The organism is Micromonospora sp. WMMC250, from assembly GCF_027460215.1.
GTDB classification, from domain to species: Bacteria; Actinomycetota; Actinomycetes; order Mycobacteriales; family Micromonosporaceae; genus Micromonospora; species Micromonospora taraxaci.
Genome location: NZ_JAPZBJ010000002.1, coordinates 5035926 through 5151268, shown reverse-complemented (window position 1 = coordinate 5151268; position 115343 = coordinate 5035926). Strand labels below are relative to the sequence as shown.

Below are 115343 nucleotides of genomic sequence, written 5' to 3'. Positions count from 1 at the left end.
GCAGGGTGGGCGCAAGGCCGAGCTGGATCTCGGCGCGCTGCTGACCAAGCGGGCGAGCGTCGCCGCGACGTCGTTGCGCTCCCGGCCCCTCGCGGAGAAGGCGGAGATCGTCCAGGGCGTACGGGACGAGGTGTGGCCGTTGATCGAGGCGGGCACGGTCCGACCGATCGTCGACCGGCGGCTGCCGATGACCGAGGCGGCGGAGGCGCACCGGCTCGTCGAGTCGAACGATCACTTCGGCAAGGTGCTGCTCACCCTGGGGTGACGGCGGGAGGCGCTTCCGCCGGTCGTGGCAGCATCAGGCGTGCGCCAGGGCCCTCGCCGGCCAGCGCGTCCCCGGGGTTGTAGAGCACGCAGCGTTGCAGGGAGAGGCACCCACAGCCGATGCAGCCGTCCAGGTTGTCGCGGAGTTCGGCGAGCAGTCTGATCTTCTCGTCCAACCGGCTCCGCCAGCTCGCGGAGAGCTGCGCCCAGTCCTGTGGGCTGGGGGTGCGGCCTTCGGGAAGCGAGTCGAGTGCCGCGCGGATCTCGTCGAGCGAGACGCCGACCTGCTGGGAGATCCGGATGAAGGCCACCCGCCGCAGCTCGGCGCGGGCGTAGCGGCGTTGGTTGCCGCCGGTCCGGTCGGCGCGGATCAGCCCGAGTCGTTCGTAGTAACGCAGCGCCGAGGGCGCCACGCCGGAGCGGACTGACAGCTCACCGATCGTCAACGAATCCGGCATCACCAGGTCCTCTAGTTGAAGTGCGCTTCAACTAGAGGTTAGCCCGCTCGAAAGAGCTGACGTCGGGTCAGCGGGACGCGGGGGCCGGACGGCGGCGGGCACGCTCGCGGCCGAGGATCCAGATCGCCTCGACCCCGTCCTTCCAGGTGATCTTCTTGCCCTCTTCCCGGCCACGTGCCCGGTAGCTGATCGGCACCTCGTACGGGCGGATGCGGCGACGCAGCAGCTTGCCGGTCACCTCGGCCTCCATGCCGAAGCCGCGCGAGCGCACCCCGAGCGACCGGTAGAGCGCCACCGGCATCAGCTTGAAGCAGGTCTCCAGGTCACCGATGTACGAGTTGAACAGCACGTTGGCGGCCATCGTGACGCCCTTGTTGCCCATCACGTACCAGAAGCTGTAGGCGCTGTGGCTGCCGAAGGTGCGATTGCCGTAGACCACCGTGGCCCGCCCGTCGAGCACCGGGTCGAGCAGCTTGGGGATGTCCTGCGGGTCGTACTCCAGGTCGGCGTCGAGGATGACCATGTAGTCACCCTCCGCGCTGTCGACAGCCGTCTTGATGGCTGCACCCTTGCCGGCGTTGCGCTGGTGGGTGATGACCCGCAGGCGTGCGTCGTCGGCGCGGCCGAGGACCTCGCCGGTGCCGTCCCGGCTGCCGTCGTCGACCACGACCAGCTCGATCTCGCAGGGATAGTCAACCGCCAACGCCTGCTTGAGGGCATCCGCGATGCGTTCTTCCTCGTTGTAGACCGGCATGAGGATCGAGAGCTTCACGGGAATCTCCACGGTGGCGACAACACGTCGGGCATAGCCTAGCCTGGCTGGTTAACCCACCGCGTGCCGCCACCGTCGGGCCGTCGGCGTGGCGGACTCAGGCGGATGGTGTTTACTTCCCGCCATGTCGGCTGCCGGCTCCCTGCTCGCGGTGATTCCCGTCGCCTCGGTGCTCCTACTCACCGTCGCACTGAGGTCGCGTGCGGTCGATGCGGTCGCACCGCTGCGACTCGCCGTGGCGCGCTCCGCACTGCTGACCGGGGTGTACGCGGTACTCGTCGTCGAGCTTCTCGGCGCGATGCACGCGCTGAATCGGCCGGCCTTCGTCACCGCCTGGCTGCTCTTTCTGGTCACTGCCGCGACAGCGGCCGGTCTGCGGCGACGGTCGAACCGACCAGCGCCTCCTTCCGTTGCCACCCCACAGCCGGTGGCGGTCGGAGCGGTCATGTCCGGCGACAGCCCGGACCCGGCCGTCGAGCCCATTGCGACCAACTCAGGCCCCGCTCCGACGCGGACCTCTCCCGCACCCTCCGGTCTGCTCTCCGTGGCGGTCGACGCCTGGCGTACGGCCGGACGGGGCGAACGGCTGCTCGTCGGCACGATCGCCGGGTTGGTCCTGCTGGAGCTGCTGGTCGCACTGCTCGCCGAGCCGAACAACTTCGACTCGCAGACGTACCACCTACCGAAGGTGGAGCACTGGGTCGCCCAGGGCGACCTGGACTTCTGGCCCACCGCCATCCACCGGCAGGTGACCATCCCGCCCGGAGCCGAGTACCTGCTGCTGCACCTCCGGCTCCTCACCGGCGGGGACCAATTGCACAACCTGGTGCAGTGGGCGGCCGGAGTGCTCTGTCTTCTGGTGGCCGCACGGATCACCGCGCAGCTCGGCGGCGGGCGGAGGGCTCAACTGCTCACCGCGTTCGTGCTGGCGACCACGCCGATGGTGGTGCTCCAGGCGACCAGCACGCAGACCGACCTGGTCTGCGCGGCGTGGGTCACCTGCGCCGCGACACTGGTGTTGGACGGGCTGCGCCGGCGGACCGGCTGGGGCACGCTGCTCGGGTTGGGGGCGGCCACCGGCCTGACGGCGGTGACCAAGACCAGCGGCCTGATCGCGGTCGGCCCGCTCCTGGTGCTCTGGGGGTTGGCGCAGCTCCGACTCACCCTGGCGGCGGGCGCGGCAACAACCGTCCCGGCCGCGAGCGCGGCAACAACCGACGCGGCTCGGCGGCCTCGGCCGGTCGGTGGGGTGGCCCGCACGGTCGGCGGTTCGGTGCTGATCCTGCTGGTCGCGGCCGTGGTGGTCGGCCCGTTCCTGGCTCGGGTGACCGCCGAGTTCGGGCATCCGCTGGGCCCACCACGGCTGCGTGAGTCGATCCCGATGGAACGGCACGACCCGCAGTCGATCCTGGTCAACGCCCTGCGGATCGGGCACACCGCATTCGACACACCGCTGGCGCCGCTGCGGCGAGCCGGCGCCGAGGTGATCATCGACGGTGCGGGTGTGATCGGCGTCGACCCACAGGACCGGGCGATCACCTTCGGTCGGGAGATCTTCCCGGAGCCGGCCTGGTATCCGGACGAGGACCGGGTGGCGTTCCCCCTGACCGGGGCGCTGGCGCTGATCGGTGCTGTCGTCGCGCTCGCCCGTCCGCGCCGGATCGATCCCGAGCAGTCCGGGCCGCTGCGCGCGTACGCGGTGGTGGTGCTGGCCGCTGTCCTGCTGCACACCTCGATGATCAAGTGGCAGCCGTGGGGCAACCGTTTGATCCTCTACGCGGTGGTGCTGGCAGTCCCACTGGCCGGGCTCTGGGTCGACGCGCTCCTGCGTCGCCGCCGCGCGAACTCGGCGCGCCGATCGGTGGCCACAGCGGTGACGGTCACCGTGCTGGCGACCTCGGCGCTGGCCGGGGTGCTCGCGTTGTCGTACGGCTTCCCGCGCCGCCTGGTCGGCTCCGGCTCGGTCTTCACCACCTCGGACTGGGACACCCGGTTCCTGCGTCGCCCGCAGTGGGCCGACGAGTTCCGTTGGGCCGCGGAGGCGGTGCGCGACAGCGATGCCCGGCGGATCGGGTTGGTGCAGCAGAACGACAACTGGGAGTACCCGTGGTGGCTGCTGCTGCGGCAGCCGGACGGGAGTTCCCCCGACCTGGTGGCTTTGCAGTCGGTGCTGCCGGAGCGACCGCCGGCCGACCCCTCCTCGGTCGACGCGATCGTCTGCACCGGCAGCCGTCCGGCCTGCACGAAGCTGGTGCCGGCCGGCTGGCGGTTGGAGTTCCGCGGCTACGTCGGTTACGCCCTGCCGCCCGGTCGCTGAACGGAGACGCCCGGATCGTCCGATCAGGGCGGTTCGGCAGCCCGCGCGCAAGGATCCGAGCCGCATTCACATCTATGGATCCGCACGTTACCGTCTGGTAACTCAGTCGACGTCCCGCGACTGAGCCGAAAGGAGTGCGTCGATGCCTGCAATCCCCGCCAGGCCCGAACGCGCGACCCGACGACGGGCCATCACCGTCGCCGTCGCCGTCGCCGCTCTCGTCCTACCGATGCTCGCCGGACCGGCCACCCCCGCCACCGCCGCCGACCGTCCGACCGTCCAACCACTCCCCGCCAACCTCGAAGCAATCCGGGCCGCCGAGGCCACCGCCCTCTACGGCAGCCCGGCGATCCGACCGATCGAACAACGCCGCACCGCGCTGGTCACCATGGGCGACAGCGAGATCTCCGGCGAGGGGGTCGGCAACTACGTCCCCGGCACCCACCAGGACGGCAACTGGTGCGACCGCTCGTACGACCAGGCGGTGTTCCGCACCGGCATCACGTCGGACGCGCAGTACAACATCGCCTGCTCCGGTGCCACGCCGTGGAATCTCATCGCTGGCGGCCCGACCCAGCACAACGAGCTCAACCAGGGCGACTACCTGGGCATCAAGGCGCGCAACACGCACGTCAAGCTGATCTGGGTGGTGGTCGGCGCGAACGGGGACGGCACCATCCAGTTCGGTCCGGTCGCCACCGACTGCGCCGTTCGTCGGGTCTTCTTCCAGGGGCCCTGCTACCCCACCTACACCGACCAGTGGACGATCCGCACCGACGGCAGCCGCCAGGCCGTCGAATCCGCGCTCAACGACATCCGGCAGACCATGACGAAGGCCGGCTACCTGCGGTCGGACTACGAGCTGGTGCTGATGTCGTACCCGAGCCCGGGCAGCCCCGACGTGGAGGACAACCCGAACTTCCCGGGCTGGTACTCCGGCGGCTGCCTGCTCTACCTGGCCGACGCGGCGTTCGCCCGGAACAAGGCGGTGCCGTTGTTCGAGTCGGCGCTGCGCTCGGCCGCCGCGAGCACCGGCACCCGCTACCTGGACGCCAGCCGACTCTTTCACGGGCACGAGGTGTGCACCGACAACACCTCGGTACGCGGCCTGTTCATCGAGGTCGGCATCTGGAACGAGAACGCCGCCCGTCAGTCCTTCCACCCCAACGCCCGTGGGCACGGCATGTTCGCCCAGTGCATCACCCAGTTCTGGAACTCCGGTCAGGCCCGGGCCAGCTGCGTCGACCCGGCGAGCACCGGCAGTGGCGTGCTCTACCCGGGCCTGCTGGACTTCAGGCAACTGCGCAACCTGGCCACCGGCACCTGCGTCGACGGCAAGGGGTACGACTCCCGCAACGGGACCGTGCAGCAGCCGTACTCCTGTCACGGTGGGCGTAACCAGGGCTTCTGGTACGACTCGGCCCGGCGGTCACTGCACTCGGAGCTGTCCCACGATCGCTGCCTGGACGTCTCCAACAGCTCGATGACCGCCGGCACCGCGGTCAACATCTACGACTGCAACGGCACCGGAGCGCAGCAGTTCGTCTTCTCCGGCAGCCAGATCAAGCCGGCCGCCGCGACCAACCTGTGCGTGGCGTTCGACAACCCGTTGCTGGGCAGCCCACGCCTGCGGTTGGCGAACTGCGGGAGCAGCACCCGGCAGCAGTGGTCGTTCGAGGCCCGTACCGCCGCCAACCCGGTCGGTTACGGTCACGACGACTTCATCGGGTCGCGCGTGTACTGACGAGGATCGGGGCCCCGGCGTCGGCCGGGGCCCCGATCGCTCACTTGGTGCGGGGGATGAGCACGAGCCGCGCCACGCCCTTGTCGCCGTCCTTCGCACCGGCGACGCCGACCGTCGCGCCGACCTTCACCTCGCTCGGCTGCACTGTGGCGCGCCGCTCGATGACCCGCAGGTCCTCGCCGAAGGTCCAGGTCATGGTGAAGCCGTCGGGGGACTTGACGGTCATCGAGCCGCCGTCGATCGCGGTCACCTCGCCGCGCTGAACGGCCACTGTCTGCGTACCGCCGTCCTTGGTCTTCACCACCGCCTCACCGTGCAGGGTGTTCTTACGCAGCAGCACCCGCGCCTGCCGGCGCTTGCGCCACTCCTCGCCGCGCTTCTCCCGGGCCTTCTCCTGGGCGGTGGGGGAGGCTCCGGGCGTCGGGGTGGCCGGTGCGGCGACGGTCCGCACGTCCAGGTCGTCGGCGTCGAAACCCATCGCGGTCAGCGCCTGCCCCTCGACGCCCATCGCGGCGGCGACCTCGACGGCCGCCTCCCGGGCGGGCTGGCCGGCCACCTCGGCCGCACCGCAGCCGCTGAGACCGAGCGCGACCGCCGCCAGCAGAGCGGTGGTTCCGGTGACGAGTCCCCAACGTGACATGGCGTTCCCTCTCGGTCAGTGGAACCCTCAGCCTTCCCGGGAACGACGAGCGGAGCGTCAGGCCGATGTTCGGGTCAGGTAAGGATCACCGGGCAGCCGGACCGTGAAGGCGGCACCGCCCTCCGGCGCGTGCCCAGCGGCGATCTCCCCGCCCAGTCGGCGGACCAGGCCGGCGGCCAACGCCAACCCCAGCCCACTGCCCACCTTGCGCACCCCCCGGTACCGCTCGTGCAGCGCACCGCGTTCGAACGCCACCGCCAGGTCGTCGTCGGTGAAGCCGGGCCCGCCGTCGCGGACCTCCAGCACACCGCCGGCGGCCGGGTCCGCGCCCGCAGGCCGGACCGCGAGCACCACCGGCGACCCCGGGGGTACGACCCGAAGCGCGTTCTCCAGCAACCCGTCCAGCACCTGACGGATCCGAGCCGGATCGGTGTACGCGGGCACCTGTCGACCGGGTGTCTCCAACCGGAACGGCACCCCGACCGCCGCGCACCGGCCGGACCAGGCCGGCTCCGCGTCCACTGCCAACCGGGTGAGGTCGACCGGCACCGGTTCGAGGGGAAAGTCGGCCGCCTCCAACCGGGCCAGCGCCAGCAGATCCCCGATCAGCCGGTCCAGGTGCTGGGCCTCGACCAGCATCGTCCGACCCGTGTCGACGGTGTCGTCCGCGCCGAGCACACCGTCGGCGAGCGCCTCGGCGTACCCCCGGATCGCGGTCAGCGGGGTGCGCAGCTCGTGCGAGACGGACAGCAGGAACTCCCGCTGCCGTCCCTCGCTGGTGGCCAGCGCACCGGCCAGGCCGTTCAACGCCTCGGCCAGGTCGGCGACCTCGTCCGGTGGTTCGACCGGCACCCGGACGGCGCGGTCCCCGGCGCGGAGCCGGGCGGCGGCGGTGGCCGCGACGCGGATCGGCCGGGCCAACCGGCGGGCCAGCAGCAGACCGGCCGCCACACCGGCGGCCAGCCCGGCCAGGAGCGGCAACCAGAGGCTGCGCAGCACCTGGGCCCAGAGCCCGTCCGACGACGGACGGGACAGCACCACGCCGTTGCCGTTGGGCAGCGCCCGGCCCTCGACCAGGGCCCGTTTCCCGTCGACGACGCGCCGGACCGACACGTTGCGGCCCTGCCCGATCCGCTGCACGACCCGCTGTGGCAGGCCGGATCGGTCGACCGTCCCACGTCGGATCAGGTACGCGTCGATGCCCTGGTTGCGCAGTTGTTGGATGAGCCGCTCCTCGTCGGTGCTGCGCCCCCGGTCCAGTCGGGTCCGTAGCACCTCGGCGGCGAGCCGGGCCTGGGCGGCGAGCGCGTCCTGGTCTCGTCGCTCCGCTCCGCGGATCGCCAACGGCACCGCCACGATCGCGGTGACCAGCACCGACACCAGTGCCACCGCGCACGTGACGAGCACCGCCCGGGCGGTCAGCGTACGACCGAAGCGGCCACGCCGAGGTGCGGCCGACGGGTTGGTGCCGACCACCGGCAGGGTCATGGTCGGCGACTCGACGCGCTGGGGACGGTCAGGCATCGACCGCGTACCCGACGCCGCGGTGGGTGCGGATCACGCTGGCGGGGCCGAGCTTCGCCCGTACCTGGGCGACGTGCACGTCCACGGTGCGGGTGCCGGCGTGTGCGGCGTACCCCCAGACCCCGGCCAGCAACTCCTCCCGCGTGAAGACCCGGCCGGGCCGGGCCATCAGGTGGGCCAGCAGGTCGAACTCGGTGGAGGTGAGCTGCACCGGTGCGCCCCCGACGCTGACCGTCCGGCGTGCCGGGTCGAGCGTCACCGGCCCGACGACGCGCGGCCGCTCCGCGCCTTCGGGGCCACCGGCGGAACGACGCAGCACCGCACGCACCCGGGCGACCAACTCCCGAGGGCTGAACGGCTTGGTCACGTAGTCGTCGGCACCCAACTCCAGGCCGACGATCCGGTCGACCTCGTCGTCGCGGGCGGTGAGGAAGATGACCGGTGTCCAGTCACCGGCCTCGCGCAGCTGACGACAGATCTCGGTGCCGGGCAGGCCTGGCAGCGCGATGTCCAGAACGCAGGCCACCGGGCGTAGTCGGCGGGCGGCGCTCAGACCCGCCACACCGTCGCGTTCCAGGTGGACGCCGAACCCGTCCCGGGTGAGATACAGCCGGACCAGGTCGGCGATGGCCGGCTCGTCCTCGACCACGAGGACGAGCCCGCGGTGCGGCGGTTCGACGGTCACCGGCCCATGATTGCCGACCGGGCGGGCCGGCGCGATCGGTGCGTGTTCGGGTTAGGTAAGAGCGGCGCAAGGCACCGCCTGAGAGCTGGTCAGCTCACCGGGGCCGGGCGGAACGCGCTGGGCCGTGCGGCGGCCGGCGTGTCGCTGATCGTGGCGACGACGCGCTCCCGGGGCACCCGCAGGCGCGTCCGGAACGCGTGGTTGAGCAACGCGTCGAGCTGCCACACCCGCTTCGGGTGGCTGGTACGGATGAGGAACCGCTCGCGGATCCCGTCGATCGCCGTGGCCGCAACCTCGACGCACTGCAGTCGGGGGTCGGGGCTCCAGGTCACGTTGCTCAGTTCCCGCAACTCGGTGTTGAGGTGCAGGCGCAGTCGGTGCAGGAGTCGGGTCTGCTGGGTCACCACCAGTCGACGGTGAGTGAGCAGCAGCAGGTAGTCGCCGGTGACTGGACGGTCGGGGCGGCTGCAACGGGTGACGAGGATGGTGGCGTCACCGGAGCCGACGCAGCGCCGGAAGACCGGCATGTGCCGGCTCACGGTCTGCACGGCCAGGCCAGCCTCTGCGGCGGCCGGGAGGAACGTTCGGGAGAAGACGTCCATGACCTGCCCAACGACGCCCCCGACGGGGTGACGTGGGTCACGGCGAATTTTTGGAAGTTCCACGACACCGCGACGCACTGGCTGTCCGACTTCCGACTGCGACGGATCGTGGTCAGGAATCCGGCTGCAACGGGTCAGCGGCGAAGAGCTCCTCCAGCCAGCCGGGAACGGCGTCGGCGTACTCGGCACGCGACTCGTCCGGCGTGTCCAGGGCCCGTCGCCAGGAGAGCGAGCGGCTCACCGGGCCCAGTTCGATCGCGAGGTCGGCGGCCTCGACGAGGGTCCGACGGTCGTACCTGTCGGTCCAGGCCTCCAGGTAGGCGTCCCGCAACCGGGCCAGCCGGGTGTTGTCGGCCGCCGGCTTCTCGGCGTACCGGATGGAACGCAGGGTCACCAGCAGCGTGCCGAACGGGTGCGCCACCGACGCGTCGCCCCAGTCGAAGTAGCGGTATCCGTCCGGGCCCGCGAAGACGTTGCCGTCGTGCAGGTCGTCGTGTTGCACGGTGGCCGGAATCCCGATGTCGGCGAGCCGGCGGCACCGCTCGGCGTACGACGGCAGCTCGGCCCGCAACCGCTCGTACATGTCCTGGCTGAGCCCGCCCTCGGCACCGGTCAGCAGCGATCCGTCATCGTCGAGCAGTTCGGCGAAGAGACCCGCCAGCGCCTCCGGACGGTGGTCCGGCACGCCCAGGGCGACCAGCTCGTCGGCGCGCGGCGCGCTCGCCAGTTGCAGTGCGGCGTACCCGGGGAGCGCCCGCTCCCAGTGCGAAAGGTCGGGGTCGCGCCCCAGCACGTCGCGCAACGACTCACCACCGTCGGGCAGCAACGACCAGCCCTGCTCCCGGTCCACGGCGATCGGGGTCAGCACCCGTTCGGGTGTCAGCTCGGCGAGCGTCTCCACCAGAACTGCCTCGTGCACGGTGCCCGGGTTGTTGGCCTTGAACCAGACCGGGCCGTCGTCGGTGGGCACCCGCCAGACCAGTGACCACGGACGCACCCGCGGCTCCACCAACCCGGTCACCCGTCGGCCGGCACGGCTCAGTTGCGCGTCCACCCAGGATCGGGCCCGCACCTGCCACTGCTCGTCGGACCAGTCAGGGCTGCGCTCACCAGGGGTCGTCGTCACGCTGGGCACCCTAGGCCGCCCGGCCGGGCCGGGGCGACGCCTTTTCCGGCAGGTGTCAGATCAGCTCGACGATGGTGGCGTTGGCCATCCCGCCGCCCTCGCACATGGTCTGCAGGCCGTAGCGGATCCCGTTGTCCCGCATGTGCTGGAGCATGGTGGTCATGATTCGGGCGCCGGAGCCACCGAGCGGGTGGCCGAGGGCGATCGCCCCTCCACGCGGGTTCAACCGCTCCGGGTCCGCCTCGGTCTCCGCCAACCACGCCAGCGGCACCGGGGCGAACGCCTCGTTCACCTCGTACACCCCGATCTCCTCGATGCCCAGCCCCGCTCGGCGCAGCGCCTTCGCGGTGGCCGGGATGGGCGCGGTGAGCATGGTGACCGGGTCGTCGGCGGCGACCACGGCGGTGTGGATCCGGGCCAGGGGCCGCAGGCCGTGCCGGCTCGCCCACTCGGAGGTGGTCACCGCGAGGGCAGCGGCGCCGTCGGAGATCTGGGACGCGGACCCGGCCGTCACCACACCGTCGGCGCGGAACGGGGTGGCGAGTTCAGCGAGTTTGTCCAGCGTCGTGTCCCGGCGGATGCCCTCGTCGGCGGCGAACTTGCCGCCGTCGCCGAGCGGCACCGGCGTCAGCTCGGGCTCGAACGCTCCGGCGTCCTGCGCCGCGGCTGCCTTCTCGTGGCTGGCCAGCGCGAACTCGTCGAGCTGCGTACGCGTGAGCCGCCACCGCTGGGCGATCAGCTCGGCCCCGACACCCTGGTTGAACGGCAGGGGCGCGTCGTCGGCGAAGCCCTCGACACCCCGGTAGCGGTCCCGGAGCTGGTCGCTGAACGGCATGCCGCCGGCCACGCTGGAGCCCATCGGGACCCGGGTCATCGACTCGACGCCACCGGCGACCACCAGATCGGCCTGGCCGGAGAGCACGGTGGCGGCCGCGAAGTGCAGCGCCTGTTGGCTGGAGCCACACTGCCGGTCCAGTGTCGTGCCGGGCACCGTCTCGGGCCAGCCGGCGGCGAGCACGCCGTTGCGGGCGATGTTCCACGACTGCTCGCCGACCTGGGACACGCAGCCCCAGAAGACGTCGTCGACCTGCGTCGGGTCGAGCCCGGTGCGCTCGGCGAGGGCGCGCAGCACGTGCGCCGAGAGATCGACCGGGTGGACGCCGGCGAGGCTGCCCTTACGCCGCCCGACCGGGGTACGCACCGCGCCGACGATGACCGCGTCACTCATGTTTACTCCCCGGTAACTTGGGCTGCCCCGATCCTACGCCGACGAGGCGGGCCGCCGCCCAGCCCCTCTCCGGGGTCGATCATGGAATCGTGGTGGGGGAAAGTTTCCACTTCGCACTATATGTGGGGCACCGCAACTCCATGATCGACGGCAGCGGCGAGGCGCTGGCATGCTGGACGGGTGGATGACATCACCGGACCCCGGCAGTGGCGGGTGCCGTCGACAGTGCCCGCGGCGAAGCTCGCCGGTGCCGTTCTGCTGATCGCACTGGGGTTGCTCTTCGCCGACGGCGACGCGGTCCGGCTGGTGCTGGCCATCCTGGCCGCAGCCGTCCTGGTCGTCTGGGCGGTACGCGACCTGATCGCACCGGTTCGGTTGGCCGTCGATCCGAGCGGACTCACCGTCATCCACGGTTTCGCCGGCCACCGGCTGCTGCCCTGGCCGACCATCGAGGCGATCACCGTGGACCGTCGACCGCGGTTGGGGCTGACGTCCGAGGTCCTGGAGATCGACGCCGGCGAGTCGCTGCACCTCTTCGGTCGATTCGAGCTGGGGACCACACCGGACGAGGTGGTCGCCGAGCTGCACGCCGCCCGCCCGAACCCCTGATCGGTCAGCCGAGCAGGTAGGCGGTACGGACGAGGACCAGGCCGATCAGGGCCAGCAGGATGATCGCTCCGCCGACGACCTGGACAAGCGTGCGCCGACCGCGCGGCGCGTAGGCGAGCACCAGCGCCATCAGCGCACCGACCACCAGGCCGCCCAGATGGCCGGGGATGGAGATGCCCGGCACGGTCAGGGTGAACACCAGGTTGATCACCAGGATCGGGATCACCTGGGAAATGTCCCGGCCCATCTTCCGCTCGATGATGATCAGCGCGGCGAAGAGACCGAAGACGGCGGTGGACGCACCGGCGGTGGCCGAGTTCTGAGCGCTGAACAGGTACGCGGCCACGTTGCCGCCGAGCCCCCCGATCAGGTAGAGCGCGCCGAAGCGCAGCGGCCCGAGGTTGGCCTCCAACGACCGGCCGAGCACCCACAGCGCCCACATGTTGAGCAGCAGGTGGATCACGCCGTAGTGCAGGAACATCGCGGTGATCAGCCGGTACCACTGGCCGTCCGCGATGCCGCCGAGCGTGCCGTCGGGGAAGACCGCCAGCCCGAGCACCGACCCCCAGTTGGTCAGCGGGGTGCTGCCACCCATCAGACCGCCGAAGCCGGAACCGCCCACCGCCGCGTCCCCACCCCGGTCCGAGGCGATGGAGAGCAGCATGAGCAGCACGTTCACGGCGATCAGGGCCTTGGTGACATAGCCGTGCCGGCCGGCCGCACCGCCACCGAAGGCGGTACGCGCCGGCCGGACACTGCGACGGCCCTCGTTGACGCACTCCGGGCACTGGTGCCCGACCGACGCCTCCCGCATGCACTCCGGGCAGATCGGCCGGTCGCAGCGGGTGCACCGGACGTAGGTCTCCCGGCCGGGGTGCCGGTAGCAGACCGGGGTGGTCGGCGGCGACTCGCTCACCGGGTCGACCCGCCGTCCACCGCCACGCGAACCACCGACGCCGGACGGTGCGGTGCTCCGGAGCGCTCAATCATGCGAGCAAAGGTACCTCGCCGGTCGCTCAGGCAGCAGACCGCTCGATCTCGACCCGCTCGATGACGACGTCCTGCAACGGACGGTCGCTCGGGCCGGTCGGGGTGTTCGCGATCGAGTCGACGACCTTCACCGACTGCTCGTCGGCGACCTGCCCGAAGATCGTGTGCCGGTTGTTCAGGTGCGGCGTCGGCGACACGGTGATGAAGAACTGCGAACCGTTGGTGCCCGGTCCGGCGTTCGCCATCGCCAGCAGGTAGGGCCGGTCGAAACGCAGCTCCGGGTGGAACTCGTCGGCGAACTTGTAACCCGGCCCACCCCGACCGGTGCCGGTCGGGTCGCCCATCTGGACCATGAACCCGCTGATCACCCGGTGCGAGATGGTGCCGTCGTAGTACGGCCCGCTGCCCGGCTGACCGGTGCGCGGGTCGGTGTACTCCCGGTTGCCCTCGGCCAGGTCGATGAAGTTGCGGACCGTCTTCGGAGCGTGGTTCGGGAAGAGCTCCAGCCGGATCGGGCCAGCGTTGGTGTGCAAGGTGGCGTAGACAGCCTCGGCCACGGGTACTCCTCACTCGTTGGTCAGTTCCATGCGGATCCTCCCATGTGCCCGATCTGGCATCGCGGAGGCATCCGAAGGTGGAGGATGACGAAGGAACAACTCCCAGGAGGTAGGACCGTGTTTGGATTCGGGCGGCGCAAGTCCCAGGGGCAGCTGGCGAAGGCCGAGCTGAACCAGAGCATCAGCCACCTGATGCAGGCAGCCAACCATGCCGCCAAGGGCGCTGGCGCGACCGTCGGCCCGCGGGTCCAGGTGGCCCGGGGCTACGTGGCACCGACCGCCGCGATGGTGCGCGACCGCGCGTCGACCGGCTGGGGGACGACACTCACCACGCTGGCGCCGCTGGCGGCGGCGGCCCGAGACGGCGCCGCGCAGGCAGGGCCGCTGACCAGGAAGGCCAAGTCGAAGACCATGCGGATCACCGGTAAGAAGAAGCAGCCGCGCCGTCGCGGCTCGATGATGACCGGCCTGTTGGCGGCGGGTGCCATCGCCGGCCTGGCCGGCGCGGTCGCGCTCCGCCGCCGTCGGGAGCAGCAGGAGTGGGCCGAGTACGACCCGACCCGCACCCTGGAGCCGATGCGCGACGACGTCGACTCGATCGAGGTGCGTACGCCGTCCGCCACCAAGGGCAGCGACGGCTCCGCCATGGCCGGCGCGGCGGGAATGACCGGCGCGGGCAGCTCGGCGGTGGCCGGCGGCACCAGCGCCAGCACCACCAGCCCGGCCAAGCAGACCGGCGTCCGCCCGACCGACAAGGTCCCGTCGGTCGCCGAGGGTGCCACGGACGTCTCCGGTCGGCCGACCGACGACCTCACCAAGGCCCTGGGCAAGGACACCGCCCGCACCAACGGGCGGCGCTGACCACAGCGGCGGCGAAACGAGCGCCGGCACGCGGATCACTCCGCGCGCCGGCGCTTCCATGTCGCGGTCGCGGTTGCGGTTGCGGTCGCGGTCGCGGTCGCGGTCGCGGTCGCGGTCAGAGCCAGCCGTTGCGCCGGAACCAGCGGTAGAGGGCCAGCGAGACGCCGAGCATCAGGGCCAGGGCCACCGGATAGCCGTACGTCATCTTCAGCTCGGGCATGTTGTCGAAGTTCATGCCCTCGACGCCGGCGATGGAGGTCCAGACCGCGGCGATGGCCGCCCACGCGGCGATCTTGCGCATGTCGTTGTTCTGGTCGACGGTGACCTGCGCCAACCGCGCCTGGAGGATCGAGTTCAGCAGGTCGTCGTAGGAGTTCACCTGCTCCACGGTGCGGCTGAGATGGTCCTGCACGTCCCGGAAGTAACGGCGGACCTCCTTCGGCACGTCCCGGTTGACCTGCGAGGTCAGCGTCATCAGCGGCCGCTGCAACGGCACCACCGCCCGCTTGAACTCCACCAGCTCCCGCTTCATCTGGTAGATCCGCTGGATCCGCCCGTGGCCGTGCCGGTCGAAGACCTCGGCCTCCAGCACGTCGAGGTCGTCCTCGATCTGCTCGGCCACCTCCAGGTAGAGGTCCACCACCCGGTCGGTCACCCCGTACGCCACCGCCCACGGGCCGTGCAGCAGCAGATCCTGCTTGGTCTCCAGGTCGGCGCGGATCGGGGCGAGCCGGCAGGCGTCGCCGTGCCGGACGCTGATCACGAAGTTCGGGCCGATGAAGAGCATCACCTGGCCGGTCTCCACGACCTCGGAGTTCTCGGTCAGCTCGGCGTGCTCGCAGTACCTCGCGGTACGCAGCACCAGGAAGACGACCTCGCCGAAGCGCTCCAGCTTGGGACGCTGCTCGGCCTTGACGGCGTCCTCGACGGCCAGCTCGTGCAGACCGTAGGTCTCCGCGATGGCGCTCATCTCGGCCAGCTCCGGCTGGTGCAGACCGAGCCAGACGAAGCCGTGCTCCTCGCGGCGGGCCGCGGTCAGAGCCTCCGCGTACGTCCAGTCGCCGGGTTGCCGCTTGCCGTCGACGTAGAGCGCGCAGTCGACCACCGAGCTGCGACCGGCGCCGGTGGGGGTCGGCGCCGGCGGGGCGCCGTCGGTGTGCAGGATCCGGGTCATCGCCCGGACCGGGGAGGGCCACGCCCGAGGTCGCAACACCCGACCGGTGGTCGACGGTGCCGTCCGGTCCCGCTCTGTCCGATCCGTCATCGCGTCACCTCCCGCGCTCAGCTGCGGCTTGCAGGCTACGCCGACTGCGGTCGAGGGAACGTGTGACGGCGGTCGCGTGGGGGTGGTGCCGGGTGGGCCGGGCCGCATCGGGGGGTGTGCGGGAACGACACGGCCCACCCGACACCCGTGGGGGCGGGAGGTGGTGCTGCCGCGTCATCCTGGTCGCGGGCCGGCCCGGGGGAGGGTCGGGCGGTGATCTCCGCGACGTAACACGAATGACGCTCGCAGCATTGTGGGCCGCCAGCCGCCCGGGCGGGAGTCCCGGGACGGCTGGCATCGTCGTTCTGTCAGGAACCTGACAGTTCGTTCAGCTGCGGACGGCCTCGACGGCGTCCGCGAGACGACGGACCCCCTCGTCGATCCGATCGGCGGTCACCGCCGAGAAGGCCAGTCGAAGCGCGTGCCGCCCGCCGTCCAACACGAAGTCGCTGCCCTTGACCACCGCGACCCCACGCTCGGCGGCAGCCGGAGCGAGCCGGTCGACGAGCACGTCCTCCGGGAACTCCACCCAGAGGAAGTAGCCACCGTCGGGCTCCACGAACCGCGCCTGCGGCAGGTGCCGGCGCAACGACTCGGCGAGCACCCGGGCCCGCTCACCCAACGCCGCGCGGACCGTCTCGATGGAGCGGTCGATGTCACCGGAGACGCAGAACTGGTGCACGATCGCCTGCGACACCATCCCCGGCGAGATGTAGAGACTCGTCGCGTTCTTGGCGATGTCGGCGATCAGGTCCGCCGGGCCGACCAGGTATCCGACCCGGACACCCGGGCAGACCGTCTTGGTGAAGCTCGACGCGTGCACCACCACGTTGCGGGTGTCCAGCGAGAGCATCGACGGCAGCGCCTCGCCGCGGAAGCGGATGTCCGCGTACGGGTCGTCCTCGAAGATGGTGAACCCGTACTCGGCGGCCAGGTCGAGCAGCTCCCGCCGCTTCTCCAGGGAGAGCGTCATGCCGGCCGGGTTCTGGTAGTTCGGGATCACGTGCGCGAGTCGGGGCCGGACCCCGGACTCCAGCAGCTTGCGCAACTCGGCCGTGTCGAGACCGTCCGGCTGGACGGAGATGCCGTGCAGCTCACCGCCCATCCGCTGAAGGTTGAGCAGCGTCCGGTCGTACGTGGGGCGTTCCACCACCACCGCGTCGCCGGGGCGGACCAGGTGGTCGAAGAGGAACGCGTCGGCCTGGAGCGACCCGTTGGTGACCAGCACCTGATTGGTCTCGACACCGTGCTTCTCGGCGATCCACTTTCGCAGCGGAACGTAACCGACGGAGGTGCCGTATGCCGTCACCCCCGCAGGGTCGGCGTCGAAGGCGCGGACGGCGGCGGCCTTGAGCCCCTCGACATCGACGATGTCCAGCGAGGGAGCCCCACGGGCAAAGGAGATCAACTGCTCGGCGGTCATGGATGTTGAGCGTACGGGCGGCGACGGGGCGCGCGCGGACGGCACGACGATGTCCGCATCCTGAGCCACCGGGACGGGTGACCCGACTCCACCGGTCGGCGACAACTCAGACCGGAAGGGCGAGCGCGTCGTGGTGCGCAGCCCGGGAAAGCCCCTCAAACTGCACGCCGAGCGCATCGAGGAGTTGGCTCCAGTCGAAGTAGGAACGCCAGGCGGTGATCCGACCCTTGCGTGCCCGGACCACGTCGGCCACCTCCCAGCTCACCGTCCGGCCGGTCGGCGCGACCGTGCCGTACGGCGAGTGCAGCGTGCCGGTGTGGGTGCCGGACAGGCGCAGCTCGACGGCGGCGCCACCGCCGGTGCGGACCGCGCCAAGCGCGTCGACCCGCAGGTCCGGGAAGGCGCCGGTCCAGGTACGCAGGAGTGCGGGCAGCTCGATCGGTCGGACCGTCACGCCCGGCATGGCGTAGAACGCCTCCGGGGCGTAGAGATCCGGCAGACGGGCCACATCCCGACGCAGGAGCATCGCGTACTGCTGCTCGACCAGGCGCTCCGCGTCACGCATCGGGCCCTCCCCTTGCGGGTGACGGTCTCTCCGCGCCCGCAAGGGATGCTTACCCGTCGATCCGACCGGCCACACCTCACCCGGTCAGGTCGTCGCGACCGCCTGGCTCTCCGCCCACACCCGCATGATGTCCCGAACCGAGATCACTCCGGCCACCTCCCGGCCGTCCAGCACCACCAGGTGCCGGAAACCGCCCCGGGCCATCGCCGCAGCGGCCTCGGCCACCGTCCACTCCGGCCCGGCGTAGACCACGTCCCAGGTCAGGTGGGCGCCGGTGCGTTCCACGTCACAGTCCAGGCCCGCTCCGACAGCCTTCAACACATCGCGTTCGGTCATGATCCCGACTCCCTCGGAATCCGGGTCGATCACGACCGCCGACCCGACACCGCGAGCCGACATCATCCGGGCCGCCTGGCGGAGCGTGTGCTCCGGGCCGACGACGAGAACCTGGCTGGACATGGCATCCCGTACCTGCATCACACATCACTCCCTTGGGACGGTGGCATCCGGTAGGAACATGGTCGTCCGTGGATGTTTCCGGGACAAGGCCGCGCCTTGGCCCAACCCGAACGCTCGCTACTGTCGGATGGTGTCCACCGAGCCCCTGCGCTGCGCCGGCGCGCTGATCGTCGACCACGACGGCCGCATCTTCTTCCAGCGACGCTCACCCCACCGACGCCTCTTCCCCAACTGTTGGGACATCGTCGGCGGCCACCTGGAACCCGGCGAGGACATCGACACGGCGCTCCGCCGGGAAATCACCGAGGAGACCGGCTGGTTCCTCTCGCACGTCCTCGACCAGGTGGGCGAGTACACCTACGTGGGCGACGACGGCCTGACCCGGATCGAGTACGACTTCCTGGTCCGCGTCGACGGCGACCTCGACCACCCGAGGCTGGAGGCCGGCAAGCACACCGAGTACCGCTGGCTCGCCGAACACGAGCTGTCCGTCCTGGACGAGCACCGCGACGTCAACGACGGGCTGATCCGGCGCATCGCGGACGAGGGTTTCGCCGCGCTGCGTTCGACAGGTCCGTGAACAGCGTCGAGCTGGCCCCGCACCGCATCGCCGGGCTGCTCGCGCCGGCCGTGGACCGGGTCTTCCGGGCCGGCATGCTGGCCGGTCGCGACGGTGGTGGCGCGGTTCTGGCCCAGCGGTACGGCGGGACCGCCGCGACCGGATTCCTGGTCGACCTGCGCACCCGGCTGGCCGCACCCGGCGGCCGGGTCGACGGGCCGGGCTTCGCCGCTGTCACCCGGTACCAGGACCCGGTCGCCTGCCAGCGGGCGGTGGACAAACAGGTGGCGTACGGGATGCTCCAGCGCAGCGCGGACGGCACGCTCTCCGCCAGCGAGCGCGGAGCGGCCTTCCTCGGCGAGCTGTACCAGGTGCACGCCGACGTCACCGAGGAACTGTGGGCCGGACACGACGAGCGGGTGTCCCGGATGGTGGCGGCGCTCGGCCGACTGCTGTCCTACGCCCTGGTGCTGGCCGACGAGGAGGGCGACGGCGGAGGCTCCGCCTTCACCGCGATGGCGCCCCCGTACGAGCCGGACGGCACCCCGTCGGGCGTGCTGCTACTCAACCGGCTCGGCACGCTGCGCTACCACCGGGCCGACGCGCACGCTGCCGCCTGGGCCGCCGCCGGGCACACCGCGGCCAGCGTCGCCACCCTGCCGGCCGGTCCCGAACGGACCGCCATCGAGCTGGAGACCGACCGGAGGGCCGCCGGCCCGTACGCCGCCCTCGGGGCGGAGGAGCGACTGACCCTGCTCGCCGACCTCGCGGCGTTACCCGGCTGACCGGTTGACCAGAGCGGGCCGACCGACCGGCGCTATCCTCCACCGATGACGGGCAGCAGGACGAGGGAGGATGTCGCGATGATCGGAATGGTGCTCGCGGCCGGAGCGGGACGCCGGCTGCGTCCGTACACCGACACCCTGCCGAAGGCGTTGGTGCCGGTGGACGGCGAGACCACGATCCTCGACATCGCGCTGGGCAACCTCGCCGAGGTCGGGCTCACCGACATCGTGATCGTGGTCGGCTACGCGGCGGACGCGGTCGTCTCCCGCCAGGCGGAGCTGGAGAAGAAGTACGGGGTCACGATCACCCTGGTGCACAACGACAAGGCCGAGGAGTGGAACAACGCCTACTCGCTCTGGCTGGCCCGGGAGCACTTCGCGCGTGGCGTTCTGCTGGTCAACGGGGACACCGTGCACCCGGTGAGCGTGGAGAAGACCCTGCTCGCCGAACGTGGGCCGGGCATCCTGCTCGCTGTGGACACCCTCAAGCCGCTGGCCGAGGAGGAGATGAAGACCACCTTCGACGCCGCCGGCCAGCTCACCCGGATCACCAAGATCATGGACCCGGGCGAGGCGTACGGGGAGTACATCGGTGCCACGCTGATCGAGCCGCAGGTCGCCGACGCCCTCGCCGACGCGTTGGAGGCGACCTGGCGACGGGACCCGAACCTCTACTACGAGGACGGCTACCAGGAGTTCTCCGACCGGGGCGGGGAGGTGCGGGCCGCACCGATCGGTGACGTCCCGTGGGTCGAGGTCGACAACCACGCCGACCTGGCCCGCGCGCGGGAGATCGCGTGCCGCTACTAGCGCGGAGCATCCTCACCCCGCTGCACATCGACGTACGGCGTGGGGCGGTCGCCGACCTGGCCACGATCCTGGCCGACGGGCGGATCTCCTCCGGCGGTGACGTCGCGGTGGTGGTCGGTCCGGGCCAGGGTGCCCAGATCGCGGAGCTGATCCGGCCGTCGCTGCGGACCGCCGACGTGTTCACCGTCACCGGGGGCACGTTGGACGCGGCCGACGACCTCGGCGGCAAGCTCCGCGCCCGGTCGTACGACGCGGTCGTGGGCATCGGCGGCGGCAAGACCATCGACGTGGCCAAGTACGCGGCCACCCGTCGAGGGCTGCCGATGGTGTCGGTGGCGACCAGCCTCGCCAACGACGGGATCGCCTCCCCGGTGGCCAGCCTCATCACCGACGGGATCAAAGGCTCCTACGGCGTGCACATTCCGATCGCGGTGATCGTCGACCTGGACTTCGTGGAGAGCGGCCCGGACCGGCACAACCGGGCCGGCATCGGTGACGTGGTCAGCAACATCAGCGCGCTGGCCGACTGGGACCTGTCCCGCCAGGTACGCGGCGAGCCGGTCGACGGGCTGGCCGCCTCGCTCTCGCGAGCGGGCGCGGAGGCGGTGCTCAACCATCCGGGCGACATGACCGACGACGCGTTCGTCACCGTGCTGGCCGAGGCGTTGATCTCCAGTGGCCTGGCGATGGCAGTGGACGGCACCAGCCGGCCGTGCAGCGGCGGCTGCCACGAGATCATGCACGCGGTCGACTCGCTCTTCCCCGGCACCGCCTCACACGGCGAGCTGGCCGGGTTGGGCGCGCTGTTCTGCACCTGGCTGCGCGGAGATCTGCGCCGCTTCGGGGAGATGTCGGCCTGTCTGACCCGGCACGGGCTGCCCCGGCTCCCCGCCGAGGTGGCGCTCACCGACGACCAGTTCGTCGAGGCGGTGCAGTTCGCGCCGCGCACCCGGCCGGACCGCTACACCATCCTCGAACACCTGGCGCTGTCGCCTACCGAGACGCGGGAGCGGCTGGCAGACTACGCCGGTGCAATCCGCGACCAGCTTGGCTGACCCCCGTCCCACCGTCGCCGACTTCCACCGGGTAAACCGGGGCGGCGGCCTGTTCAGCGAGTCGATCAGCCAGTGGCTGGGTGCCGTCTTCGCGCTGGTCGCCCAGCGGCTCGGGCTACGCCCGACCGCGTTGACCCTCGCCAACCTGGTGCTCGGGCTGGCCACCTCGGTCACCGTGGTGGCACTCGCCGGCCCGGTCGCCGACGGAGACGTACCGGCCTGGGTGGTCGGCCTGCTCGCCCTGGTCGGCTGGCAGGTGGCGTACTCCCTGGACTGCGCCGACGGGCAGCTCGCCCGGGTGACCGGCCAGGGCAGCCCGGCGGGTGCCCGGATCGACATCCTCTGCGACGTGGCCGCGCAGATCGCGCTGGTCGCCGCGCTGGCCGCCACCGCCGTGGCACAGGAGCCGTCCACCCCGACCTGGCTGGTGGCGACCTTCGCGGGCACCTGGATGGTCAACCTGGTGACGTCGGTGATGCAGTCCGGTCCGAACGCCGCCAGCATGGTCACCTCGACCTCGCTGCCGGTCCGCCTGGTGAAGCTGGTCCGCGACTACGGCGCGGTGGTCTTCGTGGCCGCCCTGGTGCTGGCCGTGGCACCCGCGCTGGTCCTCTGGGTGATGGTCGCGTTCACCATCGTCAACGGCGGCTTCCTGCTGGCGAGCATCGCCTTCTCCGCCCGCGCCTCCCTGCGCTGACCCGCGTCGCGCCCGCCCCGCCCCCCGCTCCGCTCGACCGGCCTGCCCGCAAGATCCGCGCGACTTCCCCGACGTTGCTGCTTCCAGCGCCTGGGAAACCCCAACATCCCCGATGTCGTGTGGATCTTCAGGCCGAGCGCGATCTTGACCAGGTACGGCCGAGCGACGCAGGCCACCGCCGGGCGGGACGGGGTCAGGCGCGGGCGGAGGTACGGGCCACGCCCGCGTAGATGTCGATGAGCTGCTTGATGACCACGTCGGGGTGGAAGGTGCGCTCGTAGCGGGCCCGAGCGCCCGCTGCCAACCCGGGCGCGCCGGCCCGGGCGACCGGCAGGGCGGCGGCCAGCGCGGCCGGCTCCGGGGCGACGACCCAGCCGGCGTCGCCGAGACCGATCCCGGCCGGCATGGGCGACCCGCCACCGGCCACCCGGGAAGTGGCCAGCGAGGCGACCTCCGACGCTACCGGCGAGGCGACGGCGGAGGCGTTCTCGGCCGGGCCGGTGCCGGCGGGCTCGTGCGGGGCGTCGGCCCCGACCAGGTACGGAATGCCGCCCAACGCCGTGCCGAGCACCGGCCGACCACTGGCCAACGCCTCCAGGATCACGGTCGGCAGCACGTCGTGCCACATGGAGGCGGCGATCACCACTGCGCTCGCCTCGACCGCTGCCCGCACCCCGGCCCGGTCGATCTGACCGAGGTAGACCACGTCGGACCGCTCGGCGGCGGCGGACTCCACCAGCGGGCGCAGCTCACCGTCGCCAGCCACGCGCAGCGTGCCCAGCGCGCCCACCGGGTGCCGACGCCAGGCGTCCAGCAGCAGGTCAAGCCCCTTCTCCGGGGAGAGTCGGGCCATGTAGAGGAACCCGTCACCGAGCGGCGACGGCTGGCCCGGGTCGGGCACCGAGTTCGGCTTCACCACGATGCGTTCGTCCGGAATGCCGTAGTCGCGCAGGTGGTCGGCGATCGCCGAGGTGAGCGCGACGTACCGGTCCACCGAACGCCAGGTGCCGCGGTGCACGGCCAGGGTGGTCGCCATCAGGGCGCTCTGGGCCGCCGAATCGCGGTAGCAGCGGTGCTTGATCGCCGGCACCCCCAGCGCCCGGCCCTTGCAGTCCTGGCAGATCACCCCGTCCCGGAAGTAGATCCCCGAGGAGCAGACCTGCCGGTAGTTGTGCACCGTCTGCACCACCGGCACGCCGTGCCGGTGCGCGGTCCGCACCACCCAGGGCGAGATCAGGGGGTACGGGTTGTGCAGGTGCAGGACGTCCGGTCGGTGCTCGGTGAGCAGTCGGCTCAGGTCGTGCTGGGCGCGCGGAGCCCAGATCGGCGAGATCGGCAGCAGCGCCTTCGCGGCCTTCGACATCGACGGGATCTCGTCCGAACTGCGGATGAACGGCAGCACCTCGACGCCCGCGGCGGTGAGCTGGGCGATCTCCGAGTCGACGATGATGTTCTCGCCGGAGGGCTGTGCTTCCCGGTACCGGTTGTGCGCCACCACGATTCTCACGGGAAAGAAGGCTACCGTTGGCTGGTGCCCGAACTACCGGAGGTTGAGGCGCTCGCGGGTTACCTGCGGCAGCGCGCGGTGGGGCGGCGTGTCGACCGGCTGGAGATCGCCGCGATCAGCGCCCTGAAGACGTACGAACCGGCACCGACCGCCGTCGCTGGTCGGGCGGTGGTCGATGCCAGCCGGCACGGCAAGTTCCTCGACGTGCTGTTCGAGGGTGACCTGCACCTCGTGGTGCACCTGGCCCGGGCGGGCTGGCTGCACTACCGGGAGGCGTTCCCGGCCACCACTCCGCTGCGGCCCGGCAAGGGTCCGATCGCGCTGCGCGTACGCCTGGACGACGGTTCCGGCTTCGATCTCACCGAGGCCGGCACCCAGAAGAAGCTGGCCGCGTACCTGGTCACCGACGTGTCGGCGGTGCCCGGGGTGGCCAAGCTGGGCCCGGACGCGCTCGCTTCGGACCTGCCCACCTTCGCGGAGCGGTTACGGAGCCGGCGGGGGCAGGTCAAGGGGGTGCTGACCGAACAGTCGGTGCTGTCCGGGGTGGGCAACGCGTACTCCGACGAGATCCTGCACGCCGCGAAGCTGTCTCCGTTCGCGATCACCGATCGGCTCACCGACGCCCAGATCGCCACCCTGCACGCGGCCACCCGGCAGGTGCTCGGCGACGCGGTCGAGCGGTCCCTGGGTCAGCGGGCGGCGGAGCTGAAGGGTGAGAAGCGCTCCGGGTTGAAGGTGCACGCCCGCACCGGGCTGCCCTGCCCGGTGTGCGGGGACACCGTGCGGGAGGTGTCGTTCGCCGATTCGAGCCTGCAGTACTGCCCGACCTGTCAGACCGGCGGAAAACCCCTCGCTGACCGACGGTTGTCCCGTCTCGTACGGTGAGTAATTCCACGTGGCGACTACGGAGCGGAATCGGCCTTCCTGAGCGGAAGCTCCGGTCCGCCATTCTCGCCACGCGCGCATCCATCGGTATAGTGGCCCGGTCCCCGGCTTCTGAAATGGTGCGGAGCCGGCCAGATCCCGCCGGCACCATCGGTCGCCAATCTCCCTCGGGGCGGCGACCGGTCGGAGCCCGCGTGGGAGACTGGGACGGTGGGCGACCCGGGCCCTCACGCCGAGTGAGCGGCCCGTGTCATGCGGGAGGACATGGGTGAGGTGACGGCAAGCCTCCAGCGCCCGGTATCCAACGAAGGCCGGAGCAGACTCGTGCGGCACGTCGACAGCTTCGAGATCCAGCCGCCGACGCCGCCGTCACACAACGGCGTCCCTCGGTCGGCATGGACCAGGGCTCGACGCCGTGTCTCTCGTTGGCACCGCCCCTACATCGCAATCCTGCTGCTGCTCGACTTCGGCGCGGCGGCGTTCGCCAGCTGGATCGCGATCCAGCTGTTCGACCAGGCTGCCTCCGGGTTCACCGGCACCAACCAGGATCCGACCTGGTTCCACACGATCTCCTACCTGCTGCTTCCGCTCGGCTGGGTGGTGATCCTCTGGAGCAACCGGGCGTACGACCGGCGCTACCTGGGGCTCGGCCCGGACGAGTTCAAGCGGGTGATCCGGGCTGCGGTGACGGTGGCCGCGAGTGTCTCGTTCCTCGCCTTCGCCACCAAGACCGCGTTGTCCCGGTGGACGGTCGGCACGGCCCTGCTCGGCGCCCTGCTGTTGATCCTGTGGGGCCGGTTCGTGGCCCGCTGGGCGCTGCACTACATCCGGCGTCGGGCCGGTCAGGCCGCCCACCGGATGGTGCTGGTCGGCACCCTGCCGGAGTGCCTGGAGGTCTACGCGGCGGTCACCCGCAGCCCGGCCGCCGGGCTGGTGCCCGTCGCCATCCACATCACCGACGGCTACGCGGCGGCCCGGGGAATGCCGACACCGGTTCCGGTGTACGCCGGCCGCGACGTCCTGGCCCTGGTCCGCGAGGTCGGCGGGGACACCATCGCCGTCTGCGGGTCGGCCAGCGCCGAGCCGGGCGAGCTGCGCCGGCTGGCCTGGCAGTTGGAGGGCTCCGGCGTCGACCTGGTCGTCGCGCCGCAGCTGACCGACATCGCCGGGCCCCGGGTGCACATCCGGCCGATCGAGGGTCTGCCGCTGCTGCACGTCGAGGAGCCGACCCTCTCCGGTCCCGCGCTGCTGGCCAAGAACCTGATGGACCGGGTCGCCGCCGGCCTCGGTCTGCTGCTGCTGATCCCGCTCTTCGTGGTGATCGCCGTCGCGATCAAGATTTCCGACCGGGGGCCGGTGTTCTTCCGCCAACCTCGGGTGGGGCACGAGGGACGCACGTTCCGGGTGTGGAAGTTCCGGACCATGTACGTCGACGCCGAGGATCGGCTGGCCAGCCTCGTCGACCGCAACGAGACCGACGGCATGTTGTTCAAGATGAAGCAGGATCCTCGGGTCTTCCCGGTCGGCGGCTTCCTGCGGGCGTCGTCGCTGGACGAGCTGCCGCAGCTGATCAACGTGCTCTGGGGTGAGATGTCGCTGGTCGGGCCCCGCCCGTTGCCGGCCGACGACGGCGACTTCCTGGGCGACGTACGCCGCCGCCTGCTGGTCCGCCCCGGCATGACCGGCCTGTGGCAGGTCTCCGGCCGCTCCGACCTGTCCTGGGACGAGTCGGTCCGCCTGGACCTCTACTACGTCGACAACTGGTCGTTGGCGTACGACCTGAGCATCCTGTGGCGCACCGTCGGCGTGGTGCTCGCTCGAAAGGGCGCGTACTAGGGGCTTGGCGGGTCGGCTCGCAGGGGCAAGGATCGCTGCGTGGGTGCCAACCTCTCCGCCGTGGTCGGCGTCGTGTCGCTCGTCACCGCGCTGACGGCGGCCCTGTTGGCGGTGCTGCGGCTGCGCGCCCGCCGGGGCATCGCCACCGCCACCCAGCGGGCCACCTACGAGGTGCTGCACACCGCCGGCCTGGCGGCCGAGCCGCTGCGCGCGGGGCTGAGCGAGGCGGGCGCCGCGAAGGCCGTACGCCATCTGCGTGCCCTGGTGGGCGCTGTCGGGCTGGCGCTCGCCGACGCCGACCGGTTGCTGGCCCTCGACGGGCGCGGTACGCACCACGGCGATCAGTTGCTCGCGGCGGCCCAGCGGACTGTGGACACCGGCCGCTCGACGGTGCTCGGCGAGCAGGAGCTGCACTGCGACCGGGTGGACTGCCCGATCCGCGGGGCGGTGGTCGCGCCGTTGCAGGGAGCCGACGGTCGGGTGGTCGGCGCGCTGGTGGCCGTCGCCGACAGTCCACCACCGCCGGGGCTGGTGCAGGCCACCCTGGAGACGGCGCACTGGGCCGGTAACCAGCTCGCCCTGGCCGAGCTGGACTCGTCCCGGGAGCGGCTGGCCCGCGCGGAGATCCGGGCGTTGCGGGCGCAGATCAGCCCGCACTTCATCTACAACGCGCTGACCGCGATCGGCTCGTTCGTCCGCACCGATCCGGAGCGGGCCCGGGAGCTGATCCTGGAGTTCGCGGAGTTCACGAGGTACTCCTTCCGGGCGCACGGCGAGTTCACCACCCTTGCCGAGGAGTTGCGCTCGATCGACCGTTACCTGACCATCGAGCGGGCCCGGTTCGGCGACCGGTTGCAGGTGCGGTTGCAGATCGCCCCGGAGGTGCTGCCGGTGACGCTGCCGTTCCTCTGCCTCCAGCCCTTGGTGGAGAACGCGGTCCGCCACGGGTTGTCCCGTAAGCCGGGCACGGGCATGGTGAGCATCGAGGCCCGGGACGCGGGCGCCGAATGCCACATCACGGTGGAGGACGACGGAGTGGGAATGGACCCGACCACACTGACCGCCGGCATCGCCGAGCTGGCCCGCAGCACTGGCGACCCAGGCGACGACACGGGTCAGCACGTCGGCCTCTCCAACGTCGACGAGCGGCTCCGGTCGGTCTTCGGGGACCGGTTCGGCCTGGTCGTGGAGACCGGGCTGGGCTCGGGCACGAAGGTGAGCATGCGGGTGCCGAAGTTCCACCCGGGTGTACGGGCAGGGTCGTGAGCGAGCGAACCGGCACGGCCGCGGTGAACGCGTCGGGTTTCCTCCGGGTGCTGGCGGTGGACGACGAGCCGCCCGCGCTCGACGAGCTGGCGTACCACCTTCGGGCCGACCCCCGGGTGGCCCGGCTGCTCACCGCTGGTGACGCGACCGAGGCGCTGCGGTTGCTCCGCGACGGTGACGTTGACGTGGTCTTCCTGGACATCCGGATGCCCGGGTTGGACGGGATGGAGTTGGCCCGGGTGCTGCGCCGTTTCGCCCGGCCGCCGGCGATCGTGTTCGTCACCGCGTACGACGACGGCGCGGTGGACGCCTTCGACCTGGGTGCCACCGACTATGTCCGCAAACCCGTCCGCGCCGACCGGTTGGCCGAGTCGTTGCGCCGGGTGATCGGTTCGCGGGTGGTGCCGTCGCACCCGGCGGCCCTGGCCCGCGCGGAGGAGGACCCGACGATTCCCATCGAGTTGGCCGGCACCACCCGGATGCTGCCCCGGTCTGCGGTGCGGTGGGTGGAGGCGCAGGGGGACTACGCGAGGTTGCACACCGCGGAGGGGTCTCACCTGGTGCGGGTGTCGCTGGCCACGTTGGCGGAGCGCTGGGCCGACGCCGGTTTCGTCCGGGTGCACCGGTCGTACCTGGTGCAGTTGAAGTTGATCGCGGAGTTGCGTCTGGTCAACTCCGGCTATGTCGTGGTGGTCGACTCGACCGAGCTGCCGGTGAGCCGACGGCACACCCGGGAGTTGAAGGACAAGCTGGTCAGGGCCGCGAAGCAGGACTGGAATCGCTGACCCGGGAATGGAACCACGCTTACCGTACGTTGTACGCTAGTCCGTACGACTTCCGGGAGGCCGCCGTGACCGAGACCCCGTTCGACGCCGAGACCGAGTTCAATCGTCAGGTCGACCACCTGATGCACCTGGGCTACCCGGCCCTGGCCGGGCTGTCCGAGACCGCCTTCCGGGCCCTGGTCGCGCCCCTTCGGGCCAGGGCGATCGACGGCACCGCCGGGCTGCCCGCCCCCACCGACGCCCGGGTGCCGTTTCTGCTGGTGATCACCCGGGACCTGGTCGGGGTGCCGGAACGGCTCGGGCTCACCACGCTGGCCGGAAAGCGCAAGCCCGGCGTCGTCGACCGGAACTACGCCGAGGACGACCTGCCGCGCTTCGACCCGATCAAGGAGTTGGAGGTGCCGGCCGGGCCCGCCTACCTGCTCTTCGACGTGGACCGGGGCGAGGAGTTCCGCAACCTGGCCCCGGCCACCGCCATGGAGGGGATGACCGCCCAGGGTCGGCTGCCGCTCACCATCGACGAAGGGCTGGCGTTCGTCACGCTGCACCCGGCTGCGTTGGCGAGCAACAGGTGCTTCTCACTCGTCGGTTCCCGGTGTGGCGACAAGCGGGTACCGGCGCTCTGGATCAGCCAGGGGGCACCGAAGCTGGGCTGGTGCTGGTACGGCAACCCGCACACCTGGCTCGGCTCCGCCTCGGCCCGCCCGGAGCGCGTCGGCCTGGAGTGACCGTCACTTTCGGCGTCATGCAGACGGGGCCGGCGGCAGTTCACCGGCCCCGTCGCACGTCCGGCGGCGCTCAGTCCGGAAGTGGAAAGCGCGTCCAGGATGTGCCGTCGGCGGTCAGCTGCACGTGGTCCGCACCGCCAGTCGTCATGTCGTCCCGGCCGTAGAGCCAGGCGTGTCCGGGAGCGGCACCGACGCTCCCGTCGCGTCGCTCGTACTCGCGCATCTTCTTGAAGTGTCGCCCGGCATCCAGGCCGATCATGACAGTGGACCTGTTGCCGGATGGCTGCATGTTTCCCGCCTCGACGAGCAGCAGGGCCCCGTCCGAGCCGACGACGAGGAACCGGGTCTCCAACGAGTTGGGTAGGTCGGTGCCCATGTCCGCCCAGGTTCGCCCGCCGTCCGTGGTGCGCAACAGCTGCGACGTGCCCTCGACCTCCATGGGCTGGGCGCCGGGCGGTGGTGGCGGCGCGATCAACAGGTACGCCTCCTGCGCGCTGACCCCTGCCACCGCGATCACGTTCGCTCCCACTGGCGGCTGCCAGGTGCTCCAGGTGGCTCCCCGGTCGACGCTCCGCGCGACCACCATGACGCCGATGTCACCCGGCCAGTAGGTCACCCAGATAGTGCCGTCCACACTCGGATAGATGCTGGCTGGCGGGTAGGGCGACGGCTGCTTGCCTCCGAGCCGGTACACCGCCCCCGTCGACGAGACCGCCAACGGTTCACGCAACGCCCCACAGCCCCGGCCCCACTGGCAGAAGACCGGCTGTGCTTCCGCCGGAAAGGACGGCACCGTCACCATGACCTGCTCGGCGTCGCCCCAGGTGCGGCCGTAGTCGGTGGAGAGCAGGAGCTGGTCGCCATCGCGGACCAGGTAGGAGCGCTGGCTGAGCACCGAGAACTCCGGGTTGCTCAGCGGATTCCCCTCCTCGTCCGATCCGCACTGGTTGGTGGTGCGATAACGGGTCGTCTCATCATCGGTCCAGCTCTGCCCGCCGTCGTCGGTCTGTCGGAATCGCACCGTGAAGCAACCCTCGTCGGCGTCCCACACACCCGCTACGACGGCCGACTCCGGCCCGGTCAGGAAGAACTCGCCGCCACGGTCCGGCCTGATCGGCGGCTGATCCGGGCCGGTCCACCCACCCTGACCGGTGTTGCCGAACAGTGGCGACACCGCCGCGCCGGCTAGGGCGACAACCAGCACAAAAGCCATTCCGCTGGCGCGCCGTCGGCGGCGAGCCAGCGCTGCCGCCCGCACGTCGTCCAGAGGGGGCTGGCGGACCGCGTCGGCGACGGTGTCGACGTCGAAGCCAGTGAACTCATGATTGGACATCGATCCTCCCGATGCTCGTGCTCTCGCTGATCTCCGAGTCGGTCAGCAGCGCAGCGAGCGCCTGCCGACCCCTGGACAGCCGGGACTTCACCGTGCCGGGCGAAACGCCGAGGGTCGCCGCCACCTCGTCGATCGGCAGGTCGACCAGGTAGTGCAGGGCCAGTGCGTGCCGCTGGCCCTCGGGAAGGCCGCGCAGGGCGGCCAGCAGCGCCAGGTGCTCCGGTGAATGGTCGGCAACCGCTGGCGGAGGGCCGATCCGACGCAGCAGCCCGCTCAGCACACGGCGTCGGCGATGGCGACTGCGAGCAACATTCACCGCGACCCGGCGCAGCCACGCCTCCGGATTGTCGAGGCCGGTGAACCGACCAGGCTTCACCAGGGCCCGGGTGAACGCCTCCTGAACCGCCTCCTGCGCCTCGCTCAGGTCTCCGGTCATCGCATAGAGCTGGACCACCAGGCGCCGGAAGCAGCTGCCGTACAGCTCGGAGATCACATCGCTGTCGGACATCGTCACCCCCTTTCTCATCTGTCCCACTCCTGGGCGGAGGAAAAGGTTCCGGGTGAAGGTCGTCCACAACGGGTCTCGGGAGTTGCCACACGCCAGCGGAGGTCATCCCGGAGTTATCCACAGGCGTGAGCCGTTCTCCACAGGTTGTTCACAACGCCACCCACCGACCTCCACGGCTGCTCCCTACAGTCAGGACCCATGACGCAACGTCGGGTACTGGTGGTCGAGGACGAACGGACCATCGCCGAATCCATCGCGGCTCGACTCAGGGCCGAGGGTTTCTCGGTGGAGATCGCCGGGGACGGGCCCAGCGCCGTCGCACAGTTCCGCGCCGGACAGCCGGACCTCGTCGTCCTCGACGTGATGTTGCCCGGTTTCGACGGCCTGGAGGTGTGCCGCCGGATCCAGGCCGACCGACCGGTGCCGGTGCTGATGCTCACCGCTCGCGACGACGAAACCGACCTGCTGGTGGGGCTCGCGGTCGGTGCGGACGACTACCTCACCAAGCCCTTCTCGATGCGGGAGTTGGCCGCCCGGGTGCACGTCCTGCTGCGGCGGGTGGATCGGGCCGCCACCCCGACGCCGCCCGCGATCCGGCTCGGCGATATCGAGATCAACGAGGCCGAGCGGCGGGTTCGCCGGGCAGGTGCCGACGTGCACCTCACTCCGACGGAGTTCGACCTGCTGGTCCACCTCGCCGGGCGTCCCCGCACGGTGCTGCCGCGAGAGCGACTGCTCGCCGAGGTCTGGGGATGGGCCGACGGGAGTGGCACCCGCACTGTGGACAGCCATGTCAAGGCGCTACGCCGCAAACTCGGCGCCGACCTGATCCGGACCGTCCACGGTGTGGGCTACGCCCTGGAGGTGCCCGCGTGACCGGCCACTTGTTCGACTGGGTGGAACGGGTGTTACCCCGGCCACTGGACCCGGTTCGCTCGATCAAGATGAAGCTCGGCGTGCTGCTCGTCGCATCCTGGGCCGTGGCCATCGGCTACTTCTGGTACGGCATCGGTTGGCTCCCGCCGGGCACGGCGGTCACCAGCATCTGCATCGGTCTTGTCACCTCGCAGGTGCTCGCCCACGGGATGACCTCGCCGCTGCGCGAGATGACGGCGGCAGCCGGCGCGATGGCCCGGGGCGACTACACGCGACGGGTACGCGCCACCTCCCGGGACGAGGTCGGCGAGCTGGCCCAGGCCTTCAACAAGATGGCCGAGGACCTGCACGCCGCGGACCAGCGCCGCCGCGAGTTGATCGCCAACGTCTCGCACGAGTTGCGGACGCCGATCACCGCGTTGCAGGGCGTGCTGGAGAACATGGTGGACGGGGTGGCCGACCCCGAGCCGGCGGCGCTGCGCTCGGCGTTGGCCCAGACCGAACGGCTCGGACACCTCGTCGCCGACCTGCTCGACCTGTCCCGCCTCGACGCCGGCGTGGTGCCGTTGCGGCGGGTACGGATCGACGTGGGGGACTTCCTCGACGAGGCGGTGGAGCACGCCACCGCGAGCGCGTCCGGAGCCGGCCTGGACGTACGTTTCGAACTCCGTGACCTGCCGTCGCCGCTGACGGTGCACGCGGACCCGTGGCGGCTGCACCAGGTCTTCGCGAACCTGCTCGACAACGCGGCGCGGCACAGCCCGCCCGGCGGCGTCGTCCGGGTCACCGCCGAAGAGGACGGCGACCATCTCCGCGTCGAGGTGAGCGACGAGGGCCAGGGCATCCCGCCGGCCGAGCGGTCCCGGGTCTTCGAACGGTTCACGCGTGGCGACCGGTCGGCCGGCGGCGGAACAGGTCTCGGTCTGGCGATCGCGCGATGGGTCGTCGAGCTGCACGGCGGTCGCATCGCCGTCCTCGACCCCATCGGCCCGCACCGGAGCGACCGACCCGGTTGCCGCATCCAGGTCACCATCCCGGACAACGGCTCCCACCGAAAAGAGGCCGCATGACCAGCCCTGGCAGCGTTCCCGTTCCGGCCACCGGACCGACCGGAGCGCAGGTCCCTCCGCTCGTGAGACCTGGCCCAGCCGCGCCGCCGACCGCCGGTCAGCTTCAGCCATGGCCACCCGCGCCGGTCCTGCCGAGGCGGCCGTCGTTCACCGAGCGGCGTTGGCCGGGGCCGTCGGGTGCGGCCCGACCGCTCGTCCTGGCCGCGCTGACGGCGGCGACCGTCGTCGGCGCGTCCGCGCTCACCGTCGTTCGTCCCGGCCTCGGCTGGCTGGTGGCGGCACTGGCCGGCGTCGCCGCCCTCGGCGTCGCCGCCGTCACCGCCACACCGGACCCGACGAGCCCTCCGGCGGCTGCCCCGACACCGCAACCGACAGGTCCAACGACAGCCACGCCGGCACCGAAGAGCCCTGCGACGACGTCGGCAGCCAAACCGGCTCCGTCGACCGCGGCGACCGCCGCCCGTCCCGATGCCACGGGGGCACCGGGGCGGGCGGCACAGGTCGCCTGGGCTGTCGCGACGCTCGCGTTGATCGCCGTCGGCACGGTTCGAGCGGCCGGCTGGCTCTTCGCCCTCTGCCTGCTCGCGGCGGTGGTGACCGGGACGCTGGCGCTGACCGGCGGGCGAAGCCCACTCGGAATGCTGATCGCCGCGACCCTGCCCCCGGCCGCGACGGTACGGGCGCTCCCCTGGGCCGTACGCGGGCTGCAGGGCAGGCGGTCGCGCACCTCGGATGCTCCGGTCGGGCGCATCCTGACCAGCCTGGCGCTCTCGGCCGGCCTGCTGATGCTGTTCGGTCTGCTCTTCTCCTCCGCCGACGCTGTCTTCGCCGACCTGGTCACCGGCCTGCTGCCCGACGTCTCGTCGGTAGGTGTGGTCGACTGGATGGTGCGGCTGCTGCTGATCGGCGGAGGCCTGCTCGGGGGCGCCTTCCTGGTGAGCCGCCCGCCCGACCTGGAGGGCCTACGCCCGAAACAACCCCGCACGGCGCACCGACTGGAGTGGACCCTTCCGCTGGGGATGCTCGTCGCCCTGTTCAGCGTCTTCGTGCTGGTCCAGCTGACAGTGCTGTTCGGCGGCGCCGGGCACGTGTTGCGTACGGCCGGACTCACCTACGCCGAGTACGCCCGCGGCGGGTTCTGGCAACTGCTCGCCGTCACCGCGCTCACCCTCCTGGTGATCGCCGTCGCCGCCCGGCGAGCACCGAAGGCGACCCGGGCGGACCGCCTGCTGGTGCGCGTACTGCTGGGTGCGCTCACCGGGCTCAGCCTGGTGATCGTCGCCTCGGCGCTCTACCGGATGCAGGTCTACGCCGACGTGTACGGCGCTACCCGGCTACGGCTCGTCGTGGCGACCATCGAGCTGTGGCTCGGGCTGCTCTTCGTACTGGTCGGAGTGGCTGTGGTGCGCTTGCGGGCGGATTGGCTGCCCCGGTTGGTGATCGGCACGGCGGTGCTGGCACTGCTCGGCCTGGCCCTGGTCAACCCGGACCGGTTGATCGCCGAGCGAAACGTCGACAGGTACCTGGAGACCGGCCGGCTGGACGTCGGCTACCTGTCCGGGCTGTCGGCGGACGCCGTACCGGCACTGGTCCGGTTGCCCGAGCCGGTACGCGTGTGCGCGCTGGGGCAGATCGCCGCCGAGTTGCCCCGGGACGGGGTCTGGGAGACGAACCTCGGCCGGGAACGGGCGCGACGCGAACTCGCCTCGGTTCCGGTGACCACGCCTGTGGACTGCCCCGGCATCGGATCGTGGTGAGCGTCAGCGCTTGACAATCGCGCACGGCGGGCGAGACTGCCGGGGTGGCCGAGCAAATCCCTGACGTGGGGTCGGGCGGTGCGGTACCACCGCCCCGGCGGGCCCGGATCGTGCTGGCCGAGATCACCAGGCAGGACACCCGCGCCGAGCGGACCCGCGCCGAGTTGGCCCAGCAGACCCAGGTCGGTGAGGCGCTGGTCCGCGGCTTGGTCCGGGCCCAACTCGCGTTGGCGCTGCGGCTCTCACTGGTGGTGGTCATCGGGTTGGGCGGGTTGCCGTGGTTGTTCGCCATCGCGCCCTCGCTCGGCCGGACCACCGTCGCCGGTGTCAACCTGCCGTGGCTGCTGCTCGGTGTGGCCTCGTTCCCGTTCCTGATCGGGGTGGGCTGGGCGTACGTGCGGCTGGCCGAACGCAACGAGCAGGACTTCACCGACCTGGTGCAACGGCCGGAGCACTGAGGTGGGCAACGATTTCGTGGTGCCGGCCATCGTGGCGGTCACCCTGGTCACCGTCGGCATCGGCTTCTACGGGCTCCGGTTGGCCCGGACCACGTCCGACTTCCTGGTCGCGTCGCGGGCGATCAGCCCGACGTGGAACGCCGCCGCGATCGGCGGGGAGTACCTGTCGGCGGCGAGTTTCCTCGGCATCGCCGGGTTGGTCCTCAAGTACGGCGTGGACGTGCTCTGGTATCCGGTCGGATTCGCCGCCGGGTACCTGGCCCTGCTGCTCTTCGTGGCGGCACCGCTTCGCCGGTCCGGCGCGTTCACCCTGCCCGACTTCTGCGAGCTACGGCTGGGATCACGTCGGCTACGGATCCTGGCCACCGCGTTCGTGATCTTCATCGGCTGGCTGTACCTGGTGCCGCAGCTCCAGGGGGCCGGGCTCACGCTGGCCACGGTGGCCGGCTCCCCGTACCCACTTGGTGCCCTGCTCGTGTCCGCCGTCGTCACCGCGAACGTGGCGCTGGGCGGCATGCGGGCGATCACCTTCGTGCAGGCGTTCCAGTACTGGCTCAAGCTGACCGCGCTCGCCGTACCCGTGATCTTCCTGGCCCTGCAGTGGCAGGCCGACGGCCGCCCCGCGGTGACTCCGCCCGACGGGCCGACGTTCCGGGCCGCGACCACCGTCGTGGTCGAGCACCGCGCGACAGTCACCCTGCCCGACGGCGACATCCGGGAGGTACGCCCCGGCGACGAGCTGACCTTCGCGGCCGGCGATCCGGTGCCGGAGGTGTCCGGGGTGGCCACCGAGGCGAACGACTGGCTGCTGCCCAGCGCCGCGGGGGACGACGACCGAGGGCTCTTCGCCACGTACTCGCTGATCCTCGCCACGTTTCTGGGCACCATGGGCCTGCCGCACGTGCTGGTCCGCTTTTACACGAACCCGGACGGTGCGGCGGCACGTCGGACGACACTGGTCGTGCTGGCCCTGGTCGGCGCCTTCTACCTGCTCCCCACCCTGTACGGGGTGCTCGGCCGGATCTACACACCGCAGTTGCTGGTCAGCGGGCAGACCGACGCGGTGGTGGTCTTGCTGCCCGGCGCGACCCTCGGTGACGGGACGGTTGGCCGGCTGCTCGCCGCGCTGGTCTCGGCGGGCGCGTTCGCGGCGTTCCTCTCCACCTCGTCGGGGTTGCTGACCAGCGTCGCCGGGGTGATCTCGACGGATGTGCTCGGCCGAGGCTCGGTACGCGGTTTCCGGCTGGCCACGGTAATCGCCGGAGCGGTGCCGACGATGTTGGCGTTGCATGTCTCCGGGATGGACGTGTCGCAGGTGGTCGGGTTGGCCTTCGCGGTGGCCGCGTCGAGTTTCTGCCCGCTGCTGGTGCTCGGCATCTGGTGGCGTGGCCTGACCGACCTGGGCGCCGCCGCCGGGGTGCTGGTCGGCGGCGGGGCGGCGATCGGGGCGGTGCTGGTCACCGTGCTCGGTCCGCCGTTGTCCGGCTGGCCGGCCACGCTCACCACGCAGCCGGCCGCCTGGACGGTGCCGCTGGCGTTCACGGTGATGGTCGCGGTGTCGATGGCGACCCGTCGGCGGGCACCGGCCGACGTCGCGGCCACCATGCTCCGCCTGCACACCCCCGAAGCCCTCCGCATGCAGTGACCTGCGCGCCGGCCGCCAGATCCACTCCACGTCGACGATGTGGCGGCATGCCGAGGCTCTGACACCCCGACATCGGCGATGTGGAGTGGATCAACCGCCGTCGAGGGCGGATCGGGGATCTACGACTTCAGGATGATCCCGATCCGCCCGCCGCCGGACGCGGAACTGGCCGTCGCCGGATAGCGTCGACGCATGATTGTTGAGCACCCCGCGCTCGCACTGCGTGGCCTGGCCAAACGGTTCGACGGCACGATCGCGGTGGCCGGCGTCGACCTGGACGTCCCCGCCGGTTCCTTCTACGGGCTGCTCGGCCCGAACGGTGCCGGCAAGACCACCACCCTGTCGATGGCGGTCGGGCTGTTGCGACCGGACGCCGGCTCGGCCCGGGTGCTCGGGCAGGACGTCTGGCAGGACCCGGTCGCCGCGAAGCAGCTGTTGGGCGTGATGCCCGACGGGGTACGCCTGTTCGACCGGCTGACCGGGGCGGAGCTGCTCGCGTACAACGGGTTGTTGCGGGGGATGGACCCGGCGGTGGTCGACCAGCGGGCCGCGGAGCTGCTGGACGTGCTGGCGCTCGGCGACGCCGGTCGCACGCTGGTGGTGGACTACTCGGCGGGTATGAAGAAGAAGATCGGCCTGGCCTGCGCGTTGCTGCACGGCCCGCGGGTGCTGGTGCTGGACGAGCCGTTCGAGGCGGTCGACCCGGTGTCCGCCGCGCTGATCCGCGACATTCTCAGCAGGTACGCGGCCGGCGGAGGCACTGTGGTCTTCTCCAGTCACGTGATGGAGGTCGTCGAGCGGCTTTGCTCACACGTGGCGATCCTCGCCGGCGGCACCATCAAGCGGGTCGGGACGATTGGCGAGGTCCGTGGTGACCGCTCGCTGGAGCAGGTGTTCGTCGAGGTGGTCGGCGGGCGCACTGCGACGGGCGAGGAGCTGTCGTGGCTGTCGCAGTGAGCACGGACGCCGGGCCCACCGCGCCCGTACGCACGGTCTTCGCTCGACACTTCGTACTGCTGAAGCTGCGGGTGATGGGCAACAGCTTCCGGGGTCAGGGCTGGCGGATCGCACTGTTCATCGGTGGCGCGCTGCTCGGGCTCTGGTTCGCCGTCAGTGGTTTCTTCCTCTTCGCCCTACCCGGCCTGACCGGCGACGGCCAGTACGCGGTGCTAGTCGGTGCGGCGGGCGGGGGCCTGCTGGTGCTCGGCTGGCTGCTTCTACCACTGGTCTTCTTCGGTGTGGACGAAACACTGGACCCGGCCCGGTTCGCGCTGCTGCCGTTGTCGCGTCGCACGTTGGTGACCGGTCTGTTCGCGGCGGCTCTGATCAGCGTTCCGGTGTTGGCGGTGCTGATCGCGACGTTCGGGCTGGTGCTCACCTCCTGGTCGCTGGGCGGCTGGTCGGCGGGGTTGGTGGCCGTGGTCGGTGTGGTCGCGGGGCTGCTGCTCTGTGTGGCCGCCAGCCGGGCGGTGACCAGCGCCTTCGCCACCATGCTGCGGTCCCGGCGGGTCCGGGACCTGGCGGCCGTGCTGCTGGCGGTGGTCGCCGCACTTCTCGGCCCGTTGCAGATCTTCGGTCTCGCCGCGCTACGGGAGACGGACTGGACCCGGCTGACCGGCGCGGCGACCGTGATCGGCTGGACGCCGCTCGGCGCACCGTGGACGGCCGGCATCGACGTGGCCCAGGGACGGGTGTGGGCGGCACCGGTGAAACTGCTGATCACGGTGGTGGCGCTCGGCGCCCTGCTGTTCTGGTGGTCCCGGTCGCTCGAGTCGGCCATGGTGGGCGCGGCGAGCGCCGGTAAGGCCCCCGCGCGGCGCGGCGTGGCCGGTGGCGCCGTCGCCCAACTGTTCCCCCGTGCCACCGGCTGGGCCCGCCGGGACCGCTTCGGCGCGCTGGTCGCCCGGGAGGCCCGGTACTGGTGGCGGGACGCGCGCCGCCGGGCCAACCTGATCACGATCGCGGTGGTCGGGATCTTCGTGCCCGTGTTCATCAACGTCACGGGCGGGGACTTCGCGGCCATGGAGGGCGAGGGGTTGACTGCGGCTGCCAGCGACACCTCACCGGTCGTGGTCACCATCTCCATGGTTCTCGTGGGTGTGCTCGCCGCCGCCACCCTGGCCAACCAGTTCGGCTTCGACGGCAGCGCGTACGCCGCGAACGTGGTGGCCGGGGTGCCCGGCCGGGTGGAGCTGCGGGCGCGGATGACCGCCTTCTCGCTGTACGTACTGCCGATGCTGGCGTTCGTGTCGGTGGTGCTGTCGGTGCTGCTCAGTCGACCGGGTTGGATCGGGCTCACCTTCGGCAGCCTGGTCGCCACCTACGGCGCGGGGCTGGCGGTGAACAGTTTCGTCTCGGTGCTCGGGGCGTACTCGCTGCCGGAGACGAGCAACCCGTTCGCGATGAACAGCGGTGCGGGCCTCACGAAGGGGCTGCTCACCCTGCTGACCATGCTCGTGTCGGCGGTCGCGGCGGTGCCGATGGTGGTGGCCGCCGCGCTGCTCGGGGACGCCTGGCTTTGGCTGGCCCTGCCGGTCGGCGCGGCGTACGGGTCGGGCGCGGCGCTGCTGGGCGCGTACCTGGCCGGCGACGTGTTGGACCGTCGGCTGCCCGAGTTGCTGGCCACGATCACGCCGCGCCGCTGAGCAGTGGCGCGTCCCGTCCGGTCGAATGCCGGTCGGGCGCGCCCGGCCCTCGTTATGGTGCGAGCAGGCGCGACGAGGGGACGGTCGGCATGGGTTCGCACACGCGCTATCGCAGCGTCGTCGTCGACGGGCTCTCCGTCTTCTACCGGGAGGCGGGCGCGCCGGAAGCGCCGGTGCTGCTGCTCCTGCACGGGTTCCCGTCCTCGTCGCGGATGTTCGAGCCGCTGCTCGACCGGCTCGCCGACCAGTTCCGGCTGATCGCACCGGACTACCCGGGCTTCGGGCACAGCGACGCCCCGGCTCCGGAGAGCTTCCCGTACACGTTCGACCGGATCGCCGACACGATGGCTGGTTTCGCCGACGCCGTGGGTGCCGAGGACTACCTGCTCTACGTGCAGGACTACGGCGGGCCGGTGGGGTTCCGGATGGCCCGCGCCGATCCGGGGCGGCTGCGCGGCCTCGTCGTGCAGAACGCGGTGGCCCACGACACGGGCCTGGGGCCGCTCTGGGCGACCCGGCGGGCGTACTGGCAGGACCGCGCCGGGCACGAGGCGGCCGTCCGGGAGAACATCCTCTCGCTGGCGGCGACTCGCACCCGGCACGTCGGCGACGATCCGCACCCCGAGCGGTACGACCCCGACCTGTGGGTCGACGAGCACGCCTTCCTCAACCGGCCGGGGGTGATCGAGCGCCAACTGGACCTGATGTACGACTACCGGACCAACGTCGCCTCGTACCCGGTCTGGCAGGACTGGCTCCGTCGGGCGCAGCCGCCACTGCTGGTCGTCTGGGGCCGACACGACACCTCGTTCGAGAGCACCGAACCGGCCGCGTACCGCTCCGACGTCCCGGGGGCGGAGGTGCACCTGCTGGACGGCGGGCACTTCGTCCTCGACACGCGGGCGGACGAGGTGGCCGACCTGGTCCGGAGCTTCGCCGGCCGGGTCCACGGGGCGGGCCGGCGGGGTCACAATGTTTCACGTGAATCATGAGCCGGGTGCCGAGATCCACCACACCGATCCGTTCGCGGTGCCGACCGGGCAACGGTCACCGGTACGCCGGCTGCGCGGCCGGCTCGCCGCACCGGTGACCCTCTGGACGGCTCCCGGTCCGGCCGGGCTGACGGTGTCGTCCACGCTGGTCGCCGAGGGGGAGCCGGATCGACTGGTCGGGCTGATCGACCCGGAGTCCGACTTCTGGGCGGCGGCGGAGGAGGCGGGCCGGTTCGCGGTCACGCCGCTCGGTCCACCGCACCGGCAGCTAGCCGACCGGTTCGCCGGTCTGTTTCCCGCTCCTGGTGGACTCTTCGCCGCCGGCACCTGGATCGAGACACCGTACGGGCCGGTCCCTGCGGATGCCGGCGGGTGGGCCGGGTGTCGGCTGGACACCGCCCGGGAGTACGGCTGGGGTCTGCTGGTGGAGGCCACCATCGAGGCTGTCGACCTGACCGGGGAGGCGTCTCCGCTGCTGCACTACCGCGGTCGGTACCACGAGCTACCGGGCTGAACGGGCGGGCCGTCCGGCCGACCGGTCACCGGAGTGACCTGGGTCACTCGGCGCAGCCAGGCAACCGCTCGGCGCAGTCGACGACCGGCGTCGATCTCGGCCTTCCCCGTCGGGGAGCGCGCTCTTTACCGTGCGCGAAACTCCTCTGACGCCTGTGAAGGTGGTGATCCACAGATGTCCACGGACACACCCGCTTCGGCCGCTTCCCAGTCGGACAAGTACCTGACCGTACAACGGTCGGGCGAGTTCGCCGGGCTGCGGCGTGCGCTGCGCGGCTTCGTCTTCCCGATGACCGTCGCTTTCTTCCTGTGGTATGCGCTCTACGTCATTCTCTCCGCGTACGCCCGGGACTTCATGGGCACGAAGCTGTTCGGCAGCAACATCAACGTCGCGCTGGTCTTCGGCCTGCTCCAGTTCGTCTCCACGTTCCTGATCGCCTGGCTCTACTCCCGGTACGCGGACCGGAAGATCGACCCCATCGCGGACCGGATCCGCGCCGAGATCGGGGAGGTGACCCATGAGCACGGTCCACGCGGTTGAGTCGTTCCTGGCGGCGGAGGCGGGCAACCACACCGCCCGCAACCTGACCATCACGCTCTTCCTGGTCTTCGTGGCGGTGACCCTGGCCATCACGATCTGGGCCAGCCGGCAGACCAAGACGGCTACCGACTTCTACGCGGGCGGCCGGTCCTTCTCCGGCTTCCAGAACGGCATGGCGATCGGCGGCGACTACATGTCGGCCGCCTCGTTCCTCGGTATCGCCGGCATCATCGCCCTCTACGGCTACGACGGCTTCCTCTACTCGATCGGCTTCCTGGTCGCCTGGCTGGTGGCCCTGCTGCTGGTCGCCGAGCTGCTGCGTAACTCGGGCCGGTACACGATGGCGGACGTGCTGGCCTTCCGGATGCGTCAGCGTCCGGTGCGTACGGCGGCGGCGGTCTCCACCATCACGGTGTCGATCTTCTACCTGCTGGCGCAGATGGTGGGCGCCGGCGCGCTGGTCGCGCTGCTGCTCGGCATCCGGCCGGGGACGACCTTCCTCGGCATGGACGCGGACACCGCGAAGGTGGCCACCATCATCATGGTCGGCACCCTGATGATCATCTACGTCACCGTGGGCGGTATGAAGGGCACCACCTACGTGCAGATCGTCAAGGCGTTCCTGCTCATGGGCGGCGCGCTCCTGATGACCATCCTGGTGCTGGCGAAGTTCAACTTCAACCTGTCGGAGCTGCTCGGCCAGGCGGCCGCGGCATCCGGCAAGGGCAGCGCGTTCCTCGAACCCGGGCTGCGGTATGGCGTCGAGGTCGCCGGTAACTCGACACAGACGTTCTACAACAAGGTGGACCTGCTGTCCCTGGGCATCGCCCTGGTGCTCGGCACCGCCGGTCTGCCGCACATCCTGATCCGCTTCTACACGGTGCCCACCGCCAAGGCGGCCCGCAAGAGCGTGCTCTGGGCGATCGGCATCATCGGCACCTTCTACCTGCTCACCCTGGCCCTCGGCTTCGGTGCGGCGGCGTTGGTCGGCAGTCAGGCGATCACCGCACAGGACAAGGCCGGCAACACCGCCGCGCCGCAGTTGGCCGAAGCGTTGGGCATCAGCTTCTTCGGCGGTGACCTGGGCGGGGCGGCCCTGCTGGCGATCATCGCGGCGGTCGCCTTCGCCACCATCCTCGCGGTGGTCGCCGGGTTGACGCTGGCCTCGTCGTCCAGCCTTGCGCACGACTTCTACGCCAACGTGTTGAAGAGAGGTGAGGCGTCGGAGCGGCAGGAGGTGCGCGTCGCCCGGATCTCCGCCCTGGTCATCGGCGCGGTGTCGATCGCCTTGTCGATCTACGCGCAGAACCTCAACGTGGCGTTTCTGGTGGCACTCGCCTTCGCGGTCGCCGCCTCGGGCAACCTGCCGGCGATCCTCTACAGCCTGTTCTGGCGGCGGTTCAACACCTCCGGCGCGGTGTGGGCGATCTACGGCGGCCTGCTCTCGGCCGTACTGCTGGTGTTCTTCTCGCCAGTGGTCTCCGGCGCCGCGACCTCGATGTTCCCGGACCACGACTGGCAGTGGTTCCCGCTGTCCAACCCGGGCATCCTCTCCATCCCGTTCGGTTTCCTGTGCGGGTGGATCGGCACCGTCATCTCCAAGGAGCACGACGAGGACAAGTACGCGGAGCTGGAGGTGCGCGCCCTCACCGGCTCGGGCGCCCACTGACGCTCTGGACGGGCTCCCGCTGACGCCTGGCGTCGGCGGGAGCCCGTCGCCGTATCCGTGGTCGGTAGGCTGAGCGGTATGAAGGTTGTTGAGCGCTTCGGGTCCGGTCACCGCGTCCTCGTCACCGGTGGAGCCGGCTTCGTCCCGTCGCACCTGGTGGACGTCCTGATCGCCCGCGGTTGCACTGTGGTGGCGCTGGACAACTTCGTGACCGGCTCGAAGGACAACGTGGCCCACCTGCTGGACCGGCCCACCTTCACGCTCGTCGAGGCGGATCTCTCCGACGGCCTGCCGACGCACCACCCGGCGATGGCCGAGCGTTTCGACGCGATCCTGCACATGGCCTCGCCGGCCAGCCCCACCGACTTCGCCCAGCTGCCGGTGGAGATCCTCCGGGTCGGCTCGGTGGGCACCCTGCACCTGCTGGAGCGCGCTGTCGCCGACGGCGCCCGGTTCCTGATGGCCTCGACCTCCGAGGCGTACGGGGACCCGAAGGAGCACCCGCAGCGGGAGACCTACTGGGGCAACGTCAACCCGATCGGGGTCCGCAGCGTCTACGACGAGGCGAAGCGCTTCTCCGAGGCCGCGACGATGGCGTACCACCGCTACCGCGGGCTCGACGCGGCGATCGTCCGGATCTTCAACACGTACGGCCCCCGGATGCGTCCGGACGACGGCCGCGCCATCCCCACCTTCGTCTCGCAGGCGCTGCGCGGTGAGCCGATCACCGTGCACGGCACCGGCAACCAGACCCGCTCGATCTGCTTCGTCGAGGACCTGGTTCGCGGCATCCTGCTGCTGCTCGACTCGACCGAGACGGGTCCGGTCAACTGCGGCACCGAGCACGAGTTGTCCATGCGGCAACTCGCCGAGTTGATCGTGTCGCTCTCCGGCAGCAGCTCCGAGGTGATCTACGTCACGCGCAGCTCGGACGATCCGGAGATGCGCCGCCCCGATCTCACGCTCGCCCGCGAACTGCTGGGATACGAGCCGACAGTCACGCCCGAAGACGGCCTGCGACGCACGATCGAGTACTTCCGGGCGCGGCTAGGGTAGCCGGTTCGTTGCGCACCGACTGCCGCTGAGTGTCGCCTGAAGGCGGTGGTGGCTCCCGCTACGTACCCTGAGTTACATGTCCGCGACTTCGTCTGCCGGCGTCCCGTATCCGTCCCTGCACCGCAGCGCCGGGCGCGCGTCGGTGCCCGGCCCTGATCGGGGCGCCTCCGGGCGCGCCCGTCCCACCGAGGCACGCTTCTACCCGTCGTACGACGAGGAGGGGCCCAGGCCGGGCGGCCCGGCGGGGCCGAGAGGCCCCGGCGGCCCAGGTGGCGCCGGTGGGTCGGGCCGACGCGGCCCACGCCCGCGCTGGGGCCGGATCGCCCTCGTGGCGGGGGTCGCGGTGCTGGTGCTGGCGTTGCTCGGCGGCGTGGGCGCCTGGCTCTACGCCCGCAATCTCAACGGCGACCTGGCCCGCACCGACCCGTTCGCGGAGATCACCGGTGGCCGCCCGGTCAAGGCCGTCGACGGCGCGCTGAACATCCTGCTGGTCGGCAGCGACTCACGGGATCCGGACGCCCCGGTCGACACGAAGAGCCAGTGGCGCGCCGACACGATCATCGTGATGCACATTCCGGCCGACCACCAGGAGGCCTACCTGGTCTCCATCCCGCGCGACCTCTACGTGCCGATCCCGGAGAGCGCGGGCGCGGCCTGCGACTCCGGTCAGCGCGCGAAGATCAACGCGGCGTTCGCGTTCGGCGGTCTCCCGCTGGCGGTACGCACCGTGGAGTGCTTCAGCGACGTTCGGATCGACCACGTGATGGCGATCGACTTCGGCGGGTTCAAGGAGGTCACCGACGCTCTCGGCGGGGTGGACCTGAAGGTGGAGCGGACCGTCACCTCGATCCACAAGCCCTACCGGACGTTCACCAAGGGCACGAACCACATGGACGGCGCGGAGGCGCTGGACTGGATCCGGCAGCGTAAGCAGTTCCCGGACGGGGACTTCGCCCGGATGCGGCACCAGCAGGAGTTCCTGCGGGCGCTGATGGACAAGGCGGCGAGCAGCGGCACGCTGGCGAACCCGAAGAAGCTCAACGATTTCCTCCAGTCGGTGACCAAGGCCGTAACCGTGGACCAGGGTTTCTCGGTTACAGACATGGCGCTGCAGTTCCGCAACCTGCGCGGTGAGAATCTCACCTTCGTGACCAGCCCGAACTCGGGCAGCGACACGATCAACGGCGAGTCGGTGGTGGTTTCGGACCGGGAGAAGGCGCTCGCCATGTACCGGGCCATGTCGGCCGACACCATGGCGGACTGGGTCAAGGCCAACCCGCCGAAGAACAACGACGGCGGCTGACCGGGGCGGAGGACCCAGCGGCTGACGGCCTGACCGCCGTTCGGCTCATCGAGTGGCGACGATCGACCGAGTCCACGGAAGTTGACGTCCGGATTGACCCGAGCTGAACTCGCAAAGTCGAATTGATGTCCGTACAGTGGTGCCGCCCCCTCCTGATCACGAGCTGGAGCACGCATGCCGGTTCAGGCCAGTCGTCGCCCTTCGTCCCCCGGGTCCGCCGCGCCCAGCGGTCGTGCTGCCGCAGCCATACCCGTGCAGGCACGCGCCTCGGGCGGCGGGCCGGGTGCCCGGCCGCCCGGCGTCGGCGCTGGCGGCCCTGCTGGTGGCGGCGGGGCGGCGAAGAAGCGGAGCAAGCGCAAGGACCCTCTGTGGGCCCGACTGACAGTGGTGTTCGGGGCGGTGCTGATGCTCGGCAGCGGCGTGGGCATCGTCGGCGGCAAGGTGCTGATCGGCCAGGCAACCGGGGACATCGCGCAACGTAACCTGCTGGGCGACGCCGGCAAGTCCGACGCCGAGGGCGGGGCGAGCCTCGACGGGCCGATCGACATGCTGCTGCTCGGCGTGGACGCCCGGGAGCGTTGGGCGGCCGACGACGTGCGCTCGGACAGCATCATCATCCTGCACATCCCCGCGACCCATGACCAGGCGTATCTGATCTCGATCCCTCGGGACACCGAGGCGCAGATCCCCCCGTTCAAGAAGAGCGGCTACGCCGGCGGCACCGGAAAGATCAATGGTGCGTTCCAGGCCGGCGCCGCCAACGGTGGTGGCTGGGAGGGTGGCGCGCAGCTGATGGCGCAGACCATCAAGCGGCTCACGGGGATCAGCTTCGACGGCGCGGCGATCATCAACTTCGGCGGCTTCAAGAACGTCATCGACACCCTGGGCACCGTGCGCATCTGCGTCAGCCAGGAGGTCAAGTCGCTGCACATGTCGTACGTCGACGGCAAGCCGATGTGGAACGCGGACGCCAAGAAGACCGGCAAGCCGCGGACCCCGGTTGTGCACAAGAAGGGTTGCCAGGAGATGGAGGGGTGGGCCGCGCTCGACTACTCCCGGCAGCGCAAGTCCCTCAAGAACGGCGACTACGACCGGCAGGCCAACCAGCAGCAGCTGATTAAGGCGATGGCCAAGAAGGCCACCGACGGCGGGATGTTGACCAACCCGGCCAAGATGAACAACCTGATCAAGGCGGCCGGTAAGGCGTTCGTGCTGGACACCGGCGGCGTGGCGATCGAGAACTTCATCTTCACCATGCGCGGGGTCACCGCCAACGAGCTGACCATGCTCAAGACCAACGGCGGCACCTTCCACGCCAACGGCAACAACACCGAGGGCTTGAGCGAAGAGACGATGGCGATGTTCCAGGCCGTCAAGCAGGACAAACTCGCCGAGTTCGTCTTCACCCACCCCGAGGTGATCTCCACCCGCAAGTGACGACCGGGAGTGGCGGAAAGCCAGCGACGGCGTCGTCACCGCCCGTAGCCTCGACGTGAGTAGGTTTCACGTGCGGCTGCGGGGAGGCGGTCACGTCCAGGTGGGGGCGGAACACGGCGGGCCGGGCCGGAACGGCCCCGCCCACCCGAGCGCGCCGCGCCCGCGGGTCGCGGATCCTGCTCGGCGTCGGCCTGGCCCTCGTCCTGCTGGCCGGGCTCGCCATGATCGGGCTCAAGACGCTCAGCCACCGGTACGACCGGACGGTGACCAAGGAGCAACTGCTCGACGCCGACGCCCGCACCGACCGCACCGACCTGGACGGGCCCCTCAACTACCTCCTGGTCGGCTCCGACCGCCGCCCCGGTGACAGCGGGCCGGACCAACGCTCGGACACCATCCTCATCGTGCACGTACCCGCCGGGCAGCGGGAGGCCTACCTCGTCTCCATCCCACGGGACCTGCTGGTCGCCATCCCGCCCGGAAACGGCTTCGGCGGCGGCCAAGACAAGATCAATGCGGCGTACGAGCACGGCGGTGGCGGGCAGGCCGGCGCCCAGCTCCTCTCCGCCACCCTGCACCGGCTCACCGGCATCCGGTTCGACGGTGCCGCGCTGATCGACTTCTCCGGCTTCCGCAAGGTCATCGACCTGCTCGGCGGGGTGGACATGTGCGTGGACACCGAGGTCCGCTCGATCCACACCAACCGGGTCTTCCCCACCGGCTGTCAACGCATGGACGGGGCGCAGGCCCTGGACTACGTACGGCAGCGCTACGACCTGCCCGGTGGCGACTACGACCGCCAGCACCACCAGCAACAGCTGCTCCGGGCGATGCTGGACAGCGCCGGCAGAGCGGACCTGCGCAGCAACCCGGTCAAGTTCGACCAGGTGCTGCGGGCGGTCGGCGGGTCGTTGACCGTCGACACCAACGGCGTACCCCTGGAGGATCTGCTCCTCGCGCTACGCGCGCTGCCGCCCGACGGGATGCGCGGCGTCCAGGTTCCGTCGTCACCACAGACCATCGACGAGGTCTCCTACGTGGTATTGGACAACGGGGGCAACGGGCTCTTCGAGGCGGTTCGGGGCACTCGGGTGCCCGCCTGGGCGCAGGCCAACCCGCGCTGGGTGACCCGGTTGTGACGGTGGCGACGGCCCTGTCGGTGCCGAACCAGCCGACGAGGATCTAGTGTTGCTTCCTGTGTTCGGACCCCAGGTTCCCACCGTGCCCGTGACCGAGATCGACGACGAGACCTACCTGCTGGATGTGCGGGAGGCCGACGAGTGGGCCGCAGGCCACGCTCCGACAGCCCACCACCTGCCGATGATGGAACTGCCGGCGCGGTTGGCCGAGGTGCCCACCGACCGGGACGTGGCGGTCATCTGCCGCTCCGGCGGGCGCTCGGCCCAGGTCGTCGCCTACCTGGTCAACAACGGCTGGGGGCAGGTGCGTAACGCCGACGGTGGGATGCGCCAGTGGGCGGCGGTCGGCCGGCCGGTGGTCGACGCGAACGGGCAGCCCGGCCAGGTCATCTGAGGGCGGGCGGGATGGGCGGCCCACTGGTCTTCGCGCACCGCGGCGCCTCGTTCGACCTGCCCGAGCACACTCTCGCCGCGTACCTGCGCGCCCTCGACGAGGGCGCCGACGGGCTGGAGTGCGACGTCCGGCTGACCCGGGACGGGCACCTGGTCTGCGTTCACGACCGTCGACTCGACCGCACCAGCAACGGTCGCGGTCTGGTCAGCGCGCGTACGCTCGCCGAGCTGGACGCGCTGGACTTCGGCTCGTGGCATCCGGGCAGCGCACCGAGCGGCGACCTGCCGCCGGACGATTCGCACACCCGGTTGCTGACCCTGGCCCGGCTGTTGGACGCCGTGCTCGACGCCGGGCGGCCGGTCCGGCTTCTGGTGGAGACGAAGCACCCCTCCCGCTACGGCTCGACAGTGGAACGACGACTGGTCACCTTGCTGCGCCGGTACGGGCTGGCCGACCCGGCACCGGACGACCCCGTGCAGGTCACCGTCATGTCGTTCTCACCGCTGGCGGTCCGCCGGGTCCGCGAGCTGGCCCCGACGCTGCCCACGGTGCTGTTGCTGGAGGTGGTGCCACGGTGGCTGCGGTTGGGGCGGCTCCCGTTCGGCACCCGGATCGCCGGGCCGGGCATCGGTCTGGTCCGGGGCCGGCCACAGCTGCTGCCCGCACTGCGCGCGGCCGGCAACCAGGTGTACGTCTGGACGGTCAACGAGCCGACCGACCTGGAGCTGGTGCTGTCCGCCGGGGTGGACGGGATCATCACCGACCGGCCGGCGCACACCCTCGCCCGGCTGGGCCGCTGAGCCGGCGGGGGTGCCCAAATCCAGGTCGACCGGGCAGACTCGGCACATGCCGGAGCGTATCGATTTTCCCGCTCTCCTCGGCGGCCACACCGTCGTGATCGAGATGATCAATTCTGGGGACGCGGGCCTGCCGGTCCTCACCCAGCTTCTCCGGGTGGCCCAGCCCGCGCTCGGTGCGACAGGTATGGCATTCGTCGAGTTCGGCCCGACCGGCGGTCGCGTGATCTCCGCGACCGGTGCCGCGGAATGGGCCCTCGGCCGGCCGCTGGCAGTCGACGACCCGGACACCGTCTGCCTGCTCGCCGGCCCACGGGCACGCCAGGTGCGGGTGGGTCACCTCAACGGCAAACTGGCCGCCGAGTTGAGCGGCAGCGACCTGCGCTGGATGGTGGTCGCCCGGGCGGAGATCGGCGGCCACACGGTGGGCAGCCTGCACGCGCTCTACCCGGGCGACGACGAACCTGGCGCCGAGCAGCAGGGGGTGGTCGCCTACCTCGCGTCCTGCGTCGCGCACATGTACGGCGACCAGAGCGGCCTGCCGGTGCACGGTGACGGCCCGGTCGTGGCAGCGCTCGCCGACGGGCTGGCCGTCGTCGACCGGGACGGGCACGTCCGACTCTGGAACCCGGCCGCCGCCCAGGTCACCGGTCGGTCGGTCGAGCAGGCGCTGAGCCGCCCCCTGCCGTTCCCGCTGCCGCCCTCCGGTCAGGTGCGGGATCACCGGATGCCGGACGGCCGCTGGCTGCGGATCACGTCCGGCGAGCTGCCCGGCCCGGGCACGCTCCGGGTGGTCACCTTCCGCGACATCACCGACCAGCAGCAACGCGACCACGACCGGGATCTGTTCGTCGCCGTGACCAGCCACGAGCTGCGGACGCCGGTCACCGTGATCAAGGGGTACGCGGACACGCTCACCGACCACTGGGAGTCACTGACCGAGGTGGACCGCCGGCAGGCCGCCCGGGTGATCGGGCAGCGCGCCAACGAGCTGGCCCGATTGGTCGACCGTCTCCTCTCCTCGGCTGCCGAGGCGGGGCCCGGGGACGAGCCCGCGACGCCGTTCGACCTCGGCGAGGCGTTGCGCTCCGCCGTCGTCGACCTGCCGGCGGAGTTGCGCCGGCGGCTGGTGCTCCTCCTCCCGAACGACCTACCCAAGGCGCTCGGTCACCGGCCCAGCCTGGCCACGGTGTTGACCGAGTTGACGACCAACGCCGGCAAGTACTCGGCACCGGACTCCCCGATCGAGGTCACCGCCTCGGTCGACGGTCAACTGGTGGCGTTCCGGGTCAGCGACCAGGGCATCGGCATCCGACCGGAGCACGTGGAGCGCGCGTTCGACAGGTTCTGGCAGGGCGAGTCCGGCGACCGACGCGGCTATCCGGGGGCAGGGCTCGGCCTCTATCTCGTCCGCCGGATCGTTGAACAACAGAATGGATGGGTATCCCTACGTCCGAGGGCCGGCGGCGGTACGGTCGCAGAGGTGCGGCTACCCCGCTGTTGACCGAGGTGGCGCGACGTGGAGGCGACGGTGGCAGCGTCAGTGACGGATCGGGCGTGGTGCGTGGTGGTTCCCCACCACCCGGCCGGGGCACGGCTGGCCCGGCACAGGCTCTCTGACGAGCTGGCGGACGTCGTACCCCCGACGCTCCGCGCGGATCTCATCGCGGTGCTCGCGGAGCTGGTGGGCAATGCGGTGCGGCACGCCCGACCGCTTCCCGGCGGAGTCATCCGGGTCGCGTGGCGGCTACGGCCCTCGCCCGAGGGCACTGTGATCCAGTTGCGGGTGACCGACGGGGGCGCGAACACCGGGCCACGGATCCGGACGGCCAGCCCCGACGCGGCGGACGGTCGCGGGCTGCACATCGTCGCTGGTCTGGCGACCCGATGGGGCGTCGAGCGGGACGGAATGGGCCAGCGAGTCTGGGCGGAGTTCGATCCGGTGCCGGCGCCCCGACCCGACCTGGTGTCAGCGGGCTGAACCTCCGGGCTGCGAGGTCACCGCCCCGGGTGGTGGCGACGTCGCTGATCGACGGGCTGAGGTTGGGTGGGTCCGGCCCACGGCGAGCCGGCCGGGCCTCTAGGCTGTGACGCCGTGAGCAAGCGTCGAAAGAGCCAGCGCACCGCCGCCGACAGCGCCCCCCGCAAGGACAAGGTGCGGGACATCTTCGTGCCGCGTCCGTTCGACGGGTTGGTCGACGAGCCCGAGTGGATCGCCCTACGCGAACTGGTGCCGGCGGCCTCCGCGCCGCTGCGACTGGCACCCGCCCTGGTCGAGGAGTTCGGCGACCGGTCGGCGACGCTCGCCACGGTGCTGCCGATGGCCGCGCCGGCGATCACCAAGCCGGACGGCCGGGTGCTCATCGGTCTTCAGCGCCACCAGCAGTCCGGTGACGTCTCCCGCGACCTGGCCGACGCGCTGCTCTGCGCGCTGCGGGCCGAGCCGGGCGGCCAGGTGTCCGTGCCGCCGCTGCCCGGCCCCGGCCCACGCCTACAGGACATCCTCGTGGACGGCCCACTGGACATCAGCATGCACGAGGGTTTCGAGTTCTGGCTCGACCCCGGGGCCGGCGACGACCCGACCGTCCAGGCGTCCCTGGAGCGGGCGAACGCGGCCATCTATCCGACGGTACGAATGACCGCGGCGAAGGCCGCGTACTGGTGCCAGGTCCCGGACAAGGCGCATGTGCGCTGGGTGTTGCCGGACGACGAGGACGCCGCCCTGGACGCGTTGGCGCGTCTCGGCGCGGCCGGCTCGCTGACCCTCGGCGAGCAGACCAAGTTCGCCGGCATGTTCCGCGCGCACGGCCGACTGGTCCCGGTGTGGGACCTGCCGGAGGAGACTCCCGCGGCGGAGTGGGAGGACCCGGTGGCGCAGTTCGCCAAGCGCTACGCGGAGGCGCTGGCCACCGACGGCCCGCTGGACGCCGCCGGCCGGCGCGCCCGCCAGGGTCTGCTCGGCCGCCAGCTCACCCTCCGCTGAGCTGCGGAAGGGCGCCTATCCCGACGAGGGCGCCCTTCCCCGCAGCGGCTCGCGGGTGATCGGGCAGGACATGCAGCGCGGGCCGCCCCGGCCGGAGCCCAACTCGGAGCCGGCGATCGGGATCACCTCGATGCCGGCCCGCTCCAACTGGGCGTTGGTCTCGGTGTTGCGCTCGTAGCCCACGCAGAGCCTGGGTGCCAGGGCGAGGGTGTTGTTGCCGTCGTCCCACTGCTCGCGTTCCGCGGTGACCGGATCCAGCCCGGTGTCGATGACCCGGAGCACGTCGAGGTCCATCGCGTCGGCGGCGGCACGCAGGAACGGCGCCGGCCCGTCCACCCGCGGGTCCGCACCGTCCGCCCCGGCGATGACGGTGTACGCGGACAGCGTGCTCGCGATGTTGGGATACATCAGGACGGCGTCCACGTCGACCATCGTGCAGACGGTGTCGAGGTGCATGGTGGCGCGTTTCTGCGCGATCGGCACCACGAGGATGGTGTGGGCCAGACCGGCGGCGAACACCTGCCGGCCGAGGCGTTCGGCGCCGGCCGGTGTGGTTCGCTCGCCCACGCCCACCGCCAGCACCCCGGGCGCGAGCAGCAGCACGTCCCCGCCCTCCAGGTGTTCGAGGTTCGGGCGGTAGACGAACTCGGTGCCGGCGAAGCGTGGGTGGTGCCGGTAGATGGCGTCGGTCAGGGTGGTCTCGCGGCGGCGGGCGGGCATGGCCAGACTGGTGACGCCGACCCGATCGCCGATCCAGAGCGACGAGTCGCGGGTGAACAACAGGTTGGGCAACGGGTCGATGACGAAGTCATGTCTGTTCATCAACGTGTAGACCAGCCCGCCCGGCCGCTCCGAGCTGATCCGCAGTTCCTCGTGGGCGAGCCCGGCGGTGAGCACGTCGGCCAGGGCCGCCGGGTCCAGGTAGGAGAGGTGGTCCGCCACGCGGGCCCGCAGGGTGTCGCCGAGTCGCCGGGAACGCAGCACCTGTTCGGTGAGCTCCGCTCGGGCGTCCGCCACGGCGAGTGTCTCGGCCAGCAGGGTGGCCAGGTAGAGGACCTCGACCCCGCGCTCGCGCAGGGCGGCGGCGAACGCGTCGTGCTCCTCCTGGGCGCGCCCGACCCAGGGGATCGCGTCGAACAGGAGCGAGTCGTTGTTGCGCGGGGTGAGCCGGGCCAGTTCGGGGCCGGGCCGGTGCAGCAGTACGGTGCCGAGCCGGCCGACTTCACTGTCGACGTAGTGGGTCACTCCCGCAGCGTAGGGCAGGGTTTGGCGGCATCCGACAAAAGAACTGTGGATGAATATGGCATTCATCCACAGTCATTCCGGCGCTCCGGCTTGCCGAACGCCGGGAGTGACAACGTAGGGTAGTGAGGACATAACTTCGAGGGACCTTTTGCCGGAGGTCGACGATGACTGTCTTTCCCGCACGACGAGCCGTACCGTCCGCTCGGGCACTGCCGCCCGTCGCGGTGCCACACCCCCGCGTCGAGTCGCCGGGGGTTCTCGAACCAGTCCGTCCGACACCCCTCGAATGGGCCCGTCGCCGTCGGGCCGAGCGGGGCGCACGCCGCCTGGAGGCGGCCGGGGCGCGGGCACTGGGCCAGCTCGACCACCTCGGTCCCGCCTGGCACGTCATCGAGTGGCCACGCACAGACGTGACGGACGTCCTCGACCGCGGTCAGGACGACCGCGCCGGGTTCCTCGCCATCGGGCCGAGCGGCCTCTTCGCCGTGACCATCGCCGACCATGGCCGCGCGAGGGTGCTCGTCGCCGGCGACGTCGTGCAGATCAACGGCAAGAGGCCACCGTACGTGGCCGAGTCCCGCCGCGACGCCAAACGGGCCAGCAAGGCCCTCTCCGACGCGGTGGGGCTGCCCGTCCCGGTGACGCCGGTGCTGACCTTCGTCGGCTCCGGCGTGATCAGTGTCTACGGCCTTCCGAAGGACTGTCTGATGGCCACCCACCGGGAGCTGGACCGGCTCCTCGTCGCCGGTGGCAGCCGGATCAGCCCCGCCACGGCCGAGAAGCTGTCCCGGGTCGCACAGCACCCCAGCACCTGGTTGAACGGCACGTACCGTCCAACCGCCGACTACCGGTGGTACGACGAGGGCCGAACGGCCGCTGACAAGCCGGCCCACCGCCGGTAACGTCACCGGCGACGCCACGCGGCTCCGGTCCCCCCGTCCACCTCACCGGTTTCCGCGCCGTCACCAGTCGCGTCGTTCAGGCTGCGCGGCCCGGTGACCCGGTGCGCTCGGTGATTCCGTCGGCGACCCGCTAGCGTGGACAGTCGATCGGTGCACATAGGAGGCGCGGTGGCCCACGTCGAACTTTCGCTCTCGGAAGCGTTCGTGCCGGTGGCCCGAGCGTCGACAGAGCCGGAGTCCGGCAACGTCGGCCAATGGTCCTCGACGGTGTCCCGGGCCGATGAGCCGTGCCTGTTGATCGACGCCGACACGAGGGTGGTGGCGATCTCCGCGGCCGGCTGCGAGCTGCTCTGTCTGGGCGAGCCGGGCGGTCTGATCGGGCGACCGCTGCTCGACGGCGGTCTACGCCTGCTCGACTTCACCGCCAACCGGGGCGTGCTGACCGAGGCCGAGATCGACAAGATTCCGCCCCTGCTGGCGCTCTCGTCCGGCCGACTCGCTCGTGGGTTACTCCGCGTGCAGGCCGCCGTGGCAAGCAGCTCCGACGCGACAGTCGACGCGATCTCGACCCCGGTGCTCACCGACGGCGCCGTCGCAGGCTCGCTCACCTTCTTCTCCGAGGTCTGACCAGCGGCGGAGTGTGTCGTTCGCCGCACGCGGCGTTCCCCGGGAGAGCCCACGCGCAGGCCGTAAGGTGCCTCCATGCTCGATATCGCTCTACTGCCCGGGGAATACGCTGTGTGCAGGCTGGCCGCCGGCACCACAGTGCCGGATGCGATGTCGAACGACCTTCGTGACACCGACGTCGTCACGGTGAGCTGGACCTCCGACGGGATCTCCGTGATCTGTCCGACCGACCGGGCTCCGGCGCAGACCGTGGTGGAGACCGTCTGGCGCTGTCTACGGGTCACCGCGCCGATGGAGCTGAACGGCACCGGCAGCCTGGCCGCGCTCGTCGACCCGCTGGCCGAGGCGCGGGTCAGCGTGGTCACGTTCTCCACCTTCGACACCGACTACCTGTTGGTGCCGGCCGTCCGGCTGACCGAGGGCATCGCCGCGCTCCAGCGCGCCGGGCACCGCGTCACCGGCTGACCTTCACCCGGAAGGCCGCTCACCCTACGATGGGCTCGGCCACCCCGGCCGTGACGAATTCTCCGATGTCCCCGAGGACCGGCCCGTGCCGTTCACCCCACCCCGCCCCGCGTCTCCCCCGTCGCGGACGACGATCCACGTTCCACGCGGCCGGATCGGTCATTCAGCCGCCCGGACCCTCGCGGTCACGCTCGCGGTGTTCGCTGCCGCGTCGCTGTCCGGCTGTGGCGCCCCTCCCGGGGTGCGTACGCCCACCGCCATGCCCACCGGCAGCGGGGCTCCGCCGACGCCCGGCCCGAGCATCGCCCCCACCACCCCGCCGGTGACCGCACCGCCGAGCGCCGCGATCACGCCCTCCGCCGACGCCGGGGCGGTCGCGACGGCCTGCCGGAACGGGCCCACCGGGCAGCGGGTGGTGCAGCTGCTCCGTGGTCGGGCGGGCGTGCTCCCGGCCAACGTCCGGGTCCAGGTCCGCACCGGCCCACTCTGCGCCGCCGACTGGCAGTTCACCGTGCTGGAGGTGACCGGGCACGAGGAACTCCAGGTGGTCACCCGGGGTCAGCCGAGCGCACCGACGCTCGTCACCGCCGGCACCGACGTCTGCACCATCGAGGTACGCGCCGCCGGGCCGGCCGGAATCCGCGCCCTGGCCTGTGAGGCCGGTCCGGCCACCCGGCCGGGTGCGTAGGCTGATCGGCATGCCGGGAACACCGCCGACACGTTTCGTCTACCTCGGGCCGGAGGGCACCTTCGCCGAGCAGGCCCTGCGCTCCGTGCCCGCCGCCGAGCGCGGCACCCGTACGCCCGCCCGCAGCGTCGGGGAGGCACTGGACAGTGTCCGGGCCGGGGACGCCGACGCCGCTCTGGTGCCGTTGGAGAACTCGATCGGCGGCGCGGTGGGCGTCACGCTGGACGAGATGGCCGAGGGCGAGCCACTGGTGATCACCCGGGAGGTGATCCTGCCGGTGGAGTTCGTGCTCGGCGCCCGACCCGGCACCTCGTTGACCTCGATCCGCACCGTGGCGGCCCATCCGCAGGCTTCCACCCAGTGCCGAGGCTGGCTGCGTGACCATCTGCCCGACGGCGTGGTGGTCGACGTGCTCTCCAACGGCGCGGCTGCCGCCGGCGCCGGGTCCGGCGAGTACGACGCGGCGATCTGCGCGCCGATCGGGGCGACGCGGCACCGCCTCGCGGTCCTCGCCGACAAGATCGCGGATCATCCCGACGCGGTGACCCGGTTCGCGCTGGTGTCCCGGCCGGGCCCTCCTCCGCCGCCCACCGGCGACGACCTCACCTCGCTCGCTGTCTACATCGCCCACGACCGGGTCGGTGCCCTGCTGTCGGTGCTCATGGAGTTGGCCGTACGCGGCGTCAACCTGACCCGGATCGAGTCCCGCCCGACCGGTGAGGCCCTGGGCCGGTACGTCTTCTTCCTCGACTGCACCGGCCACGTGGCCGACGTACGCCTGGGCGAGGCGTTGCAGGGGCTGCGTCGGGTCTGCGCCGACGTCCGCTTCCTGGGGTCGTACCCCCGGCACCGCTGGGCCGAGGCGGCGGGCGAACGGCCGGTGCCCGCGCCGGCGGGCCTGTCCGACGTCGACTACGCGGACGCGGCGGCCTGGCTGGCTAAACTGCGCACCGGTGAGTTGACCTGATCGGGCCGGGCGCCCCCGAGTTCCGGAAGCGCCCCCGCCACGTCGGTCAGCTCAGCAACCCGCCGAGCAGACCGCCCTCCTGCTGCTGTTGACCGCTGCCCATGACCGGCGGCTCCTCCGACGGCTGCACCACCACGAAGCCCTGGCCGGCGAAGCTCATCGTGAACGACTCACCGGTGCGTCGACCCAGCAGCGTGCCGAGGCCCAGTTGCTCGGCCCGGTGGTAGCCGGTCTGGAGGTTGGCCGACCAGCACACCGCGGCCTGCGGGTCCACGTACGTCGGGGCATCCACGTTGAGCACCACCGGAGTGCCCTTGGTGGTGATGGCGATCCGCCCGTAACCGCTGAACACGCAGTTGAACAGGCCGGACGAGGAGGCCATCCCGGCGCCGCCGACCATCCTGATGTCGTACTGGAGGGTCGAGTCGAAGGCGAGCACGCTGGAGCCGTTGATGGAGAGGGCGTCACCCGGCTCCAGGTCGATGATGTGCACGTCCTTGGCCAACTCGGCGAGGAAGACGTCACCCTGGCCGGAGACCTTCATCAGCGGGACGCCCTCGCCGGTGAGCTTCTGCTTGAGGAACTTGCCGAGCCCGCCCGAGCCCAGCGCCTGGAACTGCACGTTCCCCTGGTAGGCGACCATCGAGCCGACCCGGGCCATCGCCTCGCCGTTGAGCTCGATCTTCAACATCTTGGAGTTCTGCAGCCGCATGCCGGGCTGCGCGGACTCCTTTTCCAGGTTCTCCGAGGAGAACAGCTCACTGCGCATGAAAGGTGCCTCCTGACAGGGTTCGCGGTCGCTGCACCGACGGTAGGCGAAGGGGGCAACAACGGCAGGGGGTGACGCGGCGACCGCCGACCCGGAACTCAGCCCCAACCCAGTGCGTGCAGCCGCTCGTCGTCGATGCCGAAGTGGTGGGCGATCTCGTGGACCACCGTCACCGCCACCTCGTCGACGACATCGTCGTCGTTGTCGCAGATCCGCAGGATCGGATGTCGGTAGATGAAGATCCGGTCCGGCAGCACGCCGGAGTAGTCCCAGCCACGGCTGGTCAGGGCATGGCCCTCGTAGAGGCCGAGCAGGTCGTGCTCGCCTGGCGGCGGGTCGTCCTCGACGAGGATCACCACGTTGTTCATCAGGCCGAGCAGCTCTTCGGGCACCTCGTCGAGGGCCTCGCCGACCAACTCCTCGAAGCGCTCGCGGGTCATCTCCACCGGCACCCCACCCATTGTGCCCGATGCGGGGTGCGGCCCGCCGGGTCAGCGGTGCCGCCGACCGGCTCCGCAGATCACGGAGAGAGTGACCGCCCGGGGCGGGCGGAGACTCTCTCCGTGGTCGAGCGGTTGTGGGTCGACCGGCTCAGGAGGCCAGGCGCGCCTTGAGGCTGATCTCGGCACCGGGCGAGAGCAGGCGGGAGATGGGGCAGTTGGCCTTGGCGGCCTCGGCGAGCTTCTGGAACTCCGCGTCGTCGATGCCCGGGACCTGGCCGACGGTCTCCAGGTCGATGCGGGTCACGGTCATCCCGGCGTCGGTCTTGTCCAGGTGGACCTTGGCGGTGGTCTCGACCGAGGTGGGCGTCGAGCCGGCGTCGGCGAGGGCCTTCGAGAACGCCATCGAGAAGCAGCCCGCGTGGGCGGCGGCGATCAGCTCCTCCGGGTTGGTGCCCTCGCCCTCCTCGAAGCGCGACTTGAAGGAGTAGTTGCCCGACAGGCCGCCCTTACCGGTGCGGACCGTGCCGGCACCCTCGGTGAGATTGCCCTGCCATTGTGCTGAAGCGGTACGGATAGGCATGGGAAGAACGCTAGCGGAAAGGTGACCGCCGGGCGACCGAGCGGCACCGACGCGTGCCGTGCGATCCCGGTCACGCACCGCTGGCTGTGCCATGATTCGACCCACATCCGTGACCGGCGGAAGGATGGCCGATGTCCGAGGAGCTACCGATCCCACGACAGGGCGACCGGTCCGACGGTCCGGCCGTCATCGAGTGGGGTGCCGACGACGACCCGCCTCCACGTCGCCGGTTCGGGTGGTCGCTGGCGGGGTTCGCGCAGGATCCTCGGCTGCCCCTGCTGCTGGCCGGTCTGGGCGCCGTGGCCGGCGTCGCCTCGATGGTCGGCGAGTGGTTGGTGCTGAGCCTTCCGAACGGTGGGCCGGAGGGGAACGCCACGATGACGGTGCCCGCCGGGGTGTCCGAGGTCGGCGGGTTCGGTGTCGGTTACCTGATCGGGCTTCTCGTTCTGGTCTGCACTGTGGCGCTCGCGCTGCGAGGCACGGCGGCCGTGCGGTCGAACGCCCGGCTGGCCGGTCTGACCCTGGCCGGCGCCCTGCTGGCGTTGCTGGTCGCCGCGGCGGCCACTCTCAACGACTCCGGTCAGCGGACCTTCTTCTACTCGGAGCAGGACGGCTTCCGGACCGAATACGGTCGTGGCCTGGTGATGGCGTTCGCGGCCTGCGTGCTGCTCGGCGCCGCGCTGCGGTTGTCGTCGAACGTCGCCGCGCCGTCGGCCGACGAGCAGGTCGGCGAGGGCTTCGCGGTGCGCGGCTGGCGCCGTCGGCAGCGCGATCCGGTCGACGAGGGCCTCCCCGCCCCAGCCGACCTGACCGTCACCCCGGCCAGCCCTTTCGCCCGCCCCGAAAACCCCACCTGACCCGGCCCGACCCTCTGCTCGTACGCTGCCCCGCCTTCCTGCGCTTACGGGGATTGATCCACTCCAGGTCGCCGATCTGGGGGCCTCAGGGCGCGGCGACACCGCCACGCCGGCGACCCCGGGTGGATCATCGAGCGGGGGGCTGGACGCAGGGCCGGAAGTCGGCTGGCGTTGGTGACCGATTCGCCTGGAAGCCATGGATGCGACCTGTTCCGCGAGGTACGGTTGCTGCCCGCCGTCACGCCGGGCCTCGGTTCTCCCGACCGCACGGCAGGCTGCGACGGCGGCGGGCGAAGGAGGAACGATGACCCGCCCGGGACTGCCCAAGCTGATCGCGACCGACCTCGACGGGACGCTGGTCCGCAGCGACGACACCGTCTCCGCGTACACCCATGGGGTGCTCGACCGGGTGCGGGCCGCCGGGATTCCGGTGGTCGGCGCGACCGGTCGCGGACCTCGGCTGACCGAGTTGACCCGCAACGACATCCGCGCCGCCGACTTCCTGGTGATGGCCGGCGGCGGTCGGGTGGTCGATCAGAGCGACCCATCGGGCCCGCTGGTGCTGCGCGACGAGCGGCTGCCGGCCGAGGTGCTGGCCCGGCTGCTCGCCGACCTGGAGGCCGCTGTCGGCCCGCTGACGGTGATGGTCGAGGCCTCTGACGAGCACGACGCGCCGCTCTGGGGTGACTACCACGAGAGCTGGCCCTACCAGGACCGGTTCGAGGCGCGGAGCCGCGCGGAGTGCCTCTCCTGCGATGTGATCAAGGCGTTCGCCCGGACCGCCGACCACCACGTGGACGAGCTGCTGGCGGTGGCCCGCCGGATCGTCTCACCGCAGGTCGCCACGCTCACCCAGGCCGGGCTGGGCTTCATCGAGATCTGCCCGCCCGGCGTGGACAAGGCAAGCGGGCTGACAGTGGTGGCGCAGACCCTCGGTGTCGATCCGGCCGACGTGCTGGTCTTCGGTGACATGCCCAACGACCTGCCGATGTTCGAGTGGGCCGGCTGGGCCCGGGTGGCGGTGGCAAACGCGCACCCGGACGTCCGCGCCGCCGCCGACGAGGTGACCTTGCGCAACGACGACGACGGAGTGGCCGTGTATCTGGACCGGCTACTGTCCCGGTGATGGGAGAGACACCCCGCCTGATCGCCACCGACATCGACGGCACGCTGATCCGCGACGACCACACCGTCAGCCCGCGCACCGCCGACGTGCTCGCGCGGATCTCCGCGCGCGGCACGCCGGTCGTCCTGGTCACCGGCCGTCCGGTCCGCTGGCTGAAGATGGTGTACGACCAACTGGCCGAGCCACTACCGGCGGTCTGCGCCAACGGTGCCGTGGTCTACGACCCGTTCAACGACGAGGTGCTGCGGGCCGACCCGCTCGCGCCGCAGCACCTCGCCGAGGTGGCGCGACGGCTACGCGCCGAGGTGCCCGGCATCACCTTCGCCGTGGAGATCCTGGACAGCCGGCAGATGCGGCACGAGGCGCACTACCCGCTGCGCTGGGATGTGGACCCGGACGGTATCCGGGCGATCGAGACGCCGGAGGAGTTGCTCTCCCTGCCGGCGGTGAAGCTCCTCGCCCGGGCCGGTGAGCAGGACCCGGACGCCTTCGCCGAGTTGATCGCCACCGCGGTCGCGGGGTTGGCCGAGGCCACGCACTCGTCGTCGTCCGGCCTGGTGGAGATCTCCGCGGCCGGGGTGACCAAGGCGGCAGGGCTGGCCTGGTACTGCGAACGGATCGGGGTGAGCGCGGCCGACGTGGTGGCCTTCGGCGACATGCCCAACGACGTGCCGATGCTCACCTGGGCCGGGCGTGGCGTGGCGGTCGCCAACGCCCACCGCGCCGTCCTGGCGGTCGCCGACGAGGTGACGACGACGAACTCCGAGGACGGCGTGGCGGCGTACCTGGAGAAGGTCTTCGGGGTGGGCTGAGCCGGTCAGAGGTACTGACCGGTGTTGTGGCCCTCGCCGCCGCCCGGCTGGCCGATGCCCGGCGGCATCCCGGGGACCATCCCGCCGGGGCCGCTGGGCAGGGCCTGGCGGCCTCCGCGCATCTGCTCGAGCTGAACCCGTGCGGCCATCTGCTGGGCCACCAGGGCCGCCTGGATGCCGTGGAACAGGCCCTCCAGCCAACCGACGAGCTGGGCGTGGGCGATCCGCAACTCGCCCTCACTGGGAGCCTTGTCCTCGGTGAAGGGCAGCGAGATGCGCTCCAGCTCGTCGCGGAGCTCGGGGGCGAGGCCATCCTTGAGCTCGACGATCGACCGCTCGTGGATCTCCCGCATCCGGTTGCGGCTGGCGTCGTCGAGAGGAGCTGCCTTCACCTCCTCGAGCAACTGCTTGATCATGCTGCCGATCCGCATCACCTTGGCCGGCTGTTCGACCAGGCTGGTCGGGTCCTCGCCCTGCCCCTCGTCGGTCTGCATCGTGCCGATCGGCCGGCCGTCCGGGCCGACCACCACAACGGTGCCGGAGTGGCCGGAATCGTCGGTGCCGGGCTCGTCGTCTTGTCCAGCGGAACGCGCGTCGGTCATGGGGTCCATCTTTACCCAGCGGTTGCTAACCATGCCGCCCGGGACCTACTCCCGGGGCTGAACCACCCGGCCGGGGCGCGCTACCGTCGCGCCATGCCTGCCGACCCGCGTGCCGTGCTGACCCGGCCCGCGCCTAAACCCGACCGGACCGTGGCGTACGGGGACCACCCGGATCAGGTGGCCGACCTTCGCCTCCCGGCGGGGACCGGCCCGGCGCGGCCGCTGGTCGTGGTGGTGCACGGCGGTTTCTGGCGCGCCGAGTACGACCGCCAGCACACCGGCCCGCTGGCCGCTGCCCTCGCCGCCGCCGGTTACCCGGTGGCGCAGGTGGAGTACCGGCGCACCGGGCAGCCGGGAGGCGGCTGGCCGGGCACGTTGACCGACGTGCTGACCGGAGTGGCCGAGCTGCCCGCGCTGGCCGCAGAGGCGCTTCCCGGCCGGGTGAGCCGGGCCGCACCGGTGCTGCTCGGGCACTCCGCCGGCGGACACCTGGCGATGTACGTGGCGGCCACCGCCCCGGCGACGGTGGCCGGGGTGCTCGCTCTGGCCCCGGTGGCCGACCTGGGCGAGGCGTACCGGCGGGACCTGGACGGGGGTGCGGTGGCCGCATTGCTCGGCGGAGGGCCGGCGGAGGTCCCGGACCGCTACGCGGCAGCTGATCCACGAAGATTGGTACCCGTTCGGACACACACAGTAGTCATGCACGGTTCCGAGGATCAACAGGTTCCAGCGGAGATGAGCCGCGACTTCGTCACAGCAGCACGTGCCGCAGGATCCGATATCTCCCTTGTTGAACTGCCTGAATGCGAGCATTTCGGGCTGATCGATCCGGAGTCGTCGGCGTGGCCTCAGGTCCTCGTTATGTTGCGGTCCCTGCACGATGATCACTAGCCATTGACGCAGCGTCGCGGACCAGGTAGAACGCCGGAGGGGCGGTGTTCGGCCCTGCAATGCTTCCTGGAAGGAACTCGGTGTCGCAGATGAATCGCAGGCGGGCGCTCCAACTGTTGGCCGCGCTCGGTACCACCGGGTTCGTCGCCGGATGTGGCTCCGACACCGACGCCCAGCCGACCGCCGACCGCGGCCCGGTCAAGATCGGTCTGATCACGCCGCAGGGCGGCGGGTTCAAGAGCATCGGCGAAGACATCACCAACGGCTTCCAGATCTTCCTGGACCTGCACGACCAGAAGTTGGGTGGACACCCGGTCGAGTTGCTGACCGCCGACGAGGGTGACACCGCCAAGACGGGCAAGGCCGCCGTCGAGGGCCTGCTCAAGCAGGGTGTGCTGGCGCTCACCGGCGTGGTCAACTCGGCGGTGATGGTCGGCATCCGGGACACCGTCGAGGAGGCGCGCGTCCCGCTGATCGGCTCGAACGCCTCACCCAGCAGCCTGCAGAGCGTCTTCTACATCTGGCGGACGTCGTACGTGCTGGACGAGGCCGGCCGCGCGCTGGGTCGCTACCTGCGCGACCAGTTGCCCGCGAACGGCCGCGTCGCGATCATCATGCCGGAGAACGTCGGCAGCCCGGACGTCGTGCGCGGCTTCAAGCAGGAGTTCGGCGCTGCCGACCCGCGGATCAGCGACCCGGTGACCTACACGAGCGCCACCTCCAACCCGGGCAAGACCGCGTACGCCTCGGACATCAGCAAGGCGCTGGCCAAGAAGCCCACCGCCGTCTTCTGCTTCTTCGCCGGGGCGGCCGCCGTGGAGTTCATCAAGCAGCTTCGGGAAAAGTTCTCCGGGCCCATCTACGCGCCCGGCTTCCTCACCGAGGGCAACGTGCTGGAGAACCTGAAGGAGAACGCGCTGGGCATCCAGACCGCGTTGAACTACTCGGCCGACCTGAACAACACGTCCAACCGGGTCTTCGCCTCCGCCTACCGCAAGAAGCACCAGGTCACGCCCACCACCTACGCGATGGCGTCGTACGACGCGGCGCAGGTGCTCGACCAGGCCATCCAGCTGACCGGCGGCAAGCCCACGCCGAAGGACGTCAACCTGGCCCTGGGCAAGATCGGCCAGATCGACAGCCCGCGCGGCATCTGGCAGTTCAACCAGCCGCGTACCCCGCAGCAGAAGTGGTACCTGCGAGAGGTGCAGCGCGACGGTCAGGTCATGTCGAACGTGCTGATCAACGAGCTGGCCACGCTGGGCTGAGCACCCACCACGACGAGGTCAGGGGCCGGTCTCCCATCGGGAGGCCGGCCCCTGACGTACGGAGCTGACGTGCGGGTCAGTGCCGCAGTTCGGCGATGCAGCACTTCACACTGCCGCCGCCCTTCTTCAGCTCGGCCAGCTCGACCGGAACCGGGGTGTAGCCGGCGGCCTTCAGCTTGCCGGCGAGGCGGGTCGCCTCGCTGTTGAGCACCACGTTGGCACCGTCGCTGACCAGGTTGAGCCCGAAGGCCATCGCGTCCTCGTCGTCGGCGATCACCGCGTCCGGGAAGAGCTGGGTGAGCACCCGCTGGCTGGCCGCGGAGAACGCGCCCGGGAAGTAGACGACGTTCGAGTCGTCGATGGCCGCGAGCGCCACGTCGAGGTGGTAGAAGCGCGGGTCGATCAGGCGCAGCGACACCACCGGCCGGCCCAACGCCTCCTGCGCCTCGGCATGCGCCGGGATCTCGGTCCGGAAGCCGTGCCCGGCGAGGATGAGCCCGCCGTGCGCCTCCGGCACGTACGCGAAGTCGCCCTCGCCCTCGTTGGTCTCGCTCGGCGCGACGAACCGCCAGCCCTGGGACTCGTAGAAGGCGTGGTGGGCGGCTGCCTCGGCGGCCCGCTGCTCGTGCTTGAACCGTGCGCCGTACACGCTGCCGTCGACGGTGAACGCGCCGTTGGCGGCGTAGACCATGTCGGGCAGGCCGTGCTCGGGCGTGAGCAGGTGCACCTCGTGGCCGAGACCGACCAGCGTCTCCCGCAGCCGGTCCCACTGTTTGACGGCCAGGTCCCGGTCGACCGGAGTGGTCACGTCCATCCACGGGTTGATCGCGTACTCGACCGCGAAATGCTCCGGCGAGCACATGAGATATGTCCGCTTTCGCGGGAATCGCTGCTGGTTCACGGTCACCAAGAGTAGGTACCGTAGAACTTTGGTAACAGCCACAACCGTTGCTTCCCAGAGGCGGAACGTTGCAGATAGACGCGGTAGACCAGCGAATCATTGCGTTACTCGTCGCCGACGCCCGTGCGTCGTACGCCGACATCGGCACCCGGGTCTCACTGTCCGCCCCAGCCGTCAAGCGTCGCGTCGACCGACTGCGGGCCACCGGCGTGATCAGGGGATTCACGGCTGTGGTGGATCCGGCCGCCGTCGGGTGGACCACGGAGGCCTTCGTCGAGCTGTTCTGCGCCGGCCGGACGACCCCCGCACAGATCGGCGTGGCCACACGCCGGCACCCCGAGGTGGTCGGCGCCTACACCGTCTCCGGCGAGGCGGACGCGCTCGTACACCTGCGCGCCGCCGACATCGCCCACCTGGAGGCGGCACTGGAACGGCTGCGGGCCGAATCCTTCGTGACATCCACCCGCAGCACCATCGTGCTCTCCAGGCTGGTCGAGTCACCGGGTGTGGGCCCCTCCACCGGAGCTTGACCTCAAGTCGGGTTCACCTGTTGCAGTGGTGCTTCCGGCGCGACAGGGAAGGCAAACCATGCTGGCGATCTGGCTACACGAGTTCGGCGGGCCCGAGGTGCTGGTGCCCGAAACCACACCCGACCCGACGCCCGGCCCCGGCCAGGTGCTGATCGACGTCGCGCACGCGAACATCACCTTCGTCGAGACGCAGCAGCGCTCCGGTCGCCCCGGCCCGTTCCGGGTCACCCCACCGCTGATCCCCGGCAACGGAGTCGGCGGAGTGATCACCGCCGTCGGGCCGGACGTCGACCCGACGTTGACCGGGCGTCGGGTGGTCAGCGCCACCGGCGGCTCCGGCGCGTACGCCGAACGCGTGGTGGTGGACGCGTCCGCCCCGATCGAGGTGCCCGCCGAACTGGCTCTGGACGAGGCGGTGGCGCTGCTGGCCGACGGGCGTACCGCCACCATGCTGGTCGAGGCGGTGGGTGTCCAGCCGGGTGACCGGGTGCTGGTGGAGGCCGCCGCCGGCGGGGTGGGCAGCCTGCTGGTGCAGCTCGCGTCCCGGTCGGGCGCGCGGGTGATCGGCGCAGCCGGTGGGCACCGCAAGGTGGAGCTGCTGCCCGGCCTGGGCGCCGAACTGGCCGTCGACTACCGCCTGCCTGACTGGCCCGACCGTGTCCGAGCCGCGACGGGTGGAGTCGACGTGGTGTTCGACGGGGTGGGTGGGCCGACGGCCCAATCCGCGTTCGACCTGCTGGAACCCGGTGGTCGCATGATCAGCTTCGGCTTGGCCAGTGGCGAGTGGTCCCCGGTGTCGGCGGACGCCGCCACGGCACGGCAGGTCACACTGGTCCGGCCGGACGTGCCACCCGCGCGGCTGCGGGCGTACACCCGGCAGGCCCTGGCCGACGCGGCGGCCGGCAACCTGCGACCGCTGATCGGCCAGCGATTCCTGTTGGAACGCGCCGCCGACGCGCACGCCGCCATCGAGGCGCGCGCGACGGTCGGCAAGACCCTGCTGGACAGACTTTAGAGATACATCCCGGTGCGGTGCTCCGAGTCGTCGCGCCGAACCGGCTTGTCACCCTCGCCGAAGAACCGCTTGCCGCCGAACTCGCCGTGCAGACGGTCGTCCAACTCGTCGGCGAGACCGGTCATCACCTGCACCGCGAGCATCAGATGGGTGGCCTGGAAATTGCGACCGAAGACCGGGATGGACGCCCAGACCGTGTCGTCGGCGCAGTAGAGACGGCCGATCGGCATCCGGTTGGTCAACTCGGAGAGCTTCACGTAGAGCCGCTCGGTCGGCTCGACCTCGGTGAGGATCGGGGAGAAGACGTCCACCAGGGGTGGGTTGTCCCGTACCCGCACGAAGACCATCGCCGAACCGGCCCTGATGTTGATGTCGCCGTCCGAGTCGACCTGCAACCGGTCGGTGTCCGACTTCAACATCGTGGAAACCACCGTACGGACCCGATCCGCCAGGTCGAGCACGTCGTCCCGCTCGGTCTGCGCGGCGGCGGCCTCGGCCAGCGCCTCCTCCAGGTCGGCCTCGACATCGGCATCCGGGCCGAACTCGCTGCGCGCGGTGCCCAACGGGTCCACTGCCAAGGGCTCCCCCTCGGCATCGTGCACCAGGTAGACGAGGAAGGCCGGGTGCGGGGCGCCGTAGACGTCCCGCAACGTGCGGGAGAGCAACGCGGCGACCCGGGTCGACTCGGCCGTCGTGGCGTCCAACCCGAAGGACCCGCCGGAGCCGGCGACCACCCCGGGCGGCGACCAGCCGAGCGCGATCATGTCCGCCACCGCGCCCCGGTCCAGCCGGTAACCCGCCGGCAGCGTGGCGTTGCCGACCGCGCGGGCGGACAGTGCGCCGTCACCGTCCACGTCGACGCTGATCGAGTAGACGGCATCTCCGGTGCCGGAGGCGGTGGGATCCAGCGTCACGTCGAGGTGCGCGCCCACCGGAAGGTCCCGCAGTCGTACGGCGAGCGCTCGGGCGAACTCCCGCCACGCCTCGGTCACCTTCGCCCGCAGGTCGGTGGTGCTGGGCTCGTCGAGCAGGATCGACTCCGCCGCGCCAGCGGGCAGCTCACCGTCCGAGGCCGAGGGGTGGTCAGCCGTCATGATCGCCTCCGTCCGTCACGATCACCCTACCCACGCCGCCCGTGCGTCGAATCAGCCCGGACCGGGATCGGACAACGGAACTCAGGGGACCGTCGGGTCCGCCGGGTCGGCGCCCAACTCGACCGGCCAGGTGCCGGCCAGCGCGCTGAGCAGGGCTGCGGCGTCCGCCGGGTCGGCGCCACGCCCGACGGCCACCCCGAGCAGGTAAGCGGTGACCGGCGCACCCGGCCGCAGCACCTGGTGGGCGACGTCGCGGGCCAGATCCAGCACCGCCGGCACGGGCACCGCGGAAGGGTCCAGCTCCAACTCGGCGCACGCCGCCGTGACCCAGTCGTCCATCACCGTCATCGCGCCCACTCCTCCGCCCGGCGTACGTCCTCGTCAGTGTCGCAGTCGAACCACGGCGGCGGGCCGTCGCCGGACCAGGGCACCTCCCGTGTCACAAGCCCGGCCAGCAACGCCCGGACCGGGGCGCCGGACAGACTTCCACCGCGTTCGGCCGCCAACCGGTCCAGCCCCGCCCGCAGCGCGGGGACATGCCACACACCGCACAGTGACTGCCGCCGCCCGTCGCCGTCCACGTAACAAGCGCCGTCGGGCTGCGGATCGACCCGGGTGAGCTGGTCCAGCAACTCGCCGATCGCGGAGCGCGTCAGCAGCGGCAGGTCCGCGGCGAGCAACGCGACCAGCGCCGTCTCCGGGTCGAGCACTGCCAACCCGGCCGCCGCCGCGGCGACCGGACCGCCTCCGGGCGGGTCCTCCCGAACGACACGCACCCCGGTCGGCACGGCATCGACCGGACCGACCAGCACCCGTGGCGTGGCGTCGGCGACGGCAGCCAGCACCCGGTCACGCATCGGCCGGCCCCCGACCGGGACCGCGGGCTTGTCCACGCCGCCCATCCGGCGGGCCGCCCCACCCGCGAGCACCACAGCCGCGTACGTCCCCATCCGGCCACGGTAGCCGGGTATCCGATGCGCGGTGGCCGTGCGCGCCGCCCGGCCCGAGGTGGAGGATGGCGGGATGGGACGGGCAACTGATCGGCGGGGCGTACTCCGAATCGACCTGGAAGCGGTGACCGCCGGACGGGGATCCGTCCGTCGTCCGGACACGCTCGCCGTGGAGGAGCCGCTGGAGATCCGCGTGGGCGCGGCCGGCCCCGGTCGCCGACGGCCGCTCGCCGTCACCATGCGCACCCCCGGTGACGACCTGGACCTGGCCATCGGGTTCCTGCTGACGGAAGGGCTGATCCGGTCGACGGACGACGTGTCGACCGCCCAGCTCTGCGCGGGCGCGGAGACACCGAACACGTACAACGTGGTGGACGTGGTGCTCGCGCCCGGTGTGCCGGAACCGACCACCGACCCGTCCCGGAACTTCTACACGACCAGCTCCTGCGGGGTCTGCGGCAAGGCGAGCATCGACGCGGTACGCACCCGGTCGCTGTTTCCGGTCTCGGCGGATCCACTCAGCGTCCCGGCCACGCTCCTCACCGAGCTGCCCGACCGACTACGCGCCGCCCAGCGTGGTTTCGAACGGACCGGTGGGCTCCACGCGGCGGGGCTGTTCACCCCCGACGGTGAGCTGGTGGTGCTCCGGGAGGACGTGGGCCGGCACAACGCCGTGGACAAGGTGATCGGCTGGGCGGTCCGGGAACGACGACTACCACTTGCCGGGCACCTGCTGCTGGTCTCCGGACGGGCCAGCTTCGAGCTGACCCAGAAGGCCTGGATGGCGGGGCTGCCTCTGCTGGCCGCTGTGTCCGCCCCGAGCACACTCGCCGTCGAACTGGCCGACGAGGCGGGGATGACACTTGTCGGTTTCCTGCGCGGTCGGACGATGAACGTCTACGCCGGGCCGCACCGGATCACCGTGGAGCAGCCGGCCTGACGCTCAGCGGTCGATCAGGCCGAACAGGCCGAGGCGGACGGCGGCGTCCCGGGCGATCAGGAAGCCGGCGATGCCGAGGATCCAGCCCAACGCGCTGCCCGCCTTGTTCACGATCCAGTTGTTGAGTCGGGCGAGCACCGGTTCGACCAGTGCCGGGCGAGCCACCCTGGCAGCCAGCAGGAGCATCGCCGGCAACACCATGACCAGGCAGTATCCGGCGAGCAACGCCACCACGCTGACCGAACCGACCCCGGAGGTGGCCAGCAGACCCACCGCACCGAGGTACGGAAGCATTGTCGCCACCTCGGCGAGCGCGGCGAGCAGGGCGAGCCCGACCAGCCATCGGACCGAGGAGTCGCCGGCGGTCGCCCGGTCCCGCCACCGCAGCACACCACCGGTACGCGGACGCCGTTTGCCGTCGTAGCGGAAGCTGAGCACCAGCATGCCGACACCGAGGACGAGTTGCGCCCAGAGCACAGCCCGGTTGTCCAACGCACCGCCCAGCGCGTCCGCGAGCGTGCTGCCACCGAAGACCAACAGCAGCCCCACCCCCAGGTAGAACCCCGCGATCGTGGCGAGGTAGCCCAGGATCCGTCGGGCGTTGACCGGCCCGGGGGCGAGCAGCAGCCAGACCGGGATGAACAGGGTGCCGATGCTGGTGCTGTCGATCAGCGCCAGCCCGGCCAGCGACAGCAGCAATTCGGGGGTCACGAGATCATTCTTCGGGAGCGATGGCCCTGCCGCGTCGGCCGTGGACAGGAGCAACGCGTACATCCTTCGACGGAGGCCCTCGCCGAGGGGCCCGCCCCGGGCGATCGACCCCGGGGGAACGAGGGATCAGCGCCGGGGCGGGAGTGGGTGGGCTATGCGCCAACCCTTGATCCACTCGGGTTCGTTGATATCGGGGCATCCTGACGACCGGGACACCCCGTTATTCAGGAAGCCGAGCCGATCAACCCCAGTCGCGCCACCGACACCGGCTGGTTGCCGTCTGGGCCGCCCTACGCCGGGCGCGGTCCGCTAGGCGGCCACGATCTCGACGGCACCGCGGGAGATCTTGACGTCGAACACCATGCCGGTGCCGTTGGAGAGCTTGGCGAGCGTGGCGATCGACGGCGGCTGGTCGCCGGACTCTAGGCGCGCGATGACCGACTGGGTCATCGCCACCCGTCGGGCGAGCGCGGTCTGGGTCAAGTCGTTGTCGGCGCGGTACCGCACGATACGGAGTGCGACCTCGCGCGCGAAGGCTGTTCGATCCCACTCCGCACGGAATGCCGGGTCGCTCCTGCTGGCATCGTCGATGACCTGCTGCGAGGTCTTGAGTTCGGAACGCTTCATCCCTCCACCTCCACGTCCTTGATCCTTCGCTCCGCGGCTGCGACGGCCCGGGTGAAGTTCCGCTGACTGACGCTGGCCTCTGGGCCGATGGCGCCGACCACGAAAGCCTCGCCAACCTGTGCGTAGAAGACGCGCCACCTGCTGCGCCCTCCGCGCGGTCGCAGCTCACGAAGGTTGTCGGCAGTTCGGATCTTGCTGGAGTGCGGGTAGCCGAGGTTGGGGCCGAGGCTCTCCAGCTTCTCGACGGCGTGCCCGATGGCCGCTTGTTCGACCGCGGGTATGGCTCGCAGTTCGGTCGCGGCCTCCGGGTGGAAGAGGACCAACCAGAGCCGACTATAGCAAAATTGCGATACGGCTGCCGGGAGATCTCCAGCGGCCGGGCGGCAACCGGGAGCAGGCTCCTCAGCGGCGACCACGTCGACTCCTCCGGCGTGGGCGGATCACTCCCGGCATGCCCACCGACGGCCAGCCGTCGAGCTCGGACGGGGGCACGCCGCGCCGGAGAAGGTCGTCCAACAACACGGCGAGTGAGTAGTCCGGGTGCAGGCTGAGCGTGCGTTCGAGCGCGACCGCCGCCAGCGCCCCCTGCCCCGCGCGCCAGGCCGCGAAGGCCAGCAGAGCCCCGGGCGCGGCAACCAACTCCGGCTCGGCCCGGCGCAGGACGTCGGTCCAGAGGGTGATGTCCCGGTCCCGACCGTCCGTGCGTTCCCAGGCGTGATCACGGACCGGGAGGTGGGTCATCAGCAGGCTCAACCAGGCCACCTCGTCGTCGTCGAGCCGCTCGTCGCGTCGCTGCCGACGCTGGGCCTCGCGAACCGCCGCCACGCCGGCCGAGCGCAGAGCCCGCCCGCCGAGCAGGTCACTCTCGGGCGCCTGCTCGATCAGCTCGGCCATTCGCACCTCGGCGCGGGCGGTGGCCGCTCGTACCGCCTCCCGGGCCGACCCGTCGACCGGTGCCACCTGCGCCACGAGCGCGGCCCGATCGGGCAGGGCGACCTGGCCCGCGAAGACCGCCGAGGCGGTCACCGGGTTGGCGCTCGGGTCGTAGCGCCGACCCTCGGGCGGGCAACAGTCGGGCTCGACGCAGAGGTAGGACCACCACCTGCCCTCGGTCACCCGCAACGCGTCGAGCACCTCCGTCCCGCCGGCGACCAGTGCGACACGCACCGCGTCCACCGCCGGAGTGACCCGGTCCGGTGGCCCGTAACCGACCACCGTGGCGGACTCCGCACCCTGCCTGCGGATCACGCCGGCCAGATGCCGTGCCCGCTCGACGGGATCGGTCGACGGGTCGGGCAGGTCGGCGCGGGCGGCGAAGATGATCTGGCGGCCGAGCAACGCGACGGCGACCACGCTGTCGGTGGGATGGAACCCGAGCAGGTACGGCACCGCGGCGATCAGATCGGCGGGGGAGCGGACGGTGAGCTGGGGGCGTTCGGTCGCTGTCATGCCGGTAGCGTGCGGCGCTCCGGTCCGACGCCGCCGCCCCTGTGGACGACACGCGGCTTATCCACAGTTACTCAGCGTATTTTGCCTGCTCGACCCACATCCACGGGTGCCGCAGGAGAGTCGATGTCCCTCGGGCGGGGCCGCAGTGTCGTGGGGAGCGGTTACCGTGCGCTGATGGACCTCGCGTACCTACGCGCGCACCCGGCACACCTGCCGACCTTCCGGACCCACCAGCGCATCCGGGAGACGCCGGTCGCCGGTGGAAACATCTGTGCCGCCGCCCGGCTCACCCTGGACGACGGTCACTCCGTCTTCGCCAAGTCCTGGCCCGAGAAGGCCGATCGGACGGCACCGGAGGGCTTCTTCGCCGCCGAGGCCGCCGGGCTGCGGTGGCTGCGGGAGGCCGGCGCTGTCGCCGTACCCGAGGTGATCGTGGCTCTGCCGAGCCTGCTGGCGCTCGACTGGGTGGAGCCCGGCGAACCGACGCCGGAGGCTGCGGAACGCTTCGGCCGGGAGTTGGCCGACCTGCACCGGGCGGGGTCGGCCAGCTTCGGTGCGCCCTGGCCAGGCTTCATCGGCTCGCTCCCACAGGACAACACCCCCACCCACGGGCCCTGGTCGACGTGGTTCGCCGAGCGACGGCTCCTCCCCTATCTGCGACGCTCAGTCGACGGGGGTGCGTTGACCAGCGCCGACGTCGCACTGGTCGAGCGGGTGATCGATCGGGTCGGCGAGTTCGGCGGCGACGAGCCGCCCGCGCGGGTCCACGGCGACCTGTGGCCGGGCAACGTGCTGTGGGGGGCCGACGACCGGGTCTGGCTCGTCGATCCGGCAGCGCACGGCGGGCACCGGGAGACAGATCTCGCCCAACTCGCGCTCTTCGGCGGCATCCCTCACCTGGCTCGGGTGCTCGCCGCCTACCAGGAGGCCTGGCCGTTGCCGGACAACTGGCAGGCTCGGCTACCGGTGCACCAACTGCATCTGCTGCTCGTGCACACCGCGCTGTTCGGCGGCAGCTACCGAGATGTGGTGGTCCAGACCGCCCGTGCCGCCCTGGGCCGGGCCGAGCGCGCTACGGTCGACAGGTGAGCGTCGCCCCGGGGACCGACGGGGTCCTCGTCGACCGGTACGGCCGCGTCGCCCGGGACCTGCGCGTGTCCCTCACCGACAAGTGCAACCTTCGCTGCACCTACTGCATGCCGGCCGAGGGTCTGCCCTGGCTGGCCGGCCCCGAGTTGCTGACCGACGAGGAGATCGTCCGGCTGGTCCGGGTGGCCGTCGAGCGGCTCGGCGTGACCGAGGTGCGGTTCACCGGCGGTGAGCCGCTGATCCGGCCCGGGCTGGTCGGCATCGTGACCGCGGTCGCCGCGTTGCGGCCCCGCCCCCGGGTCTCGTTGACCACCAACGGCATCGGTCTGGACCGGTTGGCCCCGGCGCTGCGGGCGGCCGGCCTGGACCGGGTGAACGTCTCACTGGACACCCTGGACCCGGGCCGGTTCGACCGGCTCACCCGCCGGCCCCGCCTCGACGCGGTGTTGGCCGGGCTCGCCGGGGCGAAGGCCGCCGGGCTCAGCCCCGTGAAAATCAACTCCGTGCTGATGCGCGGTGTCAACGAGGACGAGGCACCGGCACTGCTGCGCTTCGCTCTCGACCACGACTACCAACTGCGGATCATCGAGCAGATGCCGTTGGACGCCCAGCACGGCTGGGACCGCAGCACGATGGTGACGGCCGAGGAGATCCTGACCTCCCTGCGTACCTCCTTCGATCTCAGCGCCGACCCGGCCGAGCGCGGCGCGGCACCGGCGGAGACCTGGTTGGTCGACGGCGGGCCCGCCCGGGTCGGTGTGATCGCCAGCGTCACCCGCCCGTTCTGCGGGGACTGCGACCGCACCCGGCTGACCGCCGACGGCCAGGTCCGCGCCTGCCTCTTCGCGACGGAGGAGTCCGACCTGCGCGCCGCGCTGCGCGGCGGCGCGGACGACGACGAGCTGGCCCGGCGCTGGCGCACCGCGATGTGGGGCAAGCGTGCCGGGCACGGCATCGACGATCCCACCTTCCTGCAGCCGACCCGGCCGATGTCCGCGATCGGGGGCTGAGACGTGGAGTCGTTGACCGTCCGCTACTTCGCAGGTGCCCGCGCCGCCGCCGGCCGTGCCGAGGAGGCCCTGCCCGGCGGGCGGTCCCTCGACGACCTCACCGCGGAACTGACCCAGCGTCACGGCGACCGGCTCGCCGCGGTGCTGCGGGTGGCGAGTTTCCTCGTGGACGGCGTGACCTGTCATGATCGTCGGGCACCCCTGCCTGCCGGGGCCACGATCGACGTCCTGCCCCCGTTCGCGGGCGGCTGAGGGAGGCGCACGCATGTTGGCGGTTCTGGGGTTCGTGGCCGTCCTGGCTCTGATCACCTGCCTCATCCACCTCTACCTGTGGAAGCGGCTGGTTCGGGACACCACCACCCCGGGTCGGTGGCGACGGATCGGCGGAATCGCCGCCCTGGTGCTGGCGCTGCTCGTGCCGGCGACAATGGCCGGGACGCAGGCCGGGCTGTACTGGCTCGCCTGGCCGGGCTACCTGTGGCTAGCGCTGATGTTCTACCTGCTTGTGGTGCTGATCGTGCTCGAGGTGCCGATGCTGGTCACCCGGCTGGTGCTGCGCCGCCGGGTGATCGCCGCGGAGCCGACCGCCGCCGCGCCCGAGCCGGTGCTGGTCGGTGCCGCCGGGCCCACCGAGCCGCCGGCCGCCGGCGCCGTCGCGGCACCGGACCACGACCCGGCCCGCCGGCTCCTGCTGGCCCGTAGCGCGGCCATCTTCGCCGGCCTCACCGCCACCGCCACAGTGGGGTACGGCGTCCGCACCGCCCTCGGCCCACCACGCCTGGACCGGGTGCAGATCCCGCTGGCCAAACTCCCCCGCAGCATGGACGGCCTACGGATCGCGACCGTCTCCGACATCCACCTCGGCCCCCTGCGCGGCCGGGCGCACACCGAGCGGATCGTGGCCGCGATCAACCGGCTCGACGCGGACCTGGTCGCGGTCGTCGGCGACCTGGTCGACGGCTCGGTCGCCGAACTCGGCTCGGCCGCCGCGCCGCTGCGTGACCTGCGCTCCCGGTACGGCAACTTCTTCGTCACCGGCAACCACGAGTACTACTCCGGCGTGGAGGAGTGGGTCCAGGAGGTCGACCGTCTCGGCCTGCGGGTCCTGCAGAACCGCCGCCAGGAGATCCAGGCCCGGGGCGGCGTGCTCGACATCGCTGGCGTCAACGACCTGGACGCCACGGGAGACAGCGGTCTGGCGGCCGGTCCGGACTTCGCCGCCGCCCTCGGTGACCGCGACCCGAGCCGCCCGGTGGTGCTGCTCGCCCACCAGCCGTTGGCTGCGGTGCAGGCGGCCAGGTACGGCGTCGACCTGCAACTGTCCGGGCACACGCACGGTGGCCAGATGGTGCCGTTCAACCTGGCCGTGCGGCTGGAGCAGCCGGTGGTCAGCGGCCTCGGCGAGGTCGACGGCACCAAGGTGTACGTGACCAACGGTGCCGGCTTCTGGGGCCCACCGGTCCGGGTCGGCGCCGAGCCGCAGATCAGTCTGGTCGAGTTGCGCTCGGCATAGCGGATGTCACGTCCGCGCGTGGCGGCAGGCGACCGGCGCGGCGGGCGTGACAGGATGCGGCGTGCCTCCGTTCAGCGCCGTACCCCCCGGTGGCCTACCGCCATTCGTCGCGGACCTGCACATCCATTCGAAATACTCGCGCGCGTGCAGCCGCGACCTCACCACACCGAATCTCGCGTGGTGGGCCCGCCGTAAGGGCATCGGTCTGCTCGGCACCGGCGACTTCACCCACCCCGCCTGGTACGACCACCTGCGGGAGACCCTTCGGCCCGCCGAGCCAGGGCTGTACCGGCTCGACGCCGACGCGGAACGGGACGTCGCCCGTCGGCTGCCTCCCCGGCTGGCGAGCGCCGCCGAGGCGGACCCGGTCCGGTTCATGCTGAGCGTGGAAATTTCCACCATCTACAAGCGGGACGACCGGACCCGCAAGGTGCACCACCTGATCTACCTGCCCGACCTGGACGCGGTAGCACGGTTCAACACCGCGCTCGGCCGGATCGGCAACCTCGGCTCGGACGGCCGGCCGATCCTCGGCCTGGACTCCCGCGACCTGCTGGAGATCACCCTGGAGGCCAGCGGAGACGGCTTCCTGGTGCCGGCGCACATCTGGACGCCGTGGTTCTCCGCGCTGGGCTCGAAGTCGGGCTTCGACGCGATCGCGGACTGCTATGCCGACCTGTCCGAGCACATCTTCGCGGTGGAGACCGGTCTCTCGTCCGACCCGGCGATGAACTGGCGGGTCGGCAGTCTGGACGGCTACCAGTTGGTGTCCAACTCGGACGCGCACTCCCCGCCGGCCCTGGGCCGGGAGGCGACGGTGCTGACCGCCGAGCGCAACTACTTCGCCGTCCGGGATGCGCTGCGGACCGGTGACGGCCTGGCCGGCACCATCGAGTTCTTCCCGGAGGAGGGCAAGTACCACGCGGACGGGCACCGACTGTGCGGCGTCAACTGGTCGCCGGAGCGCACCCGTGCCGCCGGCGGTCGTTGCCCCGAGTGCGGCAAACCCCTCACCGTGGGCGTCCTCAGCCGGATCGAGGAGCTGGCCGACCGCCCGGCGGGGCACCGGCCGGCGGACGCCCGGGACGTCACCCACCTGGTGCCGCTGGCCGAGATCCTCGGTGAGATCAACAAGGTGGGCGCCCGGTCGAAGAAGGTCGAGGGACGACTCAACGAGTTGGTGGCGACCCTCGGCCCCGAGCTGGAGATCCTGACCACCACGCCGCTCACCGACATCGCCCAGACGGGCGGGGAACTCCTCGCGGAGGGCATCGGACGGTTGCGGCGGGGCGAGGTACGTCGGGTGCCGGGCTACGACGGCGAGTACGGGGTGATCACGCTCTTCGACAGGGCGGAGTTGGGCGCTCACGCGGGCACGGCACAGGAGACGCTGTTCGACGTACCCGTGCCGGCGCAGCGACGTCCCTCGGAACCGACGGCCCGCGCGACGGCCAAGCGCCCGGCGGCGGCCAAGGCCGAGCCGAAGCGCAAGCCGGCCCCGGCGCCCGCGCCACCGATCGCGCCGCCGCCGTCGCCCCACGAGCCGTTCGAGCCGATGCTGTCCGGCATGGAGGAGGTCGGCACCGGTCTGCTGGACCGGCTGGACGCGATGCAGCGGGTGGCCGCCTCCGCACCCGGCGGGCCGCTGCTCATCGTCGCCGGCCCGGGCACCGGCAAGACGCGGACGCTCACGCACCGGATCGCGTACCTCTGCGCGGAGCTGAACGTCTTCCCGGAGCACTGTCTGGCGATCACGTTCACCCGTCGCGCCGCCGAGGAGCTGCGGCACCGCCTCGACGGCCTGCTCGGCCCGGTCGCCGAGGACGTCACAGTCGGCACGTTCCACGCGCTGGGGTTGACCATCCTTCGGGAGAACGCCGCTGGCGTGGGCCTGCCGAGCGACTTCCGGATCGCCGACGACGCCGAGCGGGCGGCGGCGCGGGTCGAGGCCGGCGACGACAGCGCCGGCTACACGGCGCTGCTGCGCAAGCAGGACCTGGTCGACCTGGACGAGCTGGTGAGCCTGCCGGTGGAGTTGTTGCGGGCCGATCGTGGGCTGGTGCAGCGCTACCGGGACCGCTGGCGGTGGATCTTCGTCGACGAGTACCAGGACGTCGACGAGACGCAGTACGAGCTGCTGCGGCTGCTCAGCCCGGCGGACGGCAACCTCTGCGCGATCGGCGACCCGGACCAGGCGATCTACTCGTTCCGGGGTGCCGACGTCGGCTACTTCCTGCGCTTCTCCGAGGACTTCACGGACGCCCGGTTGGTCCGACTCAACCGCAACTACCGCTCGTCCGCGCCGATCCTGGCCGCCGCCGTGCAGGCCATCGCGCCGTCCTCGCTGGTTCGTGGCCGGCGACTGGACCCTGCCCGGCTCGACCCGGAGGCTCCGCTGGTCGGCCGTTACCCAGCGGCCTCCGTCGCCGAGGAGACCGACTTCGTGGTCCGTACCGTCGACGAACTCGTCGGCGGGCTGTCTCACCGCTCGCTGGACTCGGGCCGGATCGACGGCCGCTCCACGACGTTGTCGTTCTCCGACATTGCCGTGCTGTATCGCACCGACGCGCAGGCCGCACCCGTCGTGGACGCCCTGACCCGGGCCAACATCCCGGTGCAGAAGCGGTCCCACGACCGGCTGCGGGACCGGCCTGGGGTGGCGGCCATCGCCCGCGAGTTGCGGCACGCCGACGGACTGGCCGGCCCGCTGGCCGCCCGGGTGCGACTGGCTGGCCAGGTGGTCGCGGAGCGGTTCGCCGTGCCCACCCTCGACGGCGTCGGCGGCCCGGTCCGTCCCGAGGACGTCCGCTCGGCCGTGGACCTGCTGACCCCACTGGCCCGCCGCTGCGGGGACGACCTGGAGACGTTCCTGTCGCAGTTGGCGACCGGCGCGGAGGTGGACGCGCTCGACCCGCGCGCGGAGGCGGTCACGCTGCTCACCCTGCACGCCGCGAAGGGCCTGGAATTCCCGGTGGTCTTCCTGATCGGTGTCGAGGACGGGTTGCTGCCGCTGCGGTGGCCCGGCTCGACGCCCGACGAGGACGCGGTCGCCGAGGAGCGTCGGCTCTTCTTCGTCGGCCTCACCCGCGCCCAGGACCGGCTCTATGTCAGCCACGCCGCACGGCGTACCCGTCATGGCGTGGAGCGGGACTGCGCTCCTTCGCCGTTCCTCGGCGCCATCGACCCCGGCCTGTTCGAGCGGTTCGGAGAGGCCGAGCCCCGTCGCCCCAAGGACCGGCAGCTCCGCCTGATCTGACGGCCCGAGCCGTGACGCCAGCCAGCACGAGCCCTCGCCGCACTAGGACGCGTACGCGGTATACCTGTGAGTCATATCTATGACTTACAGGTATACCGCTCTCTGCGGCGGGCCGCCGGACGGCTGCTACGGAGGGTGAAAGCAACGGGCTGGTCAGCCGAGTAGGGCGGCGAGCCAGGCGCCCGCGAGCAGGGCCGGCCCGAGTGGCAGCAGGGTGTCCCGGCGGACCCGTCGCGCGGCGAGCAGGCCGACCACCAGCGCGCCGTGGAGCAGGTGCGGCAGGAGCAGCCCGACGAGCAGGGCATCCCGGCCCAGCCAGCCGAGCGGCAGACCAAGGGCGGCGGCGAGTTTCACGTCCCCGAAGCCCAGTCGGGAGCCGGGGAGCAGGGCCAGCAGCACGTGCGCCGCACCCGCGACCGTCGCGCCGGCCAGCACGCCGAGCAGTCGGGCCGGCTCGTCGGTCAGCAGCGCCACGGCGGTCAGGCCGGCGAGAGCCACCAACCCGGCGGTGAGGACCAACGGGTCGGGCAGACGCAGACAGGCCAGGTCCACCCGGGCCAGCACCAGCCCGACGGCCGCCACCACGAGGAGGACCGGCAACGCGGGCTCGTCACCGTGAGCAACGGCGAGCCCGCCGAACACCGCAGCCGACACCATCGGGCTGAGCCAGACCCGCGCGCCTCGTCGAGGCCGCGGCCGGGCCGGCGGGTTGGTGAACCGCCGGGCCAGCGGGGGTACGACGACACCGACCAGCCCGCCGAGCAACGCCACCCCGACCAGAGCAGCGGGCGACATGGCCCGGAGGCTACCGGCGCCCGCTCGCCGGTGCGGTCCCCGATCGTGATCCCGCGCTCGCCCGGCGCGGCCGTTCCGTGCTCACCACCAGTGCGACACCGGCCACGATGACCGCTCCACCGAGCAGCACCTGCGGGGTGATCGGCTCGGCGACCAGCAGCGCACCGAGCGCCACCGCGACCGCCGGGTTGACGTAGGCGTACGTCGACACCAACGAGATGGGCGCGTTGTGCAGCAGCCAGACGTACGCGGTGAAGGCCACCAGCGAGCCGGCCACCATGAGGTAGCCCAGCGCCAGCCACGAACGCGTGCTGACCTGCGCGGGGTGGAAGTCGCTCAGCTCGCCCCGACCGGCGGAGACGACGGCCAGCACCAGGGCGCCGGCCAGCATCTCGTACACCGTCGCGACGAACGGGTCGGTGGGCATCCGGATGCGCCCGGACAGAAACGACCCGACCGACCAGGAGGTCGCCGCCGCCACCACTGTCAACGCCCCCACCAGCGGCACCGCGTCCGAACTGCCGGCGGGCAGCACCAGCAGGACCAGACCGGCGAAGCCCACCGTGACCCCGGCCAACGTCCAGAGCGGGGGCCGGTCGCCGGTGGCGGAACGCAACAGCACCACCAGCAGCGGCACTGTCGCCACCAGCAGTGCGGCGATGCCGGAGGGCAGCGCCACCCCGGGTGGCCCGGACTCGGCGAGCACCACCAGGCCGTTGCCGCCGGCGAGCAGGAGCACGCCGACCAGCGCGGCCGAGCCGAGTTGCCGGCGGTCGACCCGCAGCGCGCCGGGCCCTCGGCGCAGCCGCAGCACCACCGCCAGGATCAGACCGGCCACCGCGAATCGCAGGGCGGCCGACAACAGCGGCGGCAGCGTCTCCACAGTGATCCGGATGGCCAGATAGGTGGATCCCCAGAGCAGGTAGACCACGATCAACGCGGTCCAGACCAGTGTCGGTGTGGCGCCTGCGCGGCGGCCGGCGAGGGCTGCGGCGCTCGGTGGAGGTGAGCTCATCAGTGGACCACGCTACGGTGACGTCGGAGTCGGCGTCGCGCGTTGGTGGCCGGCCTCTCACCACACGTGCAGGAGGGCGGCATGACGAACTACGGACCACCGGGCGGCGGCGACCCGGGACCGTGGCGTGGGCAACGACCCGACGAGACGCCCGGACGGCCGATGCAGCAGCCTTATCCGCCCGCGAACGAGCAGTACCCGCCGGCGGTTCCGTCGTATCCGCGCGCACCGCAGGGGAGACCCGGACCCTACGACGGCCCGGGTCCCGCTTCGTACGACGGCCCGGGTCCCGCCACGTACGGTGGCCCAGGTCCCGCGTCCTACGGGGGCGGCTCCGAGGGCCCTTACGGGCGCGAGCAGGGGTCACCGCCCTATGGCGGCTCGTACGGGTCGAACCCGGCGTACGGGCAGCCGTACCGGCCGGACGAGGGCCCGTACGGCGGCGATCCTGCTCCGGCGCCAGGCCGGCGCGGTCGGGGGCCGCTGATCGCGGTGCTGGCCGTCGTGCTGCTGGTGGTGGCCGCCGGTGGCGCCTTCTGGCTTCTACGCGGGCAGGACGACCCGACACCGTTGGCCGCACCGAGCGACTCACCAGTCGCCGGTGAACCGAGCGCGGACGCGGACACGGACGTGGCCGAGCCCGCCCCGAGCGGCGCCGCTCCGGAATCGTCGGCCGACCCCCGGTTCGCCAAGGTCGGCCAGTGTGTCCGCAACGACGGTGCCGCGGGCGGCAAGCCCAAGCTGCTGATCAGCGGTTGTGCGGCGAAGACGTACGAGGTGCTGAGTCGGGTCGACGGCGCGACCAGCGGCGAGCGTGACGCCGAGGCCAAGTGCAGCAAGGTCGAGGGGTACACCAACTGGTACTTCTTCGACAGCGAGCTGGACACCCTCGACTTCGTCCTCTGCCTCAAACAACGCTGAGACCACCCACCCCGGGGATATGACATGACGACCTACGGACCACCGGGCTCCGACCAGCCGGACGACCGTCAGCAGCGCCCTCCCGAGGGGTCTGGCGGCCCTCCACCGGTCGACCCGACAGTGCCGCAGTGGGGTCCGCCACCGCCCGCCGAGGACCCGACCCGGCAGCAGTGGGGCCCTCCGCCGAGCGGCGCGGAACCACCCACCGCCCCGATGTGGGCGCCGCCGCCCAGCAACCCGGAGCCCCCGACCGAACCGATGTGGGCACCCCCGCCGACCTCGGGCCCGGGTTACCCGCCGAGTTCGGACGCGGGCCAGCCTCCTGCGGCGAGCCCGGGCTATCCCCCCACCTCGGGCACGGGCTACCCGCCGCCCGGGCCGTTCCCGCCGGCCGGGCCGGTGCCGGGTCAGCCGTCCGCGCCGTGGGGCCAGCCGCCTCCGGCCGGCTTCGGTATGCCGCCCGGCGCGCCGGTGAAGACCAACGGCCGCAAGATCGCCCTCATCATCGGGCTGGTGGTGCTGCTCCTGCTCTGCCCTTGCCTCGGCCTGGCCGGCTGGGCGATCTGGAGGGTCGCGGACGCCAGCAACGACGTCGAGCCCAAGCCGTCGGTGACCATGCCGGTACGTCCGCCCGTCCTGCCCAGCGCCGCACCGACGCCGGACCTGCCGTCCCCGCCGGGCCCGGACGAGGAGTTCGCCCGGGGCGACTGCGTGGTGAACGAGGGCACCGAGGAGGACGCGGAGCTGCGCAAGGTGCCGTGTGGCCCGAACACCTACCAGGTGCTGTTGCGGATTCCGGCGACCACGGACGGGGACCGGTGCGAGACGCTCGCGCCGCAGGCGACAGCGAACTACGTGCACGACAACTCGATCGACCTGTTCGACTACGTCCTCTGCCTGAAGGAACGCTAGCCGCCGCTTGGCAAAACTAGGGCTGTCTAGCATCCAAGCTAGACAGCCCTAGTTTTGTCTCGACGGTCTCGACACGCCGGTAGCCCCATCTATCCATGTCTAGCCCCGCAGCTAGATGGCCCGATACTCTCCAATGCGTGGATCCGGTCCGCAACCCGTACGCGCCGGGCGCCGGCCAGCGTCCGCCCGAGCTCGCCGGGCGGGGGCGGGAGCTGGACGTCTTCGACATCGTGCTGGAACGCATCGCCCGGGGTCGCCCCGAGCGCAGCCTGATGCTCACCGGGCTGCGGGGCGTCGGCAAGACGGTCCTGCTCAACACCCTCCGGTCCCAGGCCATCAACCATCTCTGGGGCAGCGGCAAGATCGAGGCACGGCCGGACCAGTCATTGCGTCGCCCGGTCGCCGCCGCCCTACACATGGCCGTCCGGGAACTTGCCCCCCGACACCGGGCACCGGACCGGATCGACACGTTCCTCGGCGTCCTCAAGGCGTTCGCCCAACGCTCCGCCCCGACCGGCCGGGCCGGTGCCGCCCCGAAACTGCGCGACCGGTGGCAGCCCGGCATCGACGTGCCAGCGGCCAGCGGCCGGGCCGACTCCGGCGACATCGAGATCGACCTGGTCGAGCTGCTCAGCGACGCCGCAGCGGTGGCCAGTGACGTGGGCACCGGCATCGCCATCTTCATCGACGAGATGCAGGACCTCGGCCCGGAGGACGTGTCGGCGCTCTGCGCCGCCTGCCACGAGCTGTCCCAGCTCGGCGCTCCCCTGATCGTGGTGGGCGCCGGCCTACCGCACCTGCCGGCGGTGCTCAGCGCCGCCAAGTCGTACTCCGAACGGCTGTTCCGCTACCAACGCATCGACCGGCTCGACCGGATCGCCGCCGACCAGGCGCTCTGCGCGCCGGCCGAGCGCGAGGAGGTCGAGTACGAACAGAAGGCGCTCGACCTGCTCTACGAGAAGTCCGGCGGCTATCCCTACTTCGTCCAGGCGTACGGCAAGGCGACCTGGGATCACGCGCCGCGCTCGCCGATCACCGCCGCCGACGTGCGGGTCGCCGCGCCGGAGGCGGAGGCGGAGCTGGCGGTCGGGTTCTTCGGCTCCCGATTCGAGCGGGCCACGCCCGCCGAGCGCGAATACATGCGGGCGATGGCCACGATGTCCGCGGTCGAGGGTGACTCCTCGGCGGTGGTCCGCGACGACATGGACGCGGCGGTGCCCACCGCCGAGATCGCGCGGGCACTCGGCCGCAAGCCCGCCAGCCTGTCCCCGGCCCGCGACGCGCTCATCAAGAAGGGGCTGATCTACTCCGGTGAGCGGGGCACTGTCGCCTTCACGGTTCCGCACTTCGGCCGGTACCTGCGCACCCAACCGGCCTGACCGCCACCGACGCGGTCAGACCTTGGACCAGGGCGCCGGAAAGAGCACCTCACCACGGGGCGGCGGACCCTCCTCGCTGGTGGACGGTGGCAGCACCAGCGCCTGCCACGGCTCGCCGAGACCAGCCCACGGCCCGGTCAGGCCCAGCTCCGCCGCCGGGCCGAAACCGAACCGGCGGTAGAAGGCCGGGTCGCCGAGGACCACGACCAGCCGCTCACCCAACTCGGTGGAGGCGTCCAACGCGGCCTGCACGACCGAAGTGCCGTGCCCGACGCGCTGCCGGTGCGGTGCCACCGCAACCGGACCGAGTGCCAGGACGGGAACGTCCGAACCCCGCTCCGGCCGCACACGCACCCGGGTGAGCAGCGCGTAACCGACCACCTCACCGCCGTACTCCGCGACCATGGCCAACTCCGGCAGCCAGGCGGCGGTGCCGCGCAACTCGTCGACGAGACCCACCTCCGGCGGCGTCGCCACGTCCGGACGGGCGAAGGCAGCTCCCAGGACGCGGCGTACCGAGCCGGCGTCGGCCGGGTCCTCGGGGCGTAGCCGCAGCGTGGTCACCCGCGCGACGTTACCCGCCGCAGCCAGTCCATCCGTGACTGTCGCTCGAATCGGCGTGGCGCACGTGCACGGGCACCGATCCGATCCGGCCGTTGCCGGGGTAGCAACCGCCCAGACGGGGTATGACTGATCCATGACGCCCGTACGCTCCCTCGCCCGAGCCATGCTGAGCGGCATCTTCGTGGTCCAGGGGTACCGCAACTTCCGCGACCCGGGCCGGCTCGCGGTGGCCGCCCAGCCGGTGACCGAGAAGGTCGCGCCCCTTCTGAAGAAGGCTCACCCGAGCTTCCCCACCGAGACCGAGGCGTTGATCCGACTCAACGCCGCGGTGCAGGTCAGCGCCGGGTTGATGCTCGCCACCGGCCGCCTCAGTCGACCTGCCGCTCTGGTCCTCGCCGGCACGTTGGTGCCGGTGACCGTCGCCGGGCATCCCTTCTGGAAGAACGACGACCCGACCGCCAGGAACAACAACCAGATCCACGCCATGAAGAACCTGGGCATCCTCGGCGGTCTTCTGCTGGCCGCTGCCGACACCGGCGGCAAGCCCGGTCTGCGGTGGCGGACGGGTCACCGCATCGGCCACTCTCGACGTTCCGTGCAACGCGCCGTCCGTACGGCCCGACGTGAGGCCCGGATCGCCGTCCGGTCCGCATCGACCGCACGCCGACTTCCCGGCTGAACTGCGTCGATCCGTCTCCGAGCCGCCCCCACCCCCGCTAAGGCCGCGAATTACCTGAACCACCCGGTAGGCGTTAACGCGGTGGAAATGTCAAAAACATGTGTGGGATCGGACACGGTCGCATAACGCGGGAGGCACTGACGTGAGGCGCCGTTCTAGGCTCCGTGCAGGACCTGGACGGATAGGACAACCTTGGTACGGGGGTGGCCACGCCATGCCGACGGCTGTCGGTAGACGGGCGGACCGCCTCGCCCCAATCCAACGCGTGACGCGCGGGATCGATCGCAGGAACGTCGTACGGGGCGCCATAGTGGCCGCCGTCGCCTACGCCGCATGGCTCGCCATCGGCACCTTCGGGCGGCCGTACAACTTCTTCGATATGAAGATCTACCACGGTGCCGTGGTGTGGTGGGCGAGCGGACACGAGCTCTATGAGTTCATCGCGCCCGGAACCACGCTGGGCTTCACCTACCCGCCGTTCGCCGGCCTGGTCATGTTGCCGATGGCGCAGTTGCCGATCGGCATGGCGGGCATGGTCAACGCCGCCGCCAGCATCGCCGCGTTGGCGCTGGTCCTGGCCGGGTTGCTGCGCCCCATCGTGGACCGGTTGGCGTGGCCACTGTGGTTCACAGTGGCCCTGGCGGTGCCGCTCGCGGTCGCCATCGAACCGGCTCGGGAAACCCTCGGCTACGGCCAGGTCAACATCCTGCTGTTCGCCCTGATCATGGCGGATCTGATCGGCCTCCGCTGGCGCTCCCGCCGAGGCACCCACTACGCCGCCACCGACGGCCCGCTGCTGCGCTTCGTCTACGGCGGAGCCTGGGCCGGCGCCGGCATCGGCTTGGCCACCGCGGTCAAGCTCACCCCGGCACTGTTCATCGCGTACCTGCTCATCACCCGCCAGTGGCGGGTGGCGGCCACCGCCATCGGCACCACGATCGGCGTGACGGTGGCGAGCTTCGCGATCGTCGGCGACGAGTCACGGACGTACTTCGGCAGCGTGCTCTGGCAGACCGAGCGGGTCGGCGCGGCGGACATGACGCCCAACCAGTCACTCGCCGGTCTGCTCGCCCGGCTGTACGACTCGATCGAGACTCCCGGGCTGCTCTGGTTCGCCTTCTCGGTGCTGATCCTGGCGCTGGGGCTGTCCCGCGCGGCCAGTTCCCGTGCCGACGGTGACGAGCTGACCGCGTTCACGCTCGTCGGTCTGACCGCGAACGTGATCAGCCCGATCTCCTGGACGCACCACCTGGTCTGGGTGATCCCGGCGATCATCGTGCTGGCCGACGCCGCCGTGCGACGCCGGGAGGCGAGTCGCACGATGCCTCAGCGCAGCGGCCAAGGGCCCGTGTTCGGCGGACTGCCCGGGGTCAACGGGCTCCGCCCGCCGATCTGGTATCCCACCCTTACCGGCCTCCGCCACGGCGCTGCCGCGATCGGGCTCTACCTGCTGTTCCTGATCTCCCCGATCTGGCCGTACGAGCACCAACTGCCGGAGATGTCGCACTACCAGGACGGTCTGTTCGGGGCCCTGATGGAGAACTCACTCGCTGTCGCGTTGATCGTGCTGGTCGCCGCGCTGCCCTGGCGGCCCGGTGCCGAGCCCGCGTTCTACGGTGACCGGCTCGCCAGGGCGGCGGTGCTCGGCAGCCGTCGGTGAGCCCGGTCAGGGGCAGTTGACCCACTCCTCGGTGCCGTCGGTGAAGACCTGCCGTTTCCAGATCGGCAGGCGCGCCTTGACCTCGTCGACCAGCCGGGCGCAGGCGGCGAAGGCCGCCGCCCGGTGCGCGGTGCTCACCGCGGCGACAAGCGCCACGTCACCGATCTCCAGTGGGCCGACCCGGTGCGAGACGGCCACCGCGTAGACGTCGGGTTCCGCGGCGATCTCGGCGGCCACCTCGCGCAGCACCTGAGCGGCGCTCGGGTGTCCTTCGTACTCCAGGCTGGTGACCTGGCGCCCGTGGTCGTGGTCGCGGACCACGCCCTGGAAGGACACCACAGCGCCGGCCCGCCGGTCGGCGACCGCCGCCTCGTGCGTGGCGAGGTCGAGCGGCTGGTCGGTGACCTCACCGAAGGTGATCGCCGGCGCGGTCATGACGCACGCTCCCCGGGCAGCAACGGCAGCGGCACGATCGGCACACGGTCACCCGGCTCGCCTCTGGTGCCGGGCCGGATGACGGCGAAGCCGTCCGCGCCGGCCAGGCCACGAAGCATCGCCGACCCGACGTGTCGCACCGGAGACGCGGTGCCCGCGGCCCGGTCCAGACGCACCAGCGCCAGATGGGTGTGATCACCACGGCCGGGCACCGCCTCGGCCAGCGTGGCCTGCGGCAGCACGGGCATCGAGCGCCCCTGGAGGCCGGCGAGCAGCGGGGCGACCAGCGACACCAGCGCGACGATGGCGGACTGTGGGTTGCCCGGCAGCCCGGCCACGAACCTGATCCGCCCGTCGGGGTCGGCCAGCCGGGCCAGCAGCATCGGGAAGCCCGGCCGGACCGCGACGGTGTTGACCACGTAGTCGGCGCCGAGCGCCTCCAGGGTCGGGTGCAGGTGGTCGACCGGGCCGTTCATCGTGCCGCCGGTGGTGCACACGAGGTCGGCGCTGGCCAGTGCCGACCGCAGGGCCGCCACGTGCGCGGGCAGCGTGTCGGCCACCGGGCCCACCACGTCCGACTGTCGGACCTGGCAGCCGTAGCGCCGTAGCCACGCGGGCACCGCCGGACCCAGCGCGTCCCGGACACGACCGGCCGCGGGCGGCCCAGCGGTCAACAGCTCGTCGCCGAAGACCAGGAGGGCGGCGCGCGGTGCCCGCCGGACCCGCAGCGTGTCGTGCCCGCAGGACGCCGCCAGACCGATCACCGCCGGGTCGACCGGCGTGCCGGCCGGCAACAACTCCTCACCGGCGTACGCCTCCTCACCGGGCTGCCGCCACTCCGGCGTCTCCCGGGGAGTGCCGTGCACCAGGCCGTCGGCGGTCGTGGACTCCTCGACCCGCAGAACCGCTGTGGCACCCTCGGGCACCATGGCTCCGGTCGCGATCTCGACTGTGGTGTCGGCCTCGGTGAGCGGCGCAGGGGTGCTGCCCGCCAGCACTCGACCGACGACCCGCCACGGGCCGGCGCCCCGAACCGCCCAGCCGTCGACGCTGGAAGTCGGAAAGGCCGGAAGGTCGGTGCGGGTGGTCAACGGTTCGGCCAGGGTGGACCCGTCGATGTCGGCCAGTGGTCGGGCGACGGCGGGCAGCGCGGCGGCGAGACCGACCGCGTAGACCCGCGACCGCGCTTCCTCCCAGCCAGCCGGCGGGGGTGCGGCGACCTGATCCGCGGTGGGTGCGGTTTCCGTGCTCACCGACCGAGCCTATCGGCACGGACCGACACCCGCCCGGGCCTGGCACGGACCGATCGGTGGGCACCACCACCAACCCGGGTGCTCTTCGACTCGAACTCACTGGGTGGCCCTGCTCGAACTCAGTGGTCTCCGCCGCGTAATTGGTCGACGGTGTGCCCGAGGATCGGCCCGAGCACGGCCAAGCCGTCCCGGGCCCCGCCGGTCGAGCCGGGCAGGTTGACCACCAGCATCCGGCCGGCCACCCCGGCCAGCCCTCGGGACAGCACCGACGTGGGCACCCGGTCGCGGCTGTGCGCGCGGATCGCCTCGGCGATGCCGGGGATCTCGTAATCCAGCAGACCGCGGGTCACGTCCGGCGTCCGATCCGACGGGGTCACCCCGGTGCCACCGCTGGTCACCACCACGTCGACACCGTCGGCTCGGGCGGCCCGCAGAGCGACGCCGACCGGCTCCCCGTCGGTGACCACCACCGGCTCGTCGACCTGGCACCCCAACTCGCGCAGGCCTGCGACGAGCAGCGGCCCGCTGGTGTCGGCGTAGACGCCGGCCGAGGCTCGGTTCGATGCCACGATCACCCGGGCCCGGATCACGGCCGGCCCTCCGGCCGAACCCACTCGCCGGTCTTGCCGCCTTCCTTGCGCAGCACCCGCACCGCCTCCACCGAGGCGGCCGGGTCGACCGCCTTGACCATGTCGACCAGAGCGAGACCGGCGACGGCGACCGCCGTCAGTGCCTCCATCTCCACTCCGGTGCGATCCGCGGTGCGGGCCGTGGCCGTGATCTCCACGGTGTCGGCGGTCAACCGGAGGTCGACAGTGACGCCGTGCAGCGCGATCGGGTGACACAGCGGGATCAGATCGGGCGTGCGCTTCGCCCCCATGATGCCGGCCAGCCGACCGACCGCCAGCGCGTCACCCTTGGGCAACCCGTCGCGGTGCAGCAGGTCGATGACCTCGGGCGTGGTCCGCAGACGGCCGGCCGCGACGGCCAACCGGCCCGTCACCGCCTTGGCGGAGACGTCGACCATGCGGGCCGCGCCGGCGCGGTCGACGTGGCTGAGCTGCGCGGGTTCGGTCACAGTCGTGAGCCTATCGGTGCGGTACGACGGCGCTGGGGAAGGAGCGGCGCCGCGTCGACCGCCACACCGGGTGCTGACGGCGCGTCGGTCCGACGCCGCTCCTCCCTCACCGACCCGCCGCCGAGGTCGCTGGGGTGACCTGTCGACGGGTGCGTGTCGACGGACCGGCTCTGCCCACGAGCAGAGCCTCCCCCGTTCGCCGATACGGCCGGTAAGTTACCGGGCCGGTCGATAAGAAATCGATAAGCGCTGTTCGGCCGGGTCAGCGCTTCGCGGCGTCGCTCGCGGGGTGTGGTCGTGAGCTTCGACGCCCACCAACCCGGCGATGCGCCGCTCGGCATCGAAGCGCTCCGGCACGCCCATCCGTCGGAAGATCGCCAGGGCCCGCTCCCAGTACCTCCGGGCCTCCGCAGGGTCGACCCCGGCACGGTGTTCGGCGAGGCCGGCCAGGGCGCGGCCCTGCTCGTACGGGTGGGCGATCCTGGTCGCCAACCGCAACGCCTCCTCGTGCATCTCGGCCGCCTCGACGCCCCGCCCCTGCGCCAGCAGAGTGCGTCCCAGTTCGTTCAGCGCAGCCGCCTCGACGTGTCGCTCCCCGGAACCGATCGACAACTTCCGGGCCGTCTCGTGTTCCTGCTGAGCCTCCACCAGACGGCCCAGACCCCGGTAGGCGATTCCGAGATCATTGCGCGCCTCGGCCTCGGCGTACCGGTGGCCGGTGCGCTCCCGCAGAGCCAGCGAGGCCAGCAGGATCCGGATCGCCTGCGGGAAGTCACCCATCCGGACACGCACCGCGCCGATGTGGCTGAACGCGTTGAGGATGTGAAAGTCGTAGGAGTGCGTCCGAGCCCATGCCAGGTGCAGCCGGTGGATACGCAGAGCTTCCTCGTAACGCCCCAGCGAGGTGAGCGCTATGCCGAGATTCGGCAGCACCATCGGCACCCGCACGTTGCCGTACCCCTTGTAGTCGCGCAGGCACTCGAAGCCCACTGCCACCGCTTCGGTCAGGTTGCCGCTCCACCAGTAGACAGCCGCGAGATTGGCGTTGTACCTGGCGGTGCTCAGCACGTCCCGCGATTCTCTGGCGATTGTCACCGCCCGGTTCAGGTGGTCGAGCGCCTCCCGGTTGTCGCCGGTCCGGACGTAGGCGGAGGCAAGGTAGTTGTTCATCAACGCCATCGCACCGACATCCCCGGACGCCTCCGCCGCGGCCAGAGCGTGACGGTGGGTCACGATGATGTCCTCGAAGTATCCGCGGATGTAGCAGAATCTCCAGAGCGCGCGGGCCAGGCGCCAGGAGTGCTGGTGAAAGCCCCCGTCGAGCGCTGACGACACCATCGTCACCAGGTCGGTGCGCTCAGTCTCCAGCCAGTCGATGGTGGGTGCCCCCATCTCCTCGACCAGTTCGGGCCGCGCGTACGGCGTACCCGTGACGCGGAGCCCGATGTCGTCGTCGGGCTCCAACGTCCTTGCCACCCTCAATGCCATCTCCACGACGAAGTCGAACAGGTGGGCCAGCCCGGTCCGCCGATCGCCCGCCGCGTCAGTACTCGCGCACAGGTCGATCGAGTATTGACGCATGAGATCGTGCAGTCGATACCGCGTCGAGTCCAGGTCCTCCACCAGGTTCCGGTCGACGAGGTCGTCGAGCGCCGCGCGAGCTTCGGCCACGGTCAGACCGGTCAGCGCGGCGATGGCTGGCGGGCCGAAGCGGCTCCCGGGATACAGGCCCAGGAACCGGAAGACCCTCTTGGTCGACTCGGGCAGCGGCTCGTAGGAAGTGGCGAAGACCCCGGTGACGGTGCTCTCCTCGTCGGCAAGATGTCGTAGCACGACTGTGGCTTCGGCCATCTGTTCGGCGAACTCCGCCAACCGCCACCCGCGTCGGTGAGCCAGGCGGGCTCCAGCCAGTCGGATCGCCAGTGGGAGGTGACCGCAACGGCGAACCACCTCGACAGCCGCCTCCTGCTCGGCTTCGACTCGGCCCCGACCCACGCTGAGTGCGAGGAGGTCCACACTCTCCTCGCTCGTCAGAACGGGCAGTGTCTGCGACAGGCCTACGTCCGGATGGGTGAGTCGTCGTCGGGACGTCACCAGCACCACGGTGCTCGGCTCGGTCGGCAGGAGGGGGAGGATCTGTTCGCTGCTCGCGACGTTGTCGAGGACGAGCACGGATCTCCGGTGGCCCAACTCTCGACGCCACAGTTCCTTCCGGTCGTCGATCTCGACGGGAACCCGGTGGGCTGGAACGCCGAGCTGTCGGAGCAGGGTGACGAGGGCAGCCGCCGGCTCCACCCGGTGCTTCTCGCCGTGCCCGCCCAGGTCGAGGAACAGCGCGGCGTCGGGGTACCGCTCGGACAGACGGCGGGCCAGGTGCACAGCGAGGGTCGTCTTGCCGCTGCCCGCCATCCCGTCGATGATGTGCACGGCAGGCACCCGCCTCTCGACCCGCCGGGTCTCAGCCAGCAGCCGCGACACCACCTCCTCCCGCCCGACGAAGTCGGTCACCGCTCGGGGCAGGTGGTCCGACAGTTCGGAACGACGTGGTTTCGCGAGGGTCGGGACGTCGGCGGCGGGAGGTGCACCCGGAGCGGTGAACACATCTCGACCAGCAGAGATGCTTGCCTCGTCGCTCTCCGGGCGTCGGCCCGGAGACGTCGTGACGACCGTGCGTTGGAGAGCCTGGAGGTCGAGACCCGGGGCGACTCCGAGTTCGGCACTCAACCTCGTCCGGGCCTCGTCGTAGACGACCAGTGCGCCTGCGTGATCCCCACGCTCGTGCAGCGCGCGTATCAGCAGGGCGTACGCCGGCTCCCGGAGGGGATGCCGCGCGATGACCTCCCGCATCAACGGAATGGCCAGGTCGTCCCGCCCCGACCTCAGATGGACGTCGGCAAGCAGTTCCACGGCCAGCAGGCGTTCCTCCTCGGCCGCCGTGACCCGTGCGCCGAGAACTGGGCCGAGCGGCAGGCCGGCGAGCATTGCTCCGCGCCAGCGAGCCACGGCGGAACGCAACAGTTCTCCGGCGCGGTCCACGTGGCCGGCCATTAGGGCTTCCCGGCCCGCACTGCGCTCCATCTCGAAGCGGAATACATCAACGGACTCCGGTCCAAGCGTGAGCCGGTAGCCGGTTTGTTGCCTGACGATGACGCCGTGACCGGAGTCGAAAGTCTCGAAGGTCCGACGCAGATTGGCGGCGTACGTCCGCACATTGGCGACCGCGGAGCGTGGTGGACCGTCCGGCCACAACTCGTCGACCAGGTCGTTCAATGTCACCAGTTGACCAGGTTGTACGGCGAGCATCGCGAAGACAGCCTGCTGTTTAGGCGTGCCGAGGTGCAGCTTGCGAGCGGGCAGTTGCACCGAGAGACCGCCCAGAAGTTGAATCTCCACCCGTCCCCCTGGCTCAGCGGGGTATTCAGCCGATCACGCAACGAAGCTTACGGGCACCGGCCGACCTCCACGGGACGGCCGGTGCGAACACCCCGGCATCGGCGGCGACGGCCTGGCGAGATGCAATGCGAACACTGCAAGAACCACCCACCGCCTCGGCGTTCCCAGTCGCTGCCACTTGCTGGGGAGAGGTGGGCGAAAGACTCCGAGCATTCGATTCTCCACCCCCTCCACCCCCAGTCTCGAAGATGCGCCGGAGGTGCCACGATGGGCAAAGTCCAACTGGGGGCAGCTGAGCCGCAGTGAAGGGGATGCCCGGCCCGAGCCGGTACGCGGTTGACCGAATCGGCGGATGAGTTGCGGCACCTCAAGGCTCACACTGAGTGCGCGGTCTAATGGGTCGACATGCTCGCGACATTCCGCGACGGGCCGGCTGCGGGAGGCGAGCATCTGAGCGCTCTCCGCACTGGAACGCAAACCGTATGTTACTTATGCGGACAGGATTGACTAATGTTGAGGATAACGACATTTATCATCCCTAACTAGGGCCAACCCCATTTAAGCTCCATTCGTAGAGAGTCGACTCCAACAGAGCTCGGCGACGTACGAAGGAGAGGGTGGGTGAAATGCGCGGAAACGAGTGGGGCTGACATCGGTGCAGGACTTCTGCATCACCCGGCGATATGGTTGCGAGCACGACAGGCGAGGTAATCCAGGAGTTGCGTGGCCTCTTCACAACGACGCGATGACGGGACCGATCGACGGCTACGGCTGCTCGTCGGTCTCCTCGTCGTTGCCGCCACGATCGTCGCGCTCGCCTCTCTGAGGCTGACCTTCCCCGCAGCCGAAGCTCCGACACCCGACGGAGCGACCCTCGTGACGCTGACCGCCATGATCGCCCTGGGTGCGTTCGTCAAGGCACGAGTGCGTGTCCGGTCCACGGTGCACCTGATCAGTTGGAGCGAGGCGGCGATCGTCATCGCGGCTGCCGTCGCTCCAGTTCCCTGGGTGGTGCTCTGCACCTGCATCGGCATCACCATCGCCTCAGCCCGTCTGCCCGCCATCAAGCTGGCTTTCGGCGTCGGCAAGAACATCCTCGTCGCGGCCGGCGTCGGCATCACCTTCGCGCTGCTCGACTGGACCTGGCCCGCCATGCAGGCCCCGAAACTGGTCGGGATCCTGGCGGTGGCGTATCTTCTCGCTGCCTTCCTCGACGAGTTGCTGGCGATCCCGGTGATCGCGCTCGCCTCCGGCACCAGGATCGCGTCCCAGTTCCGAAGCAACCTCGACCTTCGTCTGGCCGGCTACGCCGTCCGGTTCGTGGTGGCCGCCCTGACCCTGCTCACCCTCCAACTGGACCCGCGCCTCATGCTCGCGGTTCCGCCCCTGGTCCTGAGCCTGCACCTGGCCTACGCCGCGCGCATCCGGGGCCGCACCGAACAGCAGGCGTGGCAGCGGCTCGCCCGCACCACCGACGCGCTCAACGTGGTCGACCTGGACACCGTCCTCACCACCGCCGTCACCCAGGCCGCCGAGCTGTTCTCCGCCGACGAGGTCGAGATCGAGCTGCGCGACGGTGGTCGCACCGTACGCGGCGGCACCGGCGGCATCACCTTCGACGGCCCGACCGGCACCCCCACCAACGTCGACGGCACGATCGTCCCCACCCCGCTGGAGGGACACGACCGGACCATCGACATCGGCGTCCTCCGACTGCGCTTCCACGGCCCGGTGCAACTCTCCGAGCGGGAGCAGTACACCCTGCGCACCTTCGCCTCCGCGCTCTGCACGGCCGTGCGCAACGCCCAGGCGTACGCCGAACTCGCCCGGGTGGCCGACGAACACGCGTACGCGGCGGCGCACGACGCGCTGACCGACCTGGCCAACCGTCGACAACTCCTCGACGAGGGCACCGAGCAGCTGAGCGCCCGGCACGCCGACGGGGTGACCGCGCTGGTGCTGATCGACCTCAACCACTTCAAGGAGGTCAACGACACACTCGGGCACGCCGCCGGCGACCAGGTGCTGGTGCAGGTCGCCGGCCGGTTGCGGAGCGCGGCCCAGCCGAGTGACCTGGTGGCCCGCCTCGGCGGCGACGAGTTCGCCGTACTCCTGCGAGGGCTTCCGGCCCCGGCGGTGGCCGCGCACCGGGCCGAGACGCTGCTCGCCGCCCTGCACGAGCCCTTCGAGCTGGACGGCATGCGGATCAGCGTGGAGGCCAGCGGCGGAATCTCCGTCGCCCCGTCCAGCGGTGGCATGGCCGAGCTGCTGCGCCGCGCCGACGTGGCGATGTACCAGGCCAAACGGGCCGGTCAGAGGACCGCCACGTACGCCGCCACGCGGGACACCGCCGACCTGGGCCGCCTCACCCTCGGTGGCGACCTACCACGTGCGGTCGCCGACCACGAGTTCGTCGTCAACTTCCAACCGATCGTCGACCTGGGCACCGGCGAGGTGACCAGCGCCGAGGCGCTGGCACGCTGGCACCACCCCACCCACGGCATGATCGACCCGCTGCGGTTCCTGGAGGCCGTGGAGCGTTCCGGCCTGCTGCCGGCCTTCGCCGAAGCGATCCTCGACCAGGCGCTGATCGCCGCGGCCAGTTGGCGGGACGCCGGCTTCGACGTACCGGTAGCGGTGAACGTGTCGCCGCGCAGCCTCCTGGACGCGCGGTTCCCGGGTTCGGTGCTGGCCCGCCTGCGCGCTCACGACCTACCACCGGACCGGCTGGTGCTGGAGTTGACCGAGACACTGACGCTCAGCCAACTCGACGTGGTCGACAGGGTGCTCGGCCGGCTCCGCGACGAGGGTGTCCGACTGGCGTTGGACGACTTCGGCACCGGCTACTCGTCCCTCTCCCTGCTCTCCCGAATCCCGGTGCACGAGCTGAAGATCGACCGGAGTTTCGTGACGACGATGGACAGCTCGGCGGAGGCCGCCGCTGTCATCCGCTCCACCCTTGATTTGGGCCGCAGCCTCGACCTGGACGTGGTGGCCGAGGGGGTGGAGAGCGAGCCGCAGCGGCGGGCCCTGTGGGAGTTGGGCTGCGTCGCCGGCCAGGGGCACCTCTTCGCCCGGCCGATGCCCGCCGGCACTCTGCTCGCGGCGATGCAGCGGGGCTCGGGCGGCCGACCCGGCGCCCTGGCCGCACCCCTGCACGACGCCGGCGCGGTGATCAGGCTGAGCCAGAACCGTCGCCAGAGCGGCCGTTCCCGCACCGAACGCCTCCCGCACCTGCCCGCCTGACCGGCCTCGGCCCGGTGCCGAAGCGGACCGGTCTGCCAGACTTGCGCCGTGATCGCCGACGACCCGACCGCCCGCCGCCGCCGTCGCTGGCACTGGCGGACGCTCGACGCCGCCGCTGGCGGACTCGCCCTCGACCTCGGTCTCTACGCCGCGTCGGCCGTCTTCGCCGCGATCACCGCGGTCACGTCGACCCTGCTGCCGCACCGGGCCTGGGGCGCGATCGCCGCAGCCGGCTATCTGGTCGCGACGCTTGCGGTGACCGCCCAACTGCTGCTGCGCCGACGCAACCCGACCTCACCGCTGGTCGGGCCGCCAGCCCGCTGGGCGGTCACCGGTCTTGCCTGGGCGGGCACCGCACTGCTGCCTCTGTTCTGGCAGAGCATCGAACGGGCCGGCGGGCGCACCGACCGGGCGCAGGAGGAGGTGCTGGTCGTGGAGCACGCCGGTGCCCGCCTCCTGGAACACGGCACCCCGTATCTCGGGCCGGACGCGATCGCCGCCCTCCCACCCGGTGACCAACTGATGGGCTACACCCCGTACCAGCCCGGCATGGCGATGTTCGGCCTACCCCGAGCGCTCGTCGACACCTGGTGGACCGACTCCCGAGTCTGGTTCGCGGTGGGCACCGCGCTGGCGCTCGCCCTGGCCGTGCGCGCCCTGCGCAGAACACCTGCCGACACTGACGAGGCCGGCGCCGCTCACCTCCGGAGCGCCGCGCTGCTGCGCGGTGTGCAAGCCGCCACCGTACTGCCGATCTGCGCCCTCACCCTCGCCACCGGCGGCGACGACCTACCCGTACTCGCGCTCTGCCTGCTGGCCCTCGCGCTCGCCGCCGTCGACCGACCCGGCCGGGCCGGCCTCGCGGTCGGGCTGGCCGGCGCGCTGAAGCTGTTCGCCTGGCCGGTCGCCCTGGTCCTGATCGTCTGGGGTCTGACCCGCCGCGCCGGCGCGCGGGTCGCCGCCGGCGCGATCGGCCTGCCGCTCGCCGCGCTCCTGCCCGCGATGCTCGTCGACCGCGACGCGCTGACCGAGAACGTGCTGCGCTTCCCCCTCGGCCACGGCCTGGTCACCAGCCCCGCACAGTCCCCGTTCCCCGGCTACCTGATCGCCACCGGCCTGCCCGCCGGCCGCCTGATCGCCGCCGCGCTGCTGGTCGCGGCGGGCGTCGCCATCGCCGTCCGACTCGCCCGCCGCCCGCCCCGCACCGCCGTCGCCACCGCCGTCATCTGCGGGTACGGGCTACTCGCCGCCATCGCCCTGATGCCCTCGACCCGCTTCGGCTACCTGCTGTACCCGCTCGCCCTGCTCACCTGGGCACCTGCCCTGCACCGCCCCACCGACACGCCGCCGACCGCGGTTCCCGGCCACCTGTCCGGTCGGGCCACTTCCGCGTAACTGCCCGGCGCGGGACCGCGTCAGGGCGTAGACCTGAAGGCATGACGACCTACCGCGACCGGGCCGACGCCGGCCGGGTGCTCTCCGACCGGCTCACCGCACTCGTCGGCGAACCCGACGTCGTCGTCCTCGGCCTCGTCCGTGGGGGCGTACCTGTCGCCCGGGTCGTCGCCGAACGCCTCGGCGCGCCGCTGGACGTGCTGGTCGTCCGTAAGCTCGGCATGCCGTGGGCCCGGGAGGTCGCCTTCGGCGCGCTCGGGCCGGGCGGCGTCCAGGTCCTCAACGACGCGGTGGCCAGCCGACTCAGCAGCGACGACATCGCCGAGGTCAGCCGACGGGAGCAGGCCGAACTGGAGCGCCGGGAACGGCTCTACCGGGGCGGTCGCGCACCACTGGACCTCACCGGGCGGACGGCGGTGATCGTCGACGACGGTCTCGCCACCGGCGCGACCGCCCGGGCCGCCGTGGAGGTCGCACGCCAACTCGGAGCGAACCGGGTCGTGGTCACGGTCCCGGTCGGCGCGCAGGAGGCCTACGAACTCCTCGCCGCCGAGGCGGACCAGGTCATCTGCGCGCAACGTCCGCCGGACTTCGGCGCGGTGAGTGTCTACTACGACGACTTCCACGAAGTTTCCGATGAAGAAGTCACCGAGGCGCTCACAGCAACTGCATAGGTCCACCAGGTACCGTCGTGCGATGAGTAGTCTCACCTGTCCCAAGTGTCGCGGAGAAATGCGCCAGTACGAGCGCAGCGGAGTCGTCATCGACCAGTGCGGGGAGTGCCGAGGCATCTTCCTGGACCGCGGTGAGCTGGAGAAGCTCTTCGAGGCGGAGGCCAACTGGAGCCGCCAGCAGAGCGGCGGCGCGCCGTCGCAGCCCGCCCATCAGCCGGCCGGTTACCCACCGCCCCCGCCGCCCCCGGCACCCCACCAGCCTGGCTACGGTGCCGTTCCGCCACCGCCGCCGCCCGCACACGGCTACCCGCCGGCGCCGGCGTACGGCCACCAGCAGCAGCACCACGGCTACCACGGCCACTACCGGCAGAAGAAGCGCAAGGGCTTCCTCGACGAGATGTTCGGCTGAGCCCAGCCAACCTCGCGCCCGGGTCGACCCACGTCGACCCGGGCACAACGCCGGTGGGTGGTGGGTGGAACTCACCCGTGCCAGGCTGGTCGCATGACCGCGGTCCGAGCTGACGAGGCGTTGGCCCAGGCGTACGCCGGGATCACCGCGGTGGTCGACGGCCTGGATGACGGCAGCCTGCAACGAACCACCCGCTGTCGCGGCTGGCTCGTCGCGGACCTGCTCCTCCACGTGCTCGGCGACGCCCAGCGCGCGCTTGTCGCGCTGGCCAGCCCTGTGGACGGCCCCGCCGACGTCGACGACGTCAGCTACTGGCGTGACTTCCCCGGTGGTGACGACGAGGCCGCCGCGCACGCCTGGTGGGTCCGCCGCTCGGCGGCCGCGTTCGACCGCCCGACCGGAATCGTCCGGCTCTGGCGCGAGACCGCCCCCGCAGCGGTCCGCGCCGCCGCGTCAACCAACCCGCAGGGGTACGTGACCACGCAGGGACACGTGCTGCGCGTAGCGGATTTCCTCGCCACCCTGACGACCGAGGCTGTCGTCCATCACCTGGACCTGATCGTTGACCTACCCGACGCGCCGCCTTCGGGTCCACTGGCGACAGGTGTCGCGGTGGCCACCATGGACGGCCTGCTCAGCGACGACGCGGTCCGTCCGGTCGCCTGGAGCGACCACGACTACCTGCTGAAGGCGACCGGGCGCGTGCCGCTCACCGACCGCGACCGACTGGAGTTGGGCGAGTCGGCGGGCTGGTTTCCACTGCTCGGCTGAGCTAGCCGATGGCCATGTCCACGAAACGCGACAGGTGCAGCTGGGCGGCTACGGTCACGGTGTCGGTAGGGCCATTTCGATGCTTGGCAACAATGAAATCCGCTTCGCCCGCGCGCGGCGACTCCTTGTCGTAGTAGTCGTCGCGGTGCAGCAGGATGACGACGTCGGCATCCTGCTCAATCGAGCCCGATTCGCGCAGGTCGGACAGCTGGGGTCGCTTGTCGGTGCGCTGCTCGGGGCCACGGTTCAGCTGGCTGACCGCGATGACCGGGCACTCGACCTCCTTGGCCAGCAGCTTGAGGCCACGGGAGAGGTCCGCGACCTCCTGCTGACGACTTTCGGTGCGCTTCGGCGAGGTCATCAGCTGGAGATAGTCGACCACGATCATCTTGAGATCGTGCCGCTGCTTGAGCCGCCGAGCCTTGGCCCGGATCTCCATGAGGTTCATGCTCGGCGTGTCGTCGACGAAGAGCGGCGCTTCGCTGATCTCACCCATGCAGCGCGCCAGCTTCGTCCAGTCGTCGTCGGAGAGCTGCCCGCTACGCAGCACGTGCAGCGGCACCCGCGCCTCGGCCGAGAGAAGTCGCATGACGATCTCGACCTTGCTCATTTCCAGCGAGAAGATGGCGGCCGCCTGGTTCGCCCGAATTGCAGCGTTTCGAGCGAAGTCCATGCTTGCTGTGCTGTTGTGCGTCGGGATCATGGCCCGGCTGGCCAGGTACAGGTGCTCCTCGTTGTCGACAGTCACGCAGCGCACCGGCACGCTGGGGACCGGCCGGACGTCGACGATGAACCGGGAGGTCGTCCGAACGTCGGAGACGGTTCGACGCCGTTCCGCGTGTGCATCCTGCTTCCGCTTCAGCCGAAAGACAGGGCCCGGAGTGGAGAAGTTCAACGTGTAGGCGATCGACGATTCCGGGGTGCGGCCGCGTACGGACTTCCGGTTGACAGTGCAGCGGTACCCGAGGCTGATCACGAGCTCACGCACGTCGTCTGCCAGCCGCTTGGAGGTCGACGTGTATTGCAGGTTGCCTGAAGGGGCGACAGTGCCGTCGGTGTCCATCAGGCCCGCCAGCAACGCGCGGCGCTGGGACTCGGAGGCGCGCAGGTAGGCGCTTGGGATGTGCTTGTCGCCTGCCACCCCGATCGTACGCAGCAGCCCGACGAAGGAACGGTTCTTGTTGTGGCAGTCGGCACACTTCCGAGTTGCTGAGTTCTCACGCAACGCACGGGTGGAAACGCCACAGTCCACGCAGACACCAACCCCCGGAGCAACAGGCTCTGCCTCCAGGAGGATGGTGTAGACCATCGGTCCACTGGGCCTCACCGAGAAGCCGTCCGCCTCGATGTACGTGACCATCTCCGGATCCGCAGTGGTGAAGCGGCTGGCGTGGGTGTGCCCGTCACCGAGCCAGACTCCCAATGTGTACGGCGGAACCAACAGCTCCCGGTCCGGTAGCTGAAGGGGGGCGGTGTTCCCTACGGCGTGGTTGAGCCGCCGATCGGCGGTGTCAGTGCGGAGTGTGGCCGCGATCTCGGCAGTGGTGACGACACCGCCGTAGTCGGCCTTGCTGTCGGAGTTGCTCTTCGGTGCGGTCCGCTCAAGAAGTGCGCTCAGAAGAGGTCGGGCCGGATAGCCGGGCGCCGTCCAGTTCCGCGTCCTGCCGTCGCGGACGACGGGGCGGCTGATCCGGCCGATCGACCCGACTTCGCGGGCGACGGTGTGCAGGACATGCCGGAACTCCGGGCCGACCTGCGCGATCGTGTCAAAGAGTGTGACGGGCTGGTTGCCCTTGGCGCCGAGACTCGTGTGCGCCGCGCGTACGTTGGCCATCGACGACTCGGACCAGCGCGGGCTTTGCCGCACCGGCCCCGGCCGTCTGCTCGCTCGGGTGGTCGTCTTCCACAGGTGCTCCGCGTCCGCCACGATGACCGTGCCGTCGGAGAACTCGACTTCGTAGCAGGGCCGGCCATGCATCACGTCGAAGGCGTGCGTAACGGTGGTGGGACTGCCGTCCGCCGCCATCAGTTGATCACCTACCCGGATCTCGCCCATCGTGGTCCAGCCGTCCGGAGTCGGCAGTGGGGTGTCGAGTGCGAGCGCCTTGCCCAGACCAGGCCTACCCGCGACGATAACGAGCTGACCGGCGTGCAGGCCGTTGAGCAGCCGGTCCAGATCGCTGAAGCCGGTCGGCACGCCGGTCATCACACCGCCCTGCGCGCCCACCGCCTCGATCTCGTCCAGCGTCGGCTGCAACATGTCGGCCAGGATCGCGAAGTCCTCGCTGACCCGGCGCTCGGTGACGTCGTAGACGGCCTGCTGGGCAAGGTCCACGATGTCGTCCACGTCGCGGCTGCCGCCGCTCGCGGTGCCGTAGCCCAGCTGCACGATCTTGGTGCCGGCCTCGACCAGCCGGCGCAGCACCGCCCGTTCGCTGACGATCCGCGCGTAGTAGGCCGCGTTCGCGGCGGTGGGCACGCTGGCGATGAGGGTGTGCAGGTACGGTGCGCCGCCGATCCGGGCCAGGTCACCGGAGTCGGTCAAGGCGGCGGCCACGGTGATCGGGTCGGCCGGCTCACCACGCCCGTAGATGTCCAGGATGGTGTCGAAGATGGTGGCGTGCACCGGCCGGTAGAAGTCGTTGGTCTTGAGGATCTCGACGACGTCGGCGATGGCGTCCTTGGAGAGCAGCATGCCGCCGAGGACGCACTGCTCGGCTGCCACGTCCTGCGGCGGGGTCTTGTCGAACTGGCCGTCCCGCTGCGCCGGTGGTTGGCCTCCGCCGGAGCGTGAATCTGCCCGCATGTCGTCAGTGACCGACACGGGTCCCCCCTCCACTGCGCCGAACCCGGTCCCAGCTCTACCGCTGGGGTACGACGCTTCCGTCCGACCAGGCCGGCCGATCGGGGGCCATCAGGCCGGCGGTCGAGGGCCAACCATACGGACCCCGAGGTCAGAGACTCAACAACGCCGGTGGACGAGCCTCGGGACAACCTGTGGATGTCGGTGGACAGCATGTGCGTGGAGTGTGCACAGCCTGTGGATAACTGTTGGGGAATTCTTCCTCAGAGCCGCTTGAGCTCGGAAAACACGCTCCCCAGCCTGTGGAGGAAGATATTTCGGTCGGCTCTGTGACACGATCGTCCCGTACTATCTCCAGCGAACGGCTACACCTGGACAGCGGATTCCGCTTTGGGTTCAGAAGGGTCACACTCCGGCCGTGAGTTACCGGGACTGGGGGCGCGGGGATGGCAGCCCGCGCGAGCGCCCGCCGACCGCCTCGTGGAGTGAGCGCGCGGCGTCCCTTCCGGTTGATCCGTACGACGAGGAGGGGCGCTACCGCACCTCCAGCCGACGACGTGCGTTGGACCGCGGCCAGGACGAACCCGTCGACGCCTACCTGCCTCGGTGGGCCCTGGAGTCGGGTGTCCGGCACGCCGACGGCGGTGGACGCCACGCGGCCCCGGACGAGGACGAACGCGAGACACCCACGTCCGGTGGCGGCCGGCGGTCGGCCGAGTCGGCGACCGGCCGGCGGCGGGCCGGCGAGACAGGGTGGCGCGAGCAGGCAGCGATCGGCGCCGCACCCGACTCCGACCACACCCGGGAGTGGACCCTCGACCGTCCGCAGGAGCAGGGGTACGCGGGCCGTCGTCGCGCCGACAGCGGGGAGGACGAGCCGGTCTCCGGCACGGTCCAGGAACGCCGTCCTCGTCGTGCGTCCACAGGCCGCCCGCAGGTGGTCTGGTCGGGTGGCGATCTGGAGTCCACCCCGAGCGAGCCCGCGCCCGAGCCGGAGGTGCGGCGACCCACACGGCGCAGCCGTCGTGCGGCCGAGGAGTCCTGGTCGCGTCCGCCGGCTGACCCGTGGGTGCGGGGGTCCGACCGGGTGGTTGAGCCCGAGCCGTCCTATCCGCCGGCTGTGGATCCGTGGGATGCCTCGGGCGTGCACGCGTGGCCGTCGGCGGCCGGCACGGACCTGAGTGAGCAGTGGTCGGCGGTGGAGAGCGTCGGTGGTTGGGAGCGGTCCGACCGCACCGGCCAGTGGGAGCGGTCCGCCATCGAGGACGACCAGTGGGACCGTACGCTGGTGCCGCGGTCCGACCGCCCGGTGGCCGCGGAGGGTTGGCCGGCACGGGACGAGGGGTTCTGGCCCGGCACCCGGCTGGCCGATGACGACCCCCGGTGGATGGATCCGACGACGTCGGCGCCCAGGTCACCGGTGGTGGGCTACACAGCTCCGCGCCCACGTAGCGCGCCCGCGCCGACCGCTCAGGCGTCACGCCGTCGGGCGGACCGACCTGCGGTCGGGGCGGCGTCGGTGCGGCGGCGGGTCGAGTCGGCGGCCACCGGTGCGTTCTCTCGGCGTCTTGAGGACGATCTGCTCGACCCCGATCCGGGTGGTTCGGTCCGGCCGTTGCTGTACACGGCCGCCTGTTATCTGGTGCCTGCGATGCTGATCTTCGTCTGGCTGTTGACGTTGGACGGTCAGGCGCCGGCCGGTTGTGTGACCGACATCAGCGGGGGTGGCTGTGACTCGGCCCGGTCACGCGCGTTGGAGTCGCTTCTCGCCGGCTCGCCACGTTTCGGTCTCGCGTTGGTGAGCAGTCTGGTCGTGGCGGCTCTGCTGCGTCGGGTGGGCACGACGTGGCGCTCGGCGACCATCGCCGTCGCCGCCGCCGTGGTGGGCGGCGGCCTGTCCACGGTGCTGATCAGCGCGGTGACCGGCCAGCCGATCGGGTGACCGGCCCTGCGGTCTGGGGTTGCCCGGCTCGGCTGTGCCCGCCTGCCAGGCCCTGAAGGGGTCGACTGACGACGTACGCACGAGGGCCCGCACCGATTGCTCGGTGCGGGCCCTCGTTGTGGTGTTGCGGACGTCAGCCCTGAACGACGTTCAGGTTGAACGACGCGGTCACCTCAGGGTGCAGCTTGATCTTCACCGGGTAGCTGCCGGTCGACTTGATGTGACCGGGCACCTCCAGCCGGCGACGGTCGAGGACCGGGCCGCTGGCCGCCTTGACGGCGTCCACGATCTCGGCCGGAGTGACCGAGCCGAAGAGCCGTCCGCCGTCGCCGGCGCGGACCTTCAGGTTGACCTTGAGACCCTCGAGCTGAGCCTTGACCTCGTTGGCGTGGTCGAGGTCGCGGATCTCGCGGGCCGAACGGGCCCGCTTGATGACCGTGACCTGCTTTTCCGCGCCCTTGGTCCAGGCGATCGCGAAGCCCTGCGGCAGCAGGTAGTTACGGCCGTAGCCGTTCTTGACCTCGACGATGTCGCCCGGGGCACCGAGGCCGGACACTTCCTGAGTCAGGATGATCTTCATATCGGTGCCTCCTCTCAGCGGGTGGTGGCCGTGTACGGCAGGAGCGCCATCTCACGGGCGTTCTTGACCGCGCGGGCGATCTGCCGCTGCTGCTGCGAGGTCACGCCGGTCACCCGGCGAGCGCGGATCTTGCCGCGGTCGGAGATGAACTTGCGCAGCAGCGCGGTGTCCTTGTAATCGATATAGGTGATCCCGTCCTTGTCGAGCGGGTTCACCTTCTTCTTCGGCTTGCGAAGTGCCGCAGCCTTGGCCATTGCACGTGCTCCTGGTTTGCGATCGCGGGCGCTCGGCGCCATTAGAACGGTGGCTCCTCGTCAAAATTGGCGCCCGAACCGGCACGCGCGGGAGAGGGAGCGGCCGAAGCCCAGGGGTCGTCGAAGTTGCCTCCGCCGCCACCCTGGTTGCCACCACCACCGCCACCGAAGCCGCCGCCACCGCCGCCGGAGCGGGACATCTTCTGCACCTTTGCCGTGGCGTAGCGCAGCGACGGGCCGATCTCGTCGACCTCGAGCTCGATGACGGTGCGCTTCTCACCCTCGCGGGTCTCGTACGACCGCTGACGCAGCCGGCCCGACACGATCACCCGGGCGCCACGCTGCAGCGACTCGGCGACGTGCTCGGCGGCCTGACGCCAGACGGTGCACGCGAGGAACAGCGGCTCGCCGTCCTTCCATTCGTTCGACGCCTTGTCCATGAAACGGGGCGTCGAAGCGACTCGGAACTTGGCGACCGCAGCCCCGGAGGGGGTGAACCGCAACTCGGGGTCATCGGTCAGATTGCCGATGACCGTGATGGTGGTGTCTCCTGCCATGACCATCTCCTCGCGCACTCAGCGTCTCGTCGTACAGGCTGCCAGAGCCCTCTGACAGAGTCGCGGAGGCTGATCCGGACGAACCGGGGGGTTGAAGGCTTAGCGCATTTCCGGTCGGAGGACCTTGGTGCGCAGCACGGACTCGTTGAGTCGCAGCTGGCGGTCCAGCTCGGCCACCGCAGCAGGCGTGGCCTGCAGGTCGACGACGGCGTAGATGCCCTCTGCCTTTTTGTTGATCTCGTACGCGAGGCGCCGGCGGCCCCACACGTCGGTCTTCTCAACCGAGCCACCCGCGGTCCGAATCACGTTCAGGTACGTGTCGAGCGACGGGGCGACGGTGCGTTCCTCGAGGCTGGGGTCGAGGATCACCATGATCTCGTAATGACGCAAGACGTGCTCACCTCCTGTGGGCTAAGCGGCCACGGTCCTTCCGTGGCAGGAGGTCTTGTGTCGCTGCCCGCACGCGCCGAGGGACCCCGGCCGGACGCGGACAACCTGACCAGGATACCCGGTCTCAACGATCATGCCCGGGGCGGTGGGGTCAGCACGCGGACATGCGGACGGGGGCCCACCCTACGACCGTCTGCCGGCCGTTGATGGACCCCCGTCTACGAGGCCGCGAGGCGTCTGGTCCGCATTCCTTGGGTGGGACCTGGGGAGGAACGACCACACCGATGAGGTTGGACCGAAGACGCCCCGCGGAGCTTTATCGTGTTGTTACCTGACGATACAACAGCACTCGTACCTTGTCGGGGGAAAAAGCACAAATTGCCGAGATTTTCATCGGTAGGCGTCTGAGATGCGGGGGTCCCCTCCGCCGCGCCGGGCCGCACGGCGGAGGTGACCTCGCTGTCGGCCGTCGACCCTCCGGTCGCCTGCCACGGCGCATCCACGCCGCCGGAGGCACCAGGCACTGGTCGCCGGTTCACACGCATCAACGATCGTCGGTCCGGCCGGTGACGCAACCGCCCCGCGACACCGCCCGGCCGTCACCCGGCCGGTCAGGGTCGCGACGTAGGCTCGCTCGCATGCGTATCGGAGCCCACGTCGATTCGACCGACCCGCTGGCGGAGGCGGCCGCCCGGTCCGCCGACACCGTGCAGTTCTTCCTCGCCGATCCACAGGGATGGAAGGCGCCCAAGCCCCGGGAGGACGCCGAGCGGCTACGCACGGCCGAGGTCGACCTGTACGTGCACGCGCCGTACGTCATCAACGTCGCCACCCTCAACAACCGCATCCGGATCCCCAGCCGAAAGCTGCTGCTCGGGCACGCCAACGCGGCCAGCTCGATCGGGGCCAAGGGCCTGATCGTCCACGGGGGGCACGTCAACGCCGGGGACGACCTGGCCGTCGGCTTCGACAACTGGCGCAAGACATTCGCGTACGCCGCCGACTCCGGTGGCTTCGGCGTGCCGGTCCTGATCGAGAACACCGCCGGCGGCGACAACGCGTGCGCCCGGCGACTGGACGCGCTCGCCCGGCTCTGGGACGCCGTGGGCGACTACGAGGTCGGTTTCTGCCTGGACACCTGCCACGCCTACGCGGGAGGCGAGGAGCTGCTCGGCCTCGTCGACCGGGTCAAGGCGATCACCGGGCGGATCGACCTGGTGCACGCCAACAACTCCAAGGGCGGGTTCAACTCCGGCCAGGACCGGCACGACAACCTCGACGGCGGCACGATCGATCCGGAGCTGGTCGTCGCGGTGATCCGGGCGGCCGGGGCTCCGGTGGTCGTCGAGACACCGGGCGGTGTGGACGGTCAGGCGGCCGACATCGACTTCCTCCGCCAGCATCTCGGGACGGCGAGCCCGGCAGCATGACCACCGGACAGCCCGAGACCGGGAAGGCCCGGCCCACCCCCGCCGGCTCGGACGCCGAGAGCCGGCCTGCTCCCGCATCCGCGTCGGGTGCCCCAGCCCAGCCAGCTCGCTCCTCCGACACCCGCTCCGACGCGAGCCCCGCGGAGACCGACAGCGCGGCGGCCGCCCCGGTCGTGGACAGCACCGCGGCCAAGGACGGCGTCCCCGCGACGGACGGTGTCTCCGGCAAGAACGGCGTCCCCGGCAAGAACGGCGTCCCCGGCAAGAACGACAAGAGCGGCAAGAGCGGTAGAGACGGCAAGGACAGCACGGGCGGCACCCCGGCCACGGACGGGATGGGCAACAACACCCCAGCCACGGGCAGCGCGGACAGCAACGGCGGCGCGGACAGCAACGGCGGCAAGGGGAGCGAGGACGGCAAGGGCGGCACCCCGGCCAAGGACGGCACCCCGGCCAAGGGCGGCAAGGAGAGCGAGGACGCCGAGTCCAGCGCCTCGCCCGAAGACAGCAAGAACAGCCCCACGCAAGGCGCTGCGGCCGAAGCCAGACCGCCGACGACCAGGTGGTGGCGTTGGACAGGTAAGGGCAGGAGAGCGGGCAAGACCGACGGTGACGCGAAGACCGACGGTGCGGCCACGCCGGTCGTGGCGGACCGTTGGGAGGCGTTCGCCTCCGCGCCGGAGCCGCAGCCCTCCGTCTTCACCCGGGCAGGCCGTGCCGTCGGCCGTTTCCTGATCCACGAGTGGACCCTGGCGAGCCTCTGCTCGCTGGTGCTGGCCGTGCTGATGACCTGGCCGACCCTGCGCTACCCCCGCTACACGCTGCCCCAGGACTACTGGGACCCGAGCTTGCAGGCGTGGCAGATGGCCTGGTCCGGGCACATCCTGCTGGCCGACCCGGCGCGTCTGTGGCAGTCCAACACGTTCTTCCCCGAGCTGTGGAGCTTCGCGTTCTCCGACACCCTGCTCGGGTACGCCCCGGCCGGCATGCTCGGCAGCGGCCCCGAGGACGCGGTGCTGCGCTACAACATCATGTTCGTGCTGGCGCACGCCCTCGCCACGCTCGGCGCGTACGCGCTCGCCCGTCAGCTCGGGGCTGGTCGGATCGGCGGAGCCGTCGCCGGCGTCAGCTACGCGTACGCGCCATGGCTGCTGGCCCAGGCCGGGCACCTGCACGTCATCTCCAACGGCGGGATTCCGCTGGCGCTGGCGATGTTGGCGCGCGGGCACGGCTGGTCACTACGGCACGGCTATCGACCCGAGCGCCGACATGACGGGTGGGTCTACGGCGGTTGGCTGGTGGCGGCCTGGCAGCTCAGCCTCGGCTTCGGCATCGGGCTGCCGTTCGCGTACTTCCTGGCCGGCGCGGTGCTGGTCGCGGTCGTCCTCTTCTACGTGCGGCGGCTGCGCACCCGCCGGGCGGTGCCGTTCGGTCGTCGGTTGTTCGTCGCCGACGTGCTCGGCGGGTTCTTCTTCGCCAGCGTGGGTCTGTTGATGGCGTACCCGTTCTTCAAGGTGACCGAGCTGCACCCGTACGCCGAGCGGACCATCGACGACATCAGCATCTTCTCGCCTCCGGCGTCGGGTTTCGTGACGGCGCCCGCCGAGTCGCGGATCTGGGGTGGTCTGCACGAGGGCGCTCGCGCCGCGCTGCCGTGGCACCCGGAGATGACCCTGCTGCCGGGCTTCGTGCTGTACGCGCTGGCCCTGGGCGGGTTGTTCTTCTCGGTGTGGCGACTGCGGCACCGACTGCTGCTGCTCGCCGGTGTGCTGGTGACCATGGCCTTCGCAATGGGCACCCGCTTCTTCGACGGCACCGTCACCTACGTGCCGCTCTTCGAGCACGTGCCGGGCTGGAGCGCGTTGCGTACCCCCGGTCGGTTGATGTTGTGGACCACGTTGTTGCTCGGCCTGCTCGCGGCCGGCGCGGTCACCGCGCTCACCGACCGGGTCCGCGAGTTGACCGCGCAGCGGATCCCGTCGTGGCCGGGGCCGTGGCTGCGGATGGCCACCCTGCTGCCGTTGCTGCTGGTGACCGTCGAGGGCCTGAACACCACGCCGCACCCGGTGGTGCCGACCCAGCCGGCCGCGATGCGGTCGGCGCAGGGGCCGCTGCTGGTGCTGCCCAGCGACCAGAGCCTGGACCAGCACGTGATGCTCTGGTCGACGAGCGGTTTCCCCGACGTGGTCAACGGCGGTAGCGGCTTCACCCCGCGCCAGCTCGACGACGTTCGTCGGGTGAGCCAGTCGTTCCCCGACCAGACCAGCGTCGACTACCTGCGCACGCTCGGTGTCCGCACTGTGGTGCTGCTGCGCGGCCAGGTGGTCGGCACGCCGTGGGAGATCACCATCGACACACCGGTCGAATCGCTCGGCATCAGCCGGCAGGACGTCGGGGACGCTGTTGTGTATCGGCTCTGAAGCTTAGGGCGGTTTTTCGGGGAGCCCGCCCGGCTCCGGGCGGTCAGGCTTGATCCCTGCGCCGGGCGGGCTCCCCGAAAAACCTGACGTGGTCCGGGCCGCGTTATAGCTAAGGAATCACGTGGTTGCTGGCTCCCGTGCGGGTTCGTCGTTATTCGGCTTGAGGCGCCAGCGGTCCAGCCAGGGGGCGTCTGGTGCGCCGTCGAGCACGCCACCGTCCGGGTCGTCCCGATAGGTCGCCCGCACCGCGTCCCGCTCGGGGTGCAGGATCTCCTTGACGACCAGGACGCAGAGCACCACCACTGTGGTCAGCCGGAGTGTCGAGGCCAGCACGAACACCCCCTCCGGGAAGACCGGACGACTGGTCGCCGCCCCGAGCAGTTCCCCGTAGAAGGCGACGAAGTAGCAGACCTCGGCGATCTGCCAGGCCAGGAAGGCGCCCCACTTCGGACGGGCGAGCACCACCAGCGGCAGCAGCCACAGCACGAACTGCTGGGACCAGACCTTGCTGAAGATGAGGAACGCCGCGACCACCAGGAACGCGAGCTGCGCCAGCCGCGGTCGGCGCGGCGCGCGCAGCGCCAGCACGGCGACACCGAGGCAGGCCAGCCCGAACAGCGCGTACGAGACGGTGTTGAGCGTGGGGATGTTGGCGTTCAGCCACTCGAACGGGCCGAGCTGAGCGGGGTCGTTGCCGACCTTGCCGTCCAGGTAACGCCCGATGTACCAGAGCGTTCCCCAGTCGATGGGCCGGGTGGTGTTCAACTCGAAGAAGCGGTCCCAGTTCTCCGGGTACGCGCGTGCGGCCGGCAGGTTCACCAGCACCACGGCGGCGATCGCCGTACCGGTGGCGACGAGCGCGGCGCGGATCCGGTCGGCGCGCAGCGCCAGGACGAGGATCGGCCCGAGGAGGAAGAGCGGCCACAGTTTCGCCGCGCCGGCGAGCCCGAGCAGCACCCCTGCCACCGCTGGCCGTTTCCGGGCCCAGGCCAACAGGCCGAAGGCGGCCAGCCCGATGGCGAGCAGATCCCAGTTGACGGTGGCGGTGAGCACCAGTGCCGGGGCGAGCGCGAACAACGCGGCGTCCCAGGGTCGTCGGCGGCGAAGGGACAGGATCACCGCCACGGTGGCCACCGCGAGTGCGCCCAGCACCAGCGCGTTGAGGTTGTAGAACCACTGGCCCTGGTTGATGCTCGGGTCGTCGGCACCGACGGCGTGCACCGGCAGGCCCAGCGCCCCCATGAAGTAGCCGGTCAGCACCGGGTACTCAACCGGGTGGTCGCGGTAGGGGACCTTGCCCTCGTTGAGCCCTTCGGCGTAGTAGAGGGCCAGGACGTCGGTGTAGCAGAACCGCGTGTACTGGACGTTGTTCTGCCAGGCGCCGTCCTGACAGGGCGACTTCTGCACCCAGTGCAGCGCGAGCGTGAGGCAGGTCAGCGCCAGCACGATCCGGACGGCGGTCCAGAAGCGACCTTCCTGGCCGGCCGGTCGGTCCAGCGCTGTCGCGTGGTCGCCCAGCGGCCCGCCGATCGCGCTGGACAAGCCGCGGACGAATCCGTCGGAGCGTGACGGGTGGTCGGTGGTACCGGCGTCGTCGATGCCGGGCGTCGACTGGGTGCTCATGAAGAGGCATCCTGCCGTACGACGGGGGTGCCCGTCCCGTCCCAACGCGGAGATCCCGGGTACGAAAACACCGCCGCCGGCCGGGACGTGGCGTCCGGCCGGCGGCGGTGTGCAGAGGGTACGGGTCAGTCCCGGTTCGGTGGCAGGCCGGGCAGCACTCCACCGCCGCCGCCACCGCCCCCGGGTCCACCAGGACCACCGCCTGGGTTACCGCCGGGGTTGCCCCCCGGAGTGCCGCCGGGGTTGCCCCCCGGGATACCGCCGCGCGGGCAGAACGGGTCGGTGAGCGGGTCACACGGCGGACCGCCCGGCGGCGGCGGCGGGGCCACCGGCTCCTTGCCGTTGCCCTTCGTGACGTCACCCTCGCCCGTGATGCTGGGCAGGGGGATCTCCTCCTGGCCCCTGAGGGCGGTGTTCATGAACTTCTCCCAGATCGGACCGGGAAGCGTCGAACCACCGATGTCCTTGCCGTTGGCGAGCCGGATCTCCGGCTTCTTCGGGTCCCGACTGCCCACCCAGACGGCAGTGGCGTTCTGCGGGGTGTAGCCGACCGTCCAGGCGTGCGAGTTGTCGTCCTTGTCGTACTCCCAGGTGCCGGTCTTGGCGGCGGACTGGCGGCCGCTCTCCAGCGAGAGGTTGTTCGACCCGGCCCCGGGGATCTGCTTCAGGACGCCGGTGACCTCGTCGGTGATCTTCTTGGAGATCCGCTGCTCAGGCTTGATGCGCTCGCTGCCGACCACCTTCCACTTACCGGTGTCCTTCTCCTGCTGCTCGACCTTGAGAACGAAATGTGCCTTGATGTACTTGCCGTCGTTGGCGAAGGTGGCCATCGCGTTGGCGTGGTCGAACACGGTGATCGGGTACTTGCCGAATGCGGTGTAGTTGTCGAACGGGGTGGGGCCCTTCTTCGACAGGTCGAAGGCCTGCGGCGGGTCGACGCCCCACATGGTGGTGACGCCGGCCTTCCGAGCCATGTCGACCACCTTGCCGGCGCCGATCGTGTCGGCGACCCAGTAGAACGGCACGTTGTACGACTGGATCGTCGACTCTTCGAGGGTGCACCACTTGCCGCACTTGAGGTTGGTACGGCCAGCGTTTCCGATGGCGACCGAGGAGCCCTCCGGCTTGTACGGCGTGGGGTCCCAGTGCGACTTGACCGAGATGCCGGCCTCGATCGCGGCCGCCAGGGTGTACACCTTCATCGACGAGCCCGGCTGGTGGCCACCGGTCAGGTCACCGTTCTTGTCGATGTTCTTGCCGGCGTAGTCGAAGTCGGCACCGCTGTCACCGCCGTAGTAGGCGAGCACCCGACCCTTCTTCGGGTCGATCGACACCATTGCCGCCATCAGGTTCTTCGGCTGGTCGTTGAGCTCGGAGCCCTTCTTCGACTGCATCGCGGTGTTCTCGGCGGCGGTCTGCAGCTTCGGGTCGATGGTGGTGGTGATCCGGTAGCCGCCGTCGCGCAGCGCGTCGACGCAGCTCACCTTGCCCTCCGCCCCGGTGTCGGAGCAGAGGCCCATCGCGTCCATCTCCTGGCGGACGTAGTTGATGACGTTGCCTCGCGGGCTGTCGACACCGAACCCGTTGCCGCCCTTCTTCGGCGGCAGCACCTTGGGGTACTCGGTGGGCGACGCGGGCCGGTCGGGGGCGTCCACCCAGCGTTCCTTCTTCATGCCGCTGATCACGTAGTCCCACCGCGCCTTGGCGTCGGTCGGGTTGACCGCCGGGTCGAACCCTCGGTGGGTGTCGCTCGCCACCGGCTGCTTGATCACCGCCGCGAGCACCGCGCCCTCGCCCACGCTGAGGTCCTTCGCGGACTTGCCGAAGTAGGTCTGCGCCGCGGCCTCGATGCCGTAGGCACCGCGTCCGAAGTAGATCACGTTGAGGTAGTGCTGCATGATCTCCGGCTTGCTGTACGCGTCGTTCAGCTTGGAGGCGAGGATCGCCTCCTTCACCTTCCGGCCGTACGTGTCGTCCTGGAGGTTCTCGAACGCGTTGCGGGCGTACTGCTGGGTGATCGTCGAGGCGCCCTGCTTGTCGCCGCCGGAGATGTTGTTCCATCCCGCCCGGACGATGCCCTTGTAGTCGACGCCCGAGTGCCGGTAGAAGTTGCGGTCCTCGGCTGCCGCCACCGCGTCCTGCACGTGCTTCGGGATCTGGTTGATGGTGACGAAGGTGCGGTTCTCGCTGCCCAGCTTGGCCAACGCGGTCTTGCCGTCCTTGGCGTAGACGGTGGTGGAGAGCGGCAACGGCAACTCGTCGGGCATGACCACGTTGGTCGAGTAGTAGGTGAAGCCGACCACGCCGACGCCGGCGAGCATGATGAAGGCCGCGAACGCGGCGATCAGCAGGTTCATCCGCTTGCGCTTCTTCGACCGTCCCGCGCTCGAGTCACCGGCGCCACGGCCGCCGCGACTCGGACCGGTGGGGCCGCCCGGGCCGCCGGGCCCACCGGAGACCGGTGAGACGCTCGCCCGCGCGACTGCGGCACGGCCACCCACCGACGCGGAGCCGACACTGGCCCGGCCCGCCGAGGCGGTGCCGACCGAGGCCGCGCCGACGGCGGCGGCACCGACAGCGGCCCGACCTGCCGGGGCGCCGGGCGCCGGCGACACGGGCACCGAGGCCCGGCCCGCGCCGGCACGTCCGGCGGCCGGTGCCGGCGACACCGGCACCGAGGCCCGCCCGGAGCGGCCCGGGGTTGCCGAGCCCACCGAGGCGGATCCGGCGGCCGCGGCACCGCGCGGCGGCACCGAGGCCGATCCGCCGACAGTGGCCCGTCCACCGGTGGCCCGCGGTGTCACCGAGGCACGACCCGGAGTCGCCGCGCCACCCTCCGAGGCCGACCAGCCACCCGCGCGGGAGTCACCGCCGGATCGGCCGTGCGCGTTGGCCGCGCCGGGTCCGGGGTCACCGTCCGGGCCCGGGTACTGGGCCCGCCCGCGCGCAGAACTGGGATCGCCGTACGAGTTCATTCCTCACACCCTGCCGGTCGCGGTGGGGCGCGACTGCGCCGCCACCGGGTTGCCGTGAGTTGCTTCACCCGGGACGACGGCACGGGGGTGCCGCTTCACCGAGGTACTTGCAGTATCAATCGGGCCAATCGGACTAACGAGCGGTCGACCGTCCCGGGTTTCGCCTACGGCCCCGGGGCCGGTCCAACCTGCTGCGTTCACCGTTGCGCCTCTCGCCTCCGCCGACCTGCGCCTTCGGCCGCCGCATCCTGCTCGCCGGCGCCCTCGTTGTCGCCGACCAGACCGTCCCGGCCGAGCAGGTACTGCTCGACGAGATGGTTCCAGTCACAACCGAGGCACACCTCCA

At 71.1% G+C, this 115343-nt stretch carries 110 protein-coding genes and 2 pseudogenes (2 of these 112 cut by a window edge); 66 read left to right on the top strand and 46 right to left on the bottom strand.

All coding sequences use genetic code 11. The annotated features are described in order from the left end of the window. Window positions 1–265, top strand: partial view of an NAD(P)H-quinone oxidoreductase gene (locus tag O3438_RS23225; protein ID WP_269681888.1) — the final stretch only. 710 nt of this gene lie to the left of the window's left edge; 265 of the gene's 975 nt are visible here — the last part of the coding sequence; the start codon falls outside the window, past its left edge; it ends in the stop codon at window positions 263–265. Here the strand turns inward: O3438_RS23225 and soxR are convergent. Together soxR and O3438_RS23215 are read right to left on the bottom strand one after the other, a co-directional pair. Then, on the bottom strand, window positions 252–722 hold the full coding sequence (gene soxR / locus O3438_RS23220; RefSeq protein ID WP_269681887.1) for a redox-sensitive transcriptional activator SoxR: 471 nt from the start codon (window positions 720–722) through the stop codon (window positions 252–254). The two genes, O3438_RS23225 and soxR, sit on opposite strands and share 14 nt — an antisense overlap. Window positions 723–789: 67 nt before the next feature. Next, window positions 790–1494 carry a glycosyltransferase family 2 protein gene (locus O3438_RS23215; RefSeq protein ID WP_269681886.1) on the bottom strand — a complete coding sequence of 235 codons (705 nt, stop codon included), beginning with the start codon at window positions 1492–1494 and terminating at the stop codon, window positions 790–792. A 124-nt stretch (window positions 1495–1618) separates the two neighbouring features. Here O3438_RS23215 and O3438_RS23210 point away from each other — a divergent pair, with 124 nt between their 5' ends. Beyond that, complete coding sequence (locus tag O3438_RS23210; RefSeq protein ID WP_269681885.1) at window positions 1619–3811, top strand: ArnT family glycosyltransferase; 2193 nt, start codon at window positions 1619–1621, stop codon at window positions 3809–3811. Between the two features lie 142 nt (window positions 3812–3953). Continuing rightward, the gene (locus O3438_RS23205) at window positions 3954–5555 is read left to right on the top strand and encodes a ricin-type beta-trefoil lectin domain protein (protein ID WP_269681884.1); all 1602 of its coding nucleotides are present in this window, start codon (window positions 3954–3956) and stop codon (window positions 5553–5555) included. A gap of 40 nt (window positions 5556–5595) precedes the next feature. Here O3438_RS23205 and O3438_RS23200 read toward each other — a convergent pair whose 3' ends face one another. From O3438_RS23200 to O3438_RS23175, 6 genes are all read right to left on the bottom strand, one after another. Then, window positions 5596–6195 carry a hypothetical protein gene (locus O3438_RS23200; RefSeq protein WP_269681883.1) on the bottom strand — a complete coding sequence of 200 codons (600 nt, stop codon included), beginning with the start codon at window positions 6193–6195 and terminating at the stop codon, window positions 5596–5598. Between the two features lie 57 nt (window positions 6196–6252). After that, window positions 6253–7719, bottom strand: coding sequence for a sensor histidine kinase (locus O3438_RS23195; RefSeq protein WP_269681882.1), 1467 nt, complete (start codon window positions 7717–7719; stop codon window positions 6253–6255). Then, the gene (locus O3438_RS23190) at window positions 7712–8404 is read right to left on the bottom strand and encodes a response regulator transcription factor (protein WP_145778445.1); all 693 of its coding nucleotides are present in this window, start codon (window positions 8402–8404) and stop codon (window positions 7712–7714) included. The genes O3438_RS23195 and O3438_RS23190 overlap by 8 nt, the downstream gene beginning before the upstream one ends. A gap of 89 nt (window positions 8405–8493) precedes the next feature. Then, complete coding sequence (locus tag O3438_RS23185; protein WP_088987152.1) at window positions 8494–9006, bottom strand: hypothetical protein; 513 nt, start codon at window positions 9004–9006, stop codon at window positions 8494–8496. 112 nt (window positions 9007–9118) lie between these two features. Next, on the bottom strand, window positions 9119–10132 hold the full coding sequence (locus tag O3438_RS23180) for a phosphotransferase (RefSeq protein WP_269681881.1): 1014 nt from the start codon (window positions 10130–10132) through the stop codon (window positions 9119–9121). Window positions 10133–10187: 55 nt separating this feature from the next. Continuing rightward, entirely contained in the window at window positions 10188–11360 is a 1173-nt protein-coding gene (locus O3438_RS23175) for a thiolase family protein (RefSeq protein ID WP_145778442.1), read from the bottom strand. A 180-nt stretch (window positions 11361–11540) separates the two neighbouring features. Between O3438_RS23175 and O3438_RS23170 the strand changes: the two genes are divergently transcribed. Then, a complete protein-coding gene (locus tag O3438_RS23170; protein WP_269681880.1) occupies window positions 11541–11969 on the top strand; it encodes a PH domain-containing protein in 429 nt (142 codons plus the stop codon). A 4-nt stretch (window positions 11970–11973) separates the two neighbouring features. Here the strand turns inward: O3438_RS23170 and O3438_RS23165 are convergent, their stop codons facing one another. After that, complete coding sequence (locus O3438_RS23165; RefSeq protein ID WP_269681879.1) at window positions 11974–12885, bottom strand: rhomboid family intramembrane serine protease; 912 nt, start codon at window positions 12883–12885, stop codon at window positions 11974–11976. Between the two features lie 100 nt (window positions 12886–12985). Next, a complete protein-coding gene (locus O3438_RS23160) occupies window positions 12986–13516 on the bottom strand; it encodes a peptidylprolyl isomerase (protein WP_088987147.1) in 531 nt (176 codons plus the stop codon). Between the two features lie 84 nt (window positions 13517–13600). Here O3438_RS23160 and O3438_RS23155 point away from each other — a divergent pair, with 84 nt between their 5' ends. Then, entirely contained in the window at window positions 13601–14377 is a 777-nt protein-coding gene (locus O3438_RS23155; protein ID WP_269681878.1) for a hypothetical protein, read from the top strand. Window positions 14378–14492: 115 nt separating this feature from the next. On the opposite strand, the gene corA is transcribed toward O3438_RS23155, so the two are convergent. From corA to O3438_RS23135, 4 genes are all read right to left on the bottom strand, one after another. Continuing rightward, the gene (gene corA, locus O3438_RS23150; protein ID WP_269681877.1) at window positions 14493–15641 is read right to left on the bottom strand and encodes a magnesium/cobalt transporter CorA; all 1149 of its coding nucleotides are present in this window, start codon (window positions 15639–15641) and stop codon (window positions 14493–14495) included. 328 nt (window positions 15642–15969) lie between these two features. Beyond that, window positions 15970–17064 (bottom strand): aminotransferase-like domain-containing protein, encoded by a 1095-nt coding sequence (locus tag O3438_RS23145; protein ID WP_088987144.1) that lies wholly within the window; start codon window positions 17062–17064, stop codon window positions 15970–15972. Between the two features lie 106 nt (window positions 17065–17170). Further along, a complete protein-coding gene (locus O3438_RS23140) occupies window positions 17171–17629 on the bottom strand; it encodes an ester cyclase (protein ID WP_269681876.1) in 459 nt (152 codons plus the stop codon). Between the two features lie 84 nt (window positions 17630–17713). Then, complete coding sequence (locus O3438_RS23135) at window positions 17714–18106, bottom strand: CBS domain-containing protein (RefSeq protein WP_145778434.1); 393 nt, start codon at window positions 18104–18106, stop codon at window positions 17714–17716. A 109-nt stretch (window positions 18107–18215) separates the two neighbouring features. On the opposite strand from O3438_RS23135, the gene O3438_RS23130 reads away from it, so the two are divergent. The 5 genes from O3438_RS23130 (at window position 18216) to O3438_RS23110 (ending at window position 21994) form a co-directional block, all read left to right on the top strand. Further along, window positions 18216–18668 (top strand): NUDIX domain-containing protein, encoded by a 453-nt coding sequence (locus O3438_RS23130; protein ID WP_269681875.1) that lies wholly within the window; start codon window positions 18216–18218, stop codon window positions 18666–18668. Beyond that, window positions 18665–19432, top strand: a complete 768-nt coding sequence (locus O3438_RS23125; protein WP_269681874.1) for a hypothetical protein — start codon at window positions 18665–18667, stop codon at window positions 19430–19432. The genes O3438_RS23130 and O3438_RS23125 overlap by 4 nt, the downstream gene beginning before the upstream one ends. A gap of 78 nt (window positions 19433–19510) precedes the next feature. Beyond that, window positions 19511–20242, top strand: coding sequence for a phosphocholine cytidylyltransferase family protein (locus tag O3438_RS23120; RefSeq protein ID WP_269683729.1), 732 nt, complete (start codon window positions 19511–19513; stop codon window positions 20240–20242). Then, window positions 20230–21297 carry an iron-containing alcohol dehydrogenase family protein gene (locus tag O3438_RS23115; RefSeq protein WP_269681873.1) on the top strand — a complete coding sequence of 356 codons (1068 nt, stop codon included), beginning with the start codon at window positions 20230–20232 and terminating at the stop codon, window positions 21295–21297. Before O3438_RS23120 ends, O3438_RS23115 begins: the two co-directional genes overlap by 13 nt. Continuing rightward, on the top strand, window positions 21272–21994 hold the full coding sequence (locus O3438_RS23110) for a CDP-alcohol phosphatidyltransferase family protein (protein ID WP_269681872.1): 723 nt from the start codon (window positions 21272–21274) through the stop codon (window positions 21992–21994). The genes O3438_RS23115 and O3438_RS23110 overlap by 26 nt, the downstream gene beginning before the upstream one ends. Window positions 21995–22187: 193 nt before the next feature. Here O3438_RS23110 and O3438_RS23105 read toward each other — a convergent pair whose 3' ends face one another. Further along, window positions 22188–23501 carry a glycosyltransferase family 4 protein gene (locus O3438_RS23105; protein WP_269681871.1) on the bottom strand — a complete coding sequence of 438 codons (1314 nt, stop codon included), beginning with the start codon at window positions 23499–23501 and terminating at the stop codon, window positions 22188–22190. A 24-nt stretch (window positions 23502–23525) separates the two neighbouring features. On the opposite strand from O3438_RS23105, the gene O3438_RS23100 reads away from it, so the two are divergent. From O3438_RS23100 to O3438_RS23080, 5 genes are all read left to right on the top strand, one after another. Next, on the top strand, window positions 23526–24386 hold the full coding sequence (locus tag O3438_RS23100; protein ID WP_269681870.1) for an Fpg/Nei family DNA glycosylase: 861 nt from the start codon (window positions 23526–23528) through the stop codon (window positions 24384–24386). A 264-nt stretch (window positions 24387–24650) separates the two neighbouring features. After that, window positions 24651–26222: a sugar transferase gene (locus O3438_RS23095; protein ID WP_269683728.1), complete on the top strand. Its 1572-nt coding sequence runs from the start codon at window positions 24651–24653 to the stop codon at window positions 26220–26222. 39 nt (window positions 26223–26261) lie between these two features. Then, window positions 26262–27488 (top strand): sensor histidine kinase, encoded by a 1227-nt coding sequence (locus O3438_RS23090; RefSeq protein WP_269681869.1) that lies wholly within the window; start codon window positions 26262–26264, stop codon window positions 27486–27488. 23 nt (window positions 27489–27511) lie between these two features. Next, a complete protein-coding gene (locus tag O3438_RS23085; protein ID WP_269683727.1) occupies window positions 27512–28273 on the top strand; it encodes a LytR/AlgR family response regulator transcription factor in 762 nt (253 codons plus the stop codon). Window positions 28274–28338: 65 nt separating this feature from the next. Further along, window positions 28339–29001 carry a DUF5701 family protein gene (locus O3438_RS23080; protein WP_269681868.1) on the top strand — a complete coding sequence of 221 codons (663 nt, stop codon included), beginning with the start codon at window positions 28339–28341 and terminating at the stop codon, window positions 28999–29001. A gap of 70 nt (window positions 29002–29071) precedes the next feature. Here O3438_RS23080 and O3438_RS23075 read toward each other — a convergent pair whose 3' ends face one another. After that, window positions 29072–30334, bottom strand: coding sequence for a WD40/YVTN/BNR-like repeat-containing protein (locus O3438_RS23075; RefSeq protein WP_269681867.1), 1263 nt, complete (start codon window positions 30332–30334; stop codon window positions 29072–29074). After that, a complete protein-coding gene (locus tag O3438_RS23070) occupies window positions 30321–30842 on the bottom strand; it encodes an RNA polymerase sigma factor (protein WP_269681866.1) in 522 nt (173 codons plus the stop codon). The genes O3438_RS23075 and O3438_RS23070 overlap by 14 nt, the downstream gene beginning before the upstream one ends. Before the next feature lie 198 nt (window positions 30843–31040). Here O3438_RS23070 and O3438_RS23065 point away from each other — a divergent pair, with 198 nt between their 5' ends. The 20 genes and pseudogenes from O3438_RS23065 to O3438_RS22970 all read left to right on the top strand — a co-directional run bounded on the left by O3438_RS23065 (window position 31041) and on the right by O3438_RS22970 (window position 52117). Continuing rightward, entirely contained in the window at window positions 31041–31718 is a 678-nt protein-coding gene (locus O3438_RS23065; protein WP_269681865.1) for a response regulator transcription factor, read from the top strand. Continuing rightward, entirely contained in the window at window positions 31715–32788 is a 1074-nt protein-coding gene (locus tag O3438_RS23060; RefSeq protein WP_269681864.1) for a sensor histidine kinase, read from the top strand. The genes O3438_RS23065 and O3438_RS23060 overlap by 4 nt, the downstream gene beginning before the upstream one ends. A gap of 62 nt (window positions 32789–32850) precedes the next feature. Beyond that, entirely contained in the window at window positions 32851–34545 is a 1695-nt protein-coding gene (locus tag O3438_RS23055) for a DUF4153 domain-containing protein (RefSeq protein ID WP_269681863.1), read from the top strand. 44 nt (window positions 34546–34589) lie between these two features. After that, window positions 34590–35003, top strand: a complete 414-nt coding sequence (locus O3438_RS23050; protein ID WP_269681862.1) for a hypothetical protein — start codon at window positions 34590–34592, stop codon at window positions 35001–35003. 1 nt (window position 35004) lies between these two features. Further along, complete coding sequence (locus O3438_RS23045; protein WP_269681861.1) at window positions 35005–36648, top strand: sodium/solute symporter; 1644 nt, start codon at window positions 35005–35007, stop codon at window positions 36646–36648. Window positions 36649–36840: 192 nt separating this feature from the next. Continuing rightward, a complete protein-coding gene (locus O3438_RS23040) occupies window positions 36841–37605 on the top strand; it encodes an ABC transporter ATP-binding protein (RefSeq protein ID WP_269681860.1) in 765 nt (254 codons plus the stop codon). Next, window positions 37590–39293, top strand: coding sequence for an ABC transporter permease (locus O3438_RS23035; protein WP_269681859.1), 1704 nt, complete (start codon window positions 37590–37592; stop codon window positions 39291–39293). The genes O3438_RS23040 and O3438_RS23035 overlap by 16 nt, the downstream gene beginning before the upstream one ends. Window positions 39294–39382: 89 nt before the next feature. After that, window positions 39383–40285 carry an alpha/beta fold hydrolase gene (locus tag O3438_RS23030; protein WP_269681858.1) on the top strand — a complete coding sequence of 301 codons (903 nt, stop codon included), beginning with the start codon at window positions 39383–39385 and terminating at the stop codon, window positions 40283–40285. Next, window positions 40248–40799, top strand: a pseudogene (locus O3438_RS23025) (flavin reductase family protein); the annotation flags it as partial. The gene O3438_RS23030 and the pseudogene O3438_RS23025, both read left to right, overlap by 38 nt. 174 nt (window positions 40800–40973) lie before the next feature. Further along, the gene (locus O3438_RS23020; RefSeq protein ID WP_269681857.1) at window positions 40974–41339 is read left to right on the top strand and encodes a DUF485 domain-containing protein; all 366 of its coding nucleotides are present in this window, start codon (window positions 40974–40976) and stop codon (window positions 41337–41339) included. Beyond that, on the top strand, window positions 41317–43008 hold the full coding sequence (locus tag O3438_RS23015; protein WP_269681856.1) for a solute symporter family protein: 1692 nt from the start codon (window positions 41317–41319) through the stop codon (window positions 43006–43008). Before O3438_RS23020 ends, O3438_RS23015 begins: the two co-directional genes overlap by 23 nt. Window positions 43009–43086: 78 nt before the next feature. Further along, entirely contained in the window at window positions 43087–44064 is a 978-nt protein-coding gene (locus O3438_RS23010) for an NAD-dependent epimerase/dehydratase family protein (RefSeq protein ID WP_269681855.1), read from the top strand. Window positions 44065–44140: 76 nt separating this feature from the next. After that, window positions 44141–45367, top strand: coding sequence for an LCP family protein (locus O3438_RS23005; protein ID WP_269681854.1), 1227 nt, complete (start codon window positions 44141–44143; stop codon window positions 45365–45367). A gap of 174 nt (window positions 45368–45541) precedes the next feature. Continuing rightward, window positions 45542–46804 (top strand): LCP family protein, encoded by a 1263-nt coding sequence (locus O3438_RS23000; RefSeq protein WP_442929641.1) that lies wholly within the window; start codon window positions 45542–45544, stop codon window positions 46802–46804. Between the two features lie 221 nt (window positions 46805–47025). Beyond that, window positions 47026–47943 (top strand): LCP family protein, encoded by a 918-nt coding sequence (locus O3438_RS22995; RefSeq protein WP_269681852.1) that lies wholly within the window; start codon window positions 47026–47028, stop codon window positions 47941–47943. Window positions 47944–48001: 58 nt separating this feature from the next. Continuing rightward, window positions 48002–48337: a rhodanese-like domain-containing protein gene (locus O3438_RS22990; protein WP_088987113.1), complete on the top strand. Its 336-nt coding sequence runs from the start codon at window positions 48002–48004 to the stop codon at window positions 48335–48337. An 11-nt stretch (window positions 48338–48348) separates the two neighbouring features. Continuing rightward, window positions 48349–49137, top strand: a complete 789-nt coding sequence (locus O3438_RS22985; RefSeq protein WP_269681851.1) for a glycerophosphodiester phosphodiesterase — start codon at window positions 48349–48351, stop codon at window positions 49135–49137. Window positions 49138–49183: 46 nt separating this feature from the next. Beyond that, window positions 49184–50638, top strand: coding sequence for a sensor histidine kinase (locus O3438_RS22980; RefSeq protein WP_269681850.1), 1455 nt, complete (start codon window positions 49184–49186; stop codon window positions 50636–50638). 60 nt (window positions 50639–50698) lie between these two features. Further along, window positions 50699–51115: an ATP-binding protein gene (locus O3438_RS22975; RefSeq protein WP_269683726.1), complete on the top strand. Its 417-nt coding sequence runs from the start codon at window positions 50699–50701 to the stop codon at window positions 51113–51115. 114 nt (window positions 51116–51229) lie between these two features. Beyond that, window positions 51230–52117 (top strand): DUF5926 family protein, encoded by an 888-nt coding sequence (locus O3438_RS22970; protein ID WP_269681849.1) that lies wholly within the window; start codon window positions 51230–51232, stop codon window positions 52115–52117. A 15-nt stretch (window positions 52118–52132) separates the two neighbouring features. On the opposite strand, the gene O3438_RS22965 is transcribed toward O3438_RS22970, so the two are convergent. Next, window positions 52133–53362: an arginine deiminase gene (locus tag O3438_RS22965; protein WP_269681848.1), complete on the bottom strand. Its 1230-nt coding sequence runs from the start codon at window positions 53360–53362 to the stop codon at window positions 52133–52135. 164 nt (window positions 53363–53526) lie between these two features. On the opposite strand from O3438_RS22965, the gene O3438_RS22960 reads away from it, so the two are divergent. The 5 genes from O3438_RS22960 (at window position 53527) to pheA (ending at window position 57011) form a co-directional block, all read left to right on the top strand. Beyond that, on the top strand, window positions 53527–54264 hold the full coding sequence (locus O3438_RS22960) for a hypothetical protein (protein WP_088987108.1): 738 nt from the start codon (window positions 53527–53529) through the stop codon (window positions 54262–54264). Window positions 54265–54432: 168 nt separating this feature from the next. Then, window positions 54433–54891 (top strand): hypothetical protein, encoded by a 459-nt coding sequence (locus O3438_RS22955; protein ID WP_269681847.1) that lies wholly within the window; start codon window positions 54433–54435, stop codon window positions 54889–54891. 75 nt (window positions 54892–54966) lie between these two features. Then, window positions 54967–55356, top strand: a complete 390-nt coding sequence (locus O3438_RS22950; protein ID WP_269681846.1) for an ACT domain-containing protein — start codon at window positions 54967–54969, stop codon at window positions 55354–55356. Between the two features lie 133 nt (window positions 55357–55489). Continuing rightward, complete coding sequence (locus tag O3438_RS22945) at window positions 55490–56044, top strand: hypothetical protein (RefSeq protein ID WP_442929734.1); 555 nt, start codon at window positions 55490–55492, stop codon at window positions 56042–56044. 10 nt (window positions 56045–56054) lie between these two features. Next, window positions 56055–57011 carry a prephenate dehydratase gene (gene pheA / locus O3438_RS22940; protein ID WP_269681845.1) on the top strand — a complete coding sequence of 319 codons (957 nt, stop codon included), beginning with the start codon at window positions 56055–56057 and terminating at the stop codon, window positions 57009–57011. A gap of 46 nt (window positions 57012–57057) precedes the next feature. Here the strand turns inward: pheA and O3438_RS22935 are convergent, their stop codons facing one another. The 3 genes from O3438_RS22935 to O3438_RS22925 all read right to left on the bottom strand — a co-directional run bounded on the left by O3438_RS22935 (window position 57058) and on the right by O3438_RS22925 (window position 58803). Further along, on the bottom strand, window positions 57058–57780 hold the full coding sequence (locus O3438_RS22935) for an AIM24 family protein (RefSeq protein ID WP_269681844.1): 723 nt from the start codon (window positions 57778–57780) through the stop codon (window positions 57058–57060). A 98-nt stretch (window positions 57781–57878) separates the two neighbouring features. Continuing rightward, on the bottom strand, window positions 57879–58226 hold the full coding sequence (locus tag O3438_RS22930) for a metallopeptidase family protein (protein WP_197699411.1): 348 nt from the start codon (window positions 58224–58226) through the stop codon (window positions 57879–57881). 145 nt (window positions 58227–58371) lie between these two features. After that, the gene (locus tag O3438_RS22925) at window positions 58372–58803 is read right to left on the bottom strand and encodes an OsmC family protein (RefSeq protein WP_269681843.1); all 432 of its coding nucleotides are present in this window, start codon (window positions 58801–58803) and stop codon (window positions 58372–58374) included. A gap of 131 nt (window positions 58804–58934) precedes the next feature. Here O3438_RS22925 and O3438_RS22920 point away from each other — a divergent pair, with 131 nt between their 5' ends. From O3438_RS22920 to O3438_RS22910, 3 genes are all read left to right on the top strand, one after another. Next, on the top strand, window positions 58935–59660 hold the full coding sequence (locus tag O3438_RS22920) for a hypothetical protein (RefSeq protein WP_269681842.1): 726 nt from the start codon (window positions 58935–58937) through the stop codon (window positions 59658–59660). 304 nt (window positions 59661–59964) lie between these two features. Next, window positions 59965–60786 carry an HAD family hydrolase gene (locus O3438_RS22915; RefSeq protein ID WP_269681841.1) on the top strand — a complete coding sequence of 274 codons (822 nt, stop codon included), beginning with the start codon at window positions 59965–59967 and terminating at the stop codon, window positions 60784–60786. Beyond that, complete coding sequence (locus tag O3438_RS22910) at window positions 60786–61598, top strand: HAD family hydrolase (protein ID WP_269681840.1); 813 nt, start codon at window positions 60786–60788, stop codon at window positions 61596–61598. Before O3438_RS22915 ends, O3438_RS22910 begins: the two co-directional genes overlap by 1 nt. 5 nt (window positions 61599–61603) lie before the next feature. Here the strand turns inward: O3438_RS22910 and O3438_RS22905 are convergent, their stop codons facing one another. After that, window positions 61604–62209 (bottom strand): bacterial proteasome activator family protein, encoded by a 606-nt coding sequence (locus tag O3438_RS22905; protein WP_269681839.1) that lies wholly within the window; start codon window positions 62207–62209, stop codon window positions 61604–61606. Between the two features lie 84 nt (window positions 62210–62293). Between O3438_RS22905 and O3438_RS22900 the strand changes: the two genes are divergently transcribed. Next, window positions 62294–63091 (top strand): alpha/beta hydrolase family protein, encoded by a 798-nt coding sequence (locus tag O3438_RS22900; protein WP_269681838.1) that lies wholly within the window; start codon window positions 62294–62296, stop codon window positions 63089–63091. A gap of 80 nt (window positions 63092–63171) precedes the next feature. After that, window positions 63172–64359, top strand: coding sequence for an ABC transporter substrate-binding protein (locus O3438_RS22895; protein WP_269681837.1), 1188 nt, complete (start codon window positions 63172–63174; stop codon window positions 64357–64359). A 76-nt stretch (window positions 64360–64435) separates the two neighbouring features. On the opposite strand, the gene ddaH is transcribed toward O3438_RS22895, so the two are convergent. Then, the gene (gene ddaH, locus O3438_RS22890; RefSeq protein WP_442929640.1) at window positions 64436–65269 is read right to left on the bottom strand and encodes a dimethylargininase; all 834 of its coding nucleotides are present in this window, start codon (window positions 65267–65269) and stop codon (window positions 64436–64438) included. A gap of 59 nt (window positions 65270–65328) precedes the next feature. Here ddaH and O3438_RS22885 point away from each other — a divergent pair, with 59 nt between their 5' ends. Both O3438_RS22885 and O3438_RS22880 read left to right on the top strand, forming a co-directional pair. Further along, window positions 65329–65790, top strand: a complete 462-nt coding sequence (locus O3438_RS22885; RefSeq protein ID WP_088987096.1) for an Lrp/AsnC family transcriptional regulator — start codon at window positions 65329–65331, stop codon at window positions 65788–65790. A gap of 58 nt (window positions 65791–65848) precedes the next feature. Next, complete coding sequence (locus O3438_RS22880; RefSeq protein WP_269681836.1) at window positions 65849–66805, top strand: zinc-binding dehydrogenase; 957 nt, start codon at window positions 65849–65851, stop codon at window positions 66803–66805. On the opposite strand, the gene O3438_RS22875 is transcribed toward O3438_RS22880, so the two are convergent. The 3 genes from O3438_RS22875 to mobA form a co-directional block, all read right to left on the bottom strand. Further along, window positions 66802–67899, bottom strand: coding sequence for a T3SS (YopN, CesT) and YbjN peptide-binding chaperone 1 (locus O3438_RS22875; RefSeq protein WP_269681835.1), 1098 nt, complete (start codon window positions 67897–67899; stop codon window positions 66802–66804). The two genes, O3438_RS22880 and O3438_RS22875, sit on opposite strands and share 4 nt — an antisense overlap. Before the next feature lie 81 nt (window positions 67900–67980). Next, window positions 67981–68247 (bottom strand): DUF6457 domain-containing protein, encoded by a 267-nt coding sequence (locus O3438_RS22870; RefSeq protein ID WP_269681834.1) that lies wholly within the window; start codon window positions 68245–68247, stop codon window positions 67981–67983. Continuing rightward, a complete protein-coding gene (mobA, locus tag O3438_RS22865) occupies window positions 68244–68849 on the bottom strand; it encodes a molybdenum cofactor guanylyltransferase (RefSeq protein WP_269681833.1) in 606 nt (201 codons plus the stop codon). Before mobA ends, O3438_RS22870 begins: the two co-directional genes overlap by 4 nt. 73 nt (window positions 68850–68922) lie before the next feature. Here mobA and fdhD point away from each other — a divergent pair, with 73 nt between their 5' ends. Beyond that, window positions 68923–69789: a formate dehydrogenase accessory sulfurtransferase FdhD gene (gene fdhD, locus O3438_RS22860; RefSeq protein ID WP_269681832.1), complete on the top strand. Its 867-nt coding sequence runs from the start codon at window positions 68923–68925 to the stop codon at window positions 69787–69789. A gap of 3 nt (window positions 69790–69792) precedes the next feature. On the opposite strand, the gene O3438_RS22855 is transcribed toward fdhD, so the two are convergent. The 4 genes from O3438_RS22855 to O3438_RS22840 all read right to left on the bottom strand — a co-directional run bounded on the left by O3438_RS22855 (window position 69793) and on the right by O3438_RS22840 (window position 72576). Beyond that, window positions 69793–70500, bottom strand: coding sequence for a GAP family protein (locus tag O3438_RS22855; RefSeq protein WP_269681831.1), 708 nt, complete (start codon window positions 70498–70500; stop codon window positions 69793–69795). A 309-nt stretch (window positions 70501–70809) separates the two neighbouring features. Beyond that, window positions 70810–71127 carry a helix-turn-helix domain-containing protein gene (locus O3438_RS22850; RefSeq protein WP_269681830.1) on the bottom strand — a complete coding sequence of 106 codons (318 nt, stop codon included), beginning with the start codon at window positions 71125–71127 and terminating at the stop codon, window positions 70810–70812. Next, window positions 71124–71450, bottom strand: a complete 327-nt coding sequence (locus O3438_RS22845; RefSeq protein WP_269681829.1) for a type II toxin-antitoxin system RelE/ParE family toxin — start codon at window positions 71448–71450, stop codon at window positions 71124–71126. Before O3438_RS22845 ends, O3438_RS22850 begins: the two co-directional genes overlap by 4 nt. A 79-nt stretch (window positions 71451–71529) precedes the next feature. Further along, window positions 71530–72576 (bottom strand): DUF4192 domain-containing protein, encoded by a 1047-nt coding sequence (locus O3438_RS22840; protein WP_269681828.1) that lies wholly within the window; start codon window positions 72574–72576, stop codon window positions 71530–71532. A 174-nt stretch (window positions 72577–72750) separates the two neighbouring features. On the opposite strand from O3438_RS22840, the gene O3438_RS22835 reads away from it, so the two are divergent. The 5 genes from O3438_RS22835 (at window position 72751) to O3438_RS22815 (ending at window position 79444) form a co-directional block, all read left to right on the top strand. After that, window positions 72751–73665 carry a fructosamine kinase family protein gene (locus O3438_RS22835; protein ID WP_269681827.1) on the top strand — a complete coding sequence of 305 codons (915 nt, stop codon included), beginning with the start codon at window positions 72751–72753 and terminating at the stop codon, window positions 73663–73665. Continuing rightward, window positions 73662–74675, top strand: a complete 1014-nt coding sequence (gene moaA / locus O3438_RS22830) for a GTP 3',8-cyclase MoaA (protein ID WP_269681826.1) — start codon at window positions 73662–73664, stop codon at window positions 74673–74675. The genes O3438_RS22835 and moaA overlap by 4 nt, the downstream gene beginning before the upstream one ends. Before the next feature lie 3 nt (window positions 74676–74678). Next, window positions 74679–74927, top strand: a complete 249-nt coding sequence (locus O3438_RS22825) for a MoaD/ThiS family protein (RefSeq protein WP_269681825.1) — start codon at window positions 74679–74681, stop codon at window positions 74925–74927. Window positions 74928–74940: 13 nt separating this feature from the next. After that, window positions 74941–76188 carry a metallophosphoesterase gene (locus tag O3438_RS22820; protein ID WP_269681824.1) on the top strand — a complete coding sequence of 416 codons (1248 nt, stop codon included), beginning with the start codon at window positions 74941–74943 and terminating at the stop codon, window positions 76186–76188. 61 nt (window positions 76189–76249) lie between these two features. Further along, window positions 76250–79444 (top strand): UvrD-helicase domain-containing protein, encoded by a 3195-nt coding sequence (locus O3438_RS22815; RefSeq protein WP_269681823.1) that lies wholly within the window; start codon window positions 76250–76252, stop codon window positions 79442–79444. Between the two features lie 153 nt (window positions 79445–79597). Here O3438_RS22815 and O3438_RS22810 read toward each other — a convergent pair whose 3' ends face one another. Continuing rightward, window positions 79598–80239 (bottom strand): prepilin peptidase, encoded by a 642-nt coding sequence (locus O3438_RS22810; RefSeq protein ID WP_269681822.1) that lies wholly within the window; start codon window positions 80237–80239, stop codon window positions 79598–79600. Window positions 80240–80249: 10 nt separating this feature from the next. Then, window positions 80250–81254 carry an EamA family transporter gene (locus tag O3438_RS22805; protein WP_269681821.1) on the bottom strand — a complete coding sequence of 335 codons (1005 nt, stop codon included), beginning with the start codon at window positions 81252–81254 and terminating at the stop codon, window positions 80250–80252. Window positions 81255–81899: 645 nt separating this feature from the next. Here O3438_RS22805 and O3438_RS34345 point away from each other — a divergent pair. The 3 genes and pseudogenes from O3438_RS34345 to O3438_RS22790 form a co-directional block, all read left to right on the top strand. Beyond that, a pseudogene (locus O3438_RS34345) lies at window positions 81900–82175 on the top strand (LppU/SCO3897 family protein); the annotation flags it as partial. Window positions 82176–82628: 453 nt separating this feature from the next. Next, window positions 82629–83087 carry an LppU/SCO3897 family protein gene (locus tag O3438_RS34205; protein WP_332367499.1) on the top strand — a complete coding sequence of 153 codons (459 nt, stop codon included), beginning with the start codon at window positions 82629–82631 and terminating at the stop codon, window positions 83085–83087. Window positions 83088–83224: 137 nt separating this feature from the next. After that, window positions 83225–84466, top strand: coding sequence for an ATP-binding protein (locus O3438_RS22790; RefSeq protein ID WP_269681819.1), 1242 nt, complete (start codon window positions 83225–83227; stop codon window positions 84464–84466). Window positions 84467–84481: 15 nt separating this feature from the next. Here the strand turns inward: O3438_RS22790 and O3438_RS22785 are convergent, their stop codons facing one another. Next, window positions 84482–85030: a GNAT family N-acetyltransferase gene (locus O3438_RS22785; protein WP_269681818.1), complete on the bottom strand. Its 549-nt coding sequence runs from the start codon at window positions 85028–85030 to the stop codon at window positions 84482–84484. A gap of 133 nt (window positions 85031–85163) precedes the next feature. Here O3438_RS22785 and O3438_RS22780 point away from each other — a divergent pair, with 133 nt between their 5' ends. Next, complete coding sequence (locus O3438_RS22780; protein ID WP_269681817.1) at window positions 85164–85709, top strand: DoxX family protein; 546 nt, start codon at window positions 85164–85166, stop codon at window positions 85707–85709. Window positions 85710–85923: 214 nt separating this feature from the next. After that, window positions 85924–87369 (top strand): glycosyltransferase 87 family protein, encoded by a 1446-nt coding sequence (locus O3438_RS22775; protein ID WP_269681816.1) that lies wholly within the window; start codon window positions 85924–85926, stop codon window positions 87367–87369. 6 nt (window positions 87370–87375) lie between these two features. On the opposite strand, the gene O3438_RS22770 is transcribed toward O3438_RS22775, so the two are convergent. From O3438_RS22770 to O3438_RS22750, 5 genes are all read right to left on the bottom strand, one after another. Further along, a complete protein-coding gene (locus tag O3438_RS22770) occupies window positions 87376–87804 on the bottom strand; it encodes a molybdenum cofactor biosynthesis protein MoaE (protein ID WP_088987076.1) in 429 nt (142 codons plus the stop codon). Then, on the bottom strand, window positions 87801–89057 hold the full coding sequence (locus O3438_RS22765) for a molybdopterin molybdotransferase MoeA (protein WP_269681815.1): 1257 nt from the start codon (window positions 89055–89057) through the stop codon (window positions 87801–87803). Before O3438_RS22765 ends, O3438_RS22770 begins: the two co-directional genes overlap by 4 nt. Before the next feature lie 119 nt (window positions 89058–89176). Next, window positions 89177–89647, bottom strand: coding sequence for a MogA/MoaB family molybdenum cofactor biosynthesis protein (locus tag O3438_RS22760; protein ID WP_269681814.1), 471 nt, complete (start codon window positions 89645–89647; stop codon window positions 89177–89179). Beyond that, a complete protein-coding gene (gene moaC, locus O3438_RS22755) occupies window positions 89644–90135 on the bottom strand; it encodes a cyclic pyranopterin monophosphate synthase MoaC (RefSeq protein WP_269681813.1) in 492 nt (163 codons plus the stop codon). The genes O3438_RS22760 and moaC overlap by 4 nt, the downstream gene beginning before the upstream one ends. Before the next feature lie 216 nt (window positions 90136–90351). After that, the gene (locus tag O3438_RS22750; RefSeq protein ID WP_269681812.1) at window positions 90352–93528 is read right to left on the bottom strand and encodes an AfsR/SARP family transcriptional regulator; all 3177 of its coding nucleotides are present in this window, start codon (window positions 93526–93528) and stop codon (window positions 90352–90354) included. A gap of 723 nt (window positions 93529–94251) precedes the next feature. On the opposite strand from O3438_RS22750, the gene O3438_RS22745 reads away from it, so the two are divergent. From O3438_RS22745 to O3438_RS22725, 5 genes are all read left to right on the top strand, one after another. Then, window positions 94252–96774: a putative bifunctional diguanylate cyclase/phosphodiesterase gene (locus O3438_RS22745; protein ID WP_269681811.1), complete on the top strand. Its 2523-nt coding sequence runs from the start codon at window positions 94252–94254 to the stop codon at window positions 96772–96774. 48 nt (window positions 96775–96822) lie between these two features. Further along, the gene (locus tag O3438_RS22740) at window positions 96823–98169 is read left to right on the top strand and encodes a glycosyltransferase 87 family protein (RefSeq protein WP_269681810.1); all 1347 of its coding nucleotides are present in this window, start codon (window positions 96823–96825) and stop codon (window positions 98167–98169) included. Window positions 98170–98210: 41 nt separating this feature from the next. Then, window positions 98211–98843, top strand: coding sequence for a phosphoribosyltransferase (locus O3438_RS22735; protein WP_269681809.1), 633 nt, complete (start codon window positions 98211–98213; stop codon window positions 98841–98843). 22 nt (window positions 98844–98865) lie between these two features. Continuing rightward, a complete protein-coding gene (locus tag O3438_RS22730; RefSeq protein WP_269681808.1) occupies window positions 98866–99252 on the top strand; it encodes a TFIIB-type zinc ribbon-containing protein in 387 nt (128 codons plus the stop codon). A gap of 93 nt (window positions 99253–99345) precedes the next feature. Then, on the top strand, window positions 99346–100023 hold the full coding sequence (locus tag O3438_RS22725; protein WP_269681807.1) for a maleylpyruvate isomerase N-terminal domain-containing protein: 678 nt from the start codon (window positions 99346–99348) through the stop codon (window positions 100021–100023). A 1-nt stretch (window position 100024) separates the two neighbouring features. Here O3438_RS22725 and dnaB read toward each other — a convergent pair whose 3' ends face one another. Continuing rightward, window positions 100025–102862, bottom strand: a complete 2838-nt coding sequence (dnaB, locus tag O3438_RS22720) for a replicative DNA helicase (RefSeq protein WP_269681806.1) — start codon at window positions 102860–102862, stop codon at window positions 100025–100027. Between the two features lie 382 nt (window positions 102863–103244). Between dnaB and O3438_RS22715 the strand changes: the two genes are divergently transcribed. Continuing rightward, window positions 103245–104768: a hypothetical protein gene (locus O3438_RS22715; protein WP_269681805.1), complete on the top strand. Its 1524-nt coding sequence runs from the start codon at window positions 103245–103247 to the stop codon at window positions 104766–104768. A 133-nt stretch (window positions 104769–104901) separates the two neighbouring features. On the opposite strand, the gene rplI is transcribed toward O3438_RS22715, so the two are convergent. The 4 genes from rplI to rpsF form a co-directional block, all read right to left on the bottom strand. Further along, window positions 104902–105348, bottom strand: coding sequence for a 50S ribosomal protein L9 (gene rplI, locus O3438_RS22710; protein WP_088987066.1), 447 nt, complete (start codon window positions 105346–105348; stop codon window positions 104902–104904). Window positions 105349–105362: 14 nt separating this feature from the next. After that, window positions 105363–105602 carry a 30S ribosomal protein S18 gene (rpsR, locus tag O3438_RS22705; RefSeq protein WP_013289355.1) on the bottom strand — a complete coding sequence of 80 codons (240 nt, stop codon included), beginning with the start codon at window positions 105600–105602 and terminating at the stop codon, window positions 105363–105365. Window positions 105603–105643: 41 nt separating this feature from the next. Further along, complete coding sequence (locus tag O3438_RS22700) at window positions 105644–106177, bottom strand: single-stranded DNA-binding protein (RefSeq protein ID WP_030331808.1); 534 nt, start codon at window positions 106175–106177, stop codon at window positions 105644–105646. A gap of 81 nt (window positions 106178–106258) precedes the next feature. After that, window positions 106259–106549 (bottom strand): 30S ribosomal protein S6, encoded by a 291-nt coding sequence (gene rpsF / locus O3438_RS22695; RefSeq protein ID WP_036411437.1) that lies wholly within the window; start codon window positions 106547–106549, stop codon window positions 106259–106261. Window positions 106550–107187: 638 nt separating this feature from the next. On the opposite strand from rpsF, the gene O3438_RS22690 reads away from it, so the two are divergent. After that, complete coding sequence (locus O3438_RS22690) at window positions 107188–107979, top strand: deoxyribonuclease IV (protein ID WP_269681804.1); 792 nt, start codon at window positions 107188–107190, stop codon at window positions 107977–107979. Further along, entirely contained in the window at window positions 107976–110399 is a 2424-nt protein-coding gene (locus O3438_RS22685) for a hypothetical protein (protein WP_269681803.1), read from the top strand. The genes O3438_RS22690 and O3438_RS22685 overlap by 4 nt, the downstream gene beginning before the upstream one ends. Window positions 110400–110516: 117 nt before the next feature. Here the strand turns inward: O3438_RS22685 and O3438_RS22680 are convergent, their stop codons facing one another. The 3 genes from O3438_RS22680 to O3438_RS22665 all read right to left on the bottom strand — a co-directional run. Then, window positions 110517–112022 carry a glycosyltransferase family 87 protein gene (locus tag O3438_RS22680; protein ID WP_269681802.1) on the bottom strand — a complete coding sequence of 502 codons (1506 nt, stop codon included), beginning with the start codon at window positions 112020–112022 and terminating at the stop codon, window positions 110517–110519. A 125-nt stretch (window positions 112023–112147) separates the two neighbouring features. Continuing rightward, on the bottom strand, window positions 112148–114997 hold the full coding sequence (locus O3438_RS22675; protein ID WP_442929638.1) for a transglycosylase domain-containing protein: 2850 nt from the start codon (window positions 114995–114997) through the stop codon (window positions 112148–112150). A 197-nt stretch (window positions 114998–115194) separates the two neighbouring features. Next, on the bottom strand, window positions 115195–115343 hold the final stretch of the coding sequence (locus O3438_RS22665; RefSeq protein WP_269681799.1) for a DUF5318 domain-containing protein. The gene runs 298 nt beyond the window's last position; 149 of the gene's 447 nt are visible here — the last part of the coding sequence; its start codon lies beyond the right edge, outside the window — the gene reads right to left on this strand; the stop codon is at window positions 115195–115197.

Coding starts and splice junctions, on each gene's coding strand:
- O3438_RS23185 (WP_088987152.1), bottom strand. CDS start 9,006: ATGGACGTCTTCTCCCGAACGTTCCTCCCGGCCGCCGCAGAGGCTGGC.
- O3438_RS22980 (WP_269681850.1), top strand. CDS start 49,184: ATGCCGGAGCGTATCGATTTTCCCGCTCTCCTCGGCGGCCACACCGTC.
- O3438_RS22950 (WP_269681846.1), top strand. CDS start 54,967: ATGCTCGATATCGCTCTACTGCCCGGGGAATACGCTGTGTGCAGGCTG.
- O3438_RS23075 (WP_269681867.1), bottom strand. CDS start 30,334: ATGTCCAATCATGAGTTCACTGGCTTCGACGTCGACACCGTCGCCGAC.
- soxR (WP_269681887.1), bottom strand. CDS start 722: ATGCCGGATTCGTTGACGATCGGTGAGCTGTCAGTCCGCTCCGGCGTG.
- O3438_RS22725 (WP_269681807.1), top strand. CDS start 99,346: ATGACCGCGGTCCGAGCTGACGAGGCGTTGGCCCAGGCGTACGCCGGG.
- O3438_RS23175 (WP_145778442.1), bottom strand. CDS start 11,360: ATGAGTGACGCGGTCATCGTCGGCGCGGTGCGTACCCCGGTCGGGCGG.
- O3438_RS23155 (WP_269681878.1), top strand. CDS start 13,601: ATGACGAAGGAACAACTCCCAGGAGGTAGGACCGTGTTTGGATTCGGG.
- O3438_RS22960 (WP_088987108.1), top strand. CDS start 53,527: ATGACTGTCTTTCCCGCACGACGAGCCGTACCGTCCGCTCGGGCACTG.
- O3438_RS23200 (WP_269681883.1), bottom strand. CDS start 6,195: ATGTCACGTTGGGGACTCGTCACCGGAACCACCGCTCTGCTGGCGGCG.
- O3438_RS23135 (WP_145778434.1), bottom strand. CDS start 18,106: ATGCAGGTACGGGATGCCATGTCCAGCCAGGTTCTCGTCGTCGGCCCG.
- O3438_RS23030 (WP_269681858.1), top strand. CDS start 39,383: ATGGGTTCGCACACGCGCTATCGCAGCGTCGTCGTCGACGGGCTCTCC.
- O3438_RS23140 (WP_269681876.1), bottom strand. CDS start 17,629: ATGCGTGACGCGGAGCGCCTGGTCGAGCAGCAGTACGCGATGCTCCTG.
- O3438_RS22915 (WP_269681841.1), top strand. CDS start 59,965: ATGACCCGCCCGGGACTGCCCAAGCTGATCGCGACCGACCTCGACGGG.
- O3438_RS22925 (WP_269681843.1), bottom strand. CDS start 58,803: ATGCCTATCCGTACCGCTTCAGCACAATGGCAGGGCAATCTCACCGAG.
- O3438_RS23130 (WP_269681875.1), top strand. CDS start 18,216: ATGGTGTCCACCGAGCCCCTGCGCTGCGCCGGCGCGCTGATCGTCGAC.
- O3438_RS22680 (WP_269681802.1), bottom strand. CDS start 112,022: ATGAGCACCCAGTCGACGCCCGGCATCGACGACGCCGGTACCACCGAC.
- O3438_RS22770 (WP_088987076.1), bottom strand. CDS start 87,804: ATGACCGCGCCGGCGATCACCTTCGGTGAGGTCACCGACCAGCCGCTC.
- mobA (WP_269681833.1), bottom strand. CDS start 68,849: ATGGGGACGTACGCGGCTGTGGTGCTCGCGGGTGGGGCGGCCCGCCGG.
- O3438_RS23010 (WP_269681855.1), top strand. CDS start 43,087: ATGAAGGTTGTTGAGCGCTTCGGGTCCGGTCACCGCGTCCTCGTCACC.
- rplI (WP_088987066.1), bottom strand. CDS start 105,348: ATGAAGATCATCCTGACTCAGGAAGTGTCCGGCCTCGGTGCCCCGGGC.
- O3438_RS22780 (WP_269681817.1), top strand. CDS start 85,164: ATGACGCCCGTACGCTCCCTCGCCCGAGCCATGCTGAGCGGCATCTTC.
- O3438_RS22730 (WP_269681808.1), top strand. CDS start 98,866: ATGAGTAGTCTCACCTGTCCCAAGTGTCGCGGAGAAATGCGCCAGTAC.
- O3438_RS22840 (WP_269681828.1), bottom strand. CDS start 72,576: ATGACAGCGACCGAACGCCCCCAGCTCACCGTCCGCTCCCCCGCCGAT.
- O3438_RS23195 (WP_269681882.1), bottom strand. CDS start 7,719: ATGCCTGACCGTCCCCAGCGCGTCGAGTCGCCGACCATGACCCTGCCG.
- O3438_RS23070 (WP_269681866.1), bottom strand. CDS start 30,842: ATGTCCGACAGCGATGTGATCTCCGAGCTGTACGGCAGCTGCTTCCGG.
- O3438_RS22870 (WP_269681834.1), bottom strand. CDS start 68,247: ATGACGGTGATGGACGACTGGGTCACGGCGGCGTGCGCCGAGTTGGAG.
- O3438_RS22675 (WP_442929638.1), bottom strand. CDS start 114,997: ATGAACTCGTACGGCGATCCCAGTTCTGCGCGCGGGCGGGCCCAGTAC.
- O3438_RS22910 (WP_269681840.1), top strand. CDS start 60,786: ATGGGAGAGACACCCCGCCTGATCGCCACCGACATCGACGGCACGCTG.
- fdhD (WP_269681832.1), top strand. CDS start 68,923: ATGGGACGGGCAACTGATCGGCGGGGCGTACTCCGAATCGACCTGGAA.
- O3438_RS22805 (WP_269681821.1), bottom strand. CDS start 81,254: ATGAGCTCACCTCCACCGAGCGCCGCAGCCCTCGCCGGCCGCCGCGCA.
- rpsR (WP_013289355.1), bottom strand. CDS start 105,602: ATGGCCAAGGCTGCGGCACTTCGCAAGCCGAAGAAGAAGGTGAACCCG.
- O3438_RS22820 (WP_269681824.1), top strand. CDS start 74,941: ATGTTGGCGGTTCTGGGGTTCGTGGCCGTCCTGGCTCTGATCACCTGC.
- pheA (WP_269681845.1), top strand. CDS start 56,055: ATGCCGGGAACACCGCCGACACGTTTCGTCTACCTCGGGCCGGAGGGC.
- corA (WP_269681877.1), bottom strand. CDS start 15,641: ATGACGGATCGGACAGAGCGGGACCGGACGGCACCGTCGACCACCGGT.
- O3438_RS22995 (WP_269681852.1), top strand. CDS start 47,026: ATGATCGGGCTCAAGACGCTCAGCCACCGGTACGACCGGACGGTGACC.
- O3438_RS23210 (WP_269681885.1), top strand. CDS start 1,619: ATGTCGGCTGCCGGCTCCCTGCTCGCGGTGATTCCCGTCGCCTCGGTG.
- O3438_RS23145 (WP_088987144.1), bottom strand. CDS start 17,064: ATGACCGCCGAGCAGTTGATCTCCTTTGCCCGTGGGGCTCCCTCGCTG.
- O3438_RS22900 (WP_269681838.1), top strand. CDS start 62,294: ATGCCTGCCGACCCGCGTGCCGTGCTGACCCGGCCCGCGCCTAAACCC.
- O3438_RS23015 (WP_269681856.1), top strand. CDS start 41,317: ATGAGCACGGTCCACGCGGTTGAGTCGTTCCTGGCGGCGGAGGCGGGC.
- O3438_RS22935 (WP_269681844.1), bottom strand. CDS start 57,780: ATGCGCAGTGAGCTGTTCTCCTCGGAGAACCTGGAAAAGGAGTCCGCG.
- O3438_RS22905 (WP_269681839.1), bottom strand. CDS start 62,209: ATGGACCCCATGACCGACGCGCGTTCCGCTGGACAAGACGACGAGCCC.
- O3438_RS22850 (WP_269681830.1), bottom strand. CDS start 71,127: ATGAAGCGTTCCGAACTCAAGACCTCGCAGCAGGTCATCGACGATGCC.
- O3438_RS22690 (WP_269681804.1), top strand. CDS start 107,188: ATGCGTATCGGAGCCCACGTCGATTCGACCGACCCGCTGGCGGAGGCG.
- O3438_RS22685 (WP_269681803.1), top strand. CDS start 107,976: ATGACCACCGGACAGCCCGAGACCGGGAAGGCCCGGCCCACCCCCGCC.
- O3438_RS23005 (WP_269681854.1), top strand. CDS start 44,141: ATGTCCGCGACTTCGTCTGCCGGCGTCCCGTATCCGTCCCTGCACCGC.
- O3438_RS23120 (WP_269683729.1), top strand. CDS start 19,511: ATGATCGGAATGGTGCTCGCGGCCGGAGCGGGACGCCGGCTGCGTCCG.
- O3438_RS23000 (WP_442929641.1), top strand. CDS start 45,542: ATGCCGGTTCAGGCCAGTCGTCGCCCTTCGTCCCCCGGGTCCGCCGCG.
- O3438_RS23065 (WP_269681865.1), top strand. CDS start 31,041: ATGACGCAACGTCGGGTACTGGTGGTCGAGGACGAACGGACCATCGCC.
- O3438_RS23205 (WP_269681884.1), top strand. CDS start 3,954: ATGCCTGCAATCCCCGCCAGGCCCGAACGCGCGACCCGACGACGGGCC.
- O3438_RS22810 (WP_269681822.1), bottom strand. CDS start 80,239: ATGTCGCCCGCTGCTCTGGTCGGGGTGGCGTTGCTCGGCGGGCTGGTC.
- O3438_RS22735 (WP_269681809.1), top strand. CDS start 98,211: ATGACGACCTACCGCGACCGGGCCGACGCCGGCCGGGTGCTCTCCGAC.
- O3438_RS22875 (WP_269681835.1), bottom strand. CDS start 67,899: ATGACGGCTGACCACCCCTCGGCCTCGGACGGTGAGCTGCCCGCTGGC.
- O3438_RS23020 (WP_269681857.1), top strand. CDS start 40,974: ATGTCCACGGACACACCCGCTTCGGCCGCTTCCCAGTCGGACAAGTAC.
- O3438_RS22985 (WP_269681851.1), top strand. CDS start 48,349: ATGGGCGGCCCACTGGTCTTCGCGCACCGCGGCGCCTCGTTCGACCTG.
- O3438_RS22835 (WP_269681827.1), top strand. CDS start 72,751: ATGGACCTCGCGTACCTACGCGCGCACCCGGCACACCTGCCGACCTTC.
- O3438_RS22880 (WP_269681836.1), top strand. CDS start 65,849: ATGCTGGCGATCTGGCTACACGAGTTCGGCGGGCCCGAGGTGCTGGTG.
- O3438_RS34205 (WP_332367499.1), top strand. CDS start 82,629: ATGCCGCCCGGCGCGCCGGTGAAGACCAACGGCCGCAAGATCGCCCTC.
- O3438_RS23095 (WP_269683728.1), top strand. CDS start 24,651: ATGGGTGAGGTGACGGCAAGCCTCCAGCGCCCGGTATCCAACGAAGGC.
- O3438_RS22920 (WP_269681842.1), top strand. CDS start 58,935: ATGTCCGAGGAGCTACCGATCCCACGACAGGGCGACCGGTCCGACGGT.
- O3438_RS23040 (WP_269681860.1), top strand. CDS start 36,841: ATGATTGTTGAGCACCCCGCGCTCGCACTGCGTGGCCTGGCCAAACGG.
- O3438_RS22775 (WP_269681816.1), top strand. CDS start 85,924: ATGCCGACGGCTGTCGGTAGACGGGCGGACCGCCTCGCCCCAATCCAA.